The organism is Streptomyces sp. NPDC001220, from assembly GCF_053597895.1.
The window spans coordinates 112,144-223,900 of sequence record NZ_JBSFJE010000001.1 but is presented as its reverse complement, the minus strand read 5'-3'; the positions used below and the strand labels follow the sequence as shown (position 1 = coordinate 223,900).

Annotated in this window: 111 protein-coding genes, 1 pseudogene and 1 riboswitch (1 of these 113 cut by a window edge); of the genes and pseudogenes, 42 read left to right on the top strand and 70 right to left on the bottom strand. The window is 70.1% G+C overall.

Going from position 1 to position 111,757, the window contains the following annotated elements; genetic code table 11:
* The first annotated feature begins 125 nt into the window (after nucleotides 1–125).
* On the top strand, nucleotides 126–1,370 hold the full coding sequence (locus ACWDGI_RS01085) for an APC family permease (protein ID WP_450754119.1): 1,245 nt from the start codon (nucleotides 126–128) through the stop codon (nucleotides 1,368–1,370).
* Between the two features lie 30 nt (nucleotides 1,371–1,400).
* Here the strand turns inward: ACWDGI_RS01085 and ACWDGI_RS01080 are convergent, their stop codons facing one another.
* The 13 genes from ACWDGI_RS01080 to ACWDGI_RS01020 form a co-directional block, all read right to left on the bottom strand.
* Entirely contained in the window at nucleotides 1,401–1,973 is a 573-nt protein-coding gene (locus tag ACWDGI_RS01080; protein WP_450754117.1) for an SMI1/KNR4 family protein, read from the bottom strand.
* Between the two features lie 112 nt (nucleotides 1,974–2,085).
* Entirely contained in the window at nucleotides 2,086–2,478 is a 393-nt protein-coding gene (locus ACWDGI_RS01075; protein ID WP_450754115.1) for a YccF domain-containing protein, read from the bottom strand.
* Nucleotides 2,475–3,338, bottom strand: a complete 864-nt coding sequence (gene htpX / locus ACWDGI_RS01070; protein WP_450754114.1) for a zinc metalloprotease HtpX — start codon at nucleotides 3,336–3,338, stop codon at nucleotides 2,475–2,477. The genes ACWDGI_RS01075 and htpX overlap by 4 nt, the downstream gene beginning before the upstream one ends.
* 267 nt (nucleotides 3,339–3,605) lie before the next feature.
* Nucleotides 3,606–5,129 (bottom strand): NADH-quinone oxidoreductase subunit N, encoded by a 1,524-nt coding sequence (locus ACWDGI_RS01065; protein ID WP_450754112.1) that lies wholly within the window; start codon nucleotides 5,127–5,129, stop codon nucleotides 3,606–3,608.
* A complete protein-coding gene (locus ACWDGI_RS01060) occupies nucleotides 5,126–6,700 on the bottom strand; it encodes a complex I subunit 4 family protein (RefSeq protein ID WP_450754110.1) in 1,575 nt (524 codons plus the stop codon). Before ACWDGI_RS01060 ends, ACWDGI_RS01065 begins: the two co-directional genes overlap by 4 nt.
* 6 nt (nucleotides 6,701–6,706) lie before the next feature.
* Nucleotides 6,707–8,701 carry an NADH-quinone oxidoreductase subunit 5 family protein gene (locus tag ACWDGI_RS01055; protein ID WP_450754108.1) on the bottom strand — a complete coding sequence of 665 codons (1,995 nt, stop codon included), beginning with the start codon at nucleotides 8,699–8,701 and terminating at the stop codon, nucleotides 6,707–6,709.
* A complete protein-coding gene (nuoK, locus tag ACWDGI_RS01050) occupies nucleotides 8,698–9,075 on the bottom strand; it encodes an NADH-quinone oxidoreductase subunit NuoK (RefSeq protein ID WP_450754106.1) in 378 nt (125 codons plus the stop codon). Before nuoK (ACWDGI_RS01050) ends, ACWDGI_RS01055 begins: the two co-directional genes overlap by 4 nt.
* The gene (locus tag ACWDGI_RS01045) at nucleotides 9,075–9,716 is read right to left on the bottom strand and encodes an NADH-quinone oxidoreductase subunit J family protein (protein ID WP_450754104.1); all 642 of its coding nucleotides are present in this window, start codon (nucleotides 9,714–9,716) and stop codon (nucleotides 9,075–9,077) included. Before ACWDGI_RS01045 ends, nuoK (ACWDGI_RS01050) begins: the two co-directional genes overlap by 1 nt.
* On the bottom strand, nucleotides 9,713–10,264 hold the full coding sequence (locus ACWDGI_RS01040) for a NuoI/complex I 23 kDa subunit family protein (protein ID WP_450754102.1): 552 nt from the start codon (nucleotides 10,262–10,264) through the stop codon (nucleotides 9,713–9,715). The genes ACWDGI_RS01045 and ACWDGI_RS01040 overlap by 4 nt, the downstream gene beginning before the upstream one ends.
* 2 nt (nucleotides 10,265–10,266) lie before the next feature.
* Nucleotides 10,267–11,235, bottom strand: a complete 969-nt coding sequence (locus ACWDGI_RS01035) for a complex I subunit 1/NuoH family protein (protein ID WP_450754100.1) — start codon at nucleotides 11,233–11,235, stop codon at nucleotides 10,267–10,269.
* Nucleotides 11,232–12,917 carry an NADH-quinone oxidoreductase subunit C gene (locus ACWDGI_RS01030; protein ID WP_450754098.1) on the bottom strand — a complete coding sequence of 562 codons (1,686 nt, stop codon included), beginning with the start codon at nucleotides 12,915–12,917 and terminating at the stop codon, nucleotides 11,232–11,234. The genes ACWDGI_RS01035 and ACWDGI_RS01030 overlap by 4 nt, the downstream gene beginning before the upstream one ends.
* Nucleotides 12,917–13,513 (bottom strand): NADH-quinone oxidoreductase subunit B, encoded by a 597-nt coding sequence (locus ACWDGI_RS01025; RefSeq protein ID WP_450754096.1) that lies wholly within the window; start codon nucleotides 13,511–13,513, stop codon nucleotides 12,917–12,919. Before ACWDGI_RS01025 ends, ACWDGI_RS01030 begins: the two co-directional genes overlap by 1 nt.
* A complete protein-coding gene (locus ACWDGI_RS01020) occupies nucleotides 13,504–13,914 on the bottom strand; it encodes an NADH-quinone oxidoreductase subunit A (protein ID WP_450754094.1) in 411 nt (136 codons plus the stop codon). The genes ACWDGI_RS01025 and ACWDGI_RS01020 overlap by 10 nt, the downstream gene beginning before the upstream one ends.
* A 240-nt stretch (nucleotides 13,915–14,154) precedes the next feature.
* Between ACWDGI_RS01020 and ACWDGI_RS01015 the strand changes: the two genes are divergently transcribed.
* The 5 genes from ACWDGI_RS01015 to ACWDGI_RS00995 all read left to right on the top strand — a co-directional run bounded on the left by ACWDGI_RS01015 (nucleotide 14,155) and on the right by ACWDGI_RS00995 (nucleotide 21,283).
* Complete coding sequence (locus ACWDGI_RS01015; RefSeq protein ID WP_450754092.1) at nucleotides 14,155–15,345, top strand: sensor histidine kinase; 1,191 nt, start codon at nucleotides 14,155–14,157, stop codon at nucleotides 15,343–15,345.
* Nucleotides 15,346–15,541: 196 nt separating this feature from the next.
* Nucleotides 15,542–16,927: a sensor histidine kinase gene (locus ACWDGI_RS01010; protein ID WP_450754090.1), complete on the top strand. Its 1,386-nt coding sequence runs from the start codon at nucleotides 15,542–15,544 to the stop codon at nucleotides 16,925–16,927.
* A gap of 465 nt (nucleotides 16,928–17,392) precedes the next feature.
* Complete coding sequence (locus tag ACWDGI_RS01005) at nucleotides 17,393–18,100, top strand: LuxR C-terminal-related transcriptional regulator (RefSeq protein WP_450754088.1); 708 nt, start codon at nucleotides 17,393–17,395, stop codon at nucleotides 18,098–18,100.
* A 200-nt stretch (nucleotides 18,101–18,300) separates the two neighbouring features.
* Complete coding sequence (locus ACWDGI_RS01000; RefSeq protein WP_450754086.1) at nucleotides 18,301–20,229, top strand: 2-oxoacid:acceptor oxidoreductase subunit alpha; 1,929 nt, start codon at nucleotides 18,301–18,303, stop codon at nucleotides 20,227–20,229.
* Entirely contained in the window at nucleotides 20,222–21,283 is a 1,062-nt protein-coding gene (locus ACWDGI_RS00995) for a 2-oxoacid:ferredoxin oxidoreductase subunit beta (RefSeq protein WP_450754084.1), read from the top strand. Before ACWDGI_RS01000 ends, ACWDGI_RS00995 begins: the two co-directional genes overlap by 8 nt.
* 59 nt (nucleotides 21,284–21,342) lie before the next feature.
* On the opposite strand, the gene ACWDGI_RS00990 is transcribed toward ACWDGI_RS00995, so the two are convergent.
* Nucleotides 21,343–21,762, bottom strand: a complete 420-nt coding sequence (locus ACWDGI_RS00990; protein ID WP_450754082.1) for a winged helix-turn-helix transcriptional regulator — start codon at nucleotides 21,760–21,762, stop codon at nucleotides 21,343–21,345.
* A 92-nt stretch (nucleotides 21,763–21,854) separates the two neighbouring features.
* On the opposite strand from ACWDGI_RS00990, the gene ACWDGI_RS00985 reads away from it, so the two are divergent.
* From ACWDGI_RS00985 to ACWDGI_RS00975, 3 genes are all read left to right on the top strand, one after another.
* Nucleotides 21,855–22,709 carry an NAD(P)H-binding protein gene (locus tag ACWDGI_RS00985; RefSeq protein ID WP_450754080.1) on the top strand — a complete coding sequence of 285 codons (855 nt, stop codon included), beginning with the start codon at nucleotides 21,855–21,857 and terminating at the stop codon, nucleotides 22,707–22,709.
* A gap of 217 nt (nucleotides 22,710–22,926) precedes the next feature.
* Nucleotides 22,927–23,895: an EamA family transporter RarD gene (gene rarD, locus ACWDGI_RS00980; RefSeq protein WP_450754078.1), complete on the top strand. Its 969-nt coding sequence runs from the start codon at nucleotides 22,927–22,929 to the stop codon at nucleotides 23,893–23,895.
* Nucleotides 23,896–23,926: 31 nt separating this feature from the next.
* Complete coding sequence (locus ACWDGI_RS00975; RefSeq protein WP_450754076.1) at nucleotides 23,927–24,391, top strand: VOC family protein; 465 nt, start codon at nucleotides 23,927–23,929, stop codon at nucleotides 24,389–24,391.
* 40 nt (nucleotides 24,392–24,431) lie between these two features.
* On the opposite strand, the gene ACWDGI_RS00970 is transcribed toward ACWDGI_RS00975, so the two are convergent.
* Nucleotides 24,432–25,781 (bottom strand): tetratricopeptide repeat protein, encoded by a 1,350-nt coding sequence (locus ACWDGI_RS00970; protein WP_450754074.1) that lies wholly within the window; start codon nucleotides 25,779–25,781, stop codon nucleotides 24,432–24,434.
* Between the two features lie 221 nt (nucleotides 25,782–26,002).
* Between ACWDGI_RS00970 and ACWDGI_RS00965 the strand changes: the two genes are divergently transcribed.
* A complete protein-coding gene (locus ACWDGI_RS00965) occupies nucleotides 26,003–26,608 on the top strand; it encodes a flavodoxin family protein (RefSeq protein WP_450754072.1) in 606 nt (201 codons plus the stop codon).
* On the opposite strand, the gene ACWDGI_RS00960 is transcribed toward ACWDGI_RS00965, so the two are convergent.
* The 6 genes from ACWDGI_RS00960 to ACWDGI_RS00935 form a co-directional block, all read right to left on the bottom strand.
* On the bottom strand, nucleotides 26,598–27,500 hold the full coding sequence (locus ACWDGI_RS00960; protein ID WP_450754070.1) for an ABC transporter permease: 903 nt from the start codon (nucleotides 27,498–27,500) through the stop codon (nucleotides 26,598–26,600). The genes ACWDGI_RS00965 and ACWDGI_RS00960 overlap by 11 nt on opposite strands.
* Nucleotides 27,487–28,509: an ABC transporter ATP-binding protein gene (locus ACWDGI_RS00955; RefSeq protein WP_450754068.1), complete on the bottom strand. Its 1,023-nt coding sequence runs from the start codon at nucleotides 28,507–28,509 to the stop codon at nucleotides 27,487–27,489. The genes ACWDGI_RS00960 and ACWDGI_RS00955 overlap by 14 nt, the downstream gene beginning before the upstream one ends.
* 54 nt (nucleotides 28,510–28,563) lie before the next feature.
* Nucleotides 28,564–29,802: a LolA family protein gene (locus tag ACWDGI_RS00950; protein ID WP_450754066.1), complete on the bottom strand. Its 1,239-nt coding sequence runs from the start codon at nucleotides 29,800–29,802 to the stop codon at nucleotides 28,564–28,566.
* A gap of 259 nt (nucleotides 29,803–30,061) precedes the next feature.
* A complete protein-coding gene (locus ACWDGI_RS00945) occupies nucleotides 30,062–31,030 on the bottom strand; it encodes a CHRD domain-containing protein (RefSeq protein WP_450754064.1) in 969 nt (322 codons plus the stop codon).
* A gap of 169 nt (nucleotides 31,031–31,199) precedes the next feature.
* Complete coding sequence (locus ACWDGI_RS00940) at nucleotides 31,200–32,207, bottom strand: polyprenyl synthetase family protein (RefSeq protein WP_450754062.1); 1,008 nt, start codon at nucleotides 32,205–32,207, stop codon at nucleotides 31,200–31,202.
* A gap of 1,021 nt (nucleotides 32,208–33,228) precedes the next feature.
* On the bottom strand, nucleotides 33,229–33,420 hold the full coding sequence (locus ACWDGI_RS00935; RefSeq protein ID WP_450754060.1) for a hypothetical protein: 192 nt from the start codon (nucleotides 33,418–33,420) through the stop codon (nucleotides 33,229–33,231).
* Nucleotides 33,421–33,856: 436 nt separating this feature from the next.
* Nucleotides 33,857–34,054, top strand: a riboswitch (cyclic di-AMP (ydaO/yuaA leader).
* Between the two features lie 3 nt (nucleotides 34,055–34,057).
* Between ACWDGI_RS00935 and ACWDGI_RS00930 the strand changes: the two genes are divergently transcribed.
* Complete coding sequence (locus ACWDGI_RS00930) at nucleotides 34,058–34,546, top strand: transglycosylase SLT domain-containing protein (protein WP_450754058.1); 489 nt, start codon at nucleotides 34,058–34,060, stop codon at nucleotides 34,544–34,546.
* A 9-nt stretch (nucleotides 34,547–34,555) separates the two neighbouring features.
* Here ACWDGI_RS00930 and ACWDGI_RS00925 read toward each other — a convergent pair whose 3' ends face one another.
* A complete protein-coding gene (locus ACWDGI_RS00925) occupies nucleotides 34,556–35,362 on the bottom strand; it encodes an HAD family hydrolase (protein WP_450754056.1) in 807 nt (268 codons plus the stop codon).
* Between the two features lie 144 nt (nucleotides 35,363–35,506).
* On the opposite strand from ACWDGI_RS00925, the gene ACWDGI_RS00920 reads away from it, so the two are divergent.
* The gene (locus ACWDGI_RS00920) at nucleotides 35,507–36,097 is read left to right on the top strand and encodes a hypothetical protein (RefSeq protein ID WP_450754054.1); all 591 of its coding nucleotides are present in this window, start codon (nucleotides 35,507–35,509) and stop codon (nucleotides 36,095–36,097) included.
* 81 nt (nucleotides 36,098–36,178) lie between these two features.
* Here ACWDGI_RS00920 and ACWDGI_RS00915 read toward each other — a convergent pair whose 3' ends face one another.
* Nucleotides 36,179–37,381 carry an FAD-dependent oxidoreductase gene (locus ACWDGI_RS00915; protein WP_450754052.1) on the bottom strand — a complete coding sequence of 401 codons (1,203 nt, stop codon included), beginning with the start codon at nucleotides 37,379–37,381 and terminating at the stop codon, nucleotides 36,179–36,181.
* Nucleotides 37,382–37,407: 26 nt separating this feature from the next.
* A complete protein-coding gene (locus ACWDGI_RS00910) occupies nucleotides 37,408–38,652 on the bottom strand; it encodes a carboxylate--amine ligase (protein ID WP_450754050.1) in 1,245 nt (414 codons plus the stop codon).
* A 275-nt stretch (nucleotides 38,653–38,927) separates the two neighbouring features.
* On the opposite strand from ACWDGI_RS00910, the gene fahA reads away from it, so the two are divergent.
* From fahA to ACWDGI_RS00865, 9 genes are all read left to right on the top strand, one after another.
* Nucleotides 38,928–40,145 (top strand): fumarylacetoacetase, encoded by a 1,218-nt coding sequence (fahA, locus tag ACWDGI_RS00905; RefSeq protein WP_450755249.1) that lies wholly within the window; start codon nucleotides 38,928–38,930, stop codon nucleotides 40,143–40,145.
* 282 nt (nucleotides 40,146–40,427) lie between these two features.
* Nucleotides 40,428–41,366 (top strand): M56 family metallopeptidase, encoded by a 939-nt coding sequence (locus ACWDGI_RS00900; RefSeq protein ID WP_450754048.1) that lies wholly within the window; start codon nucleotides 40,428–40,430, stop codon nucleotides 41,364–41,366.
* A 167-nt stretch (nucleotides 41,367–41,533) separates the two neighbouring features.
* The gene (locus tag ACWDGI_RS00895; RefSeq protein WP_450754046.1) at nucleotides 41,534–42,190 is read left to right on the top strand and encodes a tetratricopeptide repeat protein; all 657 of its coding nucleotides are present in this window, start codon (nucleotides 41,534–41,536) and stop codon (nucleotides 42,188–42,190) included.
* A gap of 212 nt (nucleotides 42,191–42,402) precedes the next feature.
* Nucleotides 42,403–43,194 carry a GntR family transcriptional regulator gene (locus tag ACWDGI_RS00890; RefSeq protein ID WP_450754044.1) on the top strand — a complete coding sequence of 264 codons (792 nt, stop codon included), beginning with the start codon at nucleotides 42,403–42,405 and terminating at the stop codon, nucleotides 43,192–43,194.
* A 34-nt stretch (nucleotides 43,195–43,228) separates the two neighbouring features.
* A complete protein-coding gene (locus ACWDGI_RS00885; RefSeq protein WP_010986276.1) occupies nucleotides 43,229–43,456 on the top strand; it encodes a 4Fe-4S dicluster domain-containing protein in 228 nt (75 codons plus the stop codon).
* Between the two features lie 16 nt (nucleotides 43,457–43,472).
* Nucleotides 43,473–44,819: an ABC transporter substrate-binding protein gene (locus ACWDGI_RS00880; protein ID WP_450754042.1), complete on the top strand. Its 1,347-nt coding sequence runs from the start codon at nucleotides 43,473–43,475 to the stop codon at nucleotides 44,817–44,819.
* Nucleotides 44,816–45,727, top strand: coding sequence for an ABC transporter permease (locus tag ACWDGI_RS00875; RefSeq protein ID WP_450754040.1), 912 nt, complete (start codon nucleotides 44,816–44,818; stop codon nucleotides 45,725–45,727). Before ACWDGI_RS00880 ends, ACWDGI_RS00875 begins: the two co-directional genes overlap by 4 nt.
* On the top strand, nucleotides 45,711–46,481 hold the full coding sequence (locus ACWDGI_RS00870; RefSeq protein WP_450754038.1) for an ABC transporter ATP-binding protein: 771 nt from the start codon (nucleotides 45,711–45,713) through the stop codon (nucleotides 46,479–46,481). Before ACWDGI_RS00875 ends, ACWDGI_RS00870 begins: the two co-directional genes overlap by 17 nt.
* A 68-nt stretch (nucleotides 46,482–46,549) precedes the next feature.
* The gene (locus ACWDGI_RS00865) at nucleotides 46,550–49,252 is read left to right on the top strand and encodes a fumarate reductase/succinate dehydrogenase flavoprotein subunit (protein ID WP_450755247.1); all 2,703 of its coding nucleotides are present in this window, start codon (nucleotides 46,550–46,552) and stop codon (nucleotides 49,250–49,252) included.
* Between the two features lie 30 nt (nucleotides 49,253–49,282).
* On the opposite strand, the gene recQ is transcribed toward ACWDGI_RS00865, so the two are convergent.
* A complete protein-coding gene (gene recQ / locus ACWDGI_RS00860; protein ID WP_450754036.1) occupies nucleotides 49,283–51,295 on the bottom strand; it encodes a DNA helicase RecQ in 2,013 nt (670 codons plus the stop codon).
* Between the two features lie 373 nt (nucleotides 51,296–51,668).
* Here recQ and ACWDGI_RS00855 point away from each other — a divergent pair, with 373 nt between their 5' ends.
* Entirely contained in the window at nucleotides 51,669–52,190 is a 522-nt protein-coding gene (locus ACWDGI_RS00855) for a hypothetical protein (protein WP_450754034.1), read from the top strand.
* 124 nt (nucleotides 52,191–52,314) lie between these two features.
* On the opposite strand, the gene nuoN is transcribed toward ACWDGI_RS00855, so the two are convergent.
* Genes nuoN through ACWDGI_RS00785 form a run of 14 tightly spaced genes read right to left on the bottom strand, consistent with a single transcriptional unit; the run spans nucleotide 52,315 to nucleotide 68,257 of the window.
* Nucleotides 52,315–53,964, bottom strand: coding sequence for an NADH-quinone oxidoreductase subunit NuoN (gene nuoN / locus ACWDGI_RS00850; protein WP_450754032.1), 1,650 nt, complete (start codon nucleotides 53,962–53,964; stop codon nucleotides 52,315–52,317).
* A complete protein-coding gene (locus tag ACWDGI_RS00845) occupies nucleotides 53,961–55,532 on the bottom strand; it encodes an NADH-quinone oxidoreductase subunit M (protein ID WP_450754030.1) in 1,572 nt (523 codons plus the stop codon). Before ACWDGI_RS00845 ends, nuoN begins: the two co-directional genes overlap by 4 nt.
* A gap of 5 nt (nucleotides 55,533–55,537) precedes the next feature.
* Entirely contained in the window at nucleotides 55,538–57,433 is a 1,896-nt protein-coding gene (gene nuoL, locus ACWDGI_RS00840) for an NADH-quinone oxidoreductase subunit L (RefSeq protein WP_450754028.1), read from the bottom strand.
* A gap of 14 nt (nucleotides 57,434–57,447) precedes the next feature.
* Nucleotides 57,448–57,747: an NADH-quinone oxidoreductase subunit NuoK gene (gene nuoK, locus ACWDGI_RS00835; protein WP_351318021.1), complete on the bottom strand. Its 300-nt coding sequence runs from the start codon at nucleotides 57,745–57,747 to the stop codon at nucleotides 57,448–57,450.
* A complete protein-coding gene (locus ACWDGI_RS00830) occupies nucleotides 57,744–58,586 on the bottom strand; it encodes an NADH-quinone oxidoreductase subunit J (protein WP_450755245.1) in 843 nt (280 codons plus the stop codon). Before ACWDGI_RS00830 ends, nuoK (ACWDGI_RS00835) begins: the two co-directional genes overlap by 4 nt.
* Entirely contained in the window at nucleotides 58,586–59,188 is a 603-nt protein-coding gene (gene nuoI / locus ACWDGI_RS00825; RefSeq protein ID WP_450754026.1) for an NADH-quinone oxidoreductase subunit NuoI, read from the bottom strand. Before nuoI ends, ACWDGI_RS00830 begins: the two co-directional genes overlap by 1 nt.
* Nucleotides 59,181–60,554 carry an NADH-quinone oxidoreductase subunit NuoH gene (gene nuoH / locus ACWDGI_RS00820; protein WP_450754024.1) on the bottom strand — a complete coding sequence of 458 codons (1,374 nt, stop codon included), beginning with the start codon at nucleotides 60,552–60,554 and terminating at the stop codon, nucleotides 59,181–59,183. The genes nuoI and nuoH overlap by 8 nt, the downstream gene beginning before the upstream one ends.
* Nucleotides 60,551–63,055 (bottom strand): NADH-quinone oxidoreductase subunit G, encoded by a 2,505-nt coding sequence (locus tag ACWDGI_RS00815; RefSeq protein ID WP_450754022.1) that lies wholly within the window; start codon nucleotides 63,053–63,055, stop codon nucleotides 60,551–60,553. Before ACWDGI_RS00815 ends, nuoH begins: the two co-directional genes overlap by 4 nt.
* Nucleotides 63,052–64,398, bottom strand: coding sequence for an NADH-quinone oxidoreductase subunit NuoF (gene nuoF, locus ACWDGI_RS00810; RefSeq protein ID WP_450754020.1), 1,347 nt, complete (start codon nucleotides 64,396–64,398; stop codon nucleotides 63,052–63,054). The genes ACWDGI_RS00815 and nuoF overlap by 4 nt, the downstream gene beginning before the upstream one ends.
* Nucleotides 64,398–65,255: an NADH-quinone oxidoreductase subunit NuoE gene (gene nuoE / locus ACWDGI_RS00805; protein ID WP_450754018.1), complete on the bottom strand. Its 858-nt coding sequence runs from the start codon at nucleotides 65,253–65,255 to the stop codon at nucleotides 64,398–64,400. The genes nuoF and nuoE overlap by 1 nt, the downstream gene beginning before the upstream one ends.
* Entirely contained in the window at nucleotides 65,252–66,592 is a 1,341-nt protein-coding gene (locus tag ACWDGI_RS00800) for an NADH-quinone oxidoreductase subunit D (RefSeq protein WP_450754016.1), read from the bottom strand. Before ACWDGI_RS00800 ends, nuoE begins: the two co-directional genes overlap by 4 nt.
* The gene (locus tag ACWDGI_RS00795) at nucleotides 66,589–67,332 is read right to left on the bottom strand and encodes an NADH-quinone oxidoreductase subunit C (protein ID WP_450754014.1); all 744 of its coding nucleotides are present in this window, start codon (nucleotides 67,330–67,332) and stop codon (nucleotides 66,589–66,591) included. The genes ACWDGI_RS00800 and ACWDGI_RS00795 overlap by 4 nt, the downstream gene beginning before the upstream one ends.
* Nucleotides 67,329–67,883 (bottom strand): NuoB/complex I 20 kDa subunit family protein, encoded by a 555-nt coding sequence (locus tag ACWDGI_RS00790; protein ID WP_450754012.1) that lies wholly within the window; start codon nucleotides 67,881–67,883, stop codon nucleotides 67,329–67,331. The genes ACWDGI_RS00795 and ACWDGI_RS00790 overlap by 4 nt, the downstream gene beginning before the upstream one ends.
* 14 nt (nucleotides 67,884–67,897) lie before the next feature.
* Nucleotides 67,898–68,257: an NADH-quinone oxidoreductase subunit A gene (locus ACWDGI_RS00785; protein WP_086791863.1), complete on the bottom strand. Its 360-nt coding sequence runs from the start codon at nucleotides 68,255–68,257 to the stop codon at nucleotides 67,898–67,900.
* A gap of 754 nt (nucleotides 68,258–69,011) precedes the next feature.
* Here ACWDGI_RS00785 and ACWDGI_RS00780 point away from each other — a divergent pair.
* Entirely contained in the window at nucleotides 69,012–69,818 is an 807-nt protein-coding gene (locus tag ACWDGI_RS00780; protein WP_450754009.1) for a C40 family peptidase, read from the top strand.
* Nucleotides 69,819–70,248: 430 nt separating this feature from the next.
* On the top strand, nucleotides 70,249–70,875 hold the full coding sequence (def, locus tag ACWDGI_RS00775) for a peptide deformylase (protein WP_450754007.1): 627 nt from the start codon (nucleotides 70,249–70,251) through the stop codon (nucleotides 70,873–70,875).
* 40 nt (nucleotides 70,876–70,915) lie between these two features.
* Here def and ACWDGI_RS00770 read toward each other — a convergent pair whose 3' ends face one another.
* The gene (locus ACWDGI_RS00770) at nucleotides 70,916–72,250 is read right to left on the bottom strand and encodes a geranylgeranyl reductase family protein (protein WP_450754005.1); all 1,335 of its coding nucleotides are present in this window, start codon (nucleotides 72,248–72,250) and stop codon (nucleotides 70,916–70,918) included.
* A gap of 48 nt (nucleotides 72,251–72,298) precedes the next feature.
* Here ACWDGI_RS00770 and ACWDGI_RS00765 point away from each other — a divergent pair, with 48 nt between their 5' ends.
* Complete coding sequence (locus ACWDGI_RS00765; protein ID WP_450754003.1) at nucleotides 72,299–72,823, top strand: GNAT family N-acetyltransferase; 525 nt, start codon at nucleotides 72,299–72,301, stop codon at nucleotides 72,821–72,823.
* A 110-nt stretch (nucleotides 72,824–72,933) separates the two neighbouring features.
* Entirely contained in the window at nucleotides 72,934–73,242 is a 309-nt protein-coding gene (locus ACWDGI_RS00760; protein ID WP_450754001.1) for a PASTA domain-containing protein, read from the top strand.
* Nucleotides 73,243–73,278: 36 nt separating this feature from the next.
* On the opposite strand, the gene ACWDGI_RS00755 is transcribed toward ACWDGI_RS00760, so the two are convergent.
* The 4 genes from ACWDGI_RS00755 to ACWDGI_RS00740 are packed head-to-tail and all read right to left on the bottom strand — an operon-like array spanning nucleotide 73,279 to nucleotide 78,242.
* A complete protein-coding gene (locus tag ACWDGI_RS00755; protein WP_450753999.1) occupies nucleotides 73,279–73,974 on the bottom strand; it encodes a demethylmenaquinone methyltransferase in 696 nt (231 codons plus the stop codon).
* Between the two features lie 23 nt (nucleotides 73,975–73,997).
* Complete coding sequence (locus ACWDGI_RS00750) at nucleotides 73,998–75,350, bottom strand: acyltransferase family protein (protein ID WP_450753997.1); 1,353 nt, start codon at nucleotides 75,348–75,350, stop codon at nucleotides 73,998–74,000.
* A complete protein-coding gene (locus ACWDGI_RS00745; protein WP_450753996.1) occupies nucleotides 75,350–77,824 on the bottom strand; it encodes a bifunctional polysaccharide deacetylase/glycosyltransferase family 2 protein in 2,475 nt (824 codons plus the stop codon). The genes ACWDGI_RS00750 and ACWDGI_RS00745 overlap by 1 nt, the downstream gene beginning before the upstream one ends.
* Nucleotides 77,825–77,846: 22 nt before the next feature.
* Nucleotides 77,847–78,242: a hypothetical protein gene (locus ACWDGI_RS00740; RefSeq protein ID WP_450753994.1), complete on the bottom strand. Its 396-nt coding sequence runs from the start codon at nucleotides 78,240–78,242 to the stop codon at nucleotides 77,847–77,849.
* A gap of 306 nt (nucleotides 78,243–78,548) precedes the next feature.
* Here ACWDGI_RS00740 and ACWDGI_RS00735 point away from each other — a divergent pair, with 306 nt between their 5' ends.
* Nucleotides 78,549–79,634 carry a chitinase gene (locus ACWDGI_RS00735; protein WP_450753992.1) on the top strand — a complete coding sequence of 362 codons (1,086 nt, stop codon included), beginning with the start codon at nucleotides 78,549–78,551 and terminating at the stop codon, nucleotides 79,632–79,634.
* An 87-nt stretch (nucleotides 79,635–79,721) separates the two neighbouring features.
* Here the strand turns inward: ACWDGI_RS00735 and ACWDGI_RS00730 are convergent, their stop codons facing one another.
* The 4 genes from ACWDGI_RS00730 to ACWDGI_RS00715 form a co-directional block, all read right to left on the bottom strand.
* Complete coding sequence (locus ACWDGI_RS00730) at nucleotides 79,722–80,171, bottom strand: imidazolonepropionase-like domain-containing protein (RefSeq protein WP_450753990.1); 450 nt, start codon at nucleotides 80,169–80,171, stop codon at nucleotides 79,722–79,724.
* A 7-nt stretch (nucleotides 80,172–80,178) separates the two neighbouring features.
* On the bottom strand, nucleotides 80,179–81,378 hold the full coding sequence (gene mqnC / locus ACWDGI_RS00725) for a cyclic dehypoxanthinyl futalosine synthase (RefSeq protein ID WP_360489113.1): 1,200 nt from the start codon (nucleotides 81,376–81,378) through the stop codon (nucleotides 80,179–80,181).
* Nucleotides 81,379–81,450: 72 nt separating this feature from the next.
* Complete coding sequence (locus ACWDGI_RS00720; RefSeq protein ID WP_450753987.1) at nucleotides 81,451–82,485, bottom strand: prepilin peptidase; 1,035 nt, start codon at nucleotides 82,483–82,485, stop codon at nucleotides 81,451–81,453.
* Nucleotides 82,482–85,469, bottom strand: a complete 2,988-nt coding sequence (locus tag ACWDGI_RS00715; RefSeq protein WP_450753986.1) for a BTAD domain-containing putative transcriptional regulator — start codon at nucleotides 85,467–85,469, stop codon at nucleotides 82,482–82,484. The genes ACWDGI_RS00720 and ACWDGI_RS00715 overlap by 4 nt, the downstream gene beginning before the upstream one ends.
* A gap of 287 nt (nucleotides 85,470–85,756) precedes the next feature.
* Between ACWDGI_RS00715 and ACWDGI_RS00710 the strand changes: the two genes are divergently transcribed.
* Together ACWDGI_RS00710 and ACWDGI_RS00705 are read left to right on the top strand one after the other, a co-directional pair.
* Entirely contained in the window at nucleotides 85,757–86,227 is a 471-nt protein-coding gene (locus ACWDGI_RS00710; protein ID WP_450753984.1) for a hypothetical protein, read from the top strand.
* 210 nt (nucleotides 86,228–86,437) lie between these two features.
* A pseudogene (locus tag ACWDGI_RS00705) lies at nucleotides 86,438–86,800 on the top strand (hypothetical protein); the annotation flags it as partial.
* On the opposite strand, the gene ACWDGI_RS00700 reads toward ACWDGI_RS00705, so the two are convergent.
* Nucleotides 86,790–87,140: an SsgA family sporulation/cell division regulator gene (locus tag ACWDGI_RS00700; RefSeq protein WP_450753982.1), complete on the bottom strand. Its 351-nt coding sequence runs from the start codon at nucleotides 87,138–87,140 to the stop codon at nucleotides 86,790–86,792. The pseudogene ACWDGI_RS00705 and the gene ACWDGI_RS00700 overlap by 11 nt on opposite strands.
* A 139-nt stretch (nucleotides 87,141–87,279) precedes the next feature.
* On the opposite strand from ACWDGI_RS00700, the gene ACWDGI_RS00695 reads away from it, so the two are divergent.
* Nucleotides 87,280–87,555: a sigma factor gene (locus tag ACWDGI_RS00695; protein WP_450755243.1), complete on the top strand. Its 276-nt coding sequence runs from the start codon at nucleotides 87,280–87,282 to the stop codon at nucleotides 87,553–87,555.
* Between the two features lie 13 nt (nucleotides 87,556–87,568).
* Here the strand turns inward: ACWDGI_RS00695 and ACWDGI_RS00690 are convergent, their stop codons facing one another.
* From ACWDGI_RS00690 to ACWDGI_RS00640, 11 genes are all read right to left on the bottom strand, one after another.
* Nucleotides 87,569–88,033: a TadE/TadG family type IV pilus assembly protein gene (locus ACWDGI_RS00690; RefSeq protein WP_450755241.1), complete on the bottom strand. Its 465-nt coding sequence runs from the start codon at nucleotides 88,031–88,033 to the stop codon at nucleotides 87,569–87,571.
* A gap of 2 nt (nucleotides 88,034–88,035) precedes the next feature.
* A complete protein-coding gene (locus ACWDGI_RS00685) occupies nucleotides 88,036–88,452 on the bottom strand; it encodes a TadE/TadG family type IV pilus assembly protein (protein ID WP_450753980.1) in 417 nt (138 codons plus the stop codon).
* Nucleotides 88,453–88,905 carry a TadE family protein gene (locus tag ACWDGI_RS00680; protein ID WP_450753978.1) on the bottom strand — a complete coding sequence of 151 codons (453 nt, stop codon included), beginning with the start codon at nucleotides 88,903–88,905 and terminating at the stop codon, nucleotides 88,453–88,455. It lies immediately after the preceding gene.
* A gap of 37 nt (nucleotides 88,906–88,942) precedes the next feature.
* Nucleotides 88,943–89,194 (bottom strand): hypothetical protein, encoded by a 252-nt coding sequence (locus ACWDGI_RS00675; RefSeq protein WP_450753976.1) that lies wholly within the window; start codon nucleotides 89,192–89,194, stop codon nucleotides 88,943–88,945.
* A gap of 49 nt (nucleotides 89,195–89,243) precedes the next feature.
* Nucleotides 89,244–90,164 carry a type II secretion system F family protein gene (locus ACWDGI_RS00670; RefSeq protein ID WP_450753974.1) on the bottom strand — a complete coding sequence of 307 codons (921 nt, stop codon included), beginning with the start codon at nucleotides 90,162–90,164 and terminating at the stop codon, nucleotides 89,244–89,246.
* Complete coding sequence (locus ACWDGI_RS00665) at nucleotides 90,161–91,150, bottom strand: type II secretion system F family protein (RefSeq protein WP_450753972.1); 990 nt, start codon at nucleotides 91,148–91,150, stop codon at nucleotides 90,161–90,163. The genes ACWDGI_RS00670 and ACWDGI_RS00665 overlap by 4 nt, the downstream gene beginning before the upstream one ends.
* Before the next feature lie 6 nt (nucleotides 91,151–91,156).
* Nucleotides 91,157–92,464, bottom strand: a complete 1,308-nt coding sequence (locus tag ACWDGI_RS00660; RefSeq protein WP_450753970.1) for a CpaF family protein — start codon at nucleotides 92,462–92,464, stop codon at nucleotides 91,157–91,159.
* Nucleotides 92,461–93,300, bottom strand: a complete 840-nt coding sequence (locus ACWDGI_RS00655; protein ID WP_450753968.1) for a hypothetical protein — start codon at nucleotides 93,298–93,300, stop codon at nucleotides 92,461–92,463. Before ACWDGI_RS00655 ends, ACWDGI_RS00660 begins: the two co-directional genes overlap by 4 nt.
* Nucleotides 93,301–93,316: 16 nt before the next feature.
* A complete protein-coding gene (locus ACWDGI_RS00650; protein WP_450753966.1) occupies nucleotides 93,317–94,033 on the bottom strand; it encodes a hypothetical protein in 717 nt (238 codons plus the stop codon).
* Nucleotides 94,034–94,445: 412 nt separating this feature from the next.
* Nucleotides 94,446–95,414 carry a hypothetical protein gene (locus ACWDGI_RS00645; protein WP_450753964.1) on the bottom strand — a complete coding sequence of 323 codons (969 nt, stop codon included), beginning with the start codon at nucleotides 95,412–95,414 and terminating at the stop codon, nucleotides 94,446–94,448.
* Between the two features lie 65 nt (nucleotides 95,415–95,479).
* Nucleotides 95,480–96,148, bottom strand: coding sequence for a hypothetical protein (locus tag ACWDGI_RS00640; RefSeq protein WP_450753962.1), 669 nt, complete (start codon nucleotides 96,146–96,148; stop codon nucleotides 95,480–95,482).
* Nucleotides 96,149–96,534: 386 nt separating this feature from the next.
* Here ACWDGI_RS00640 and ACWDGI_RS00635 point away from each other — a divergent pair, with 386 nt between their 5' ends.
* The 3 genes from ACWDGI_RS00635 (at nucleotide 96,535) to ACWDGI_RS00625 (ending at nucleotide 98,504) form a co-directional block, all read left to right on the top strand.
* Nucleotides 96,535–97,092: a hypothetical protein gene (locus ACWDGI_RS00635; protein ID WP_450753960.1), complete on the top strand. Its 558-nt coding sequence runs from the start codon at nucleotides 96,535–96,537 to the stop codon at nucleotides 97,090–97,092.
* A 127-nt stretch (nucleotides 97,093–97,219) separates the two neighbouring features.
* Nucleotides 97,220–97,876: a hypothetical protein gene (locus ACWDGI_RS00630; RefSeq protein WP_450753959.1), complete on the top strand. Its 657-nt coding sequence runs from the start codon at nucleotides 97,220–97,222 to the stop codon at nucleotides 97,874–97,876.
* Between the two features lie 19 nt (nucleotides 97,877–97,895).
* The gene (locus ACWDGI_RS00625) at nucleotides 97,896–98,504 is read left to right on the top strand and encodes a hypothetical protein (protein WP_450753957.1); all 609 of its coding nucleotides are present in this window, start codon (nucleotides 97,896–97,898) and stop codon (nucleotides 98,502–98,504) included.
* Nucleotides 98,505–98,662: 158 nt separating this feature from the next.
* On the opposite strand, the gene ACWDGI_RS00620 is transcribed toward ACWDGI_RS00625, so the two are convergent.
* The 5 genes from ACWDGI_RS00620 to ACWDGI_RS00600 form a co-directional block, all read right to left on the bottom strand.
* On the bottom strand, nucleotides 98,663–99,259 hold the full coding sequence (locus ACWDGI_RS00620) for a hypothetical protein (protein WP_450753955.1): 597 nt from the start codon (nucleotides 99,257–99,259) through the stop codon (nucleotides 98,663–98,665).
* Nucleotides 99,259–99,933 (bottom strand): hypothetical protein, encoded by a 675-nt coding sequence (locus tag ACWDGI_RS00615; RefSeq protein WP_450753953.1) that lies wholly within the window; start codon nucleotides 99,931–99,933, stop codon nucleotides 99,259–99,261. The genes ACWDGI_RS00620 and ACWDGI_RS00615 overlap by 1 nt, the downstream gene beginning before the upstream one ends.
* Nucleotides 99,930–100,769, bottom strand: coding sequence for a hypothetical protein (locus ACWDGI_RS00610; RefSeq protein ID WP_450753951.1), 840 nt, complete (start codon nucleotides 100,767–100,769; stop codon nucleotides 99,930–99,932). Before ACWDGI_RS00610 ends, ACWDGI_RS00615 begins: the two co-directional genes overlap by 4 nt.
* 75 nt (nucleotides 100,770–100,844) lie before the next feature.
* Entirely contained in the window at nucleotides 100,845–102,257 is a 1,413-nt protein-coding gene (locus tag ACWDGI_RS00605; RefSeq protein WP_450753949.1) for a hypothetical protein, read from the bottom strand.
* Nucleotides 102,254–102,556 (bottom strand): hypothetical protein, encoded by a 303-nt coding sequence (locus tag ACWDGI_RS00600; protein WP_450753947.1) that lies wholly within the window; start codon nucleotides 102,554–102,556, stop codon nucleotides 102,254–102,256. Before ACWDGI_RS00600 ends, ACWDGI_RS00605 begins: the two co-directional genes overlap by 4 nt.
* A 246-nt stretch (nucleotides 102,557–102,802) precedes the next feature.
* Between ACWDGI_RS00600 and ACWDGI_RS00595 the strand changes: the two genes are divergently transcribed.
* A complete protein-coding gene (locus tag ACWDGI_RS00595; protein ID WP_450753945.1) occupies nucleotides 102,803–102,940 on the top strand; it encodes a hypothetical protein in 138 nt (45 codons plus the stop codon).
* 682 nt (nucleotides 102,941–103,622) lie between these two features.
* Here ACWDGI_RS00595 and ACWDGI_RS00590 read toward each other — a convergent pair.
* Complete coding sequence (locus tag ACWDGI_RS00590) at nucleotides 103,623–103,790, bottom strand: hypothetical protein (protein ID WP_450753943.1); 168 nt, start codon at nucleotides 103,788–103,790, stop codon at nucleotides 103,623–103,625.
* A 353-nt stretch (nucleotides 103,791–104,143) separates the two neighbouring features.
* On the opposite strand from ACWDGI_RS00590, the gene ACWDGI_RS00585 reads away from it, so the two are divergent.
* Together ACWDGI_RS00585 and ACWDGI_RS00580 are read left to right on the top strand one after the other, a co-directional pair.
* Nucleotides 104,144–104,809 (top strand): hypothetical protein, encoded by a 666-nt coding sequence (locus tag ACWDGI_RS00585; RefSeq protein WP_450753941.1) that lies wholly within the window; start codon nucleotides 104,144–104,146, stop codon nucleotides 104,807–104,809.
* Between the two features lie 6 nt (nucleotides 104,810–104,815).
* On the top strand, nucleotides 104,816–105,313 hold the full coding sequence (locus tag ACWDGI_RS00580; RefSeq protein ID WP_450753939.1) for a hypothetical protein: 498 nt from the start codon (nucleotides 104,816–104,818) through the stop codon (nucleotides 105,311–105,313).
* On the opposite strand, the gene ACWDGI_RS00575 is transcribed toward ACWDGI_RS00580, so the two are convergent.
* The 3 genes from ACWDGI_RS00575 to ACWDGI_RS00565 are packed head-to-tail and all read right to left on the bottom strand — an operon-like array spanning nucleotide 105,303 to nucleotide 107,801.
* Nucleotides 105,303–106,781: a putative T7SS-secreted protein gene (locus ACWDGI_RS00575; protein ID WP_450753937.1), complete on the bottom strand. Its 1,479-nt coding sequence runs from the start codon at nucleotides 106,779–106,781 to the stop codon at nucleotides 105,303–105,305. The genes ACWDGI_RS00580 and ACWDGI_RS00575 overlap by 11 nt on opposite strands.
* Nucleotides 106,782–106,786: 5 nt before the next feature.
* Nucleotides 106,787–107,494, bottom strand: a complete 708-nt coding sequence (locus ACWDGI_RS00570) for a hypothetical protein (protein ID WP_450753935.1) — start codon at nucleotides 107,492–107,494, stop codon at nucleotides 106,787–106,789.
* Nucleotides 107,484–107,801 carry a hypothetical protein gene (locus tag ACWDGI_RS00565; RefSeq protein ID WP_450753933.1) on the bottom strand — a complete coding sequence of 106 codons (318 nt, stop codon included), beginning with the start codon at nucleotides 107,799–107,801 and terminating at the stop codon, nucleotides 107,484–107,486. Before ACWDGI_RS00565 ends, ACWDGI_RS00570 begins: the two co-directional genes overlap by 11 nt.
* Nucleotides 107,802–108,365: 564 nt before the next feature.
* Here ACWDGI_RS00565 and ACWDGI_RS00560 point away from each other — a divergent pair.
* From ACWDGI_RS00560 to ACWDGI_RS00550, 3 genes are all read left to right on the top strand, one after another.
* Nucleotides 108,366–108,608, top strand: coding sequence for a hypothetical protein (locus tag ACWDGI_RS00560; protein WP_450753932.1), 243 nt, complete (start codon nucleotides 108,366–108,368; stop codon nucleotides 108,606–108,608).
* Between the two features lie 63 nt (nucleotides 108,609–108,671).
* Complete coding sequence (locus ACWDGI_RS00555) at nucleotides 108,672–108,974, top strand: hypothetical protein (protein WP_450753930.1); 303 nt, start codon at nucleotides 108,672–108,674, stop codon at nucleotides 108,972–108,974.
* 1 nt (nucleotide 108,975) lies between these two features.
* Nucleotides 108,976–109,551, top strand: a complete 576-nt coding sequence (locus ACWDGI_RS00550) for a hypothetical protein (protein ID WP_450753928.1) — start codon at nucleotides 108,976–108,978, stop codon at nucleotides 109,549–109,551.
* 49 nt (nucleotides 109,552–109,600) lie between these two features.
* On the opposite strand, the gene ACWDGI_RS00545 is transcribed toward ACWDGI_RS00550, so the two are convergent.
* Nucleotides 109,601–109,870, bottom strand: a complete 270-nt coding sequence (locus ACWDGI_RS00545; protein WP_450753926.1) for a GntR family transcriptional regulator — start codon at nucleotides 109,868–109,870, stop codon at nucleotides 109,601–109,603.
* 182 nt (nucleotides 109,871–110,052) lie between these two features.
* On the opposite strand from ACWDGI_RS00545, the gene ACWDGI_RS00540 reads away from it, so the two are divergent.
* From ACWDGI_RS00540 to ACWDGI_RS00530, 3 genes are all read left to right on the top strand, one after another.
* The gene (locus tag ACWDGI_RS00540) at nucleotides 110,053–110,397 is read left to right on the top strand and encodes a hypothetical protein (RefSeq protein WP_450753924.1); all 345 of its coding nucleotides are present in this window, start codon (nucleotides 110,053–110,055) and stop codon (nucleotides 110,395–110,397) included.
* Complete coding sequence (locus ACWDGI_RS00535) at nucleotides 110,394–110,537, top strand: hypothetical protein (RefSeq protein WP_450753922.1); 144 nt, start codon at nucleotides 110,394–110,396, stop codon at nucleotides 110,535–110,537. Before ACWDGI_RS00540 ends, ACWDGI_RS00535 begins: the two co-directional genes overlap by 4 nt.
* Before the next feature lie 694 nt (nucleotides 110,538–111,231).
* Nucleotides 111,232–111,757 carry the 5' portion of a hypothetical protein gene (locus ACWDGI_RS00530; protein ID WP_450753920.1) on the top strand. It continues 146 nt past the right edge of the window, so only the first 526 of its 672 coding nucleotides appear in the window; it begins with the start codon at nucleotides 111,232–111,234; its stop codon lies off the right edge, out of view.

The window sequence follows — 111,757 nt, the reverse complement described above, 5'->3', positions numbered from 1 at the left end:
CGACTGTGCCGGACAGTCCGTCCGAGTCGTCCGCAGATGGCCGTCGCGCGTGTGTTCGTGCCCTGTCGATGACGAGGACGCCATGGCGACACCCCGCGGTTGCGGCGATCAGTAGGGTGCGGCGCATGGCTTCCTCCCCTCCCGGCCTGCGGCGCACGCTGGGCGTGCACGACGCCGTGGTCGTCGGCCTCGGCGCGATGATCGGGGCAGGCGTGTTCTCGGCCCTGGGCCCGGCCGCCCGCGCGGCCGGGTCCGGGCTGCTGCCGGGGCTGGCCGTCGCAGCCCTGGTCGCCTACTGCAACGCCATGTCCTCGGCCCGCCTCGCCGCCCGCTACCCGCAGTCGGGCGGCACCTACGTGTACGGGCGGGAGCGGCTCGGCGCCTTCTGGGGGTATCTCGCGGGCTGGGCGTTCGTCGTCGGAAAGACGGCGTCCTGCGCCGCGATGGCCCTGACCGTGGGCGCCTACGCCTGGCCGGGGCAGGCGCACGTGGTTGCGGTCGCGGCCGTGGTGGCGCTGACCGCCGTGAACTACGGCGGTATCCAGAAGTCGGCCTGGCTGACGCGGTTGATCGTCGCCGTGGTGCTGGCGGTCCTCGCCTGCGTGGTGGTCGTGTGCCTGACGTCCGGGCGAGCGGACGCCGGGCGACTGGACATCGGCCTGTCATCGGGTGTGGTCGGGGTGCTTCAGGCGGCCGGGCTCCTGTTCTTCGCGTTCGCCGGGTACGCGCGGATCGCGACCCTCGGTGAGGAGGTGCGGGACCCGGCGCGCACCATCCCGCGCGCGATCCCGCTGGCCCTGGGTATCGCACTGGTGGTGTACACGTGCGTGGCCGTGGCCGTGCTCTGCGTGCTCGGCGCGGACGCGCTGGGACGGACGGGGGCGCCGCTGGCCGACGCGGTGCGGGCGGCCGGGGTGCCGGGGCTGGTGCCCGTGGTGCGGGTGGGGGCGGCGGTGGCCGCGCTCGGCTCGCTGCTGGCGCTGATCCTTGGCGTGTCACGGACCACGCTCGCCATGGCTCGTGACGGCCATCTGCCCTCGGCGCTGGCCGCCGTGCATCCGCGATTCGAGGTCCCGCACCGCGCGGAGCTGGCCGTCGGCGCGGTGGTCGCCGTGGCGGCGGCGACCGTGGACCTCCGGGGTGCCATCGGTTTCTCCTCCTTCGGTGTGTTGGCGTACTACGCGGTGGCCAATGCCTCGGCCTGGACACTCGATCTGGCTCCGCGTGCCCGCGTGGTTCCGCTGGTGGGCCTGCTGGGGTGTGCCGTACTCGCCTTCGCGCTGCCGGTCGTTTCGGTGGCCACAGGAGCGGCCGTGCTGGCCGTGGGCGCGGTGGCGTACGCCGTACGGCGGCGGATGACAGCTCGGTAGCCGACGGCCGCGCTCAGGAGGCCCGGTCCCTCAGGAGGCCTGCTCCGGCAGCGGAGCCGTGCGTATCCGGAAGTCGTCCCACCGGGCCAGATCCGTGCCCTCGTCGGTCTCCTCGTACCAGCCCGTGCCGTTCAGCCAGACGCACAGCCAGTCGGTGAGGGTGGGTGCGTCCACGAACCAGGCTCCGTCGGCGCCGTCGGCGTTCGGCTCGTAGAGCAGGACCGTGGCCTGCGGGGTGCGGCAGTCCACGCACGCGTACATGCCGCAGCCCCAGTGGGAGATCGGCAGGACGCCCTCCGGCCAGGGCCACTCCGGGTTCTTGCGGCCGTACTCGCGGTTGGTGAGGTACTGGGCGACGGCGGCGGGTTCGCCGGAGGGAGCGGCATCGAGCAGGGGCAGCAATCCGTACGACGGGCCGAAGCCCCCGTCGCCGACCTGCTCGTAGAGCGCGGTGAGGAGGCGTGGCAGGGGGAAGCCCAGGGCCTCCCGGGCGCGGTCGAGGGTGGCTGCGTCGACGGGCGCGGGAAGCACAGGCCAGCCCCACGGACGGGAGTCGCGGGCCTGTACCGCCACCTGTGTCAGCAACTGCTCGATCTCGGTCATGGCTTCATGATGCAGGCCGCCGCTGACAATCGCGGCGGCCTGTGGACAACCCTTGGCCCCGGATGCGGGCCTGTGGACAACTCGGGCGCGGCAAGCGCCGGATGAGCAGTGGTCAGCGGTTCGCGAACGGCTGGTCAGTGGGCACGATCTCGCGTCCCAGCGGAAGCAGGGAGACCGGGATCAGCTTGAAGTTGGCGATGCCGAAGGGGATCCCGATGATCGTCAGGCACATCACGACACCGGTGACGATGTGGGCGAGCGCCAGCCACCAGCCCGCGAGGACCAGCCACAGGACGTTGCCGACGCAGGAGGGGGCACCGGCGTCCCGCCGCTCGACGGTCGTGTACCCGAAGGGCCAGAGGGCGTAGACGCCGATACGAAAGGCCGCTACGCCAAACGGGATACCGATGATCGTGATGCAGAGGATCACGCCCGCCAGCAAGTACCCGAGGAACAGCCAGAAGCCGCTCAGGACGAGCCAAATGACGTTCAGGATGGTCTTCACTGCGGGCGACCTGCCATCTTCTCTAGCCGGGCGATCCGCTCCGCCATGGGCGGATGCGTCGAGAACATCTTGGACAGTCCCTGACCCGGGCGGAAGGGGTTCGCGATCATCATGTGGCTCGCGGTCTCGATCCGGGGCTCAGGGGGCAGCGGGAGCTGCTTGGTCCCGGCCTCCAGCTTGCTCAGGGCGCTGGCGAGGGCGAGCGGGTCGCCGGTGAGCTGGGCGCCGGAGGCGTCCGCCTCGTACTCCCTGGAGCGGCTGATGGCGAGCTGGATGAGGGTGGCGGCGAGCGGGCCCAGGATCATGATCAGCAGCAGGCCGATGAAGCCGGGGCCGTCGTCGTCGTCCGAACGGCCGACGGGGATCAGCCAGGCGAAGTTGACCAGGAACATGATCACCGAGGCGAGTGCGCCGGCGACCGACGAGATGAGGATGTCGCGGTTGTAGACGTGGCTGAGCTCGTGGCCGATCACACCCCGCAGTTCGCGCTCGTCCAGGATGCGCAGGATGCCTTCCGTGCAGCACACGGCGGCGTTGCGCGGGTTGCGGCCGGTCGCGAAGGCGTTCGGGGCCTCCGTCGGGGAGATGTACAGGCGGGGCATGGGCTGGCGGGCCTGAGTGGAGAGGTCGCGGACCATCCGGTACAGGGCCGGCGCCTCGAATTCGCTCACCGGGCGTGCGCGCATCGCGCGTAGCGCCAGTTTGTCGCTGTTCCAGTACGCGTACGCGTTCGTGCCGAGGGCGACGAGGACCGCGACGATCAGACCCGTCCGGCCGAAGAAGCTGCCGATGACGATGATGAGTGCCGACAGCCCTCCGAGGAGAACTGCCGTCCTGAGTCCGTTGTGCCGGCGGTGCACGGTACGCCCTCCAAGTCGTGCGGCAGGGGAACCCTTTGCCTGCGGTGCTGCCTTCCGATCTGCGATGCCACCGGTGTCGTGGTGTCACGTCCAGTGGACCCTTCCGCACTGGTCAACGCCAGGCGACGGCCACTAGTTCCCTTGTGTCCGCTGTGCGCCGCGTGAGCCGTCCGGGTGAGAGCCGCGCTCTCGCGTACGGCCGTCCGCACGCGCGCGTGCGGTGGTCCGTGCCCTCGCGTGCGGTGGTCCGCGCTCGCGTGCGGGGCGTCAGAACAGGCCGGTGGCGGCGAAGCGGAGCACCAGCTGGGGCGCGCCGGAGAGGGCGATGCCGAGGGCGCCGGTGAGGGCGAGTGCGGCCGTGAGAGGGGCCGGGAGGCGGTGCTCGGTGGTTTCGCCTTCGGGAGCGCGGAACAGCAGGGCGGTCCACTGGAGGTAGTAGTAGAGGGCGATCACGACGTTGACGGCCATGACGACGGCCAGCCAGCCGAGACCGGCGTCGACGGCCGCCGAGAAGACGGTGACCTTGGCGAAGAGTCCGATGAGGCCGGGCGGGAGTCCGGCCAGGCACAGCAGGAAGAACGCCAGGAGCAGCGCGGTCAGTGGGTTCTTGCCGTACAGGCCGCGGTAGTCGGTGAGCCGGTTGAGTTCCTTCGTACGGCCGACCAGGGCGGCCACCGCGAAGGCGCCGAGGTTCACGGCCGCGTACATGAGGGCGTAGGCGACGGTGGAGCCGATGGCCTTCTGGGGGTCCTTGGCGTATCCGGCGGCGGCGATCGGCACGAGCAGATAGCCGGCCTGGCCCACCGACGACCAGGCGAGCAGTCGTACCGCGCTGTACGCGCGCGTGGCCTGCTGGCGCAGGGCCGCGACGTTGCCGACGGTCATGGTGAGGGCGGCCAGGGCGGCGAGTGCGGGGCCCCAGACGTCGGCGTACGACGGGAAGGCGACGACGGTGACCAGGATCAGGCCGGAGAAGCCGACGGCCTTGCCGACGACCGACAGGTAGGCGGCAATGGGGAGCGGGGCGCCGACGTAGGTGTCGGGAACCCAGAAGTGGAAGGGGACGGCGGCCGTCTTGAACGCGAAACCCACAAGGGTGAGGACGACGCCCGTCTGGGCGAGGGTGTGCAGCTGGCCGTCGACGTGCTGGATGCGGTCGGCGACCTGGGTGAGGTAGAGGCTGCCGGTGGTGGCGTACACGAAGCTGATGCCCAGGAGGCTGACGGCGGTCGCGGTCACCGAGGACAGGAAGAACTTCAGGGCGGCTTCGGAGGACTTCGCGTCGCCGTGCCGGATGCCGACGAGGGCGAATGCGGGCAGGGAGGCGACTTCCAGGGCGACGATCAGGGTGGCGAGGTCGCGGGAGGCGGGCAGCAGGGCGGCGCCGGCGGCCGAGGAGAGCAGCAGGAACCAGAACTCGCCCTGGGGGTAGCGGCGGTTGCCGTCCTTGAGGGTGGTGACGGACAGCAGGGCCGTGAGCAGGGCGCCGCCGAGCACCAGGAACTGCACGACCAGGGTGAACCGGTCGGCCGTGTAGCTGCACGCGCGCGTGGCGCCCGTCAGGCAGAAGGTGCTGCGGTCGTGGTCCAGGAGCGGCAGCAGCAGGACGGCGGACGCGGCGAGTCCGGCGACCGAGACCCAGCCGAGGAGCGGCTTCCTGGCCTCGGGCACGAACAGGTCGGCGACCAGGACGGCGAGTGCGACGACCGCGGTGAGAGTGGGCGGGGCGACGGCGAGCCAGTCGACGGACTGGACGAGGTCCGCGGCCAGCGGCTGGGCCAGGGCACTCATCGGGGGCCTCCTGCGAGAAGCTGCTGCACGGCCGGGTCGGTCAGCCCGAGCAGGGCCTTCGGCCACAGTCCGGCGATGACGGTGAGGGCGACGAGCGGGGTCCAGGCCGCGAACTCGTAGGTGCGGACGTCGACGAGTTCCGGCATGTCCTGCGGTACGGCGCCCATGCAGACGCGGCGGACCACGGTAAGCATGTACGCGGCGGTGAGCAGGGTGCCGAAGGCGGCGATCGCCATGAAGGTCAGGAAGGCCGGGCGGCTGAGGTGTGCGGCGGGCTTGAACGCGCCGAAGAGGGCCAGCATCTCGCCCCAGAACCCGGCCAGTCCGGGCAGTCCGAGCGAGGCGACGGCGGCGAAGGCGAGCAGTCCGCCGAGGCGCGGTGCCTTGCCGTACAGCGCGGCGCCCGTCTCCTCGGCGAGGGTGTCCAGGTCGGTCGTGCCGGTACGGTCCTTCAGGCCGCCGACCAGGAAGAACAGCAGACCGGTGATGAGGCCGTGGGCGATGTTGGCGAACAGGGCGCCGTTGACACCGGTGGGGGTCATGGTGGCGATGCCTAGCAGGACGAAGCCCATGTGGCCGACCGAGGAGTAGGCGATCAGGCGCTTGAGGTCGCCCTTGGCGCCCCGTTTGGCCAGGTTCAGGCAGGCCAGGGACCCGTAGATGATCCCGACGACGGCGAAGGCGGCGAGGTACGGCGCGAAGGTGCGGAATCCGTCCGGCGCGACCGGCAGCAGGATCCGGACGAACCCGTACGTACCCATTTTGAGCATGACACCGGCCAGCAGGACCGAGCCGACGGTCGGTGCGGCGGTGTGGGCGTCCGGCAGCCAGCTGTGCAGGGGCCACATCGGGGTCTTGACCGCGAGGCCGATCCCGACTGCCAGAACGGCGATGACCTGCACGGATGTGCTCAGCGACCGGCCGTTGTCAGTGGCGAGTGCCACCATGTCGAACGTGCCCGCCTTGATTCCGATCAGGAGCAGGCCGAGCAGCATGACGACGGATCCGAGCAGGGTGAACAGGATGAACTTCCAGGCGGCCCGGGTGCGCCCCGCGCCGCCCCAGCGGGCGATGAGGAAGTACATCGGGATGAGGACCGTCTCGAACGCGACGAAGAACAGCAGCAGGTCGAGGACGGCGAAGCTGGCGAGGGTGCCGGATTCCAGGACGAGCAGCAGGGCGACGAAGGCCTTCGGGGACGGGCCCGCGGGCATGTTGAAGTACGTGTAGAGCGCGCAGAGGAAGGTCAGCAGCGCGGTCAGGACCACAAGGGGGAGGGAGATGCCGTCGATGCCGAGGTGGATGCGCACGTCCAGTGCGGGGATCCAGCTGATGTCGGTCGTGGCCTGCATCCTCGACGGATGGTCGTGGTCGAAGCCGAGCGCGAGGACGATCGCGGCGATGAGGATCACGCCGGTCACGGTCACGCCGTGGCGGCGCACGGCCTGCTCGGGTGACTTCCCCTTCAGTCCGGGCGGGGCGGGCAGCAGAGCGGCGACGGCGCCGAGGAGCGGGCCGACCACGATCAGTGCCAGAAGGATCTGCATCACGGACTCGTTGATATCGATCACGCCTGCTCACGCTCCCGTGGCGACGAGGAGGACGGCGACCGCCAGGACGACGGTGCCGGCGAGCAGCGCGCTCACATAGGTCTGGACATTGCCGGTCTGGGCGCGGCGTACGGCGGCGCCGAGCAGGCGGGGTGCGGCGGCCGCGCCGCGGACGTAGGTGTCGACGACCTCGCGGTCGAGGAACTGGACGAGGCTCGCCGCGGCCAGGACCGGGCGGACGAACAGCACGTCGTACACGGCGTCCAGGTGGAAGCCTTCGGCGGCCGGCCGGCGCAGCGGGCCGAGCAGGAGCCGGGCGGGGTCCGCCGGGTCGGGTGCGTAGGCCACGTCGCCGAAGGCGGGTTCGTGGGTGGCGATGGCTTCGGCCTCGACGAGTCCGGCGTCGCCCTCCGGGTGCGCGGCGACGGCGCCGATCGGGGCGCGGGCGGCGAGCGCGCTGGTGCGTTGCCATACGCCGTAGGTGAGGAGTACGCCGACGAGCGCGAGGCCGGTGCCGAGGATCGAGGTGGTGAGGGTCGGGGTGAGGTCACGGCCGTCGAACCAGCCGGGCAGCGACCGGTAGGCGAACCCGCCGAAGGCGAGGGACGGGATGGCCAGGACCCACAGCACCGCGGTCATGGACAACGGCTGCCGGCCGTGGTCCGGGGCCTTGGTGCCCCGGCCCCGGAAGGCGAGCAGCCACAGCCGTGTCGCGTACGCGGCGGTGAGCAGGGCGGTGACCAGGCCGGCGACGAGGACGATCCAGCCCGCGCTGCCGGGGGCGTGCGCGGTGTGGCCGGTGGCCGCGTGCTCGGCGGCGCCCAGGACGGACTCCTTGGAGAAGAAGCCGCTGAAGGGCGGGATCGCGGCCAGCGCGAGGAGCGCCACGGTCATCGTCCAGTAGGCGTCCGGGACGCGGGCGCGCAGTCCGGAGGTGCGGGACATGACGGCCAGCGAGTTGGTGCCGGCGGCGTGGATGACGACGCCGGCCGCGAGGAACAGCAGTGCCTTGAAGGCGCCGTGGGACAGGAGGTGGAAGACGGCGGCGCCGCGGTCGCCGACGGCGAGGGCGCCGGTCATGTAGCCGAGCTGGCCGATCGTCGAGTAGGCGAGGACACGCTTGATGTCGTCCTGGGCGAGTGCGGCGAGGGCCGAACCGACCATCGTGACGGCGCCCATGGCGGCGAGCACGATCATCACGGCCGCACTGGCCTCGAAGACCGGAAGGAGACGGGCGACGAAGTAGACACCGGCGGCGACCATCGTGGCGGCGTGGATCAGCGCGGAGACCGGGGTGGGGCCCGCCATGGCGTCGGGGAGCCAGGTGTGCAGCGGGAACTGTGCCGACTTGCCCGCCACGCCGCACAGGAGCAGCAGGGCGACCAGGGCCGGGTGGTGCAGTCCGCCGTTCGCGACGGTGCCGAGGATCGTCGTGATGCGGAAGGAACCCGCGTCGGTGGCGAGCGCGAACAGGCCGATCAGGAACGGCACGTCGCCGAGCTTGGTGACCAGGAAGGCCTTGATGGAGGCGGCGCGGGCCTCGGGGGTCTCCCAGTAGTGGCCGACCAGGAAGTAGGAGCAGATGCCCATGACCTCCCAGCCGACGAGCAGCACGATCAGGTCGCCGGAGTAGACGACCAGCAGCATCGCGGAGGTGAAGAGGGAGACGAGGGCGGCGTACGAGGCGTAGCGCGGGTCGTCGCGCAGGTAGCCGGTCGAGTAGATCTGCACACAGGTGGCGACGAAGGCGACCAGGGCGGCGACGAGGGCGGCGAAGCCGTCGATGTACAGGGCGAGTTCGATCGGGACGGAGCCGGTCGGGGTGAGCTCGGTGTGGGCGTCGACGGCCCGGCCGCCGCCCTGGTCCACGGCGACCGTGATGGCCAGCGCGAGCGCGGCGAGGGTCGGCAGGACCGCGAGCGGGCGGACGAAACCGGGGGCCGTGCGTCCCACGAGCAGGCCGGCAGCGGCGGCCAGGAAGGGCAGGAGAGGGACGAGGACGGCGAGGTTGGTCGTGGTCACGCGGTGGCCTCAGCCTTCTCGTCGGCCGTCCCGTCCGTGGGCGTGCCGTGCTCGTGGCCCTCGGCGGTGTCGCGGAGCCGGTCGATGTCGGAGGTGCCGCGGTTTCGGTAGACGGCGAGGACGATCGCGAGGCCGATGCCGATCTCGGCGGCGGCGATGGCGATGGTGAACAGGGTCAGCGCCTGGCCGGAGTGCAGGGTGTCCCGGGCGGCCCTGCTCAGCCACACGTCGAAGGCGACGAGGTTGAGGTTGACGGCGTTGAGCATCAGCTCGACCGACATCAGGACCAGGATCGCGTTGCGGCGGGCGAGGACGCCGTACAGGCCGGTGCAGAAGAGGAGCGCGGAGAGGACGGCGGGATAGGCGAGATGCATCAGCGGGCGCCTTCCTGCTCGATCGGGTGAATCCCGGAATCCGTGACGGAGGGGGAACTCTGTGTGACGGGCCGGCCGTTCACAGGGGGCGGGGCCGAGTCCGCCTTCGCCTTCCGGGACAGGACGATCGCGCCGACGAGGGCCGCGAGGAGGAGGACGGAGAGGGCCTCGAAGGGCAGGACCCAGTTCTGGAAGAGGCTCTCGCCGGTGACCTTCGTCGAACCGGCGGCGGGGCCGTCCAGGTCGACCCAGGTGGTACGGAAGGCGTCCACGACCACCCAGACCAGGGCGGCCGCGGCGACCACGGCGACGGCCAGCGCGGCCCAGCGGTTCCCGGAGTCGGCGTCCGGGGAGCGGCCGATCGGGGCCTTGGTGAGCATCAGACCGAAGAGAAGGAGGACGACTACGGAGCCCACATAGATAAGGACCTGCACCCAGGCGATGAACTCGGCGGTGAGCAGCAGGTATTCGACGGCGAGGCCGCCGAGCGTGACCACCAGCCACAGGGCGGCGTGCACCAGCTGGCGGGTGGTGACCGTGACGAGGGCGGCGCCGAAGGTGACCAGGCCGACGAGGAGAAAGGCGATCTCCACACCGGTCGGGGACAGGAAGCCGTGCGGCGCCTGGGCGAGGGGGCTCACGACTCCCCCTCCCGCGGCTCGGCCTGCGCGGCCGCGAGCTTCTCGGCGGTCTTCCGGGCGGCGGCGATCTCCTTCGGTTCCTCCGCGCCTGCGTCGAGAGCGGGCGGGGCCGGGACCGTCCACATCCACTCGCGGAGCTTGTCGCGCTCGTGGGTGAGTTCGTGGATGTCGGTCTCGGCGTACTCGAACTCCGGGGACCAGAACAGGGCGTCGAAAGGACAGACCTCGATGCAGATACCGCAGTACATGCACAGGGAGAAGTCGATGGCGAAGCGGTCCAGGACGTTGCGGCTGCGTTCGCGGCCGCCTGGGACCGCCGCCGGGACGGTCTCCTTGTGGGAGTCGATGTAGATGCACCAGTCGGGGCACTCACGGGCGCAGAGCATGCAGACCGTGCAGTTCTCCTCGAACAGGCCGATCACACCGCGGGTGCGGGGCGGGAGCTCGGGCAGGGCGTCCGGGTACTGCTCGGTGACCGTCTTCCGGGTCATCGTGCGCAGGGTGACGGCCAGGCCCTTGGCGAGGCCGCTGCCGGGAATGGGGGCCACGGTTAGGAGATCACCACCTTGACGATGCCGGTGAGGGCGATCTGAGCGAGAGAAAGGGGGACGAGAAGGGTCCAGGAGAACTTCTGCAGCTGGTCCTCGCGCAGCCGGGGGTAGGTCACGCGGAGCCAGATCACGACGAAGGCGAGGAGCGCCGTCTTCAGGAGGGTCCACAGCCAGCCGAGGCCGTCGGCTCCCCACGGGCCGTGCCAGCCGCCGAGGAAGAGGACGGTGGTCAGACCGCACAGGACGACGATCCCTGCGTACTCGGCGAGCAGGAACAGGGCGAAGCGCAGACCGGTGTACTCGGTGTACGCGCCGAAGATGATCTCCGTGTCGGCGACGGGCATGTCGAAGGGGGGCCGCTGGAGTTCCGCGAGGCCGGCGACGAAGAAGACCAGGCCTCCGGTGATCTGCCAGGGCAGCCACCACCAGTGGAAGGCGCCGACGATGCCGGGCAGGGAGACCGTGCCGGCCGCCATCGCCACGGAGGCGGCGGCAAGCAGCATGGGGAGTTCGTAGGCGAGGAGTTGGGCGGCGGTGCGCAGACCGCCGAGGAGGGAGAACTTGTTGGCGCTGGCCCAGCCGGCCATGAGCGAGCCGAGGACGCCGATGCCCATCACGGCCAGCACGAAGAACACACCCGCGTCCAGGACCTGACCGAAAGCACCCTCGCCGGGGCCGATCGGGATGGCGAGGAGTACGAGCAGATACGGGAGGAGTGCCACCGCGGGCGCCAGCTGGAAGATGCGGCGGTCCGCTCCCGTGGGGACCACGTCCTCCTTCTGCGCGAACTTCACACCGTCGGCGATCAGCTGGGCCCAGCCGTGGAAACCACCGGCGTACATCGGGCCGAGGCGGCCCTGCATATGGGCCATCACCTTGTGCTCGGTCTGACCGACGATCAGGGGGAAGGTGAGGAAGACGACGAACACGGCGAGGAGTCGCAGGCCGACGTCCAGGGCGTCGTTCACTGCGGGCCTCCTGGGCGGTCTTCACGGGGGGCGGGTTTGTGTTCGGAGGTGACGTCGTCCGGGGTCGAGGCTCCAGGGCTGGGAGGGCCGTCGGAGGCGGGAGCGTCGGAAGCCGGGTTCTGAGGGGCGGGAGCCTCGGGGGCTGAGGCGTCGGCGGAGTCGGGAGCCGAGGCGTCGGCGGAGTCGGGAGCCGAGGTCTCAGGTCCGGCGCCCTCTGAAGCCTCGGCGTCCTCGGGGGCCTCTGAATCCTCGGACACGCCAGGCTCCGGCTCGGCCAACTCTGTCGGCCCGGCCAGCTCGGTCGGCGCAGTCGGCGAGACAGGTTCGGCTGGTGTGATCGGCTCGGTCGGCGAGACAGGTTCGGCTGGTGTGACCGACTCGGTCGGCTCGGTCGGCGTATCCCGCTGTTCTCCGCCTCCGGGCTCGTCGAAAGCCGGGCGGGCGTGGTGCCACGGGGCGTCGGGGACGCGCGGGGTCGAGGGGCGGGCCGGCGTGGTCGGTTCTGTCGCCGGTGCCGGATGCTGGGCGCGCTGCGACGCGGAGCCACCCGAAGCGCTACGTGCCCGGCGTGGCCCGCGGGGAGCAGCCCCCGTCGGCTCCTGCGCCGGAGCGGTCTCGTCCGCTGCGGATGCCGCCCGCTGCGAGGCAGACCCCTCGCTCACACTCCGGCCCCGGCGCGGAGCCGTCGGCAACTGCTCGGACACGTCCCGCTGGGGAGCAGATCCCTCCCCCTCACTCGGCCCCTGATCCGGAGCCTTCGGAGACTGCTCCTCAGAGGCGGCCCGCTGCGAAGCGGAGCCCTCGGTCGCGCTCCGCGCCCGGCGCGTGGTGGCCGTCGGCGGCTGTTCCCCGGACACGGCCCGCTGCGAAGCGGACCCCTCGGTTGCACTGCGCGCCCGACGTGGAGTGGCTGTCGGGTGGGGCTCGGTGGGTGACGCCTCCGCCGTGGGTGTCGGCGCTGTCGGGTCCGCCGCGTCGGCCGTCTGGCCGGCCGAGCCCTCCGCTGCCGTGCGGGAGCGGCGTACCGGGCGTTCGCCGGGTGCGCGGGTCGGGCGTTCGCCGGTGGGGCGGCCCGCGGCGGCTCGGGCAGGGCGGGCGGGGGCAGCGGGGAGCTGGCCCTTCAGAGGGCCCCATTCGTTGGGGTCGGGGACGCCTGGGGGGAGCATCTGGCGGCGCCTGGGGCCGCCGTGGTCGGACTCTCCGGGTTCCTTGGCGCCGGGCCAGGCCTTGGCGACGCGGGCCGCCAGGACGAAGTCCTTGCGGAGAGGGTGGCCTTCGAAGGTTTCCGGGAGGAGGAGATGGTCCAGGCCGGGGTGGCCGGAGAAGCGGACGCCGAACATCTCGTGGGTCTCGCGCTCGTGCCAGCGAGCACCCGCGTAGACGCCGACGGCGGAGGGGAGTTCGGCGGCGGAGTGCGGCACGGTCGTCCGCAGGAGCAGGCGACGGACCGGGGCGAGGGCGACGACGTGGGCGGAGACGCGGAAGCCGGTGCCGGGTTCGTCGACCGCGCTCAACCAGTCGAAGAAGGTGCAGCTCAGGGTCGTACGGGCGGTCTCCAGGGCGGTGAGCCAGGAGGCGGCGGGGACGTCGACCGTGAGGACCTCGTAGGACTCCTCGGCCGTGGCGTCCGGGCCGAAGAGTTCGTCCACGGGGGCGGGGAGCCAGCCGGTGGGGGCCGTCATCACGTGTCCCCTTCGGCGACGGGGGCCGGCGGCCGCACCAGGCCGCTCTGGAGGGCGGCGGCGGACGGGCGAGGGGTGCCGTAGCGCTCGCCCAGGGACTCCGCCGCGATCTTCTCCTGGAGTTTGAGGATGCCCTGGAGGAGAGCCTCGGGGCGCGGCGGGCACCCGGGGACGTAGACGTCGACCGGGATGATCTGGTCGACGCCCTTGGTGACGGAGTAGGAGTCCCAGTACGGGCCGCCGCAGTTGCTGCACGCGCCGAAGGAGATGACGTACTTGGGCTCGGGCATCTGCTCGTACAGGCGTTTGACGGCCGGGGCCATCTTGTCGGTGACCGTGCCCGAGACCACCATCAGGTCGGCCTGGCGGGGGCCCGGTGCGAAGGGGATCACCCCGAGGCGGATGAAGTCGTGGCGGGCCATCGACGCGGCGATGAACTCGATCGCACAGCAGGCGAGGCCGAAGTTGAAGACCCAGAGCGAGTACCGGCGGCCCCAGTTGAGGACGACCTTCATCGGCTCGGGGGCGAGACGGGCGAGCGCGCCCAGCCGTTGCGGTTCCGGGAGCAGCACGGGCTCCGACGGCGTCACGTCCATGTCAGGACGCCCTTCTTGTATGCGTACAGCAGGCCGACGGCCAGGAAGCCGAGGAAGACGAACATCTCCACGAGCGTGGTGGCACCGTAGCCGGGGGCGGCGAAGACCGTCGCCCAGGGGAACAGGAAGATCGAGTCGACCGCGAAGATGACGTAGAGGAAGGCGTAGACGTAGTAGCGGACCTGGGTGTGTGCCCAGCCCTCGCCGACGGGGTCGACACCGCACTCGTAGGTCAGGAGTTTCTCGGGCGTGGGGACCACGGGGCGCAGCAGCCGGCCGGTACCGAAGGCGACGGCGACGAAGAGCACGCCGAGCAGGGCCAGCAGTCCTACGACCGAGTAGGACGCGAAGTAGTCCGCGGCGACGACCACGGTCGACTCACCTTTCACCGTCTCCCTCATCGTCCGTCCCCTCGCTCCCTCGACAGACAGAGGGCCGGCCCCGGCCCCGCGTCGTGACCTCAGTCAACTCTTGATTCGACGATCTGTACGCACGGGAGTCTAGGCCCTGATAAAGACACGGTAAGCAGCCCGTCACGCGGTGAGAAGTGACACCGGGGGCGACTGGTGGGGTTTTCCCCAGGGTGGCCCGGGCGGCGAACTCCATGGCATTGCGTCACGGCACACGGCACGCTGGCGCATATGACCGCACCAGCACCCCGTTCCCGCAGCCTGGCCGACGGCGGCGAAGACCGCGACCGGCTGCCGCCCGTCCGCTTCGCCTATGACGGTCACACCTGGAAGGAGATCGCGCACCTCCTGCTGAACCTGCCGGTATCGGTGTTCGGCTTCATCTACGTGTTCACGACGGTGTGGGTGAGCGGGGTGCTGACGATCACGGTGGTCGGCATCCCGCTGCTCGCCGGCACGCTGCTGGGCGCCCGGCAGCTGGGGAAGCTGGAACGGGCACGCGCGCGTGCGCTGCTCGGGGTGCGGGTGGAGGAGCCGACTCCGATGCCGTTGGGCAAGCGGGGTGGAGGCACTCAGCGGCTGTGGATGGCGCTGAAGGATCCGGTGGGCTGGCGGACACTGCTGTACGACTTCATCCGGCTGCCCTGGGGCATCCTCACCTTCTGCATCGTGCTGACGTCGTTGTTCGTGCTGTGGCCGGTGCTGCCGTTCATCGCGCGCGGGCTGGCGAACGCGGACCGGGCGATGGTCCGCGGTCTGCTGTCGCCCTCCGACGAGTTGGAGCGCCGGATCGCCGAACTCGAGTCGGACCGGGGGGTTGTGGTGGACACGGCCGCCGCCGACCTGCGGCGCATCGAACGGGATCTGCACGACGGCGCCCAGGCCCGCCTCGTCAACCTCGCCATGGGGCTCGGACTGGCCAAGGAGAAGCTCCTGGAGGATCCCGACGGGGCCGCCGCGATGGTCGAGGAGGCGCACGGCGAGGTGAAGCTGGCCCTGCAGGAGCTCAGGGACCTCGCCCGGGGGATCCATCCCGCGGTGCTCACCGACCGAGGGCTGGACGCGGCGCTGTCCTCGGTCGCCTCGCGCTGCACGGTACCGGTCCAGGTGACCGCCGACCTGCCGTCCAGACCGGCGCCCGCGATCGAGGGCATCGCCTATTTCACCGTCTCCGAGCTGCTGCAGAACATCAGCAAGCACAGCGGGGCGCGCACCGCGTCGGTCGACGTGTGGCGGACCGACGACCGGCTGCTGATCCAGGTGACGGACGACGGGCGGGGCGGCGCGAGCCTGGACGGCGGCACGGGGATGCGCGGCCTGGCCGACCGGCTGGGCGCGGTGGACGGCCTGTTCGTCGTCGACTCACCGGCCGGCGGCCCCACGACGGTCACCGCCGAGCTGCCGTGGCGCGACCGGTCGTAGCGAAGAACGCGACCGGTCGTAGCGAAGAAACGGAGAAGCGGCGCAGGGGGTAGGGAAAACCCCCCGTTCAAGATGCCGACGGCCTCCATGGTTCGTGGAGCTGCGGCACAGCAGGGTGGAGGTACGGCAGGGACAGGCCTGACCGGGCGAGCTGGAACAGCTGGAAAAGACAGCACAGGACGGACGGGACGGACCGATGGCCACGGAGTACGGGCACGGGCACGGATACGGGCAGGACGACGCGTACGGGTACGGGTACGGCAACGGGCAGGGCCACGGGTACGAACCGTGCGGTGAGCGTCGGCATCGGGTGCCGGCCGTGCTGCGGGCGCCGTTCGAGGCGCGCAGCTGGCGTGAGTTCGCCTATGTGCTGCTCGGCCTTCCGATCGGCGTCGCGCTGTTCGTGTGGACCGTGACGATGGTGTCCCTCGGCGTCGGGCTGCTGGTGACCTTCATCGGGATTCCCCTGCTGGCCGCGGCCCTGGCCGGCTGCCGGGGCTTCGGGGCGCTGGAGCGGGCACGGGCGCGCGGGCTGTTGCGCCTGGAGGTGGCCGACCCGGAGCCGTTGCGGATGCGCAAGCCGGGGGTGATGGCGTGGATCGGCGCGGTGCTGAAGAGCGGCACGTCCTGGCGCCATCTGCTGTACGCGGTGATCCAGTTCCCCTGGTCGATGTTCTCCTTCGTCGTCGCCCTCAACTTCTGGGCGTACGGCTGGGCCCTGCTGACGTACCCGCTGTGGTTCTGGGTCTTCCCGATGTACGCCGGACAGGGCGGTCTTCAGCTGTTCGGCGACGCGCACCACAGCGTCTACCTCGACAACCCGTTCGAGATCACCGTGACCGCGCTGGTCGGGCTGCTCTTCACGCTGGCCACGCCGTGGATCGTACGGGCCCTGACGCTGGTGGACCGGCTGATGGTGCACGGGCTGCTCGGGCCCTCGCAGCTGGCGTCGCGGGTGGTGGAGCTGGAGTCCGACCGGGGGGTGGTCGTCGACACGGCCGCGGCCGACCTGCGGCGCATCGAGCGGGACCTGCACGACGGGGCGCAGGCCCGGCTGGTGGCGCTGGCCATGGATCTGGGGCTGGCGAAGGAGAAGCTGCAGGAGGACCCGCAGGTCGCCGCGCGGATGGTGGACGAGGCGCACGGTGAGGTGAAGACCGCGCTGCAGGAGTTGCGGGACCTGGCCCGGGGGATCCATCCCGCGGTGCTCACCGACCGGGGGCTGGACGCGGCGCTGTCGGCGGTGGCCTCGCGGTGCACGGTGCCGGTGCGGGTGGAGGTCGACCTGGCGGAGCGACCGGCGGCGGCGATCGAGGGGATCGCGTACTTCACGGTGTCCGAGTTGCTGCAGAACATCAGCAAGCACAGTCGGGCGCGCGGCGCCTCGGTCGACGTGTGGCGGAGCGAGGACCGGCTGATGTTGCAGGTCGTGGACGACGGGGTGGGGGGTGCGGACACGGCGAAGGGGTCCGGGCTGGCGGGGCTGGCCGAGCGGCTGGACGCGGTCGACGGGATCCTCGTGGTGGACTCGCCGGCGGGTGGGCCCACGCGGGTGACGGCGGAGCTGCCCTGGCGGGGCTGAGGCCGCGGTTCTGGGCCCCCCGCCGCCCCTACCCGTCCCTGCCCGTCCCTCATCAGGACGCTCGGCCCCCTTCGCCCCCGCACCCGGGGGGTGCCGCTCCCAGACCCCCGTATCGGCCTCAACGGCCTCGCCCTCGAGCGCCGGACGAGCTGAAATGGGGGTGTGCCTCGGACACCGGGTGGGGCTGGTCGCGGTGTGTTGTCCGGACACGGGTGGGCTGGTCGGAGTGTGTTGTCCGGACACCGGTGGGGCTGATCGGGGTGTGTCGTCCGGAGACCGGTGGGGCTGATCGGGGTGTGTCGTCCGGAGACCGGTGGGGCTGATCGGGGTGTGTCGTCCGGACACCGGTGGGCTGGTCGGGGTGTTGTCCGGGTGTCGGGTGGGCTGAATTGGGCCGTCTCCTCTCATGACCGCGCCGCGCTGTGCTGCGAATGCTGGAATGCTGGTCTTTCGGACAGGGCAGGCATGTACGCCGGACGGGGTGTGGGGGGCCGGGAGATCGTGGAGGACAGGGTGCGGGTGGTCATCGCCGAGGATTCCGTGCTGCTCAGAGAGGGGCTGACCCGGCTGTTGACCGACCGCGGACATGATGTCGTCGCGGGCGTCGGCGACGCGGAGGCGCTGGTCAAGACCATCGCCGATCTCCACGCGCAGGGCGCCATGCCGGACGTGGTGGTGGCGGACGTACGGATGCCGCCGACGCACACCGACGAGGGCGTGCGGGCCGCCGTACGCCTGCGGAAGGCGCATCCGGAGCTCGGGGTGCTGGTCTTGTCGCAGTACGTGGAGGAGCGCTACGCCACCGAACTGCTGGCCGGTTCCAGCCGGGGCGTGGGCTATCTGCTGAAGGACCGGGTCGCCGAGGTCCGGGAGTTCGTGGACGCGGTCGTGCGGGTCGCCGGGGGCGGTACCGCGCTCGACCCCGAGGTGGTCGCGCAGCTGCTCGGGCGCAGCCGCAAGCAGGACGTCCTGGCCGGGCTGACCCCGCGCGAGCGGGAGGTGCTGGGCCTGATGGCCGAGGGGCGGACGAACTCGGCGATCGCCCGGCAGCTGGTCGTTAGTGACGGAGCCGTCGAGAAGCACGTCAGCAACATCTTCCTCAAGCTGGGACTCTCCCAGAGCGACGGGGACCACCGGCGCGTTCTGGCCGTTCTGACCTATCTGAACTCCTGACGGGGCCGACACCGTGTCGGAGCCGGAAGGCAGCCAGGGGGAGGGAAAATCATGACAAGTCAGGGCGACAGGTCGTCCCAAAACGCCGTCCATCATGTGAGCAGGCGCGGGAAGGCGACCCTAACCGACGTAGGGTTGAACGTGGGATGGTCCGTGGGACGACCACGCCCGGACAGCCGCCTCGAAGGAGGTCCAGTTCAGTGACCAGCCAGGTCAGCAGGACAACGGAACAGGCCGACGGAACCGTCGTGGGAGAACAGCGCAGGCCGGGCGGCGTGAAGGCCGTCCGGCGCCTCGATCGGGTGATCATCCGCTTCGCGGGGGACTCGGGTGACGGCATGCAGCTCACCGGTGACCGGTTCACATCGGAGACCGCGTCCTTCGGCAACGATCTCTCGACCCTCCCGAACTTCCCCGCCGAGATCCGCGCCCCGGCAGGCACCCTGCCCGGGGTCTCCTCATTCCAGTTGCACTTCGCCGACCACGACATCCTCACCCCCGGGGACGCGCCGAACGTGCTGGTCGCGATGAACCCGGCCGCCCTGAAAGCCAACATCGGGGACCTGCCACGCGGCGCGGAGATCATCGTCAACACGGACGAGTTCACCAAGCGGGCGATGCAGAAGATCGGCTACGACGCCTCCCCGCTGGAGGACGGCTCGCTGGACGGATACAGCCTCCATCCGGTGCCGCTGACCACTCTGACGGTGGAAGCCCTCAAAGAATTCGACCTCACCCGCAAAGAGGCCGAGCGCAGCAAGAACATGTTCGCGCTCGGCCTCTTGTCATGGATGTACCACCGGCCCACCGAGGGCACGGAGAGGTTCCTCAAGGAGAAGTTCGCCCGCAAGCCCGAGGTCATGAACGCCAACCTGGCGGCCTTCCGCGCGGGCTGGAACTTCGGGGAGACGACCGAGGACTTCGCGGTCTCCTACGAGATCGCCCCGGCGACCACCGCGTTCCCGGTGGGCACCTACCGCAACATCTCCGGGAACCTGGCCCTGGCCTACGGCCTGGTCACCGCCTCCCGCCAGGCCGACCTGCCGCTCTTCCTCGGCTCCTACCCGATCACCCCGGCCTCCGACATCCTGCACGAACTGTCCAAGCACAAGAACTTCGGCGTGCGGACCTTCCAGGCCGAGGACGAGATCGCGGGGATCGGCGCGGCACTCGGCGCGGCCTTCGGCGGCTCGCTCGCCGTGACCACCACCTCCGGCCCGGGCGTGGCGCTGAAGGCGGAGACGGTCGGACTCGCGGTGTCGCTGGAACTGCCGCTGCTGGTGGTGGACATCCAGCGTGGCGGGCCGTCCACCGGGCTGCCGACCAAGACCGAGCAGGCCGACCTGCTCCAGGCGATGTTCGGCCGCAACGGCGAGGCCCCTGTCCCGGTGATCGCTCCGCGGACCCCGGCCGACTGCTTCGACGCCGCTCTGGAGGCCGCCCGGATCGCGCTGACGTACAGAACGCCGGTGATGCTTCTCTCCGACGGCTACCTGGCCAACGGCAGCGAGCCGTGGCGCATCCCGGAGCTGACGGAACTGCCCGACCTGCGTGTCCAGTTCGCCCAGGGCCCCAACCACACCCTCGACGACGGCACCGAGGTCTTCTGGCCGTACAAGCGCGACCCGCAGACACTCGCCCGCCCGTGGGCGATCCCGGGCACGCCCGGTCTCGAACACCGTATCGGCGGCATCGAGAAGCAGGACGGTACGGGCAACATCTCCTACGACCCCGCCAACCACGACTTCATGGTCCGTACCCGGCAGGCCAAGATCGACGGCATCGACGTCCCGGACATCGAGGTCGACGACCCGGACGGCGCGCGCACCCTGGTCCTGGGCTGGGGCTCGACCTACGGGCCGATCACGGCAGCGGTACGGCGGCTGCGCCGGGCCGGCGAGGCGATCGCCCAGGCGCACCTGCGCCACCTCAACCCCTTCCCGCGCAACCTGGGCGCGGTCCTGGGGCGGTACGACAAGGTGGTGATCCCCGAGATGAACCTCGGCCAGCTCGCCACCCTCATCCGGGCGAAGTACCTCGTGGACGCGCATTCGTACAACCAGGTCAACGGCATGCCGTTCAAGGCCGAGCAGCTCGCCGAGGCGCTCAAGGAGGCCATCCATGACTGACACCGCCGACGGACTGCTCCAGCTCGTGCCCAAGGCCGCGGCAAAGCAGTCCATGAAGGACTTCAAGTCCGACCAGGAGGTGCGCTGGTGCCCGGGCTGCGGTGACTACGCGATCCTGGCCGCCGTGCAGGGGTTCATGCCGGAGCTCGGGCTGGCGAAGGAGAACATCGTCTTCGTCTCCGGCATCGGCTGTTCCTCCCGCTTCCCGTACTACATGAACACCTACGGGATGCACTCCATCCACGGTCGCGCCCCCGCCATCGCCACCGGACTGGCCACCTCCCGCCGGGACCTGAGCGTCTGGGTCGTCACCGGGGACGGCGACGCCCTCTCCATCGGCGGCAACCACCTCATCCACGCCCTGCGCCGCAACGTCAACCTGAAGATCCTCCTCTTCAACAACCGGATCTACGGGTTGACGAAGGGCCAGTACTCACCGACTTCCGAAGTCGGGAAAATCACCAAGTCGACACCGATGGGCTCCCTGGACGCCCCGTTCAACCCGGTTTCCTTGGCGATCGGCGCCGAGGCCTCCTTCGTGGCCCGCACCATCGACTCCGACCGCAAGCACCTCACCGACGTGCTGCGCCAGGCCGCCGCCCACCCCGGCACGGCCCTGATCGAGATCTACCAGAACTGCAACATCTTCAACGACGGCGCCTTCGACACCCTCAAGGACAAGCAGTCCGCCGAGGAAGCGGTGATCCGCCTGGAGCACGGACAGCCCATCCGCTTCGGCACCGACGGCATGCGCGGAGTCGTACGCGACCGGCTCACCGGTGACCTGACGGTCGTCGACGTGACCCCGGACAACGACTCCGAGATCCTCGTCCACGACGCCCACTCCCCCTCCTCCACCACGGCCTTCGCGCTCTCCCGGCTGGCCGACCCGGACACCCTGCACCACACGCCGATCGGCGTGCTCCGCTCGGTGGAACGGCCCGTCTACGACGTCCAGATGTCCGAGCAGCTGGACACGGCGGTGGAGCAGCACGGCAAGGGCGACCTGGGGGCGCTGCTGGCCGGCGGCGACACCTGGACGGTCGTCGGCTGACCGTCATCGAGCAGTGAGCGCGAGCGGGCCCGGACACTGCGTCCGGGCCCGGTTCGCGTTCAGGCGCGCTTCGCCTCGTCGTACGCCTCCCGGGCCCGGGTGACGTCCGCCATCCGTCGCTCGGTCCACAGCGCCAGGTCCCGTACCTGCCGGGCGGCCTCGCGGCCGAGGTCGGTGAGGGAGTAGTCGACCCGGGGCGGGATGACGGGCTTGGCGTCCCGGTGGACGAGGCCGTCCCGCTCCAGGGTCTGCAGGGTCTGGGTGAGCATCTTCTCGCTGACCCGGCCGATGGCGCGGCGCAGTTCGCTGAAGCGGTGGGGGCGGTCGAGGAGCTCGATCAGGACCAGGACGCCCCACCGGCTGGTGACGTGCTCCAGGACCAGACGGTGGGGGCACATCGTCTCGCCGACGACGTACTTGCCGGCACTCGCCGCGGGAGCGTCGGAGCGGTTCTCGACTTCAGGGGTACTTACGGCCATGCCAGTACCTTACTTCAAAGTGGGTACTTTCTTCTGGTTAGCGCACCTCCTAGGGTTAGTGACATCGGAACCCCACAAGGAGATCGCAGACCATGAGCATCGTTGTCACCGGAGCCACCGGACACCTCGGCCGTCACGTCGTGACACAGCTGCTGGAGAAGGTCCCGGCCGAGCAGATCACCGCCGTCGTGCGCGACGAGGCCAAGGCCGCCGACTTCGCCGCCCGCGGCGTCAACATCGCCGTCGCCGACTACAACGCCCCCGAGACCTTCGACAGCCTCTTCGCCGCCGGCGACAAGGTGCTGCTGATCTCGGGCAACGAGTTCGACAAGGGCCGTCCGCAGCAGCACAAGGTCGTCATCGACGCGGCCAAGGCGGCCGGCGCGGCCCTGCTCGCCTACACCAGTGCCCCGGGCAGCCTGAAGGCGTCGCTGGTGGACGACCACCGTGCCACCGAGGAGCTGCTGCTCGCCTCCGGCCTGCCCTACACCCTGCTGCGCAACGGCTGGTACCACGAGAACTACACCGAGAACCTCGCCCCGGTGCTGGAGCACAACGCCGTCGTCGCGGCCGCCGGTGACGGCCGGGTCTCCTCGGCCTCCCGCGCGGACTACGCGGCCGCGGCCGTCGCCGTACTGACCGGCGAGGGCCACGAGAACCGGACGTACGAGCTGGGCGGCGACGTCGCCTGGAGCTTCGACGAGTACGCGGCGGAGATCGCGCGGCAGACCGGCAAGGAGATCGCCTACAGCTCCGTGCCCGGCGAGGCGCTCCAGTCCATCCTGACCGGCGCCGGGGTGCCGGAGATGTTCGCCGCGATCCTGGTCGACGTCGACGCGTCGATCGCCAAGGGCGAGCTGGTGGTCGACTCCGGCGACCTCTCCCGCCTGGCCGGCCGCCCGACCTCCCCGATCTCCGAGGCCGTCGCGGACGCGCTGAAGCAGTAGGCCCTGCGCCGGACAGGTCCTGGGAGGCCTGCGCCGGACAGACCCTGGGAGGCCTGCGCCGGACAGACCCTGGGAGGCCTGTGGCGTCTGAGGGCCTGAGCGGCTGCGCCCTCGCCTGTCATGACCGTATGCCGATACGGCCATGACAGACGGGGGCGCACGGCGCTACCTTCGTCCCGGTGTGCTGGAGCTGGGCGTGAGGGCGTAAGGAGGGCCGGTGGCCGACATATCGAGGGGTGAGCGGCGGGCAGGGCTGGTGAACGGTTTCGCCGCCTACGGGATGTGGGGTCTGGTCCCGCTCTTCTGGCCGTTACTCAAGCCCGCCGGGTCGCTGGAGATCCTGGCCCACCGGATGGCGTGGTCCCTGGTCTTCGTCGCCGTCGCGCTGGCCTTCGTACGACGCTGGGCGTGGGCCGGCGAACTGCTGCGGCAGCCGCGCCGGCTGGCGCTGGTGGCGGTAGCCGCCGCCGTGATCACCGTCAACTGGGGCGTCTACATCTGGGCCGTGAACGCCGGGCACGTCGTCGAGGCCTCACTCGGCTACTTCATCAACCCCCTGGTGACCATCGCCATGGGTGTACTGCTGCTGAAGGAGCGGCTGCGGCCCGCGCAGTGGACGGCGGTGGGCGTCGGTTTCGCCGCCGTGGTCGTACTGGCCGTCGGCTACGGGCAGCCGCCGTGGATCTCGCTCGTGCTGGCCTTCTCCTTCGCGACCTATGGACTCGTCAAGAAGAAGGTCAACCTCGGCGGCATCGAGTCACTCGCGGCGGAGACGGCGATCCAGTTCCTGCCCGCGCTCGGCTATCTGCTGTGGCTGGCCGGCCACGGCGAGTCCAGCTTCGTCAACGACGGTCCCGGGCATGCCGCCCTGCTGGCCTCCACCGGCATCGTCACCGCGCTCCCGCTGGTCTGCTTCGGCGCCGCAGCGATCCGCGTCCCGCTCTCCACGCTCGGTCTGCTGCAGTACCTGGCGCCGGTCTTCCAGTTCCTGCTCGGCATCCTCTACTTCCATGAGGCGATGCCCCCCGAACGCTGGGCCGGCTTCGCCCTGGTCTGGGTCGCCCTCGCCCTGCTCACCTGGGACGCGCTGCACACCGCCCACCGGTCCGCGCGTGCGCTCGCGGCGGCGGCGGCCGTACCACGGCCGGTGCCGACGGCCGCGGAGAGTCCCAAAAGTCAGGTGTGAGGCTCACGGCCGTCGGCTATAAGTGGGCGCCATGACGCAGACGCCCGCACCCCTGCACTGGAAGCTCGTCGTCGACGCCCGCGACCCGCACGCACAGGCCGACTTCTGGGCCGCCGCGCTGCACTACGTACCCGAGGACAACAGCGCGCTGGTCGAACGTTTGCTGCAGCTGGGGGCACTGCCCGGCGCGGCGACCGTGGAGTACCACGGCCGTGCCGCCTTCCGTGACCTGATCGCCGTACGGCATCCGGACGATCCGTTCGACCAGGAGCGCGGGACCGGGCTGGGACGGCGGCTGCTGTTCCAGCGGGTACCGGAAGGGAAGTCCGGCAAGAACCGCCTCCATATCGACCTGCACGCCGAGACGGGCAGGCGGTCGGAGGAGGTGGCGCGGCTCGAAGGGCTGGGCGCGACGGTGGTGCGCCATGTGTCCGAGCCGGCCGGGGAGTGGACGGTGCTGGCCGACCCGGAGGGCAACGAGTTCTGCGTGCAGTGACCGGCCGGCGCCGACGGCTGCGGGCCGGCCCGACCGACGCTCAGGCGTTCTCGGCCGCGCGGCGGGCTCGTTCGGTGAGGCGGGCCATCCGGGCGCGCGCGGAATCCAGTTCCTCCGGGTCGTCGGCGGCCGGGCCGTCCTCGGTGGTGAGCTGTGCCCACAGGTCGATCAGGTCGCGGCCGAGGCGCAGCCCGTGCTCCGGGTCGCGCACCGCGCGCCAGGCGGTGGCCGCGCTGCGCACGTTCCCGTACGCCCCCTCACCGTCCCGGGCCTGCCGGTGCTGCCGTGCCAGGTCGAGGGAGAGGTGGAAGGCGCCCAGCGGGTCGCCCGCCAGGTAGGCGATGTACGCGGTCAGCTCGCGCAGGTGCAGCACCTCGGTGTGACCGTCGCCCAGGGTCGCGGAGGCCTCGGCGACGGTGCGCTCCGCGAGTTCGGCCGCCGCGTCGATACGGCCGGCCCGGACGGCCTCGTTGATCCGCGACACCGGCTCGGTGAGCAGCGCGGCCCCCTCCGCCGTCACGGTCACCGGCTCGTCCCCGAGCACCTCCTCGGCGACGGCGTCGAATCCGCGGGCCGGGGTGTGCCTGGGATCAGGGTCGAGGACGCGGGCGGCCTCGGGCTCCACGAGGGGGCCTATGAGGGGCTCTACCAGCGATTCGACGCGAGGGTCGGTCCGGGGCGCCAGCCGAGGCCCGGTGACGGCCTGGGCGGGTACGACGGCGGGGGCGGGAGAGGTCGCGACAGCGGAGGCCGGGGGTCCTTCCATGACGGGCGGCGGGCCGAACACCCCGGTCGGCGCCTGGACGGTGCCCGGCACGGGCGGTGCCGTTACCGAAGGTGCCGCGACCGGCGGTGCCGGGACCGCCCGCAGCGGGTGCGCGGGAACCGTTTCCGAGGCCGCCGTTTCCGTGACCGCCGCCTCCGCGACCCGCACGCCCGCCGCCTCCGCGACCGCCCCGTCCGTGGTCGGCGGCTCCGCGGCCGGCGATTCCGGGGCCGGCGGCTCGTCGACGGCGTGCAGGAGATGCGTGGGCCTGTCCCGGCGGGGCTGCTGCGCCGGCTCCGGGGGGACGGCTGCGCTCGGCGTACCGGGCACAGTCATCCGTACCGGATCGCCGGTGAAGCTGCTGGAGCCGTCCAGGTTCACCTGGAGGCGGACGACGTAGCCGATGCGGCTGTCGTGGACGGTGGCGAGGACGGCTCGGCCGGTGGTGCGGGCGAGGCGCTGGAGATGGTTCAGGACCGCCTGCTGGGGCTCTTCACCGGGCGCCGGGAACAGCGGTACGCCGTCCACGGTCGCGGCGCCGCCCGTCACGCGGACCTCGACCGGTTCCGCCGACCGGTCGGTCTGCTGAGCTTCCCGCTTCGTCTCGCGGCTGAGTCGGGACATCGGCCCTCATTCCCCCGGCGTCACCGTCCGGTCGTACCCGTGCGTACGGTCAAGTCTGGCCGCTCCCCTCGGCCCACGCGTCACCGCGACGTCACAGCCTCGCATCAGGAAGGGGGCCATCCGGTGCCCGGCCCGGCGGCGGCACCCCTGGCGAAACTGAATGCATGCGCATAAGATGCAGGCACCTTTATTCGCCGCACGCCGCTCACCTGGGGGATCTCGTGACTCGCCGCTTCCTGTTCGTGCTGGGCAGTTCCCGTCCCGACGGCAACACCGAACTCCTCGCCCGCCGAGCTGCCGAACAGCTGCCCGAGGACGTCGAGCAGCGGTGGATCAGCCTGGCCGACCATCCCCTGCCGGACTTCGTGGATCTGCGACGCGACGCCGACCACGTCCGGGCGCCCTCGCACGCCAACGCCGGTCTGCTGCTCGACGCCACGCTCGCCGCGACCGACATCGTGATCGCCTCGCCGGTGTACTGGTACTCGGTGTCCGGTCTCACCAAGCGCTACCTGGACTACTGGTCGGGCTGGCTGCGCACCCCCGGTGTCGACTTCAAGGCGACCCTGGCGGGGCGCACCCTGTGGGGGGTGGCCGCGCTGGCGGACGACGAGCCGTCCGTCGCGGACCCGTACGCCGGTCTGCTCCACAACTCGGCCGCCTACCTGGGCATGCGCTTCGGCGGGGTGCTGCTCGGCAACGGCAGCGCGCGCGGGGATGTCCTCAAGGACACCGAGGCGCTGGCGCGGGCCAAGGAGTTCTTCGCCGGCGAGGCGCCCCTGGCCCGCTTCGCGGTGGACGAGACGTCCGCCGCCGCTACGCCGTGATGTCCTTCGTCGTGAACCGCGCCCAGGCCGCCGACCCGAACACCGCCACGTACAGGGCCTGCAGCTCCAGGTTTCTGATCAGGTCGTCCCAGTAGACGGGGTCGCGCACCAGGTCGGCGAAGGACAGCCAGTAGTGGGAGAAGAAGTACGGCTGGAGCGCGTGCAGCTGGGGGATCTGGTCGAGGATCTGGACGGTGATCAGCAGGCCGACGGTGGTCGCCATCGCCGCGATGCCGCTGCTGGTCAGCGTGGAGACGAACAGGCCCAGCGCCGCTATGCCGGTCAGGGAGGCCGCCACCACCAGGGCGATCAGCAGGGCCCGGCCGAGGCCCTCGGTGAACGAGATCTGGGTGCCGGAGATGGTGGTCACGTCGCCGAGCGGGAAGAGGACCGCCCCGACGGCGAGGGCGGAGGCGGCCACCACCAAGGTGGCCAGCAGGCAGAAGGCCATCGTCGTCGCGTACTTGGTGAGCAGCAGGCGGGTGCGGCCGGCCGGGGCGACCAGCAGATAGCGCAGGGTGCCCGCGCTGGCCTCGCCGGCGACCGCGTCCCCGGCCACCACCCCGACGGCCATCGGGAGGAAGAACGGGAGGGTCGCGGCCAGGGCCGTGAACACCAGGAACAGTCCGTTGTTGGTGATCTGCGCGATGAACGCCGGGCCGCCACCCCCGCCCCCGCCGCCTCCGCCCCCGCCGACCTGGCCGTCTCCTGATGTCTCGATTTTGACGGCGACCCCGATCAGGACCGGCACCGCCGCCAGTACTCCGAGCAGCGCGAGGGTGCGCCAGCGCCGCAGGGTGACGGTCAGCTCGCTGCGGAGCAGGCCGAGGGTCCACAGCGGGTTCGGCCGTACGGCCGCTCCGTCCACGACCGCCGCGTCAACCCGCGACATCGAATCCCTCCCCGGTCAGCGCCACGAACGCGTCCTCCAGCGAGGCCCGTTCGAGTGTGAAGCCGCGTACCCGCACGCCCGCCGCGACGAGCGCCGCGTTGACCTCGGCGAGATCGCGCTCGGGCGGCTCACCGGTGACCCGGTCCTCGGTGATGGCGACGTCCGCGACGCCCTGTTCCTTGAGGACCCGGGCCGCCTCGCCGGTGTCCGGGGTGGTCACCACGAGCCGGCCGCGCGCCCCGGCCGCCAGGTCGGCCACCGCGCCCTGGGTGATCAGCCGGCCCTGCGCCATCACGGCCGCGTGGGTGCAGACCTGCTCGATCTCGTCGAGGAGGTGGGAGGAGAGGAAGACGGTCGTGCCGTCCCCGGCCAGCTCCCGTACCAGCGAGCGGATCTCCCGCATGCCCTGCGGGTCCAGGCCGTTGGTCGGCTCGTCCAGGACCAGCAGCCTGCGGGGCTGCAGAAGTGCGGCGGCCAGCCCCAGGCGCTGCTTCATGCCGAGCGAGTAGGCCTTCGCCTTCTTCGCGGCGGCCGCCGTCAGGCCCACCCGGTCCAGCGCGGCCTCGACGCGGGTACGCCGGGTGCGCGGGTCGGCCGTCGGGTCGGCGGCGTCGTACCGCAGCAGGTTGTCGCGGCCGGAGAGGAAGCCGTACAGCGCCGGGCCCTCGATGAGGGCCCCGACCTGGGGCAGTACGACACGGGAGGCGCGCGGCATCGGACGGCCCAGGACACGGGCCGTGCCCGAGGTGGGCGTGATCAGGCCCATCAGCATGCGGATGGTGGTGGTCTTGCCGGAGCCGTTCGGACCGAGGAAGCCGAAGACACTGCCCGCCGGGACGGTCAGGTCGAGACCGTCCACGGCGAGCTGTCCGCCGCGGTAGCGCTTGGTGAGGCCGCGGGTGTCGATGACACCCGCGCGTGCCGGGTCGTCCTGGCCCGTGTCGCCCTGGCCCTGGTCGTCCTGGCCCTGGTCCTCCGTCTCCTGCTCCGTGGCGGACGGTTGGTCCATCGGCTCCCTCGATTCGTCGTGCGGCAGGGGTACGGGGGACCCGTCCCGCCCTTGTTACCCCGCGTTCGCCGCCTTCACCAGCGCCGCCTTGTCCACCGCGCCGACGTACACCTTGCCGTTGTCCGTGATCAGGGCGTTGATCAGCCGGGTGGAGAAGACCGTGCCCTTGCCGAACTTGCCGGAGACCGGGTCGCCGAGCGAGCCGAGGAAGCCGCCCAGGTCGCCGCCGCCGGAAGCGGAGCCGCTGGGCAGGCCGCCCTTGTTGCCGGTGTCGATGACGGCTATGGAGTTCCAGCCCTTGCCGAGGACGTCGAAGCCGTTCTTGCCGAGCTCCTCGGGAGCGCTCTGGCCGGGCGCCTTGGTGATCTTGTCGCCCTTGTCGCCCTTCTCTGCCTTGTTCGCCTTGTCGAGGCTGTCGCCCTCGGTGACCTTGGCACCCTTGGGCGGGGTGAAGTCGAAGGTCGAGGCGGCCGGCTTGGCGAAGCTGACCTGGGTGTAGCCGGCGTCGATCACGGCCGCGCCGCCGCTCGACGGGGTCAGCGTGAACTTCAGCGGGGTACCGGTCTTGGCGTCCACCGCGATACTGATCGCACCGACCGTCGTACCGGACTGCTTGGGCTTGATGACCAGCCGGTAGGCGTCGCGGCCGGCAACCTGGGCGGTGCCGTCGACCTTCACCGACGTGGTGTCGTCGACCGACTTGAGGACCTCGTCGGCGAAGTCCTTGGGCGTGGCCGGGGTTTCGTGCTGCTCGGCCTTGCCGGAGTCGGCGGCGGTGGAGTGGTAGACCTCGTTGGACTTGCTGTCGTATCCCCACACGTCGGTGCCGTTGTGGATGAGGCTGTACTCGGCGCCGCTCTCCAGCAGCGACACCTTCTGCTTCTCGGGTCCGTCGGCGGCCACGCGCAGCGTGTGGGTGCCGGAGGCCAGCTCGGTGAGCTTGGTCGACGGGTCGGCGGACGAGCCGTCGCCGCCCTGGGCCGCGCCGGACATCAGGCCGCTCTCCAGACCGCCGAGGTCGGGCAGGCCGAGGTCGGTGCTGATCTTCACGGTGCCGGACAGCTGCTGCACGTCCGACTTGGCGATCTTGTCGATGAGTTGCTGAGCGGTGATCTTCGGCAGGTCGGGGTCGCCGGAGTCGGCGAGTGCCGGAACCAGGCCGATCGTGGCCGCGGCCACTCCCATGACCGCGACCGGGACGACGTATCGTGCGGCCTTGCGCCGCCGCTCGGCGCGCAGCTCGTCGTCGGCCTGCGCGGCCCCCGTGCTGTCCTCGGTTTCGTACGGTGCCATGTGTGCCTTACCTCCGTCGTCGGCGGCGGCTGTGCTCGCACGTGTCCCACCCTGAGCCGCCATTCTCACCCGAATCAGTGAGTGGTGGTGATTTCCGTGGTTTCCATCTCACCAAATCCGGGCCTCTCAAGCGTCAGACCCGGGAGCCAACTCCGTGTACGCCTGCGGTATGACACAAGGGTGGAGGCGCCTCCCCCGACCCGTAGGGGTCGTGCGGCGAAGGCGCCTCCTGTCACTTTCTGTCACGTACTCCGTTCGCTCAGTGCTGCTGCACGAACACGTAGTCCGCCCGGTAGGGGACGCCGACGACGGCACCCGGGGCGCAGGAGCCGGCCGGGGCGACGCCGCCGACGGTGTTCAGGCGCAGGATCTCCCCGGTGTGCGCGAGCAGGCCGTGCTTCTTGCCCGACTGCGTGGCCTTGAGGTCCAGCTCGGGGATGTTGCCGGTGCCGTTCGGCGTCTTGGTCAGGACCGCTCCGGTGACCGCGCTGCCGTCGGGCGCGACCCACTGCGGGGTGCCGGAGCCGGGGGCGACGAAGGAGTGCCGGATGCCGCCGCCGAGCTTGGCGCTGACGTCACGCTGGGCGAAGGCGTAGCCGCCGCCGTCGGCCGCCTTGCACTCGTAGATCTGCTTGCCGGTGACGACGGAGGCCTGGAGGCCGCCGCCCCTGAGGTCGGTGACGGCGGTGACGGCGTGCAGCTGGCCGCGAATCGCCCCGCCCGGGAACTGGGCGGTGTGCAGGTTGGCGTAGAAGCCGCCGGGGTCGGTGGTGAGCTGCTTGAGCAGGGCCTTGTCGGTGACCTTGACGCTGCCGGTGACGCTGTGACCCCTGGCCTTCTTCAGCAGCTTCCCGAAGTCGATCTTCACCCCGCCGTTGGTGCCCTTGGCACCCTGGTGGATGTGCAGGTCGGTCGGCCTGCCGGTGCCGCGCCAGGTCACGGCGACGGTCACCTTGTCCCCCTTGACCTGGATGAACTCCAGCGCCGCGCCGTCCTTGTCCCCGACGGCGGGCCCACCGGCGACGGGCACCTCGTTGGCGCCGCGCAGAGCGGCGACGAGAACGACAGAGCCGGTGGAGCTGTGGCTGACAGAGCTGCGGTCGATGGAGCTGTGGGCGGTGGAGCCGTGACTGGTGGCCGCGGACGCCGGGACGGCGGCACCCCCGAGAGCGGTCACGGTGACGGCGGCGGCGACGAAGGTCTTGCGGCGCTTGACGTTGTTGACCATGATTCCGTTTTCTCCCCCTATGCAAGCCGACGCCCCCTGCGTCAGCTTCTGGGAAGAGATACGGAACGCATCCTAGATTGGACTCAGTCCAGCAATGTGATGTACGACACAGGGGCGAGCCCGTGGGCTCACCCCCTTGAGGAATCGTGTCGACGGAGCGACCAGGGGGCTATCCCGCCCGGTGCACCACCGCGTCGCACAGCTCCAGGAGCGCCACCTTGGAGTCACATTCCGCCAGCGGGGCCAGGGCGGCCCTGGCCTCCTCCGCGTACCGGACCGTGTCCCGGCGCGCCTGCTCCAGCGCCGGGTGCGCCCGCAGGGCCGCCAGGGCCTCCGCGTGCCGCGCGTCGTCCGTGAGGTCGGAGTCCAGCAGCTCGCACAGCGCGATGTCCTCGGCCAGGCCCAGCCGCGCCGCCCGCTCCCGCAGCCGCAGCACCGGAAGCGTGGGCACGCCCTCGCGGAGGTCGGTCCCCGGGGTCTTGCCGGACTCGTGGGAGTCGGAGGCGATGTCCAGCACGTCGTCGGCGAGCTGGAAGGCGACACCGAGGCGTTCGCCGTACTGGGTGAGGACGTCCACGACCGTCTCGTCGGCGCCGGACATCATCGCGCCGAAGCGGCAGGAGACCGCCACCAGCGAGCCGGTCTTGCCGCCGAGCACGTCGAGGTAGTGGTCGACCGGGTCCCGCCCGTCCGACGGCCCCGCCGTCTCCAGGATCTGGCCTGTCACCAACCGCTCGAACGCGAGGGCCTGGACCCGCACCGCCTCGGGTCCGAGATCGGCGAGGATCTGCGAGGCACGGGCGAAGAGGAAGTCACCGGTGAGGACGGCGACCGAGTTGCCCCAGCGGGTATTGGCGCTGTCGACACCGCGCCGCACGGACGCCTCGTCCATGACGTCGTCGTGGTACAGCGTGGCGAGGTGGGTCAGCTCGACGACCACCGCCGACGGCACGACGCCCGGCGCGTAAGGGTCACCGAACTGCGCCGCCAGCATCACCAGCAGCGGCCGGAACCGCTTCCCGCCGGCCCGCACGAGGTGCTGAGCGGCTTCCGTGATGAACGGGACCTCACTTTTGGTGGCCTCTAGCAAGCCCTCCTCGACAGCCGTCAATCCGGCCTGGACATCGGCTTCGAGAGCCTGGTCCCGCACGCTCAGCCCGAACGGCCCGACGGTCACGAGGGGTCTCCTGTCTGCTGGTGTCCACTGGCGATTACACGGTTTGTCGATAGGTCGCTGCCATCACTCAAGTCAGCGTATCCGGTCAGGTTTCGATCACCGAGGGCGCCCACCGTTACACCCCGGGCGCTATCGGATCACGACCGGTATGTTTTTGATCAGCCGATACGACCTGACATCCAATGACTTAACAGGAAGTACCGACGCTTGTCCCGAACCGGGGCGCAAGCCGTGTCCCGGACCGGAGCGCGAACCTCGCCCCGGACCAGCGACGCCGCCGGCTCCGGCGCCGGACCGCCCGGCAGGTCTCCGGCCACGGACGGTCACCCCTTCTCCGGCCGACGTCACCTGCCCGGAGGTACCCCCTCCGCTGTCCGCCAAAGCCGACGGGAGCACTCCGTCCAGATCCGCACCCGTACGTCCGCCCCTTACGAGATCACGCACGAGGTCCTCCGTATCCCCTTCTCGGCCCTGACGTCGCCCCACGCGCGCGTGGCCGCCATGGAGGGACGAGTCCGCTCACGGACGTTCCCTCGAACACCTTCCCCACCGGCACCACCGTCCTCCACTTGAGCCGCGGACATCCCCCGGCCGACGGTCCGGGCGCACCCGCGACCGCCGGCCGGCCGACGGCACGCCCCCGGCGCGACGGAGGCGTCGGCGCAGTCGGCGTCTCCCGCGGTCGGTGCCCCCGGGACAGCTCCATCTCCCTCCGGACGGCGACTCTCGTACCCCAGCCGCTCGAGGCGGTCGCCGGCGCCCGCCAGCCACGGACGGCCGCCATGACAACGACGCACGGCACGGCGGAGGTTCCGCCCTCACGGAGGACACGCGCGCGTGAACGGCCGCCTGCCGCAGCCGGGTCGGCGAGCCCGCCGACCCCGCCCGCGACGTGACCGGAATCATGCACAGCCGTCGCGTTCGAACTCCTGGCGCACTCCGAGGCGTTGGGCCGACCGGCCGCCTTCGAGCCACCCGGGCGGACAGAGCCGCCGAGTGTCGGCCTTCGCGCGACGCCCGATCAGCGGGACGCGCGCGTGCCCCGGCCCACACGCACCCGCGCGCGTACCCGGGCCGTACGGAGTTCACGGGAGGGCGAGAACGGAGGCGTACGCGACCGGATGAACCAGATGAGCGAGATGAGCCGGGTGAGCCGGGTGAGCCGGGTGAGCTGGGTGAGCTGGGTGAACGGACCCGCCGTCGCCCCGCGCACGGTCAGGCCCGTCTATGCACCCACGCCGAGCCGGAATTCCCTCCAATAACGCAATTCGGACAATCCGCGGAATTACCTGTGACGCGCGCCACTCCACTCGCCCCAATCGGGGCAATTCGCACGAATGGCCGCGGAGAGCTTTTCCGTCAACGGCTGGAAAAACGGATTCCGCGCATCCCTCTTGTCCGATTCGCCGTAATTGCCGTTTCGTGAAGTAGGTCACGTGGCCCTGAGTGCCACAGGGGCGGTAAGGCGACCCTTTCTCCCCTTCCCCCAGGGGCGAGTTGAGGCTTGGCAGTCGCAAAGGATCAAGTGCCCCATACGACGCAGATCAAGGTCAATCGGTGTGTTGTGTGAATCAGGTACTTGTTCCGGACATGTGCTCCGGCATACGTTCCGGCTCGCCGGGCGGACGCCGAATCCTGCCACCGCCCGTCGTGACCCATCGACGAGTCCATTCGCACGGCAGGAGCGGGGGAACCAGGTAAGTCGCCGGACCGGGCGACCGACGTCACCGACCGACGTCGTACCGGAACGGCTAGGGGTGAAGTCGCCTCGCCTCAGGGCGGTGCGGCCGGGCACTCCCCGGGCCCGAACCCGACAGCTCACCCCGCAGGCGACGGAGAGGAACCACGAGATGTCTGCTGCCGTTCAGCACCCCCGTCCCCGCCGTAACCGCATCGCCCGCACGCTCGCCGTCCTCGGTACCGGCGCCGCCGTTCTCGCCCTGCCGCTCATCGGGGCGACCGCCGCCTCCGCCGCCACTTCCACCGGCTCGACGGCCTCCACGACGCTCGCCGGGTACCCGAACAACCTCGACGGCTGGATCCGCGAGTCGCTCGCGATCATGGCCGAGAAGCACATTCCGGGCAGCTACAACGGCATCTACCGCAACGTGATGCGTGAGTCCTCCGGCAACCCGCAGGCCATCAACCTCTGGGACTCCAACGCGGCCGCCGGCATCCCGTCCAAGGGCCTGCTCCAGGTGATCGACCCGACGTTCAAGACCTACCACGTGGACGGGACGTCGTTCGACATCTACGACCCGGTCGCGAACATCACCGCCGCCTGCAACTACGCCGCCGCGCGGTACGGCTCGATGGACAACGTGCACGGCGCGTACTGACCGGCGCCGTCAGCCGAAGAGTCTCTCGAGGACGACGGCGATGCCGTCGTCCTCGTTCGACAAGGTGATCTCGTCGGCCACCGCCTTGAGTTCGGGATGGGCGTTGGCCATGGCCACCCCGTAGGACGCCCAGTCGAACATGGGGATGTCGTTGGGCATGTCACCGAAGGCGACGGCCTGTTCGGGGCCCAGCCCCAGATGGCCGGCGGCCAGCGCCAGCCCGGTCGCCTTGGTCACCCCGCACGGCTGGAGCTCGACGGTCCCCGGCCCCGACATGGTGACCGTCGCCAGCGACCCCACCACCGCGCGCGCGGTCGCCGCCAGCTCGTCATCGGACAGGGTGTGGTGGCGCAGCAGCACCTTGCTGATGGGAGCGCACCACAGGTCGTCGCGCCGGTCGACGCGCAGCGCGGGCAGCGTGGGGTGGGGCATCCGATAGCCCGGCTCGATGAGCGTGAGCCCGTCCACGCCGTCCTGGTCGACCGCCGCGTACACCTGCCCGACCTCGGCCTCGATCTTGCCGAGGGCGGTCTCCGCCAGCTCCCGTTCCAGGGTGACCGACCACAGCAGCCGCTCCGCGCCGGCGTCGTACACCTGGGCGCCCTGGCCGCAGACCGCGAGTCCCGTGCAGCCGAGGTCGTCCAAGAGGGGGCGCACTCTCGGCGCGGGGCGGCCGGTCACCACGAGATGCCGGGCGCCGGCCCGGCCGGCCCGCGCGAGCGCGGCGAGCGACCGTTCCGAGAGGGTGTCGTCGGCGCGCAGCAGCGTGCCGTCCAGGTCGGTGGCGATCAGTGCGTACGGGGTGGGTGCGACCATGATCAGAGAATACGGACAGCACGCCCCTGAGACTCACTGTGCGTTTCGGCCTCAAGTGGCGCCCGCCGTCCCGGTGATGGGGCGTTGTCAGTGGGGCGCGTTACGTTGGCGGTGGATCGAGGCACCGATCGGACGGGGGCGGGCGTGGTGACGGACGGGCCGGAGGACTTCCGGGCACATCTGCTGGAGGCGGCGACCGGGGCGCTGGAGCGGTTTCCGCGGGAGTCGCGGCCGGAGATCTACGCGCTGTCGTTTCGCATCTGGCGGGTCGAGGAGGACGACCGCAGACCGTACGTGGCGATCGGCTACAACACCGAGAGCCAGTACGCGGCCGAACGGAACCCGACGGACCCGGGCGAGGCGCGCTGGAACTACGCGTGCTGGCTCCTCGACGGCTTCGAGACGCTCGGCAACTGTCCCGAGGACCCGGTCGGTGGCGCGCTGTACACCGACGAGGTCCGGCGGCTCGGACTCTGGTTCGACGGGGACGGCGACGATGCCGAACTGGACGCGAAGCGCGACCTGTTGGGGAGGCACTTCGCCGACGCGTGCATACGGCTGGCGCGGGACCTGCATGCCGGCGGCCGCATCGAGAAGGTCCTCGGCCGGCCGCTGCCGGTGGTGGTCTTCGACATGTACTGCCCGGGCTGGGAGGTCGAGGCCACGGAGGCGGCCAACCCGCCTGAGCTGATCGGGGAGTTCCTGGCCTGGCAGCGGGCGGCCGAGCAGGCGTAGCCCGGGGCGGGTGGCGGCTCGGCTCCGGGCGGGTGACGCCCGGCTCCGGGGGCACGTGGTGGGCCGGCCCCGGGGCGGGTGTCAGGCGTGGGCGGCGGCCAGGTGCTTGGCCAGACGCGGCGAGGCGAACGCCGTACCGCACACGAACCGCATCACCGGGCCGTACGAGGCCGCCGCGGGCAGGCCGGTGAAGTACAGGCCGGGCACGGAGGAGACGTATCCGGCGCCGAGTTTCGGGGCGCCGCGGCTGACCGCGACGCGGGTGCGCAGCTCGGGGCCGAGGAAGTCCATCGCCGCGGTGTCCACCCGGTAGCCGGTGGCGGCGACGACGTGGTCGGCGGTGAGCCGGTCGGTTCGGCCGTCGTGGGTGCGGACGGTCAGGACGGAAGCGCCGTCGGAGGTGTCGGCGCCGGTCACGCCGGCGACCTCGTGGACCTGGACCTTGCCCTCGAAGCGGTCGCGCAGCCACCAGGCGCCGAGCGGGCCGAGCACTCGGCGGACCAGGTGGTGGCGGGTGCGCGCGGGGAGATAGCGGTAGGGGTGCGGGTAGTAGCTGAGCGCCCACAGCGACCAGGCCCGGCCGAACGGGGACTCCGGGCGCAGCCGGGGCTGGTCCCAGGGCGGCGCGCCGAAGGCGACCCTGCCGTGCCCGCGGGAGACCACCCGGACCTGGGCGCCCGCCTCGGCCGCGAGAGCCGCCGTCTCCAGCGCGGACTGCCCGGCGCCGACGACGATCAGCTCCTTGCCGGAGAAGCGGGTCAGGTCGTGGTGCTGAGAGCTGTGCGAGACGGGTCCCGTGGGCCCGTCCGCCGCCGCCGCCGCTCCCACAAGCTCCGCGGGGAGGTGGGCGAGCCCCGACAGGCCGGTGGCGACGACGACCGCTCGGGCCGTGAACAACTCCCCCGAGTCCAGCTTCAGTTCGAAGCCGGCCGCCTTGTCGCGGTCCACGGAGACCACCCGTACCCGCTCCAGCTCGGGCACCAGCTTCTGCTGGAACCACTCGCCGTAGCCGACGAAGGTCTCCACCGGGATGATGTCCTCGTCGGTCACCAGCCTGCGCAGGCCCGCCGCGTCGCAGTAGTCGGCGAGGGTGTGCCCGCGCTGCGGGCAGTCGAAGTTGGAGGCGGCGGGTGTCGACTTCAGGAACATGCCCGCGGGCATGTGGTCGCGCCAGCTGACCATGGGGTCGCCGAAGACCCGGACGGGGATGCCACGTGCCCGCAGGTGTGCGGCGGTGGACAGGCCGAAGGGCCCGGCGCCTATGACTGCTACCGGTTGGATCACGAAGTGCCTCCCCAGGAACGTGGCGCCTACTTCGTGGAGGTGCCGGAGCCGCGGCGGTTGGTGCGCCACAGCTGATAGAGGTGCTTCGCGCCCGGACGCACGAAGCGGGCGAGCATCGTGACGAACGGCAGCGGGTCGTCACCCGCGAGCCAGGCCAGTTCGGTCCCGCTCGGCCGCTCGGGTGCGTGCGGCGTCGTATAGCCGCTGCGGCGGTAGGCGAGAAGGGCGGGCAGGTCGATGTTCTCCACGACGTACCGGTGGCCGGCGCGCTGCTCCCCCTCCGGAACGCGGCGCCCGGTCAGATCCAGGTGCATGGCGCGGACCACGTCCACCCCCGACTCGCTCTCGAAGAGCCGGAACTGGGCGCCCATCCGCGGGTTGAAGTCGAGCAGCTTGTACCGTCCGTCGCGGCGGTCGAAGCGCAGGTCGAGGTCGATGATGCCGCTGAAGCCGATCTGTTTGATGAAACGCGCGGCGAGATCGGCGAGTTCCGGGTTGTCGACGACGTACGCGTTCGCCGTCATGCCCGCGTGCGGCGGCCACGAGCGCACCTTGACGCCGGTGAACAGGGCACGCGGGTTCGAGTCGGCGTCGAAGTAGGCGTGCACGATCCAGTCCTCGGCTTCCTCCCTCGGGAGGTACTCCTGGAGGATGACACCCGGATGGGTGCCCCAGTCACGCGCGAGAGTGAGCAGTCCCTCGCGAGTGGCGATCTTCGTCGTGCCGTTGACGGCGGGCTGGCTGCGCCGGACGAACGCCTCGCGGTTCTTGGCGACGATCGGGAAGCTGGCCTTCTCGGCGAAGTCGACGATGTCGTCGTACGACTCCGGAAAGGCGGCCGCCGGACTGGGGATGCCGTGTTCCACGCACAGTTCGTGCAGCCCTTGCTTGCTGGCGAGCCGGCGCGGCAGCGAGGCCTCCACGCGCGGGAAGAGGAAACGGTCGCCGAGCGCGTCCTGGTGCTCGGCGATCAGAACGGCGGCCTCCTCGTCGGTGGGGATCAGCACGGTCGGACGGCCGATGCGTCGGCCGATGCGCAGCAGTCCCTCGACGAGATGATCCGGTTCCTCGGCGCCTGTCGTCGGCCACACGAACGCGCGTTTGAGATAACGGGAGGAGGCCGCCGGCGTATAGGCGTCCTCCGTGATCGCGTACATGGGAACGCCCCAGCGGCCCAGACTGCGAATCGCGCCGACCCCGCCGTGATGCAGCGGATAGTCGCCGAACTTGACGATCAGGCCTGGTACGTCGCGATCCGCATCGAACGGCATGCTGACGGCACTCCTGGCCACGGGTCCCCCCACGTGTCCCCCCTACGGACCGGACCCACCCCGTCCGTGTCCCCCAAAGGACGCTAAGCCGGAATTGCCACCTCCGACAAGGCTTATTCGGACATTGCGAACTCTTTAGACACTGCCACGACAGCCAACTCACCCGTAACGTGTGGCGCGACCAGATGGAATGCCGCGTAACGCCAGAGCGACGTCACCACATAGTCGGCCCGGCGCGGCACGGATGAGAGCGAGGCAGTCACCCCATGCCCCCCTTGCCCCCCTTCGAGGTCCCCGAGGGTGACCCCTTCGGCCCGCACAATCTTCCGTATGGCGTGTTCTCGACCCCCGAGAGCACGGAGCGGAGGGTTGGGGTCCGCCTCGGCGACCACGTCCTCGACGCCGGTGCCGCGGCTCTCGCGCTCGGCTCCCCCTACGCCTCGCTGCTGGCCCGCCCGACCCTCAACCCGCTGCTGGCCGCCGGCCGCACCACCTGGTCGGACGTACGGCGCGCCCTGACCGCCTGGGTGACCGTGCCCGCACACCGCGAGGTGCTCGAACCCCTCTTCCACCCACTGTCGGCGGTGGCCCTGCACCTGCCCTTCGAGGTCGCCGACTACGTCGACTTCTACGCCTCGGAGAACCACGCCCGGAACGCCGGCCGCATCTTCCGCCCGGACGCCGCCGAACCGCTCACCCCCAACTGGAAGCATCTGCCGATCGGTTACCACGGTCGCGCGGGCACGGTCGTGGTGTCGGGAACGGATGTCGTACGGCCGTCGGGCCAGCGCAAGGCGTCGTCGGACCCCTCGGAGGCGCCGGTGTTCGGCCCGTCGGTCCGGCTGGACATCGAAGCCGAGGTCGGCTTCGTCGTCGGCGCACCGTCGCAGCAGGGGCGGCCGGTGGCGCTGGTCGACTACCGGGAGCACGTGTTCGGGCTCACCCTCCTGAACGACTGGTCGGCACGAGACATCCAGGCCTGGGAGTACGTCCCGCTCGGCCCGTTCCTCGGCAAGTCCTTCGCCACCTCGGTCTCGGCGTGGATCACCCCACTGGACGCACTGGAGGACGCACGGGTCGCCCCGCCCCGGCGGACGCACCCGCTGCTGCCGTACCTCGACGACGCCGCCGAGGAGCCCTCGGGTTACGACCTGCGGATGTCGATCGCGATCAACGGTCACGTGGTGTCCGAGCCGCCGTTCTCCACCATGTACTGGACCGCCGCCCAGCAGCTCGCCCACCTGACCGTCAACGGCGCCTCACTGCGTACCGGCGACCTGTACGGCTCCGGCACGGTGAGCGGTACGGAACCCGGGGAGCGCGGGTCGCTGCTGGAGCTCACCTGGAACGGGCGGGAACCGCTCGAACTCCCGGACGGCAAGCGGACGTACCTGGAGGACGGCGACGTGGTGACGATGTCCGCGTGGGCGCCCGGGCCGGGCGGGAGCCGGGTGGGACTCGGGGAGGTCAGCGGGCGGATCGTGGCGGGGTGAGCGACGGTCCGGCCGGGGGCTCTCGTGGGCATAGGGGCGCCCGGTCCGCCGGGGTTTGGTGAGGAGGGCACCCGGATCCTCGTCGGTGCCTGACTCGGGGCACGCTGTCCCGTCATACTGACGGGACACGCACCATGCGATGCGCCCGCACGCGCACCATGCGAGGCGACGGCGCACGCGTCACGTGATGCGCCGGCGTACGCACTCTGTCGCGCAACGGCGCATCACCCCCGCACCACCCACCACCCGCACACCCCTCCGATCGGGAAACGGAGCCTTGGCATGACCGTCTGCCTGCTCCTGCTGAGCGTCGTCGCCCTGACGGCCGCGTTGCCCGCGCCCCGCGCACTGGTACAGGCCCTGTGGCCCGAGCGGGAGCCGGTGGTCGCGCTGTGGGTGTGGCAGTGCCTGGTCGCCACCGTGCTGATGTGCTGCCTGGCCGCGCTCGTCCTGGGCGCGGCGGCCGTCTTCCACACCGTGCGCGACCGGGTGTTCGCGCCGGCGCCACCGGCGGTCACCGCGGCGTACGACCTCTCCGTCGCGCCCCTGTGGGCGGTCGCCCTCACGGTGCTGCTCGCGTGCGGGGCCGCATGGACGACGGCGATGCTCGCCCGCGAGCTGTTCGAGGCCCGGCGGCGCCGTGGCCAGACCCGCGCACACCTGCGCGAACGGGCACCGGAACTGCCGGCGGGGCTGCCTGCGGCACGCGGGCCGATGCTGGTGCTGGAGGACGAATACCCGGACGCCTGGTGGATGCCCGGGCATCCACCGCAGCTGGTCGTGACGACCGGGGCGCTGCACCGTCTCACCGACCACCAGCTCGACGCCGTACTCACCCATGAGCGGGGTCACGCGCGCGCCCACCACGACTGGCTGCTCTACCTGTCCAGTGCGCTGGCCACGGGCTTCCCGCGCGTCCCGCTGTTCTCCCACTTCTGCGACCAGACCCACCGGCTCGTCGAACTCGCCGCCGACGACGCGGCGTCCCGCCGCTGCGGCCACCTCACGACCGCGCTGGCCCTGATCGAACTGAACCAGCACCGCGGGGTCCTGTCCTGCGCGTCCAGCCGCCGCCTGCTCGGCGAGCGGGTCGACCGGCTCCTGGAACCACCGCCACGGCTGCTGCGCCGTCAGCGGGCCCTGACGACGACGGTGGCCGCACTGGTACCCCTGCTGCCGCTGCTGATCACGTTCGCACCGGGTCTGACCGCGCTCGGGTAGGGCTTCCGTCACGGCTGGAAATCCGGCGACGGCCACGCAGCGCGAGGGACGACCTGCGCGCGGGTCATGGGTGGGCTTGAGCGCTCGCCGCCCGCGAAATCCTCGGCGGCTGCCAGGGGGGCGCAGATAGCCTCGGCACTGCATTGTCCGACGGGGAGGGGCAGAACATGCAGGACACACAAGGGCAGGACTGGGTCGCGGATGCGGGAGAGCTTTTCGAAGCGGCGATGTTCGGCGGCGACACATCCGCATTGGACCGGTCCGACGACGTGCTGGACGCCGTCGAGGCGCCACTGTCCATGGCGCGCGGCAAGGTGCTGCATGTGCGCTTCCTGAACGACCGTGAGGAGAACACCCGGGAATTGGTGCTGTTCGAGCGGGCGGCCGAGCTGTACCAGCGGCTGGGGAACGCGTCGGGTGAGGCGGACGCGCTCTTCTGGATCGGCTGCTGGCACCAGGTCGTGAAAGGCGACGGCGCGACCGGCAGACCGTACTTCGAGCGGTCGTACGCACTGGCGAAATCCGTCGACGACCGGATGACGATGTCCTACGCGATACGCCACCTCGGCTTCGCCGACAAGGACGCGGGCGACCTCGACCAGGCCCGTGAACGGCTGACCGAGTCGGTGTCGCTGCGCCGGCAGATCGGATTCAGGCCCGGGGAAGCGGCCGGCCTGGTGGCACTGGCCTACCTCGCGGCCGAGGCGGGGAACGGATCGGTCGCGCTCCACCACCTCGACGAGGCGCAGGCGGTCGCCGAGAGCTGCGGCGCCAAAGCCGTGACGGGGTGGATCGAGCAGGCCCGCACGACGATCCACGCCTGACCGTCCGACGGCGGGGTGCTCCTCGTCGCCCGAGCGTTCAGGATCTGCCCTCGCGACCGCCCCGGGTGCGCGGGCGAACAGTCCGGCACCTGGTGGCAGATCTTCCTCACACCACCCCGAATGGCCAGGTCAGCGGCTTGCCCGATGAGCTCTCAGGTGGCGCAACAATCCGGCAACACCCCATTCCCTACCTGATGAGTATGGTTCGAGCCATGCCACCCACCGACCGCATCCGAGACCACGCCGGTCAGGGCGCCGCCACCACGGTCGCCGCCCACCGGACGCGTCGCCGGCTGCGTGCGGACCAGGCCCGGCAGCTCGCCGACCTTCTGCGACACCAGATCCTCGCCGACGCCTTCCCGGACGGCAGCCTCCCCCACGAGACCATCCTCGCCACCGACTACAGCGCCACCCGCAACACCGTCCGCCAAGCCCTGGACCTGCTGCGGGCGGAAGGCCTGGTGGATCGGCTCCCCGGCGTGGGCACCGTGGTCGTCGCCCGGAAATATCCGCACGGGCTCGACCGGCTGATGGGCCTCGCGGAAACCCTCCGCGAACACGGCCGGGTCGCCAACGAGGTCCGCACCATGGGCCCCGCCCCGGCACCCGCCCCCGTCGCCGAACGCCTCCGCGTCCCGCCCGGCGCCGACGTCCTCTACATCGAACGCCTGCGTCGGCTGAACGGCCTCCCGCTCTCCCTCGACCTCACCTACATCCCCCTCGACATCGGCACCGCGCTCCTCGGTGCCGACCTGGAGAACAACGACGTCTTCAGGCTCCTGGAGTCGATCACCGGACAGCCCCTGGGCCACGCCGAGATCACCCTGGAGGCGGTGAACGCGGACGCACACTCCGCCGCCGTACTCCAGGCCCCCCGCGGAGCGGCCGTCCTGATGCTGGAACGACTCACGCACCTCGCCGACGGGCGGCCCGTCGACCTGGAGTTCATCCGCTTCCGCGGCGACCGCATCACCATGAGCGGCCTCCTGCGCCGCTCCCTCTGACCTCCTCCGCTTGACCCGTTTCCTGGAGACAGCCATGCCTTTGGCGCCCCAGCGGGCCGACGTGCCCGTGACCATCGACGAGTCCAAGTGCATCGACGGCTGCACGCTCTGTGTGGACATGTGCCCGCTGGACTCCCTCGCCATCGACGAGAGCAACGGCAAGGCCTACATGCATGTCGACGAGTGCTGGTACTGCGGCCCGTGCGCGGCCCGCTGCCCCACCGGAGCCGTGACGGTCAACATGCCCTATCTGCTCCGGTGAGAGGCCCACAACTCCCATGAGACGCAAAGCGATCGCCACATCCGCAGCCCTCCTGCTGCTGCCTCTGTCCGCCTGCGGCGGCAGCGCCGTGGCGGGCGACAGCAAGACAGTCACCATCACCGTCGGCTACCAGTCCAAGACCATCAACACCGTCACGGCGGGAACCCTGCTGCGTTCTCTCGGCTACTTCGAGCAGCAGCTCAACGCCCTCCATGACGGCCACACCTACAAGGTCGACTGGCAGGACTACGCCACGGGCGCACCGATCACCGCGCAGATGACGGCCGGGAAGATCGACATCGGCTCCATGGGCGACTTTCCGCTGCTGCTCAACGCGGCCCGCGGCAAACAGCTCGGGCAGCCCACGCGTCTGGTCTCCGTCACCGGCTACAACCTCCGCGGCGGCCTCAACACCGTGGTCACCGCACCCGACTCCAAGCTCACCTCGCTGACGGACCTGAAGGGCAAGAAGGTCTCGACGAGCATCGGCTCCGCCGCCGACGGCACCCTCGTCCGCGCCCTCCAACGCGCCGGCATCGACCCGGACAAAGGCATCTCCAAACTCAACCAGCAGCCCGCGGTGGGCGCTTCGGCCCTTGCGGCGGGCAGCGTGGACGCGCTGTCGCAGTTCGTGGCGTGGCCGGGTCTGCTCGCCTACCAGGGCAAGGCGAAGGCGCTGTACGACGGCGCCCAGCTGAACCTCCCCACCTTCCATGGCGTCACAGCCCGCGAGGACTTCGCCGAGCAGCGGCCCGCCGTCCTGGAGGCGTTCCTCAAAGCCCAGGCGGAGGCCACCGACTACCTCGATGCCCATCCGGTGACCGCAGCCGAGAAGGTCGCCGATGCGACCGATCTGCCTGCCGAAGTCGTCTACCTCTACAACGGCGCGCATGGCATCGCCACCTTCGACCCGGCCATCAAACCCTCGCTCGTCGCCGCGTTGAAACAGGACGTGTCGGTCCTCAAGGCCGCCGAGCTGACCGGTGACGTGGACGTGGACTCGTTCGTCGACGACCAGTACCTGAAGAAGGCCCTCGGCAGCTCCGACTACGCCAAGCGGCTCGCCGCCGCATCGGCGCCGTCCGCGAGCGAGGTGTGGGCCAAGGGAAGCGAGAAGACGACGGGCTTCGACTCCCCCAAGAAGTTGCTCGCGTACGTCGCCGAGCACAGCGACGGCATTCGCGCCGCTTACGTACCCGACGCCACCACCGGCACTCTCTGGTTCGCCGACAAGGCGGTGTGGGTGGCCGACGGAGAACAGGTGCTGCCGTTCGTGACCCGGGCGATCGCGCAGGCGTATGTCGACGCACACGGCGGCGCCGCGGTCGTCAGTTACGCCGACGCGCTGCGGCGGGCGTCGTGAGCCGGTATGTCCTGCGGGTGGCGTCGCTGGCCGCCGCCCTCGGGGCGTGGCAGTTGCTGACCAGCCTCAAGGTCGATCTATGGCTGCGTTTCTCGCAGTTCCCGACGGTCACCGACATCGCTCATGCCTTCGCCGACCGGATCTCCGGCGATGACTACTGGACGGACCTCGCCGACAGCCTCACCCGGATCCTCACCGGTTTCGTGCTGGCGGCCGTCCTGGGGGTGGCGACGGGTGTGCTCGTGGCCCGCTCGCGCCTCGCCGAGGATCTGCTCGGCCCGGTCCTGGAGGTGATCCGCCCGATCCCGGCGATCGCTCTCGTGCCCGTCGCGATCCTCCTGTTCCCCTCCAATGAGCAGGGCATCGTCTTCATCACCTGCACCGCCGCCTTCTTCCCCGTCATGGTCTCCACCCGGCACGCGGTGCGTGCCCTCACTCCCGTGTGGGAGGAGGCGGTGCAAACCATGGGCGGTGGCCGGTGGCGGATCCTGGCTTCGGTGGTGCTGCCGGGTGCCTTGCCCGGCATTTTCGGTGGTCTGTCGGTCGGTATCGGTGTCTCGTGGATCTGTGTGATCTCCGCAGAGATGATCTCCGGGCAGTACGGCGTCGGGTACCGCACCTGGCAGGACTACACGATCGTCAACTACCCCGGTGTGTTCGTCGGGATGGTCACGATCGGTGTGCTCGGCTGGGTCACTTCCACGGCCGTCGAGTTCCTCGGCCGGCGTCTGACCCGCTGGCTGCCCCGCACGTCGTACGTCCCCGGCGGCCGGCCCCGCACTCCGGTGGCCGCCGTCGTCGCCCCGGTCGCAGTGGCGGCCGACGGCGAGTCCCAGCAGCAGTCCGATGCCCAGCAGCAGGGCCGCAGCGACACCGATCAGGAGGCGCGCGATGAGCACTTCGTCTGAGGTCGCCGCTCCGGCGCTCGCACCGGGTGCCCGGCTCGCCCTGGGCGCGGCCGTGCTCGGCCGTCCGGGCGCCCCGGTGCTGCACGATGTCGCGCTGGATGTCCGTCCCGGCGAGATCCTCACGGTCGTGGGGCCGTCGGGGTGCGGCAAGTCGACGCTGCTGCGGACGTTCGCCGGGCTGCTGTCGCCGCTGGCCGGGACGGTCGAGCAGGACGGCGAACCGTTGACAGGGCCGTCGGCCGACCGGGCGCTGGTCTTCCAAGAGGATGCGCTGCTGCCCTGGCGCACGTTGCGGGGCAATGTCGAACTGCCGCTCGCCATCAAGGGGGTTACGCGTTCGAAGCGCCGCTCGCTGGCCGGGTCCTGGCTGGCCCGGGTCGGGCTGGCCGCGCAGGCGGGGCAGTTGCCGCACCGGGTGTCCGGTGGGCAGCGCCAGCGGGCGCAGCTGGCGCGGGCGCTGGCCGGCTCGCCCCGGGCCGTGCTCATGGATGAACCGTTCGGCGCGCTCGACGCCCAGACCCGTTCCGGCATGCAGGACCTGCTGGTGGAGGTGTTGGGCGGTACGGGTGCGACCGTCGTCTTCGTCACCCACGACGTGGACGAGGCGCTCTTCCTCGGTGACCGGGTCGCTCTGCTCGCGGCCGGCCGTGTGGCCTCCGTACGGGACGTTCCGCGTCCCCGTGACCGGGGCGCCCTGGACGACCCGGCTCGCGTGGCCCTGCGCCGCGCTGTCCTCTCCTCGCTCGGCATCTGAAAGGCATCCCGGTGACCATCCCCGCGAACGCTCCCCTGGAGATTCCCACCGTCAGCGACGCCGAGGAAATGACCTGCGACGTTCTCGTCGTCGGCGGTGGCACCGCCGGCACCATGGCCGCCCTGACCGCCGCCGAGCGCGGTGCGAGGGTGCTGCTTCTGGAGAAGGCCCATGTCCGGCACTCCGGTGCGCTCGCCATGGGGATGGACGGGGTCAACAACGCGGTCGTCCCGGGGCGTGCCGAGCCCGACGACTACGTCGCCGAGATCACCCGCGCCAACGACGGGATCGTCGACCAGTCCACGGTCCGGCAGACGGCGACGCGTGGTTTTGCCATGGTCCAGCGCCTGGAGTCGTACGGGGTCAAGTTCGAGAAGGACGAGCATGGCGCGTACGCGGTCCGCCAGGTGCATCGCTCCGGCTCGTACGTACTGCCGATGCCGGAAGGCAAGGATGTCAAGAAGGTCCTGTACCGGCAGTTGCGGCGTCGTGAGATGCGGGAGCGGATCCGTATCGAGAACCGGGTGATGCCGGTGCGCGTGCTGACGGCGCAGGGGCGCGCGGTGGGTGCGGTGGGCTTCAACACGCGCACCGGCGCGTTCGTGACCGTCCGCGCGGGTGCGGTGGTTCTCGCGACCGGTGCGGCCGGGCGGCTGGGGCTGCCCGCTTCCGGCTACCTGTACGGGACGTACGAGAATCCGACCAACGCCGGTGACGGTTACGCCATGGCCTACCACGCCGGTGCCGAGCTGACCGGGATCGAGTGCTTCCAGATCAATCCCCTGATCAAGGACTACAACGGGCCTGCCTGTGCCTACGTCGCCAATCCGTTCGGCGGCTACCAGGTCAACCGGCACGGTGAGCGGTTCGTCGACTCCGACTACTGGTCGGGGCAGATGATGGCCGAGTTCGCCGCCGAGGTCGCCTCCGACCGCGGTCCGGTCTACCTGAAGCTGAGCCATCTCCCCGAGGAGTCGGTCTCCGCCCTGGAGTCCATTTTGCACTCCACCGAGCGGCCCACCCGTGGCACCTTCCACGCCGGGCGGGGGCACGACTACCGGACCCATGACGTCGAGATGCACATTTCCGAGATCGGCCTGTGCGGGGGGCACTCCGCCTCCGGGGTCCGGGTCGACGACCACGCCCGTACGACCGTCCCTGGGCTGTACGCCGCCGGTGACCTGGCCTGCGTCCCGCACAACTACATGATCGGCGCGTTCGTCTTCGGTGACCTGGCAGGTGCGGACGCCGCCCAGTACACGGCGTACGAGGGGGAGTTGCCGGCCGAGCAGGTGCGTGAGGCGCACGAGTTGATCTACCGTCCGCTGCGCAACCCGGACGGCCCGCCGCAGACCCAGGTCGAGTACAAGCTGCGCCGCTTCGTCAACGACTACGTGGCTCCGCCGAAGTCCGGGGCCCGGCTCTCCCTCGCCCTGGAGTCCTTCGAGCGGATGCGGGACGACATCGCCGGCCTGGGCGCCCGCACCGCGCACGAGCTGATGCGCTGCGCCGAGGTGAGTTTCATCCGCGACTGCGCGGAGATGGCCGCCCGCGCCTCCCTGGCCCGTACGGAATCCCGCTGGGGTTTCTACCACGACCGGCTCGATCACCCCGAGCGTGACGACGCCTCCTGGTTCCACCATCTCGATCTGCACAAGTCCCCCTCTGGTGCGATGGAGTTCACGGCTCGTCCCGTGGCTCCGTATCTGGTGCCGGTCGAGGAGTTCACCCCAGTCGGCGGTCCGTCCCGGCACATCGGCGAGGTGCGTCCGCTGGACGTGGCGACGGCGGGCGGCCGTGATGTGCCGCCGGTGGCCACGGGGCCGGTGGCGGCCGCCGCCGCTCGGCCCGTGGTGTCCGACCGGGCCGAGTCGGCCTCACCCCGCCTTCTGGAGCTCCTCGCCCTCGCCGAGGAGGAGCCCGAACTAGCTGCTCTTGAGCCCTACTTGACGGATCTCGATCCCTCGGTCCGGCGTACCGCCGTGTCGGTGCTGACGGAGACGGCACCGGCGGGTACCGGGCGGGTGCTGGCCGGTGCGCTGGCCGATCCCGATGCCGGGGTGCGTTCGGCCGCCGCTGCCTCGTTGCGCGAGCTGGTCGAGACGCTTCCGCCCGAGCCGGCGCTGCGGGACGCCCTCGCCGGCGCGCTCGCCGTGGCCGATCCGGTCGTCCGGGCCGCTGCACTGGACCTGCTGCGGGCGCTGCGTCTGGGTGACGCCGGTCTGTTCGCTTCCGCTCTGCCCGATGCCGATCCGGCGGTGCGGATCGAGGCGGTGCGGGCGCTGGTCTCGGTGGACGCCGCCGAGCCCTTGGCCGGCGCGGTCGCGGATCCGTCCCGGGAGGTACGGGTGACGGTGGCGAAGGCCCTCGGAACGGTGGGGGCCTCGCGCGCCACCGATCAGGAGGACGGTGTCCTGGGCGCCCTCACCACCCTCACGGGTGACTCCGACGTTCTCGTCCGCGGCGCCGCCTACGAGGCGCTGGCCGGCGTCGGCTGCCCGCCGTCGCTGGCCGGGAGCGCCGTGGCCGCGCTGGCCGACCCGGCCTGGCAGGTGCGGGTCGGTGCCGCCAGGGCGCTGGGTGCGGCGGGTGCCGCCGTGGCGGTGCCGGCCCTCGCCAAGTCGCTCGCCGATCCGAACGCCGACGTCCGCAAGGCGGCCGTCCTCGCCCTGACCCGGCACACCGGTGTCGAGGAGGCCCGCGCGGCGCTGGCCACGGCGACGGCGGACTCGGACGCGGACGTCAGGGCGTACGCGGCGCGAGGGCTCTGAACAGGGCCCCCGCCCCGCGGCCGGATCGGGCTATACCCAGTCCTCCGGCTCCGGCTCGGCATCCATCTCGGGCCAGTGGTCCTCGTCCCCGCCTCCCGCCACCTCGGGGGCCGGGACCGGGGCCGGGGCCGGGGAGGACGGTGCCTTCAGGGACGCCAGCACCCCGAGCACGCCCTCCCCGTAGGTCATGAGCTTCTTCTCGCCGATGCCGCCGACGGTGGCCAGTTCGGCTACCGACTCGGGCCATCGGCCGACGATCTCCCTGAGCGTGGCGTCGTGGAAGATCACGTACGCCGGTACGCCCTGTTCGCGGGCCTGTTCGGCACGCCAGGCGCGCAGTGCCTCGAACGCCGGGAGCAGATCCTCGGGCAGCTCTGCCACGGCCGCCTTCGCCTTGCCCTTGCCGGAAGCCCCGGAGGAGCCGGATGTCCCCGAGGACCGGGAGACCACAGGTTTCTTCGGCTCCTTGCGGAGCGGGACGTCGCGCTCGCGCCGCAGTACCGTCCCGCTGGCCTCGGTGAGCACGAGCGTGCCGTACTCGCCCTCGACGGCCAGCAGCCCCTGGGCGAGCAGCTGCCGGACGACGCCCCGCCATTCGCCCTCGTCGAGGTCGGTGCCGATACCGAAGACGGACAGCTGGTCGTGGTCGAACTGGATGACCTTGGCGGTGCGCTTGCCGAGCAGGATGTCGACGATCTGGACGGCGCCGAACTTCTGCCCGCGTTCGCGCTGCAGTCGTACGACCGTGGAGAGGACCTTCTGGGCGGCGACGGTGCCGTCCCAAGTCTCCGGCGGCGTGAGGCAGGTGTCGCAGTTGCCGCAGCCGGCCGGGGCGGGGTCCTGGCCGAAGTAGTTGAGGAGTTGTCCGCGGCGGCACTGGGCGGTCTCGCACAGGGCGAGCATCGAGTCGAGGTGGGCCTGGGCGCGGCGGCGGAACGCCTCGTCGCCCTCGCCGGACTGGATGAGTTTGCGCTGCTGTATGACGTCGTTGAGGCCGTAGGCCATCCAGGCGGTGGAGGGCAGGCCGTCGCGGCCGCCGCGGCCGGTCTCCTGGTAGTAGCCCTCGACGGACTTGGGCAGGTCGAGGTGGGCGACGAACCGGACGTCGGGTTTGTCGATGCCCATTCCGAAGGCGATGGTGGCGACCACGACCAGGCCGTCCTCGCGCAGGAAGCGGGACTGGTGGGCCGCGCGGGTGCCCGCGTCCAGGCCGGCGTGGTAGGGGACGGCCTCGATGCCGTTGCGGGACAGGAATTCCGCCGTGGAGTCGACCGACTTGCGGGAGAGGCAGTAGACGATGCCCGCGTCACCTGCGTGTTCCTGCCGGAGGAAGGTGAGCAGCTGCTTCTTGGGGTCGGCCTTGGGGACGATCCGGTACTGGATGTTGGGCCGGTCGAAGCTGGCCACGAAGTGCCGGGCGGCCGGCATGTGCAGCCGCTGGGTGATCTCTTCGTGGGTCGCGTGGGTGGCGGTCGCCGTGAGCGCGATGCGCGGGACGTCCGGCCAGCGCTCGCCGAGGAGGGAGAGGGCCAGATAGTCGGGGCGGAAGTCGTGGCCCCACTGGGAGACGCAGTGTGCCTCGTCGATCGCGAAGACGGAGATCTTGCCGCGGGCCAGCAGGTCCAGCGTGGAGTCCAGGCGCAGCCGCTCCGGCGCGAGGTAGAGCAGGTCGAGCTCACCGGCGAGGAACTGGGCCTCGACCACGCGCCGCTCGTCGAAGTCCTGGGTGGAGTTGACGAACCCGGCGTTCACACCGAGGGCGCGCAGGGCGTCCACCTGGTCCTGCATGAGGGCGATGAGCGGTGAGATCACGATGCCCGTACCGGGTCTGACCAGGGCGGGGATCTGGTAGCACAGCGACTTTCCGCCGCCGGTGGGCATGAGGACGACGGCGTCTCCGCCGGCCACCACATGCTCGATGATCGCTTCCTGCTCGCCCCGGAAGGCGTCGTACCCGAAAACCCTGTGCAGCGTGGCCAGTGCCTCGCTGTCCGCCGGTCCGGGCGTCTGCCGCGTCCCCGGCGGCTCGGTCGTCCCTGGCATCTCGTCGGTTCCGCCCGTCCCACCCATCGTCGTGTCCCCCGTACGTCGTCCCTCGACCACTGCCTCCACGATAGGGGCACGGACCGACAGCGCCGGAGTTATCCACAGGCCCGCCGTACGGGAGAGGGACACGGGACGGAAGCCGGAGGGACGCGGGGAGTGGGTACGGGGCGGGACGCGGGGCGGTATCCCCCGTCCGGTGGTATCCCCCGTCCGGGGGTGTCCTCAGTCCTTGGGCCGTTCAGTCCTTTGGCCGTCCTCGCGTGGCGGCCCGGAAGCGGCGCGGGCCATGCTGCACGGGCGGGACCGGGGAGGCCCGCGCTGTACGGAGGCGCCGCACTCGCGTGCCTCTTCCGCCCCAAGGAGCATCAGGATGTCTCTCAGGTCCCGCACCGCCGGCGCCGTTCTGGCGCTGGCCGTGCCGTTCGCTCTGGCCGCGGTTCCCGCCGACGCGGCTCCCGTCCCCGAGGCCGACCCGTTCATGTGGACGGATCTGACCCCGACGTACACGGCGACCACGGACTACCAGTACGAGCCCTTCGCGGTCACGGACGGATACCGGCCCATCGGCGAGTGCGCCCAGGACACCGGGACCGGCAGGGCAGGCGCGGGCTACCACTACGTGAACCCCTCCCATGTCGGCAGCCTCGACCCGGCCGAGCCCGCGGGTCTCCTCTACGAGACCGACGGCAACGGCGGCCGGGCCCTGGTGGGGGTGGAGTGGATCGTGCGCGCCGACACCACCGCCACCGCGCCGACGCTGTTCGGGCAGACCTTCCAGGGGCCGGCGACCCTCGACGGGGTGGGTTCCGTGTACACGCTGCACGCCTGGATCTGGAAGGACAATCCGAGCGGTCTGTTCGCGCCGTGGAACCCGACGGTGACCTGCCCGTAGCCACGACCGCGGCCGGCCCGCCGCAGGTGCCGGCAGCCCGTGGCCCTGCGGCGCAGGGCCGTCCACGCACGCGTGGGCCCCGGTTCCTCGGAGGGAACCGGGGCCCACGGCCGTACCGGACGGGTCAGCGCACGAAGACTCCCGCCTGGCTCGCCAGGTCCAGGAAGTACTGCGGTGCCACGCCGAGCACCAGCGTGACCGCGACGCCGACGCCGATCGTCGCCATGGTCAGCGGTGACGGAACGGCGACCGTGGGGCCGTCGGGCCTGGGCTCGCTGAAGAACATCAGCACGATCACGCGGATGTAGAAGAACGCGGCGATCGCCGACGAGATCACACCGACCACGACCAGCGGGGCCGCCCCGCCCTCCGCCGCCGCCTTGAACACGGCGAACTTCCCGGCGAAGCCGGAGGTCAGCGGGATACCCGCGAAGGCCAGCAGGAACACCGCGAAGACGGCCGCGACCAGCGGCGAGCGGCGGCCGAGGCCGGCCCACTTGGACAGGTGCGTGGCCTCTCCGCCGGCGTCGCGCACCAGGGTGACCACGGCGAAGGCGCCGATGGTCACGAAGGAGTACCCGGCCAGGTAGAACAGGACGGACGACACGCCGTCCTTCGAGGTCGCGATGACACCCGCGAGGATGAATCCGGCGTGCGCGATCGACGAGTACGCGAGCAGTCGCTTGATGTCGGTCTGGGTGATCGCGACGATCGCGCCGCCCAGCATGGTGATGATCGCGACGCCCCACATGACCGGCCGCCAGTCCCAGCGCAGACCGGGCAGCACGACGTACAGCAGGCGCAGCAGCGCGCCGAACGCGGCCACCTTGGTCGCCGCTGCCATGAAGCCGGTCACCGGGGTGGGCGCGCCCTGGTAGACGTCGGGCGTCCACATGTGGAAGGGGACCGCGCCGACCTTGAAGAGCAGGCCCATGACGACCATCGCGGTGCCGATCAGGAGCAGCGCGTCGTTGCCCATGGTGTCGGCGAGGGCGGGGTCGATGCTGGTGACGGTGCCGTCGACGACCTGGGAGATGGTGGCGTACGACACCGAGCCGGCGTAGCCGTACAGCAGGGCGATGCCGAACAGGGTGAACGCGGAGGCGAAGGCGCCGAGCAGGAAGTACTTGACCGCGGCTTCCTGGGACATCAGGCGCTTGCGGCGGGCCAGGGCGCACATCAGGTAGAGCGGGAGGGAGAAGACCTCCAGGGCCACGAAGAGCGTCAGCAGGTCGTTGGCCGAGGGGAACACCAGCATGCCGGCGATCGCGAAGAGGAGCAGCGGGAAGACCTCGGTGGTGGTGAAGCCGGCCTTCACCGCGGCCTTCTCGCTGTCGCTGCCGGGCACCGAGGCGGCCTGTGCGGCGAAGGAGTCGACGCGGTTGCCGTGTGCGGCCGGGTCGAGGCGGCGTTCGGCGAAGGTGAACAGGCCGAGCAGACCGGCCAGCAGGATGGTGCCCTGCAGGAACAGGGACGGTCCGTCGACGGCGATCGCGCCCATGGCGGCGATGTGCGCCTTGGTGGTGCCGTATCCGTCCGCGGCCAGTGCGACGACCGCCGCGAAGGCCGCGCACAGCGCGACGGCGGAGACGAAGACCTGCGCGTAGTAGCGGGATTTGCGCGGGACGAACGCCTCGACGAGCACCCCGACGATCGCCGCGCCGAGCACGATCAGGGTGGGGGACAATTGTCCGTATTCGATCTTCGGCGCGTCGATCTTCGAGATCGGCTCGGCCGCGGTTGTCCACAGGCTGTGGACGGCTGCTGCGCTCACTTGGCCGCCTCCACTGCGGGCTTGGGGTCGGTCTTGTGTACGTCCGACATGGTCTGTTTGACCGCCGGGTTGACGATGTCCGTGACGGGCTTCGGGTAGACGCCCAGGAAGATCAGCAGAACGATCAGCGGGGTGACGACCACGAGTTCACGCGCGCGCAGGTCGGGCATCGCGGAGACCTCCGGTTTCACCGGGCCCGTCATCGTCCGCTGGTAGAGGACGAGGGTGTAGAGCGCGGCGAGGACGATGCCGAGGGTGGCGATGATGCCGATGGCCGGGTAGCGCGTGAACGTGCCGACCAGGACCAGGAATTCGCTCACGAAGGGGGCGAGACCCGGCAGCGACAGGGTGGCCAGGCCGCCGATCAGGAAGGTGCCGGCGAGCACCGGGGCGACCTTCTGCACACCGCCGTAGTCGGCGATGAGCCGCGAGCCGCGCCGGGAGATCAGGAAGCCGGCGACCAGCATCAGCGCGGCCGTGGAGATGCCGTGGTTGACCATGTAGAGGGTGGCGCCGGACTGGCCCTGGCTGGTCATCGCGAAGATGCCCAGGATGATGAAGCCGAAGTGCGAGATGGACGCGTAGGCGACCAGACGCTTGATGTCCCGCTGGCCGACGGCGAGCAGGGCGCCGTAGATGATGCTGATCACGGCGAGGACGAGGATGGCGGGCGTCGCCCACTTCGAGGCCTCCGGGAACAGCTGGAGGCAGAAGCGGAGCATCGCGAACGTGCCCACCTTGTCGACGACCGCCGTGATGAGGACGGCGACCGGGGCGGTGGACTCCTGCATGGCGTTGGGCAGCCAGGTGTGCAGCGGCCACAGCGGCGCCTTCACCGCGAAGGCGAAGAAGAAGCCGAGGAACAGCCAGCGTTCGGTGCTGGTCGCCATGTGCAGCGAGCCGTTCGCGCGGGCCTGCGCGATCTCCGCGAGGGAGAAGTTCCCGGCGACCACGTAGAGGCCGATCACCGCGGCCAGCATGATCAGGCCGCCGACCAGGTTGTAGAGGAGGAACTTCACGGCCGCGTACGACCGTTGGGCCGCCGCGTTCTCGTCGGAGCCCGCGTGGGCACGGTCCCCGAAGCCGCCGATGAGGAAGTACATCGGGATCAGCATGGCTTCGAAGAAGATGTAGAAGAGGAAGACGTCGGTGGCCTCGAAGGAGATGATCACCATCGCCTCGACGGCCAGGATCAGGGCGAAGAAGCCCTGGGTGGGCCGCCACCGCTTGCTGCCGGTCTCCAGCGGGTCGGCGTCGTGCCAGCCCGCGAGGATGATGAACGGGATCAGCAGGGCGGTGAGCGCGAGCAGGGCGACCGCGATGCCGTCGACGCCCAGTTCGTAGCGGACACCGAAGTCCGAGATCCAGGCGTGGGACTCGGTGAGCTGGTAGCGGCTGCCGCCCGGGTCGAAGCGGACCAGGACGACGATCGCCAGCGCGAGCGTGCCGAGCGAGACCAGCAGCGCGAGCCATTTGGCGGCGGTGCGCTGTGCGGCCGGTACGGCGGCCGTCGCGACCGCCCCGACGGCGGGGAGCGCCGCCGTCGCTGTCAGCAGAGGAAAGGACATCGGTATCAGACCGCCCTCATCAGCAGGGTCGCGGCGACCAGGAGGGCAGCGCCGCCGAACATCGAGACCGCGTACGAGCGCGCGTAGCCGTTCTGGAGCTTGCGCAGTCGGCCGGACAGCCCGCCGAAGCCCGCCGCCGTGCCGTTGACGACCCCGTCGACCAGGGTGTGGTCGACGTAGACCAGGGAGCGGGTGAGGTGTTCGCCGCCGCGGACCAGGACGACGTGGTTGAAGTCGTCCTGGAGGAGGTCGCGGCGGGCCGCGCGGGTGAGCAGCGAACCGCGCGGGGCGACGGCCGGGACGGGACGGCGGCCGTACTGGAGGTAGGCGATGCCGACGCCGATGACCAGGCACACCATGGTGGCGCCGGTGACCGTGGTCGCGCTCAGCGGGGAGTCGCCCTCGCTGTGACCGGTGATCGGCTCCAGCCAGTGCAGGAACCGGTCGCCGATGCTGAAGAACGCGCCGCCGAAGACCGAGCCGATCGCCAGCACGATCATCGGGATGGTCATGACCTTCGGGGACTCGTGCGGGTGCGGCTCGTGGCCGTGCTCGTCGGGCTCCCAGCGCTTCTCGCCGAAGAACGTCATCAGCATCACGCGCGTCATGTAGAAGGCGGTGATGGCCGCGCCGAGCAGGGCGCAGGCGCCGAGGATCCAGCCCTCGGTGCCGCCCTTGGCGAACGCCGCCTCGATGATCTTGTCCTTGGAGAAGAAGCCGGACAGGCCCGGGAAGCCGATGATGGCGAGGTAGCCGAGGCCGAAGGTGATGAAGGTGACCGGCATGTACTTGCGCAGGCCGCCGTACTTGCGCATGTCGACCTCGTCGTTCATGCCGTGCATGACGGAACCGGCGCCGAGGAACAGTCCGGCCTTGAAGAAGCCGTGCGTCACCAGGTGCATGATCGCGAAGACGTAGCCGATCGGACCGAGGCCGGCGGCGAGCACCATGTAGCCGATCTGCGACATGGTCGAACCGGCGAGGGCCTTCTTGATGTCGTCCTTCGCGCAACCGACGATCGCACCGAACAGGAGCGTGACGGCGCCGACGACGGTGACGACGAGTTGTGCGTCCGGCGCCGCGTTGAAGATCGCTCCGGAGCGGACGATGAGGTAGACGCCGGCGGTGACCATGGTCGCCGCGTGGATGAGGGCCGAGACCGGGGTCGGGCCTTCCATGGCGTCCCCGAGCCAGGACTGCAGCGGGACCTGGGCGGACTTGCCGCAGGCGGCGAGCAGCAGCATCAGGCCGATCGCGGTGAGCCTGCCCTCGGAGGCGTCGGTCGCGTGGCTGAGGACCGGCCCGAAGGCGAAGGTGCCGAACGTCGTGAACATCAGCATGATCGCGATCGACAGGCCCATGTCGCCGACCCGGTTGACCAGGAAGGCCTTCTTCGCGGCGGTGGCCGCGCTGGGCTTGTGCTGCCAGAAGCCGATCAGCAGGTACGAGGCGAGGCCGACGCCCTCCCAGCCGACGTACAGCAGCAGGTAGTTGTCGGCGAGGACGAGCAGCAGCATCGCCGCGAGGAACAGGTTGAGGTAGCCGAAGAAGCGGCGGCGGCGCTCGTCGTGCTCCATGTACCCGATCGAGTACAGGTGGATGAGCGAGCCGACGCCGGTGATCAGCAGGACGAACGTCATCGACAGCTGGTCGAGGCGGAAGGTGACGTCCGCCTGGAAGCCGGCCACCGGGACCCAGGTGAACAGGTGCTGCATCAGGGTGCGGTGTTCGGCGTTCTTGCCCAGCAGGTCGGCGAAGAGGATCACGCCGAACACGAAGGAGGTCGTCGACAGGAGCGTGCCGATCCAGTGGCCCACGCCGTCCAGGCGGCGGCCGCCGACCAGGAGGACGGCCGCTCCGAGCAGGGGCGCCGCGATCAGCAGCGCAATGAGGTTCTCCACGATTCAGCGACCCCTTACAGCTTCATCAGGCTGGCGTCGTCGACCGAGGCCGAGTGGCGGGTACGGAACAGCGACACGATGATCGCGAGCCCGACCACGACCTCCGCGGCGGCGACGACCATCGTGAAGAAGGCGATGATCTGGCCGTCGAGATTGCCGTGCATGCGGGAGAAGACGACGAACGCGAGGTTGCAGGCGTTGAGCATCAGCTCGACGCACATGAAGACGACGATCGCATTTCGTCTGATCAGCACACCGGTGGCGCCGATCGTGAACAACAGGGCGGCGAGATAGAGGTAGTAGACCGGGTTCACTTCGACGCCTCCTCGGGCCGCTTGAGGTTCTCCGGCTCGATCGGCGTCCGCTCCAGCCGTTCCTCGGCGCGCTGTTCCAGGGCCCGCAGGTCGTTGAGGGCCTCCGCGGACACGTCGCGGATCTGGCCGCGGTCACGCAGCGTCTTGTTGACCGTGAGCTCGGACGGCGTGCCGTCGGGCAGCAGGCCGGCGATGTCGACGGCGTTGTGCCGGGCGTAGACGCCGGGGGCGGGCAGCGGCGGCAAGTGCTTGCCTTCGCGGACGCGCTGTTCGGACTGCTCGCGCTGGGTCTTGGCGCGCTCGGTGCGCTCGCGGTGGGTGAGCACCATGGCGCCGACGGCCGCGGTGATGAGCAGGGCACCGGTGATTTCGAAGGCGAAGACGTACTTGGTGAAGATGAGGGCGGCGAGGCCCTCCACATTGCCGTTGGCGTTGGCCTGGCCGGTGCCGTTGAAGTTCTTGAGGGAGGCGTTGGCGATGCCCGCGAAGAGCAGGACGCCGAAGCCGACCCCACAGAGAAGGGCCAGCCAGCGCTGGCCCTTGATGGTCTCGGTCAGGGAGTCGGCGGCGGTCACGCCGACCAGCATCACCACGAAGAGGAACAGCATCATGATCGCGCCGGTGTAGACGACGATCTGCACGATGCCCAGGAAGTAGGCGCCGTTGGCGAGGTAGAACACCGCCAGGATGATCATGGTGCCGGCGAGACAGAGGGCGCTGTGCACGGCCCTCTTCATGAGGACGGTGCCCAGGGCGCCGAACACGGCGACGGTGCCGAGGACCCAGAACTGGAAGGCCTCCCCGGTGGAGGCGGCGTAGGCGGCGAGCTGCGGGCCCATCATGCCTCCACCCCCTCTTCCTCCGGCTTCTCGCCCTTCGAGACGGCCACCTGCTGGACGGTCCCGGGCGCGGCCTCGGTCACCAGGCCCCGGTAGTAGTCCTGTTCGTCGGTGCCCGGGAAGATCGCGTGCGGGCTGTCGACCATGCCCTCTTCGAGGCCGGCGAGCAGCTGCTCCTTGGTGTAGATGAGGTTGGCGCGGCTGGTGTCGGCGAGCTCGAACTCGTTGGTCATCGTGAGCGCGCGCGTGGGGCACGCCTCGATGCACAGGCCGCACAGGATGCAGCGGGCGTAGTTGATCTGGTAGACGCGGCCGTAGCGCTCACCCGGCGAGTAACGCTCCTCGTCGGTGTTGTCGGCGCCCTCCACGTAGATGGCGTCGGCGGGGCAGGCCCAGGCGCACAGTTCGCAGCCGACGCACTTCTCCAGGCCGTCCGGATGGCGGTTGAGCTGGTGCCGTCCGTGGAACCGCGGAGCCGTGGTCTTCTTCTGCTCCGGGTACTGCTCGGTCAGCCGCTTCTTGAACATGGCCTTGAAGGTCACGCCGAAGCCGGCGACGGGGTTCAGGAAACCGGGCTCGGTCTCCTTGGGCTCCTCAGTCATCGGACGCCTCCTTTCCATCCGTAGATCCGTCACTGACAGTGTCCGGTCCACCACTGACAATCAGCTCCCGCTCCCGGCGCGGGCTGCGCCGGGGCACCGGCGGCAGCTCCTGTCCGGGCAGCGGCGGCACGGGGAACCCGCCTGCCATCGGGTCGAACGCGACCGGCTCGGCGGCGGGCTCCGCGCCCTCCTTGCCGCCCTTGTCGCGGAACATGTCGACGACGAAGGACAGGACCAGCAGAGCGAGGATTCCGCCGCCGACGTAGAGGGCGATGTCGCTGAAGCCGTAGTTCTCGTTGCGGAGGGTCCTTACGGTGGCGACGAGCATCAGCCAGACGACCGAGACCGGGATGAGGACCTTCCAGCCGAGCTTCATCAGCTGGTCGTAGCGCACCCGCGGAAGGCTGGCGCGCAGCCAGACGAAGACGAACAGCAGCACGACGACCTTGGCGACGAACCAGAGCATCGGCCACCAGCCGTGGTTGGCGCCCGCCCAGACGGTGCTGATCGGCCAGGGGGCGCGCCAGCCGCCGAGGAAGAGCGTCGTCGACACGGCAGCGACCGTCACCATGTTGACGTACTCGGCGAGCATGAACATCGCGAACTTGATCGACGAGTACTCGGTGTTGAAGCCGCCGACCAGGTCGCCCTCGGACTCCGGCATGTCGAAGGGGGCGCGGTTGGTCTCGCCGACCATGGTGACGACGTAGAGGATGAACGAGACCGGCAGCAGCACGATGTACCAGCGGCCCTGCTGCTGGTCGACGATCGTGGACGTCGACATCGAGCCCGAGTACAGGAACACCGACGCGAACGCGGCGCCCATGGCGATCTCGTAGGAGATCATCTGCGCGCAGGAGCGCAGGCCGCCGAGGAGCGGGTAGGTGGATCCGGAGCTCCAGCCGGCGAGGACGATGCCGTAGATGCCGACGGAGGCGACCGCGAGGATGTAGAGCATCGCGATCGGCAGGTCGGTGAGCTGCATCGTGGTGCGGTGGCCGAAGATCGAGACCTCGTTGTCGGCCGGTCCGAACGGGATGACCGCGATGGCCATGAACGCCGGGATGGCCGCGACGATCGGCGCGAGGATGTAGACGGCCTTGTCCGCGCGTTTGACGATGAGGTCTTCCTTGAGCATCAGCTTCACGCCGTCGGCGAGCGACTGGAGCATGCCCCAGGGGCCGTGCCGGTTGGGGCCGATGCGCAGCTGCATCCAGGCGATGACCTTGCGCTCCATGACGATGGAGACCAGCACGGTCACCATCAGGAAGGCGAAGCAGAAGACCGCCTTGACGACGACCAGCCACCAGGGGTCGCGGCCGAACATGGAGAGGTCTTCAGCAGCGAGGTACGGGTACGGGCTCATGCCTCCACCTCCTTCGGGGCCTCACCGGCGGTGGCCGCCGGGCCGATGCGGACGAGTGCGCCGGGCAGCGCCCCGGTGTCGGAGGCGACGCCGCCGCCCACGGAGTTCAGCGGGAGCCAGACCACGCGGTCGGGCATCTCGGTGATCCTGAGCGGGAGTGCGACGGTGCCGGCGCCCGAGGTGACGGCGACCATCTCGCCGTTCCCGATGCCGGCCTCGGCGGCGGTCGCGGCGGACAGGCGGGCGTGGGCGGCGTGCCGGGTGCCGGCGAGGGCCTCGTCGCCTTCCTGGAGGACGCCCTGGTCGAGCAGGAGCCGGTGTCCGGCGAGCACGGCCTCCCCGGCCGCCGGCCGCGGCAGCGGTCCCGCCGTCTCCAGCGGCTCGGAGGCCTTCGGCCCGTCCCAGGCGCCGAGCCGGTCGAGTTCCGCGCGCGTGGTGCGCAGGTCGGGCAGGCCGAGGTGGACGTCCATGGCGTCGGCGAGCATCTGCAGCACGCGCGCGTCGGTGGGCGCGAGCCGCCGGGTCATCTGCTCGGGCTTGAGCGCGGCCTCGAAGAACCGCACCCGGCCTTCCCAGTTGAGGAAGGTGCCGGCCTTCTCGGCGACGGCGGCGACCGGGAGGACGACGTCGGCGCGCTCGGTGACCTCGCTGGGCCGCAGCTCCAGCGAGACCAGGAAGCCGACGGCTTCGAGTGCGGCACGCGCGCGCGTGGGGTCGGGCAGGTCGGTGACCTCGACGCCGGCGACCAGCAGGGCGGAGAGTTCGCCGCGGGCGGCGGCCTCGATGATCTGGCCGGTGTCGCGGCCGTAGCGGAGCGGGAGTTCGGACACGCCCCAGGCGGCGGCGACCTCGTCACGCGCGCGTGGGTCGGTGGCCGGGCGTCCGCCGGGCAGCAGCGCCGGCAGCGCGCCCGCCTCGATCGCGCCGCGCTCACCGGCCCGGCGCGGGATCCACACCAGCTGCGCGCCGGTGGCGGTGGCGGCCCGTACGGCGGCGGTCAGGCCGCCGACGACCGATGCCAGCCGCTCGCCCACGACGATCACCGCGCCCTCGGTGCGCAGCGCCTCGGCGGCCTGGGTGCCGGGCTCCTCCAGGCCGACGCCGCTCGCGAGCGCGTCCAGCCATTCGGTCTCGGTGCCGGGCGCGGCCGGCAGCAGCGTGCCGCCGGTCTTCTCCAGGCCGCGCGTGGCGTGCGTGGCGAGCGAGAACACCCTCTGCTTGTGCTTGCGCCAGGCCTTGCGCAGCCGCAGGAAGACGCCGGGCGCCTCCTCCTCCGACTCGAACCCGACCAGCAGCACGGCGGGCGCCTGTTCCAGCGAGGTGTAGGTGACGCCCGTACCGTCGAGGTCGCGGCCGCGGCCTGCGATCCGGGCGGCCAGGAAGTCGGCCTCCTCGCTGCTGTGCACGCGCGCGCGGAAGTCGATGTCGTTGGTGTCGAGCGCCACGCGCGCGAACTTGCTGTACGCGTAGGCGTCCTCGACGGCGAGCCGGCCGCCGGTGAGGACACCGGCCCGGGAACGGGCAGCGGCCAGACCCTGGGCGGCCGCGTCGAGCGCCTCCGGCCAGGAGGCGGGTTCGAGCACGCCCTGCGCGTTGCGGACCAGCGGGGTCTCCAGGCGGTCCTTCTGCTGCGCGTACCGGAACCCGAAGCGCCCCTTGTCGCAGATCCACTCCTCGTTGACCTCGGGGTCGTTGGCGGCGAGCCGCCGCATGACCTTGCCGCGCCGGTGGTCGGTGCGGGTGGCGCAGCCGCCCGAGCAGTGCTCGCACACGGACGGCGAGGAGATCAGGTCGAAGGGGCGGGAGCGGAAGCGATACGCCGCCGAGGTCAGCGCGCCCACCGGGCAGATCTGGATGGTGTTCCCGGAGAAGTACGACTCGAACGGGTCGCCCTCGCCGGTGCCGACCTGCTGGAGCGCGCCGCGTTCCAGGAGCTCGATCATCGGGTCGCCGGCGACCTGGTTGGAGAACCGGGTGCAGCGCGCGCACAGCACGCACCGCTCACGGTCGAGGAGCACCTGGGTGGAGATGGGGAGGGGCTTCTCGAAGGTGCGCTTCTTGCCGTCGAAACGGGACTCGGCGTTGCCGTGCGACATCGCCTGGTTCTGCAGCGGGCACTCGCCGCCCTTGTCGCAGACCGGGCAGTCCAGCGGGTGGTTGATGAGCAGCAGCTCCATCACCCCGTGCTGGGCCTTCTCGGCGACCGGGGAGGTGAGATGGGTCTTCACCACCATGCCGTCGGTGCAGGTGATCGTGCAGGACGCCATGGGCTTGCGCTGGCCCTCGACCTCGACGATGCACTGGCGGCAGGCGCCGGCCGGGTCCAGCAGGGGGTGGTCGCAGAAGCGCGGGATCTCGATGCCGAGCTGCTCGGCGGCGCGGATGACCAGGGTGCCCTTGGGCACGCTGATCTCCACGCCGTCGATCGTCAGCGTGACGAGGTCCTGCGGCGGGACCGCCGCCGTCCCCCCCGAGGAGGGGGAACTCGTGGTCACGGTCATGCGTTCACCTCCGGGCGGTCCGCCCAGGCCGTCGACTTGGCCGGGTCGAAGGGGCAGCCCCGGCCCGTGATGTGCTGTTCGTACTCCTCGCGGAAGTACTTCAGCGAGGAGAAGATCGGGGACGCGGCGCCGTCGCCGAGGGCGCAGAAGGACTTGCCGTTGATGTTGTCGGCGATGTCGTTCAGCTTGTCGAGGTCGGACATGACGCCCTTGCCGGCCTCGATGTCGCGCAGCAACTGCACCAGCCAGTAGGTGCCTTCACGGCACGGGGTGCACTTGCCGCAGGACTCGTGCGCGTAGAACTCGGTCCAGCGGGTGACCGCGCGCACGACGCAGGTGGTCTCGTCGAAGCACTGGAGGGCCTTGGTGCCGAGCATGGAACCGGCCGCCCCCACCCCTTCGTAGTCGAGAGGGACGTCGAGGTGCTCGTCGGTGAACATGGGCGTCGAGGAGCCGCCCGGTGTCCAGAACTTCAGACGGTGGCCGGTGCGCATCCCCCCGCTCATGTCGAGGAGCTGGCGCAGGGTGATGCCGAGCGGTGCCTCGTACTGGCCGGGGCTGGTGACGTGGCCGCTCAGCGAGTAGAGCGTGAAGCCGGGCGACTTCTCGCTCCCCATCGACCTGAACCAGTCCTTGCCCTTGTGCAGGATGGCGGGAACCGAGGCGATGGACTCGACGTTGTTCACAACAGTCGGGCAGGCATAGAGCCCTTCGACCGCCGGGAAGGGGGGACGCAGTCGCGGTTGACCACGGCGGCCTTCGAGCGAGTCGAGCAGTGCGGTCTCCTCACCGCAGATGTACGCGCCGGCGCCGGCGTGCACGGTGAGCTCCAGGTCGAGACCGCTGCCCAGGACGTTCTCGCCGAGGTAGCCGGCCGCGTAGGCCTCGCGCACGGCCTCGTGCAACCGCCGCAGGACCGGTACGACTTCACCACGCAGATAGATGAAGGCATGCGACGACCGGATGGCGTAGCACGCGATCACGATGCCCTCGATGAGGCTGTGCGGGTTCGCGAAGAGGAGCGGGATGTCCTTGCAGGTCCCGGGCTCCGACTCGTCGGCGTTGACAACCAGATAGTGCGGTTTGCCGTCCCCCTGCGGAATGAACTGCCACTTCATTCCGGTGGGGAATCCCGCGCCGCCCCGGCCGCGTAGTCCGGACTCCTTGACGTAGGCGATCAGGTCGTCCGGTGACATGGCGAGCGCCTTGCGGAGGCCCTCGTATCCGTCGTGCCGCCGGTAGACGTCCAGCGTCCAGGACCGGTCCTCGTCCCAGAAGGCCGACAGCACGGGTGCGAGCAGCTTCTCGGGGCTGGTGTCCTTGAGATCGGGTACCACCGTCATCACTCCCCCTCCTCGGCGGCAGGCCCTGCCGGGTGCGACGGGTCGGAGGCCGAGGTCTCCTGCGGCGCGTCATGGGAACTGAGGTGCTCGGCCGGCGACGGCTCGTGCACCGTCCGGTCCTGCGGACCCGGGCGCGGATGGACCACGCGCGCGGGTGCGGACTCTCCCCTGGCCAGGTGGAGGCCCACCAGCGAGGCGGGTCCGGCGCTTCCGCTCTCCTCGACGGCCCCGGGCCGCTCGTCGGGGAAGCCGGCCAGGATCCGCGCGGTCTCCTTGAAGGTGCACAGCCGGGCCCCGCGGGTGGGCTCGACGTCCCGGCCCGCGCGCAGGTCGTCGACCAGGCGCCGGGCGCTCGCCGGGGTCTGGTTGTCGAAGAACTCCCAGTTGACCATCACGACCGGTGCGAAGTCGCAGGCCGCGTTGCACTCGATGTGCTCCAGGGTGACGCTGCCGTCGTCGGTGGTCTCGCCGTTGCCGACGCCCAGGTGCTCCTGGAGGGTCTCGAAGATGGCGTCGCCGCCCATCACCGCGCACAGCGTGTTGGTGCAGACGCCCACCTGGTAGTCGCCGGAGGGCTTGCGCCGGTACATCGTGTAGAAGGTGGCGACCGCGGTGACCTCCGCCGTGGTCAGCTCCAGCACGTCGGCGCAGAACTGCATGCCGGTGCGGGTGACATGCCCCTCCTCCGACTGCACGAGATGCAGCAGCGGCAGCAGCGCGGACCGGGAGTCGGGGTAGCGCGCGATGATGTCGCGCGCGTCCGTCTCCAGCCGGGCCCGGACGTCGTCCGGATACGCGGGCGCGGGCAGCTCGGGCATGCCCAGGCTGACGCCCCGCTCCGAAGAAGAGGTGTTCACCGGTCGACGCCTCCCAGTACCGGGTCGATGGACGCGATGACGACGATGACGTCGGCGACCTGGCCGCCCTCACACATCGCCGCGATGGCCTGCAGGTTGGCGAAGGACGGGTCGCGGAAGTGGACCCGGTAGGGGCGGGTGCCGCCGTCGGAGACGACGTGCGCCCCGAGTTCGCCCTTGGGCGACTCGATGGCCGTGTAGACCTGTCCGGGCGGGACCCGGAAGCCCTCGGTGACCAGCTTGAAGTGGTGGATCAGGGCCTCCATGGAGGTGCCCATGATCTTCTTGATGTGGTCGAGGGAGTTGCCGAGTCCGTCCGGTCCCAGGGCGAGCTGCGCGGGCCAGGCGATCTTCTTGTCGGCGACCATGACCGGCCCGGGCTGGAGCCGGTCCAGGCACTGCTCGACGATCCTGAGCGACTGGCGCATCTCCTCCAGGCGGATCAGGAAACGGCCGTAGGCGTCCGAGGTGTCGGCGACGGCGACGTCGAAGTCGTAGTTCTCGTAGCCGCAGTAGGGCTGGGATTTACGCAGGTCGTGCGGCAGGCCGGTGGCCCGCAGGATGGGGCCGGTGGCGCCGAGGGCCATGCAGCCAGCCAGGTCGAGATAGCCGATGCCCTGCATGCGGCCCTTGAAGACGGGGTTCCCGGTGGCGAGCTTGTCGTACTCGGGGAGGTTCTTCCGCATCTTCTTGATGAATTCGCGGATCTGGTCGACCGCGCCGGGCGGCAGGTCCTGGGCGAGTCCGCCGGGGCGGATGTACGCGTGGTTCATCCGCAGGCCGGTGATCAGCTCGAAGAGGTCGAGAATCATTTCACGATCACGGAATCCGTAGATCATGAGCGTGGTGGCGCCCAGCTCCATGCCGCCGGTGGCGATGGCGACCAGGTGCGAGGACATCCGGTTCAGCTCCATCAGGAGCACCCGGATGATCGTGGCGCGGTCGGTGACCTGCTCCTCGATGCCGAGGAGTTTCTCGACGGCGAGACAGTAGGCGGTCTCGTTGAAGAAGGACGTCAGGTAGTCCATGCGCGTGACGAAGGCGGAGCCCTGCGTCCACGTGCGGTACTCGAGGTTCTTCTCGATGCCGGTGTGCAGATAGCCGACGCCGCAGCGGGTCTCGGTGACGGTCTCGCCGTCGATCTCCAGGATCAGCCGGAGCACCCCATGGGTGGAGGGGTGCTGGGGACCCATGTTGACGACGATGCGTTCGTCGTCGGCGCGGGCCGCGGACTGGACGATCTCGTCCCAGTCGCCACCGGTGACCGTATATACGGTGCCCTCGGTGGTCTCGCGCGCCGAGGCGGTCGACGCGGCGGATGCTGACTGTGTGCTCACGAGTACGACCTCCGCTGGTCCGGAGCCGGGATCTGGGCGCCCTTGTACTCGACGGGGATGCCGCCGAGGGGGTAGTCCTTGCGCTGCGGATGGCCCTGCCAGTCGTCCGGCATGAGGATGCGGGTCAGGGCCGGGTGACCGTCGAAGACGATCCCGAAGAAGTCGTAGGTCTCCCGTTCGTGCCAGTCGTTGGTCGGATAGACGGAGACCAGGGACGGGATGTGCGGGTCGGCGTCCGGGGCGCTGACCTCCAGCCGGATCAGCCGGTTGTGGGTGATCGAGCGCAGGTGGTAGACGGCGTGCAGCTCGCGGCCCTTGTCGTGGAGGTAGTGGACGCCGCTGACGCCGGTGCACAGCTCGAAGCGGAGCGCGGGGTCGTCGCGCAGGGTGCGGGCGACGCGCAGCAGGTGCTCGCGTTCGATGTGGAAGGTGACCTCGCCGCGGTCGACGACCGTCTTCTCGATGGCGTTGGCGGGCAGCAGGCCCTGTTCCTCCAGGGCACCCTCCAGCTCGTCGGCGACCTCGTCGAACCAACCGCCGTACGGGCGGGCCGCCGGCCCGGGGAGCCGGACGGAGCGGACCAGGCCGCCGTAGCCGGAGGTGTCGCCGCCGTTGTTGGCGCCGAACATGCCGCGCTGGACGCGGATCTCCTCGCCGCCCTGGCCGCGCTGGCCGGGGAGGTTGTCGGTGGCGAGGTCCTTCTCGGGATTGGCCCCGTTGTGGCCGTTCGCGTCGCTCACCGCAGCAGCCCCTTCATCTCGATCGTGGGCAGGGCCTTCAGCGCCGCCTCCTCCGCCTCGCGGGCCGCTTCCTGCGCGTTGACGCCGAGCTTGGAGCTCTGGATCTTCTGGTGGAGCTTGAGGATCGCGTCCAGCAGCATCTCGGGGCGGGGCGGGCAGCCGGGCAGGTAGATGTCGACCGGGACGATGTGGTCGACGCCCTGGACGATGGCGTAGTTGTTGAACATGCCGCCCGAGGAGGCGCAGACGCCCATGGAGATCACCCACTTGGGGTTGGGCATCTGGTCGTAGACCTGCCGCAGGACGGGCGCCATCTTCTGGCTGACCCGGCCGGCGACGATCATCAGGTCGGCCTGGCGCGGAGAGCCGCGGAAGACCTCCATGCCGAACCGCGCCAGGTCGTACCGGCCCGCTCCCGCCGTCATCATTTCGAAGGCGCAGCAGGCGAGGCCGAAGGTGGCGGGGAAGACGGACGCCTTGCGCACCCAGCCCGCGGCCTGCTCGACGGTGGTCAGCAGGAAACCGCTCGGCAGCTTTTCTTCGAGTCCCATGACTTAAAAGCCCCTCAGTCCCATTCCAGGCCGCCGCGCCGCCATACGTACGCGTACGCGACGAAGACGGTGAGCACGAAGAGCAGCATCTCCACGAGCCCGAAAACACCCAGGGCGTCGAAGGTGACGGCCCAGGGGTAGAGGAAGACGATCTCGATGTCGAAGACGATGAAGAGCATCGCCGTCAGGTAGTACTTGATCGGGAAACGCCCGCCGCCGGCCGGCGTGGGGGTCGGCTCGATTCCGCACTCGTAGGCTTCGAGCCTGGCGCGGTTGTACCGCTTCGGACCGATCAGCGTGGCCATGACCACGGAGAAGATCGCAAAGCCTGCCCCGAGGGCTCCCAGTACGAGGATGGGCGCATACGCGTTCACCGCTCCTCGCTCCTCTCAGTCGGCACTGACTGGTGGCGGTTCGACCGGGCCCACTCGCCTCATCCGTCACACGAACCCCGCACGTCCCGGGCGAAGATCGCGAACATGTGAAGCAGGTCACAAGCCCAGCTGCCTCGCATCTTATGCCCGTCGCTCTGTGATCTGCGACACGGGGTATTACACAAGCTTTGTGATCTCCACCACCTGACGATCGATCATGAAGTCGGATGAGTGGTGATCTTCGCACTCGAAGCGTTCAGCTGATCACCAGAGGTGACATTTTCGACCGTCGACGCAGGCGGGAGGGGGTGCCGAGCAGGCGTCTCCATATCAAGAGGGTTCCCCTGCATGCAAATTCGCGATGGACGGACGGCCTTGATAGAGGACCGCGTTCACACGTCAGAGGGAGGAGTGAGGGGTGATGTGGACGCGTGCACACGTTCACGAACTCGGGCGACCTCGACCCGCGCACGAGACGCACGCTTCCCGGTAACCGTTCCGTGACCTCCGCCACATTGATGAGAGGCCCCTGAGAACCGGGCTTGGCCAATCATCTCAACCGATGGTAGGTGGGGGGCAATTCGGACGTTATGGCGAAAGAACGTGATCACAGGCGTGATCACGGGCGCCCGCAATGTCCGTTACGGCGTCAATAAGGAATGACAGGCGCAGGATTCACGGCCCCGATTGAACAACTGTGGCGCACCACACGTTTCTTGAAGATATGAAGGAGCCCCTGGTACCGGTTGTTCCCATGTCCCACACCGCTCACATACGCAGCCACCGGAAACCCCGCCGCAGCGCGACGACAAGCATCGCCGTGCGCGCCGGAGTTGCCAGTGGCGTCCTCGGCATGGCAGCGGCGGGCGCGGCCTCGGCGAGTGCCGCCGAACCCGTGACGCAGACGCTCGAACTGCCCACCCTGACGGCCGATCTGGCCACCCAGGTGGCACAGTCCGCCGACGCCACGCAGCAGGCCGCCGCGAACTACGCGCTCCAGGCCGAGCGCGACGCGGCTGCCGCAAAGGCCGCGAAGCAGGCCAAGTCGGACCTCGCCGAAGCCAAGAAGAAGGCCGAGGCCAAGAAGAAGGCCGAGGAGGCCCGCAAGGAGGCCGCTCAGCGCGCCGCCTCGCGCAGCGCCGAGCGGACCACGCTCAGCGCCACCTCCACGACTTCCAGCGCCTCCACGAGCACGTCCACGGCGACGGGTTCCGCCGCCGCCGTGGTCGCCTTCGTGAAGGCACAGATCGGCGACGCCTACGTCTCCGGCGGCACGGGCCCCAACTCGTGGGACTGCTCGGGTCTCGTGCAGGCCGCCTTCAAGTCGGTCGGCGTCAGCCTGCCGCGCGTCTCCCAGGACCAGTCGACGCAGGGCACCCAGGTCTCGCTGAGCAACCTCCAGCCCGGCGACATCCTCTACTGGGGCAGCGCCGGCAGCGCGTACCACGTGGCCGTGTACGTCGGCGACGGCATGTTCGTGGGCGCGCAGAACCCCTCCAGCGGCGTCGGGGAGCACCCGCTGTCGTACGACCCGCCGACCGGCGCGGTGCGGGTGCTCTGACAACAGGGGCGACCTGCGACAACCCGGCGCAACTCGGGCATCGCACAAGTACGGTAGGGCCGCAGCCGCTCGGGGGCAGCGGCCCTTCCGGCGTGCCGCCCTGCGGACGGCGGCCCCACGGACGGCAGCCCCGCGGACGGCCACCCGCGGCGGGCTCGCGGCGGCCCCGCGACGCTCCTGCGGCGGCCCACCCTTCCTGCGGGCCGTCCCGCCACTGCGGGCCGTGCCATCACCGCGGGCCGCGCCATCCCCACGGGCCGTCCTGCCACCGCGGGCCGTCCTGCCGCCGCGGGTCGTCACCCTTGCCTCGGTTTTCCACAGTCCCCCGTCAGGGTTTTCCACAGGGCCGCCCGTGATCCGGTGGCTCCTGGGATCCTCGATGCATGCCGCTCGCACGGAGCGGCCCGAGACCCGAGAAGGGGACACCGCGATGCCACGCGTCTTCGTCCAGGGAAACCCCATGGACTACTACCCCCGTCACGCCCCCGAGGCCCGGCGCGGTTCGGTGCGCCGGATCACCGAGACCGGTGAGGAGGTCCTGCACAAGCCGTGCCGGGACGTCACGGAGTTCGGACCCGACCTCGCCGCGCTCATCGACGACATGTTCCTCACCATGTACATCGCCGAGGGAGCGGGCCTCGCGGCCAACCAAGTCGGGGTCGATCTGCGGCTGTTCGTGTACGACTGCCCCGATGACGATGGTGTCCGACATGTCGGGCACATCGTCAATCCCGTCCTGGAGGCACAGGGCCCCGCCGGGCGGCGGCTGCTCGACGACAGCGAGGGCTGCCTATCGGTGCCGGGTGCCGTCATGGACGTACCGCGCCCGGACCGGGCGATCGTGCACGGAATGGACAAGGACGGCGATCCGCTCACCCTGGAGGGAACAGGGTATTTCGCCCGCTGCCTCGCGCACGAGACCGACCATGTGAACGGACGCGTGTATCTCGACCGGCTCTCCGGGCGGGAGCGGAAGGAGGCACTGCGGCAGGTGGCGGCCCGGCGGGAGGAGGTCTACGCCCGCAGAGCCGCCAACATCGAGGCGCTCACCGCCTAGCGGCGCTCACCTCGGGCCGGCGCTGGCCCTGTAGCGGCGCTCACGCCTTCGGGGCCACCTTGCTCAGGCCGTTGATGATGCGGTCCATCGCGTCACCGCCGGTCGGGTCGGTGAGGTTCGCCAGGAGCTTCAGGGTGAACTTCATCAGCAGCGGATGGGTCAGGCCGCGCTGGGCCGCGATCTGCATGACCTTCGGGTTGCCGATGAGCTTCACGAAGGCACGGCCCAGCGTGTAGTAGCCGCCGTAGGTGTCCTTGAGGACGCGCGGGTAGCGCTGCAGGGCGATCTCCCGCTGGCCGGGCGTGGCCCGCGCGTGCGCCTGGACGATGACGTCGGCGGCGATCTGGCCGGACTCCATGGCGTAGGCGATGCCCTCGCCGTTGAAGGGGTTCACCAGGCCGCCGGCGTCGCCGACGAGCAGCAGGCCGCGCGTGTAGTGGGGCTGGCGGTTGAAGGCCATGGGGAGGGCCGCGCCGCGGATCGGGCCGGTCATGTTCTCCGGGGTGTAGCCCCAGTCCGCGGGCATGGAGGCGCACCAGGCCTTGAGGACCTCGCGCCAGTCCAGTTCCTTGAAGGAGTCGGAGGTGTTCAGGACACCCAGGCCGACGTTGGAGGTGCCGTCGCCCATGCCGAAGATCCAGCCGTAGCCCGGCAGCAGGCGGTCCTGGGGGCCGCGGCGGTCCCAGAGCTCCAGCCAGGACTCCAGGTAGTCGTCCTCGTGACGGGGGGAGGTGAAGTAGGTCCGTACGGCCACGCCCATCGGGCGGTCCTCGCGGCGGTGCAGGCCCATCGCGAGGGAGAGGCGGGTGGAGTTGCCGTCGGCGGCCACGACGAGCGGCGCGTGGAAGGTGACTTCGCGCTTCTCCTCGCCGAGCTTGGCGTGCACACCGGTGATCCGGCCGGTGCGGTCGTCGATGATCGGGGCACCGACGTTGCAGCGCTCGAAGAGGCGGGCGCCCGCCTTCTGCGCCTGACGGGCGAGCTGTTCGTCGAAGTCGTCACGCTTGCGGACCAGACCGTAGTCGGGGAAGGAGGCGAGATCCGGCCAGTCCAGCTGGAGGCGGGTGCCGCCGCCGACGATGCGCAGGCCCTTGTTGCGCAGCCAGCCGGCCTCCTCGGAGATGTCGATGCCCATGGCGACCAGCTGCTTCACGGCGCGCGGGGTCAGGCCGTCGCCGCACACCTTCTCGCGCGGGAACTCGGTCTTCTCCAGCAGGAGCACGTCGAGACCGGACTTGGCGAGGTGGTACGCCGTCGTGGAGCCGGCTGGCCCCGCGCCGACGACGATGACATCGGCGGTGTTTTCGGAGAGGGGCTCGGTCACGACAGGGTCTCCCCAAGGCTCGAAATCTGCGTGCCGACCGGCACTGGACATGGGCAGTCTATTCAGCGGTACTGATCACCCGGCTGAAGGGCTGCCCCTGTGAACCGAGCTCTCCCCGCGGTACGGCTGCGTGTGCCCACGCACGAGGACGCGTTCGCCTGGTACCGGGTCTTCGACGACCCGGACGTCATGGAGTTCCACGGCGGCAGGTCCGCGGAGCTGTCCGTCTACGAGGAGCTCACCGCCCGGCAGCGTCGGCACGACGCGGAGTTCGGTTTCTGCCTGTGGACGATGGCGGACGAGGCCGGGCGGGTCATCGGCTTCACCGGCGCCCAGCCGTGGCCGCGGGACTGGGGACCCCGGGGCGAGATCGAGATCGGCTGGCGGCTCGGCCGGGAGTACTGGGGCAAGGGGTACGCCACGGCCGCGGCGCTGACGACGCTGGAGCGGCTGCGGGCGGCGGGCGTGCCGAAGGTGGTGGCGATGGTGCGGCCCGGGAACGAGCGGTCGGTCGCGGTGACCCGCCGCCTCGGGATGGAGCTCGCGGAGACGTTCCCGCACCCGCGGCTCCAGGAGGACGCGCTCTGCTTCCGGCTCGACCTGCGAGATAGTCACACAGAGTAACGATCTGCTACAGAAAGACACTTGGCGCTTCCGGCTGCCATATGCCGGGGGTTACCCTTCCAGTACCGCTGGGGGTGACATCTGTGCATATAACAGCCAAAACACCCGAAGTGCGCGTGCCACGGCTGGTAGGGCTGATGGCCGTGGACGCGCGCGAGACCGCCCAGGCGCGGGGACTGTTCCTCAACGCGCCGGACCGGCCGGACTTCCATCTCACGGTCGTCGACTACGTCGTACGCCAGTTCCCGCAGCCCGGTGCCGAGGTGCCGCGGGACTCGCTGGTGTACGTGTGGTTCGACTTCGGTGAGGGCGAGGGCGGCGGAGGCGTGCGCGAGCCACGCCTGCCACGGCCACCGACGGGCGGGCTGCAACGGGAGCTGGACCAGCCCGGTGACACCTTCGAGGTGATCGGCGGGTGACGCCCGGGACGGGGCTCAGGCCTCCCGGAAGCGGGCTCAGGCCTCCTTGAAGCCCCGGTGCAGGGCGACGACCCCGCCGGTGAGGTTGCGCCAGGCCACCTCCGACCAGCCCGCCTCGCGCAGCCGTCCGGCCAGCGCGGGCTGGTCGGGCCAGGCGCGGATGGACTCGGCGAGGTAGACGTAGGCGTCCGGGTTGGAGGAGACCGCGCGGGCCACCGGCGGCAGCGCGCGCATCAGGTACTCGGTGTAGACGGTCCGGAAGGGCGCCCAGGTGGGGTGCGAGAACTCGCAGATCACCACCCGGCCGCCGGGCCGCGTCACCCGGTACATCTCCCGCAGGGCGGCGTCGGTGTCCTGGACGTTGCGCAGGCCGAAGGAGATCGTCACGGCGTCGAAGGTGTCGTCCTTGAACGGCAGCCTGGTGGCGTCCCCGGCGGTGAAGGGCATCCAGGCGGTGCGCCGCTTGCCGACCTGGAGCATCCCGAGGGAGAAGTCGCAGGGCACCACGTAGGCGCCGGCCCGGACGAACGGCTGGGAGGAGGTCCCCGTGCCGGCCGCCAGGTCGAGGACCTTCTGCGCGGGCCGCGCGTCCACCGCCCGGGCGACCTCCTTCCGCCAGTGCCGGTCCTGGCCGAGCGACAGCACGTCGTTGGTCAGGTCGTACCGTTCCGCCACGTCGTCGAACATAGAGGCGACTTCGTGCGGCTGCTTGTTCAGGGAGGCGCGGGTCACCTCGCCATTCTTGCAGCCCGCCGTCACGGCAGAAGCCGGGGCTTCTTCTTCGCCGCCACGTCCTCCACCCAGCCGCACGACAGGATGAACCCCGCGATCAGGATCCAGCCGACGCCGAACATGAACCACTGGCTGTCCAGCGGGAGCCACTTCTCGAACGCCGGCACGTTCCACATCTGGTCGATCAGCGGGACCGCCAGGATCAGGGCGATCTCGTGCCAGAGGTAGATCGTCACCGCGCGGGCGTTGAAGACGGTGACCGTCCGGTCCAGCCGCCTGAAGCGGGTCAGCCGGGCGAAGTCGATCCTGAAGTACGCCTTCGCCCACATCAGCAGCAGCACGAACCCGGCCGACCAGAAGGCCTGCGCGAGAGGGTTCTCGTCCAGGTCGTAGGTGCCGAAGTCGGCCTGGTGCGAGAAGGCGTACCAGCCGCCGTACCCCATCGCGGCGAGCGAGGCGACGACCACCAGGGCCGGCTTCATCCGCTGGAGCACGCCGTCGCGGTGGGCGAAGCCGAGGATCCAGCAGAAGAGGTACGTCGACAGGTCCCACAGGGCGCTGCCGAGCCGGTTGTCGGGGCCCGACCAGACGAAGTTCAGGATCAGGACCGGGACGAGCGAGAGGACGAGGACCGGGACCGGCGCCTTGCGGAAGATCCACAGCAGGGCCGGGGAGAGGAGGACGAACCAGAGGTACGTCCGCAGGTACCAGAGGATCTCCCAGGCCTGCTCGCCCCACGCGTTGCCCGGCGGGTCGCCGAGCGGCACGACCCAGTAGACGATCTGCCAGCCCGGCATCCAGTCGTGGACCAGCATCGCCAGCACGACGAAGACGCCCCAGAACCAGAACGGCGGGAGGAGGCGGCGCAGCCGGCTCTTGACGACCTTGAGCGCCGGACGCTCCAGGGACTTCGCCATCAGCGTGCCGGCCAGGCCGAACATGATGCCCATGGAGGGGAACACCATGCCGCACCAGGCCCAGCCGAAGGTGTGATAGGTGACGACACGGATCAGGGCGACCGCGCGGAGGGTGTCGAAGTAGCGGTCCCGGCCCGGCGGCTTGGGCCGCGGAGCGGAAGCGGCTGCCGGTTCCCCGGCAGGAGATTCCGGCTCCGGCGCCGCCTCGGGCTCGGGCTGCGGTTCCACCACCGGGAGCGGGGCCGTCTGCTCCGCCACCGTGGCGGGCCCGTACTCGACGTACTGCTGTTGCTGCGGATACGGCTGCTGCGCGTACTGCGGCTGACCGTACTGCGGCTGCTGACCGTACTGCGGTTGCTGACCGTAATGCGGCTGCTGGCTCACCTGAGGCTGCTGGCCGTGGCCGCCGTGGTCGTAGCCGTACCCCTGCTGATACGGGTTCTGCTGGTCCCAGGTCATCAGCCGCTCACTCCCGCCGGGGTGCCTACCTCGCCGGTGCGCTTGAGTTTCTGCCAGCGCAGGCGGCCGCCGGTGAGGGCGGTGATGCAGGAGTGGATGAGGACGAGGTACATCATCTGACGGTAGGCCAGCTGCTGGAGCGGCATCATCAGGAGGTAGCGGTAACGCTCCCTGTCCAGCCGGAACGCGTAGGCGGCGCAGCCCAGCTGGATGCCGAGGACCGCCAGCCAGGCCAGCAGGGCCGCCTCGAAGTCGACGAAGATCATGGAGTAGACCGTGAAGACGTCGATGAGCGGGGCGAAGACGGGCGTGACGATCTGGAAGAGGACCACCAGAGGCATGCCCACCCGGCCGAACCGGCCCGACGGGCCCTTGTCCGTCAGCGACTTGCGGTGCTTCCACAGCGCCTGCATGGTGCCGTACGACCAGCGGTAGCGCTGGGACCACAGCTGCTTGAGCGAACCGGGCGCCTCGGTCCAGGCCTTGGCGTGCTCCTGGTAGACGACCCGCCAGCCCGCGCGGTGCATGGCGATGGTGATGTCGGTGTCCTCGGCGAGGGTGTCCTCGCTCATCCCGCCGACCTGGAGCACCGCGTCGCGGCGGAACGCGCCGATCGCGCCCGGGATCGTCGGCATGCAGCGCAGCAGGTCGTACATCCGGCGGTCCAGGTTGAAGCCCATCACGTACTCGATGTGCTGCCAGGCGCCGATGATCGTGTTGCGGTTGCCGACCTTGGCGTTGCCGGCGACCGCGCCGACCTCGGGGTCGGCGAAGGGCTGCACGAGGTGCCGTACCGTCTCCGGCTCGAAGACCGTGTCGCCGTCCATCATCACGACGATGTCGTAACTGGCGCTGCGGACGCCGTTGTTGAGGGCGGCCGGTTTGCCGGCGTTCTCCTGGCGGACGACCCGCACGTTGGTCATGCCGAGCTGGTCGGCGGCGGCGCGGGCGATCTCCGAGGTGCCGTCCGTGGAGCCGTCGTCGACGACGATGACCTCGATCGGGTGGGTGCTCCGCGCCAGCGACTCCAGGGTGTTGGCGATGCACTCCTTCTCGTTGTACGCCGGGACGACCACGCTCACCGGTCCGGTGACCGTCGGCCCCCAGCTGAACCGGCGTTTGTTGCGCAGCCGGTAGTGGCGGCGCGCGATGAGCAGCATCATGCCGAAGCGGCCCATGACCGCGACGCCCACGACGAGCAGCAGTACCGACAGCACCGGCAGGGCCCACTCGGCGATCGCGACCGCCACGAGGAGCGCCTTGCCCTCGTAGAGGGTCATGCCGGTGGCGGTGCGATGGGCGGCCTGGAGGCCGGTGGTGAGTGAGTTGCGGTTGGTGTTGCGGCTGGTGTTGCCGTTACGTGTGCCGGTGCTCGGGACACTCTCGCCGGTAGGGGAGGTTCCGCCGGGCGGGGTGCCGGTGCCGGTGCCGTTTCCGCTGCCGGCTCCCGTGCCCGTCCCCGTGCCCGTGCCCGTCCCCGTGCCCGTGCCGGCGAGGGCGCCGGCCTCGGCGACTCCCGTGGCGGACGTGCCGCCGGTGCCCCCGGTGCCGCCGCTGCCGCCGGCCGTCGTGGCGGACTGCCCGTTGCCCGTGCCCTGCTTCTGGATGACACCGCTGATGGTGGTGAAGGTATAGCCCTTCGCCTTCATCTTCTTGATGTACTGCGGCAGCGCCTTGATCGTCTGCGAGCGCTCACCACCGGCGTCGTGGAAGAGCACCGAGGCGCCCTTGTTCTTCTTCGGGGTGGCCCAGTTGATGATCTTCGAGACGCCCGGCTTCTTCCAGTCGTCGCTGTCGGTGTCGACGAAGACGCTGGTGTAGCCGTCTTTGCCGAGCTTCTGGTACACCGGCCAGCTGTAGTTGTCGATGGCGTCCGTCTCGGAGGAGTACGGCGCGCGGAAGAGGGTCGTCGTGATCCCGGCCGCGCCCGCGAGCGCGAGCTGGGTCTGCTGCATCTCGCGGTTGATCCGGGCGTCGCTCTGGTACGACAGGTCGACGTGCGTGAAGGTGTGGATGCCCACCTCGTTGCCCTGCTCGACCATCGTCTTCACGATGCTCGGGTAGCGCGACACCATGGAGCCGACCAGGAAGAACGTGGCCGGGACGTCGTACTGATCAAGGATCTTGAGGACCTGCGGGGTGTAGGTCGGGTTGGGGCCGTCGTCGAAGGTGAGCGCGATGGTCTTGGAGGGGACCGAGACGGTGGTCGCCTGCCCGCCCCGGAACGTGAGGATCGGGCCGCCGTCGAGGACCTTGTCCGGCACCTTGCTGGAGCTGGCGCCGGTGCGCACCCGCTGGTCGCCGCCGACCTCTGCGCGCAGGTAGCCGTCGAGCAGCATCACGCAGGTCAGCGCCAGCAGGAGTAGCAGGGCGAGGATGACACGTGGTTTCTGCAGCGCCGCGGCCCGGCCGGCCGCCCGCTCGATGCGGGTGGGGGCGCGCCTGCGGCCGCGTGAGGACGTCGGTGTAGTCATGGGAAAAGGGCCTGCGTTCCGATCAGTTGGCAGCGGCGGACGCGGATTCGGATGCGGATGCGGATGCCGACGGGGTGGCGGCCGTCGAGGGGGGCGCCGACGGGCGGCCGCTGGGCAGGCCGGCCTGACGGCCGATGCCGCCCTGCGGGCGTTCACCGCCGGGGGCGTTGCCCGCGCGCGCGAAGTCGGGGATCAGCGAGTCCGGGGTGAGCGAGGTGCCCCAGCCCATGAAGGCGTCACCGAGCACGCCCGTGTAGGCGAGGCAGACGACGCCGAGGAGTAGGCCGACGCGGCGCAGCAGCTTGGACCGGCGTCCGGAGGAGTCGACGAAGACGGGCCCCTCGGCAGACCCGTTGCCTTGTTTGCGGCGGCGACCGCGCCCGGCGGCGCGGCTTTCGATGACAGGCTCGGATTGCATATCCCGAGATATTAGGGAGCCTTTATGTGACCGCCTTCGGAGTTCTTGTGAGGCGCCCATGAGAAACGCCTTAGCCTGTCTTTTCGCTGAGAGATTCTATGAACACCTGCGAGGGCCGACCGGGAGGGGAAACAGGCTCAACGCCCCTTTTGCGTCGCCCCATTCACCCGATCCGCTCCCTTCATTCCATGAGTTTTCCATGTATCGATCGAACCGTTGAACACCATGTACGTGTGAGACGTTTTCCTTTCGAATCAGGGTTTGTTTCGGCCCTGAGACACAAATCACGAGAGCGGATGCATCTTAATGCGGGGTTTCCTGAGGCCGGCCGCCGGGCTTACCTGCCTGTTTGCCATGGCAGTGACCGGGTGTTCCTCGGGCGCCAACGGCACGTCGGACGCGGCGCCCGCACCGTCGAAGCGGGGTACGGCCGCCTCGCCGAGCGCGACCGAGGAGTCCGGCACATCAGGCACGTCAGGCACATCAGGCACATCAGGCACATCCGCTACGTCGAGTACGTCCTACGCGCCCTACGTCAGCGCGACGGAGGCCGCCGCCACGGACGACGCGGGCTCGCCCTCGACGTACAACCTGGCCTTCGTGATCTCCGACGGCAGCAGCTGCACGCCGAAGTGGAACGGGACGACCGCGATCGGCAGTTCGGCCGTGAAGTCCCGGATCTCCCCGCTGAAGCAGGACGGCGGGTCGGTCCGGGTGTCCTTCGGCGGGGCCTCGGGCAAGGAGCTGGCGACGACCTGCTCCAGCGCGCCGAAGCTGGCCGCGGCCTACGGCGCCGCACTGGACGCCGCGGACTCCACCCAGGCCGACTTCGACATCGAGGGCGACACGCTCACCGACTCCGACTCGGTCGCCCTGCGGTCGCAGGCGATCGCGCTGCTCCAGAAGGAAAGGCCGGACCTGGCGGTCTCCTTCACCCTGCCCGTGATGCCGTCGGGGCTCGACTCCGACGGTCTCGCGCTGCTGGAGTCCGCGAACAAGTACGACGTGCAGGTCTCGACGGTCAACATCATGACCATGAACTACGGCGAGTCGTACGACGGGGACATGGGCGACTACGCGGCCATCTCGGCGAAGGCCACGCACACGCAGCTGAAGAAGGTGTTCGGGCTGTCGGACGCGGGGGCGTGGGGCGGGATGGCGCTGACCTCGATGATCGGGGTGAACGACGTCGCCGGGGAGACGCTCACGCTCGCGGACGCGGCCGATGTGCGGAGTTTCGCGGAGGAGAAGGGGATCGCCTGGGTTTCGATGTGGTCGACGTTCAGGGATGTGCAGTGTGGGAGCGGGAGTGCGGGGGCTGACGACCCCGCGACCAACTGCAGTGGTGTCAGCCAGAGTTCTGGGGCGTTCGGGAAGGCTTTCGGGGGCTGAGTGTCGTCCGCGGGGCGGTGGGGGGCGGTCGCGCCCACGCGGCGGATCCGCATACGGGTACAGGCCCGCGCCCGTGGCTGGGGCGCGCTACTTACGTCTGTGGACAAGACGCCCCGCGCACACCGTCGCGATGCACCGCCCCGCCTCGTCGAACACGGCGAGGTCGGCCCTGGCCTTCTCGGTGAGCTGTGCGGGGCGGGCCGCGGAGACCACGGAGACGTCGTTGCGTTCCGCCGCCGCCCGGAGTTCGGATGAGTCGACGTACGCCGCCAGGACCACCACCGCTCCCAGCTTCAGCACGGCATGCACGCGCTCGCGCGGGCTGGGGGCCTCCGGAAGGGGGCCGTCGTGGACCCGGGCCGGGCCGAGGGACCCCGGCCACCGGCGTACCCGCGCCTGCGGGAACCGCTCACGCAGCTCCTCGTACGGCCCCACGGCACCGATCCGGTCCTGTACGACCACCACGGCGCCGTTCTCGACCGGCCGCTCGGAGTCCCAGGCGACGAAGACCCGGTCCGCCGCGTGAATCGTCTCCACGGTCCGGTCAGTTGGAGGTGAGGAGCTTCAACTCCGGGTGCGCGGTCCCGCCCTCGATCGCCGTCGAGGAGATGTGGGACATCACCCGCTCGTCCACCGGGTCGTTCGCCGGGTCCTCGTGGACCACGAGGTGCTCGTACGTCGTCGCGCGCTGCGCCGGGACCCGGCCCGCCTTGCGGATCAGGTCGATGATCTCCAGGCGGTTGGAGCGGTGCTTGGCGCCGGCCGACGAGACGACGTTCTCCTCCAGCATGATCGAACCGAGGTCGTCGGCGCCGTAGTGGAGCGAGAGCTGGCCGACCTCCTTGCCGGTCGTCAGCCAGGAGCCCTGGATGTGGGCGACGTTGTCGAGGAAGACCCGGGCGATCGCGATCATCCGCAGGTACTCGAAGAGGGTCGCCTGCGTGCGGCCCTTCAGATGGTTGTTCTCGGGCTGGTAGGTGTACGGGATGAAGGCGCGGAAGCCGCCCGTGCGGTCCTGGACGTCCCGGATCATCCGCAGGTGCTCGATGCGCTCGGCGTTGGTCTCGCCGGTGCCCATGAGCATCGTGGACGTGGACTCCACGCCCAGCTTGTGCGCCGCCTCCATGATCTCCAGCCAGCGCTCACCGCTCTCCTTGAGGGGCGCGATGGCCTTGCGGGGGCGTGCGGGAAGGAGTTCCGCGCCGGCGCCCGCGAAGGAGTCGAGGCCGGCCTCGTGGATGCGGGTGATGGCCTCTTCGACCGAGACGCCGGAGATCCGGGCCATGTGCTCGACCTCGGAGGCCCCCAGGCTGTGGATCACCAGCTGCGGGAACGCGTCCTTGATCGCCTTGAAGTTCTGCTCGTAGTACTCGACGCCGAAGTCGGGGTGGTGGCCGCCCTGGAACATGATCTGGGTGCCGCCCAGCTCGATCGTCTCCGCGCAGCGGCGCAGGATGTCGTCGAGGTCGCGGGTCCAGCCCTTGGCGGTGTCCTTGGGGGCCGCGTAGAAGGCGCAGAACTTGCACGCCGTGACGCACACGTTCGTGTAGTTGATGTTCCGCTCGATGATGTACGTCGCGATGTGCTCGGTACCCGCGTACCTGCGGCGGCGTACGGCGTCGGCGGCGGCGCCCAGCGCGTGCAGGGGCGCGTCGCGGTAGAGGTCGAGCGCCTCTTCCGGGGTGATCCGCCCACCGGCGGCGGCACGGTCGAGGACAGACTGGAGGTCGGCCTTCTCGGTCACCAGGAGGTCCCTTTCGTCAAGGGTTGTGGACGGACCCCGCCAGCCTACGCCAGGCCTTCGAGCGGCCCGACCTCAGGATGTGTACGCGCCCACCAGCAGCCCCGCGAACGCGCCCGCGATCAGGAACGGGCCGAACGCGATCGCCGTCTTGCGCCCGGCCCGCCGGACGACGACGAGCGCGCCGCCGTAGAGCGCGCCGAACAGGAAGCCGGCGAAGGTGCCGAGCAGCACGGTGGGCCAGCCGTACCAGCCGAGTACGGCGCCCATGCCGAGCGCGAGTTTCACGTCCCCGAAGCCCATGCCTCCGGGGTTGATGAGGAAGAGGACGAAGTAGGCGGCGCCGAGGACGAGGGCCGCGTACAGGGCGGTGAGCCAGTCGCCGGCGTGCTCGGGGAGCAGGGCGGCCACCGCGAGAAGGGCGAGGGCCGCGGCCGCGAGGGGAAGGGTGAGGGGGTCGGGGAGGCGCTGCACCCGGAAGTCGACGGTCGCGAGCAGCACGGCCACCGGCGCCAGCACCAGCCAGACACCCAGCTCGGGCCGGGTACCGGTGGCGAGCGCCAGGAGCGCACAGACCAGCGCGGTGGCGACGGCGAAGGGAATGACACGGGGGCCGTAGGCAGCGCGCGCCTCCGAGGGGGGCGCATGCCGATCACCGGGCGCCGGCTCGGTGGGTTGGGCGCCGGGCGCGAGATCGTCGTCGAGCGCCCGCTCGGTGGGTTGGGCGCCGGGCGCGGGATCGTCGTCGAGCGCCCGCTCGGTGGGTTGGGCGCCGGGCGCGGGATCGTCGCCGGGCGCCGGCTCGGTGGGTTGGGCGCCGGGCGCGGGGTCGACGCCGGGCGCCGGTGTGGGAGCCGCTGCGGAAGGCGGCGTGGGGTCGCTCGTGTGCGCCGGTGTGAGGGGTGCGGCGTGCGCCCCCTCGGCCGTCGCGCACGGCCCGCAGCGCGCCCGGCCGAGCCAGCCCTGGAGCGGGTGGACCGCGGGGCAGGTGGTGCGCCACTGCTCCCCCGCCGGTGCCGAGAAGCGGTACGCGGCGCGGGGCAGCAGGGTGCCGGTCGCCGCGCCCCAGAGGGCGGCGGCGGCCGGGAGGGCGAGGTCCAGGAGGGTCATCCGGTCGCGGCGGCGCCGTCGCGCCAGGTCGGCAGGAGTTCGTCGAGGAGGGCCTCGGTGCGCGGGGGCAGGCCGCGCGCCCCGCTGCGGGTGACGAGGTCGGCGGCGAGGGCGCGGACGCGGTCCGGGTCGCCGGTGGCATGGGTGGCGCGCAGCAGCTCGTTCCAGAGGCGCTCGTCGGCCGGGGCGGTCCTCAGTGCCGCGCCGAGTGCCTCGATCGCCTTCTCCGCGCGGTCCTTCTCCAGGTGGAACGCGGACAGGGCGAGACCGATGTCGGCGACCAGCAGCGGGAGCTGGGCGTCGATGATCTCGTGGGTGAGCCAGCGGTAACGGCCCTCCGCGCGGTCGGCGAGCAACGGACCGCGGACGAGCACGAGCGCGTCGGTGAGGAGGCGGCCGCGGACGGCCCGGCTGTCGGCGCCCTTGCCCTGGGTGGCCTCGTAGTAGAGCGAGCGCAGCACGTCCAGGTCGGAGACGACCGACTTGGCGAGCACGAGACGGCCGGTGGCGTCGGCACGCAGCCGCGGGCCGCCGTCCGGGTCGGTGCCCAGCCAGTCGCGCAGCCGCTCCAGCAGCGCGTCGCGGACGTCCTCGGTCACCCCGCGCGGCCACAGCGCGGACGACAGCACGCGCGGGTGCACGCCCTCGCGGTGCAGCAGGAGCAGCGCAAGGGCCTCGTGGAGGAGCGCGCTGCGGTCTCCGTCCGGGGTGTCGAGGCCGATGATCTCGTACGGGCCGACCAGCCGCGCGTACACCGCGGGGCGGCCCTGTTCGCTGATGTCGACGAGGAACGGCGGGGCGTTGGTCGGCCCGTCGGGGTCGCGCTCGGGGTCGGCCTCGACGAAGAGTTCGACGACCGCGCGCTGCTGCACGGCGGGCAGCAACTGGGCTTCCAGTTCGAGGCCGAGGAGCGGGGCGAGGAGCTTGCCGTCCGGGGTGATCTCCATCGCCCAGGCGGCGCCGGGCAGGTCGTCGCTCTCGGTGCCGACCAGGTAGCCGATGCCCAGCCGGGCGGCGTCGGCGGCGAGTTCGGCGAGCCGTACCGCGTCCTCGACGGACGGCTGGGCGGCGAGCAGCACCAGGTTGGGCGCCCAGCGGGTGTGCTGGGCCGGGCCGGTGCGGCCGGTGAGGACGGAGTCGTGGCCGGCGGCGCCGAGCGCGCCCCGCCGCTGCCGGGTCTCCGCCTCCATCGTCTCGAACAGCGCCTCCACGTCGTCGAGGTGGCGCAGCCGGTTGGGGGCGAGCGGGGTGAGGTCGGCGCCGAACCCGACGAGGGTGATGGTCATGCGGTCCGACCAGCCGTTGGTGGCGAGTTCCGCGGCGACCGAGGCGAACACGGCGGCCCGGTCGGCCTCCCGGCCGCTCAGCGAGACGATGCCGGGCACGGCCTCCAGGTTGAGCAGCAGCCGCGAGTCGTCCATGGTGCCGAGGCTGACCAGACCGGGGTAGGGCGCCGCGGCGTCGGTGTCCTCGTAGCGTTCGGCGTCCGCGCGGGACAGCGTCCAGAACGTCTGGTCCTGGCCGAGCTGCCAGGGCGCCGGGGGCTTGCCGGCCGGCTGGGCGAGTTGCAGATGCAGATCGCCGTGGCTGAGCCAGGCCGCGTAGACGACGGGCAGCGAGCGGGACTCGGCGGTGAGGGCGGCGGCGAGTCCGCGCAGGGACCGGTCGAGCAGTCGTACGCCCTCCGGGTCCGCGCCGACCAGGAGCGCGTCCTGTACGTCCTGGGCGTCGCCGTTCGGGGTCGGCGGCTCCATGCCGCGCCGGCCACCGACCGCGCCGAGCGCCGACTGCCACAGGGCCTGCCGGCGACGGCGGCCGAGGGCGGCGAGCAGGCCGGCGGCGAGGAGCGGGGCACCGAGCAGCGCCTCCGACAGCCCGAAGGAGGACCCGGTGGAAGACCCCGAGGCGGCGTGACCGGAGTTCTCCTGGGCATGCGTGCCGGCGTCACCGGCCTGGCGCTGGCTGGGCACCGTGATCTGCGCGGTCGCCCCGTCCTCGCCCGCGTGCTGCCCGCCCTGCTGCTGGTGCTGCTGCTGGTGCTGGGCGTGGTCGCCGGTCCTGGCGTAGTCGCCGATCTGCCGCTGGACGTCCGGCGAGACGTGCGCGTCGGGGTTCTCGACGAGTTCGCCGTCGTGGGCGTCGCCGGGCATCTCCATGATCCAGCCGGGCCGGATGAGGCTCGCCTCGGAGAGCCGGGAGCCGTCCGGCTGGACGCGGTCCTTGTTGAGCTCGTAGATCTCCTTGTACCGGCGGCCGTCGCCGAGGTGGCGCTGCGCTATCTCCCAGAGGGAGTCGTGGTGGCGGCCCTCGGGCGGCTGGATCCGGTAGTACTTCGTCGCGCCGTGCGCGGCGGCGCCGGAGCCGTGCTCGGCCTGTGCCTGGGCGGCGGCGTGGCCGGCCTGTTCGGCCAGGGCGGCGGCGGTGGTCTTGGCCTGCTCCTGCTGCTGGGCGAGGAGACCGGGGGTCGCCTGGGCGGCGGCCACCGTGCCCTTCTGGTTGCCCTCCATGCTGTGGCCGAGCTGCGACAGGCCCGGGGTGAGGCTGGCGGCGGTGGCGCCGACCAGCAGCAGGGCGGCGACGAGCTGCCGGGCGAGCAGCTGGCTGGGACCGGCGCCGGGCACCCGGCTGGGCAGGCCCACGCCGGAGACGGCGGCCCAGACCTCCACCAGTACGCAGGCCGTGAACTGGGCCCAGGCCAGCCACACGATGACCGTCAGGGTGTTCAGGAACGTGTCGACGCCGATCGGCTGCGACAGCCAGTCCATCGTCGGCGCGCTGTGCGGCAGGGGCCAGCCGACGGTCACGGCGAGGGCACCGGGGACGCCGACGACCAGCGCGAGCAGTGCCACGAAGGCGAGGAACGCCTTCACGAAGTCCCCGAACGTACGTCGTCGCACCCGCACCGGCTGCGGGGTCCGGTTCCGCGGACCCGACGGATTCCCCGTCGGTCTTCCCGTCGAGCTTGATGTGCTGCGTCGCGCCATGGCGGGTGTCCTGGGGTCGTGTGTGGACGGAGTGGGCCGGGGGCGCATCGAGCCTATCGAGGTCCCCTTGACGATCCTATTGACTGACACCGACAGCGTCGAAGGGCAGAACGGCGAACGGCCGCCCGTTTTCCACCCTTTCATCAAGCGGGGCGCAGTTGGCCGGAGTTATCGCCGCCCGGCGCGCACACCACCTCTCCACACGCCCCACACAACCTGACACGCGGTCCGGCAGCCCGTCGGCGTCCGCCTCGGCATCGTCGGCGGCCTCCGGCGTCAAACGCCCGGTGATCTCGCTGCCGAGCAGCTTCCAGCTCGCGTTCGAGAACTGGACGAGGGGCGATCCGGCGAAGCAGGCGGTGCTCGACGACGCCAGGGAAGAGCTCAAGGCGGGCTACGCCGCGATCATCGCGAACAACCCTGCCAGCACGGACGTCACCTTCTACGACAGCGAGGGCGTCGTCGGGCAGACCAAGGCGTGGATCAAGACGTACACGGACAAGAACCTCACCGTCATGGGCAAGTTGCCCGTCTTCGATCCCAAGGTCACCGTGGGGAGCGGCGGCAAGGGCGCGTCCGTCACCTACTGCACGGACGAGAGCAAGGCGTACACGAAGAACCGGAAGACGGGCAGGGAGGCGGGCAACCCCGCGGGCACCAACCCCTACGTCGTCTACACGGTCTCGATGGCGCGGAGCGACCGGGGCGTCTGGCAGAACACGTCCGTCCACTCGACGCGGGGCGGGTGCTCCCGGTGAGGCCGCGGCTGCGGGGCATACCCGTGCTCGCCACGTCGCTCGTCGTGGCTCTGCTGGGCGCCACACCCGCCGTCGCCATCGGGGACGGGGGCACCGGCACGCGAGGCGGCGCCGACGGGAACGAGCTCTCCGCCTCCGCGAGTCACTCCCGCATCAAGGTCACCCGGATCAGTGACCCCACCGGCGGAAAACTGGGCTCCGTCACGGGAGGTCAGGGTCCGCGCGGAGCTGCCCGGCACCGGCCTGTGGGCGGAGACCACCGCCAAGCCGGTCGCCCTGCATCTCGACCCCGGCACCGGTGACGCCGAGACGTTTCCCGCCTCCGGCAACTGCACGATCAACGACGACGGTTCCATCGGCACCGAGTACCGGCCGGGCGACGCGGACAGTACCCCGTCCTGCGGCGTCCGTTACCTGCACGCCACCAACGGCACGCCGTACCGGCTGAAGGCCTCCGTCACCTGGCAGATCAGCTGGCGCGGTTCCGGCGGCAGCGGCGGCGAACTCCCCGACGGCACCTTCGACAACACGCAGGAGATCACCGTCCAGGAGATCCAGTCCGTCAACCGCTGACCCGCAGGGACGACAGCAGGAAGCGGGTGAGGGCGGACGTGGCGAAACTGATCGCCGCCACGCCCTCCTCCGCGCGGAGTTCGACCACCGTGCGGGCGGAGCCGTGCGGGCGGACGTGCACGTTGCCCAAGGCGGCCGGCCCCGCCAGGCCCTCCTCCAGCAGGGCGCGGGCGAAACTCCAGGTGACCTCCTCGCCGTCCAGGGAGATCCACGGCGGGAAGACGAAGTGCACGGCCTGCGGGTCGGCCGAGGTGTACCGGAGGGTCGCGGGGACCGCCACCTCCTGCTCGTCGGCGGTGAGCAGGCGGGCGCCGGTGGGCTGTTCGAGCGTGATGGGCACGGGCTTCTCCGGGTGCGGTGCGGGGCGGGGCAGGTCGTCGTATCTGTGAGAGCGCCCGCAGTCCGTTTGATTACGCCGGAAACGCAAGCGAGTTGAGTGACATGCGTCACTTTCCGATGAGCCTGAAACTTTGCCTGCAGTGATCAGCTCCACCGACTACGCCCGGATCTACGAGGAACAGCAGCCGCGTCTCGTCGCGTATGCCCGCTCCCTCACCAGGAACGCCTGGGCAGCCGAAGGCCTCGTCGCCGAGGCGCACCTCAGGGTCTGGCGGCGGCCGGCCGAGGGTCACGAGATCGACAACGTGTCGGCGTACTCAACCGCCCCCGAACGCCCGGCCGACCCGGAACCCCCAACCGCCCCCGAACCCCCGGCCGACCCGGAACCCCCAACCGCCCCGAACCCCCGGCGGTGACCGGGTCGTCCGGTCAGCCGACCTCGTTCTCGGCCGTCGCCTCGCCGTGTACCACGATGGCGCCGCCGTAGAACATGCCCGTGAAGACCGGTTCATAGGTCAGCTGGACCTCGACCTGGACCTGCTGGGCGTCGGCGGCGACGCAGTGCGTGCCCGCGATGTCGGCCGTGGACATGTCCATCTCGCGGGCGAAGGTCTTCACCCGGGCGTCGCAGTCCTGGTAGTTGATGGGGGCGGCGCCGCCCTGGTTCTCGTAGAGCGCGGCCTTGTCGATGTCCTGCGCCGCGTAACGCGCCGCCTGTTCGGCGATGTCCGCGGCGCGTTCGCGCTTGGAGATGGACAGGCCGCCGTCGATGACGAAGGCGGAGAGGGAGAGGAACACCAGGGCGAAGATGATGACCGCCCCGGCGCCCGAGCCCCGGTCGTCGAGGCGCAGCCGCCGCGCGGCCCACCAGGTGCGCAGCAGCGCGATGCTCACGCTCACGCCGACCTCCGGAACGGGTCCAGCGGCGAGGAGAAGCTCGCGGTGAGCGTCGTGGGGATGTCCAGGCCGAGCATGGCCAGGCCCCGCACCTCGCAGCTCACCTCGACGGTGAAGATGGTGTCGGGCTCGAAGCCCGCGCTGGTCTGGACGACGGAGACCGGGCCGGAGCAGACGTCCGACAGGTCGGCCTTGGCGGCCTTGCGGGCCTCCGACATGGCCGTGGCGTGGTCCTTCTGGATGGAGCCCGCACGGGCCGCGTCGCGGGCGGCGCCGTCGATCGCGCCCCGGCCGTCCACGAGCTGGCCGAAGGCGACGAGCACGAGGATGAACAGGATCATGACCGGGGCGAGGATGACGACCTCGACGGTCGACAGCCCCCGGTCGTCCAGGGCTTTTTCCGTTGCGGAGGCCATCTAGTTCTTGTCCTCCACGAACCGCTCGACCGGTCCCGACGACTGCGCGTGCACCGTCAGGTCCAGGCCGGGGAACACCGTCGGGATGCGGGCCGAGATCTCGACGCCGACCGTGTTCTGCTCCGGCTGGAGCATCTTCACGTCGGGCGACAGGACGAGCTGCGGCCCGAGTTGGCTGATGTAGGAGTCGACCACGTCCTGGGCCTTGCCGCGCCAAGCGCCGGGCTCGGCGTCCGCGGTGGCACGGGCCTTGCGGGCGCCCGCCTGGGCTGCCGCTTGAGCCACGTGGTCGGCGAAGAAGTACAGCGCGAACTGCACCGTCGCGAAGATCATGAAGAAGAGGACGGGGGTGAGCAGCACGAACTCGATCGCGGTCATTCCCGAGTCACCGCGCGCGGCCGCCGCCCGGCGGCGTACCCAGCCGCACGGGCCTCTGCTCCCGCCCTCGGACATCCCCGTCACCCCCGTCGCCCCGTTGCCCTACGTCCGCTCAGCAGGTCTTGCTCGCGTTGGCGCCCTTGATGCAGTCGCCGACCTTGTTGGCGCCGTCGCTGAGCGCGGCGTTGATGATGGCGGCCACGACGCCGACGATCGCCACGACGACCGCGGAGATGATGACCCACTCGACGGCGGAGGCGCCGCGGTCGAGTTCGCCGGAGCGGGCGCGCTGCACCCGGCCCTGGAGGAAGGTGACCAGGAAGTCCATTGCCGGGATCCCGGTGCTGAAGTTCCGTCCGTTCATGGTGTGTTGTCCTCTCGAAACAGCAGTTGGCGAAGGTTCACGCAAGAGCTCAGACCTGGAACACCCGCATCGCCGCCGGGAAGATCAGGAAAACCAGGAAGCCGGCGCACAGCAGCAGCTGGGCGACGAGCATCGACTGGGACTTCTCGCCCGCGCTGCCCTCGATCTCGGCGAGTTCGCGGTGCCGCATGGTCTCGGCGCGGGAGGCGAGGGACTCGCGGACCTTGGCACCGTCGTCCGCGACCAGGGCCAGTGAGGCCGACAGGTCCTTCAGTTCCTCGACGCCGAGTTCCTCGCCGAGCGCGCCGAGCGCCTGCCACTGGCTGACGCCGGTGATCCGGGCGTCGGCGAGTGCGTTGCGGATGCGCTGGTTGGCCCAGCCGTCGGAGACCTCGGCGGCCGCCATCAGGGCCTCCGGCAGGCCGCGGCCGCCGGCGAGGCTCATCGACACCAGGTCGAGGTACGCCCCGATCACCCGCCTGAGGTCCCGTCGCTTCTCGGCGGCGTCCCGTCGTACCTCGAGGTCGGGCAGGAAGAAGAACAGGGCCGCGCAGGCCAGGGACAGCCAGACCGGGATGACCGGGCTGCGCCCGAAGCCCAGGGTGTAGACGACGGCGAACAGGAACGGGCCGAAGATCAGGCCGGTGGCCGCGAGCAGCACCTTGGTCGCGAGGAACTTCTCCCAGCTGCGTTCCAGGACGGCGAGGTCGGCGCGGAGCGAGCGCTGTTCCCAGCCCTGCTGCCGGTAGAAGTCGGCGACCCGTTCGCCGACCTCGGCGCGCAGGGAGCCGAAGCAGCCGGTGTCCTGCGTCTGCCGCGCGGACTCGTACGCCGCGCCGCGTGCCCGCATCGCGTCGATCCGGGCGACCTGGGCGATCGCGCTGCGCTTGGACGGCATCAGGGCGCGGATCAGGGCGTAGACGCCCAGACCGAGGATCACGCCGACGACGATCGGCATCGTGAGGCTCATCGGCGGGCCCCTTCCTCGGTGGGGAGCTGCTGCTGGCCGGGGGCGCCCGGTGCGTCGGGAGCGGTGCGGGGCGGTCGTACGAACTGGACCGAGGACTGGTCGCGGACCAGGAACCGTTCCGGGGTCTCGATGGTGGACAGCTTGCGCAGCCACCAGAAGCCGAGTGCGAACAGGGCGCAGACCAGGGCGAGGACGAGCTGGCCGACGGCGGTGCCGTACGGCGAGACGAAGTCGCGGTTGAAGACGGCGAGGCCGAGCACGAACGCCACCGACACGGCGACGACGATCTGCACCGACCGCCGGGTGGAGGCGCGCTGGGCCATCACGCGCTGGCGCATGTCGACCTCCTCGCGCGACGACTTGGCCAGGGCGCCCAGCACTTGGCGCAGACCGGGGCCGCGGAGGCGGGCGTTGAGGATGAGCGCCGCGACGATGATGTCGGCCGAGGCGTCGTTGATCTCGTCGGCGAGGTGCTGGAGGGCGTCCGGCAGCGGGGTGCGGGAGCGCAGCCGGTCGACGAGGGCGTCGAGGTGCGGCCGCAGGATCGGCGCCGAGGCCCGCGCGGAGGCCGGGATGGCCTGCTCCAGGCCGACCGCGCCGGCGATGGTGTCGCGCAGCGACTCGGTCCAGGAGGCGAGGGCCTCCACGCGCTTCATCGCGGCGCGTTCCTCGGCGGCGCCGCCGAACAGCTTGTCCCAGAAGAAGACCAGGACGCCGGCGGCGACGCCGGCCACCGCCCAGCGGGTCATCAGCAGGACGGCGAGTCCGATGATGGCCGCGAGGGAACCGCGCTGACCGGCGAACCGGATGAGCTCGGCGGCCCGTTCGTTCGCCTTCTGCTTCTCGTGGTCGGGCTTGGCGGGCAGGCCGCGGATCGCCAGGATCAGCAGCGCGAGTCCGCCGCCGGCGGCGACACCGCAGCCGAGCGCGTAGAGGACCTCGGTGGAGAAGAGTCCGCCCATGGAGCCCAGGGAATTCAGGTTCATGTCAGATCACCCCCAGGCCCCGTGCGGCTGGTAGCCGTAGGCCATCAGGTCCTCCAGACAGGCTATGGGCGCATGTGGTACGACCCGGCCGTCGGGGGCCTCCGCGAACACCTCGCTGGACAGCACCCGGCCGTCGACGCCGTTGACCTCGCGGACCGAGGTGACCATGCGCTGGAGGCGGCCACCGGTCTGGTAGTTGTTGCGCCGCTGGATGAAGACGACGAAGTTCACCGCGCCCGCGATCAGCATCTGGCTGGCCTCGATGGGCAGTCGCTCGGAGGCCTGGAGCGCGTAGGTCGAGATGCGGTTGAAGACTTCGCTGGAGCTGTTGGCGTGGATCGTGGAGAGCGACCCGTCGTTGCCCTGCGACATCGCGTTGAGCATGGTGACGATCTCGTCGCCGAGGACCTCACCGACGATGACCCGGGAGGGGTTCATACGGAGCGAACGGCGGACCAGTTCGGCCATGGAAATGGTGCCCTGGCCCTCGGAGTTGGGCAGCCGTTCCTCGAACGCGACGACGTTCGGGTGCAGGTCGTGGAAGGTGTCGAGGCCCAGCTCCAGCGCGCGCTCGACGGTGATGAGCCGCTCGTGCGGCGGGATCTCGTTGGCGAGAGCGCGCAGCAGCGTCGTCTTGCCGGCGTTCGTGGCGCCCGCGATCATGATGTTCTTGCGGGCGCGCACGGCGCAGGCCATGAAGTGCGCGACCTCGGGCGTCACCGTGCCGTTGCCGACCAGGTCGGAGATGAAGACCTTGCCCATGCGGGCGCGGCGGATGGACAGCGCGGGCCGCCGGGTGACGTCCATGACGGCGGAGAGCCGGGAGCCGTCGGGGAGGCGGAGGTCGAGCTGCGGGTTGGCGGAGTCGAAGGGCCGGGAGGAGAGACCCGAGTAGGCGCCGAGCACCTGGATGAGCTCGACGAGTTCCTCGTCGGTCTCGGCGACGGGGTCCCCCTTCGCCTCCCGTCCGTCGCTGTACCCCACGAACACCTGGTCGCACCCGTTGATGTCGATGTTCTCGACCTCGGGGTCGTCCAGCAGCGGCTGGAGGCGGCCGACACCGAAGAGCGCCGCGTGCACGGCGGCCGCGTACTGCTCCTCGGTCTCCGCGTCCAGCGGGGTGCGCCCGGCGTTGATGTCCGCGCGGGCGTAATCCTCCAGGATCTGGGCTATGACCGCGCGGGCGTACTGCCGTTCGTCCTCGTTGGACATCGGCGTGACACCGGACGTCTGGTCCTGGCGGCGCTGCTCGGCGATACGGTCGCCGGCGTCCTGCCGGAACCGCTTGACCAACTGGTGGTCGACAGCGGTCATCGGCCGGCCCCCGCATGGGGCGCCTGGGTCGGTACGGACCAGGCGGCGCCGTACTGTTGGTGGAGGTCGGCGGTGACCTTGCGGGCCGAGCGGATGAGCAGGGACTTGTCGAGGCGCCCGCGCTTACGGCCGGCCAGCTGGTCGGCACCGGCCGGGTCGTCGGCGATCGTGCCGACCACCCGGGCCCCGGTCTGGGCGTGTACGAGCATGTCGTTGACCTGGTTGACCAGCTTGCCGGAGCTCGACGGGTCGGCCACCAGCACCACCCCGATCAGCGGGGTGGCGAGCGCGGCGGCACCGCGCGGGCCGCCGTGCAGCTTCTGCGCGAGGGCGGCCGCACGGTCCCGGACCCGGGCGAGGGCCTCCGGCTCGGTCCGCGAGACCAGCAGCACGAGCGCCGCGTGCGGGAACAACTCGACGGCCGGGGTGTCGCCGCTGACCCGGCCGCAGTCGGCGATGACGTCGGCGGGCGCGTTCGGGGAGTCGGCGAGGGAGGCGAAGGCGTGCCCGAGGGTGGGCCACAGCCCGGCGAGCCCGGCGGCCTGCTCGGCGATGCCCAGCCCGACCAGCACCTCCAGGCCGCCGCTCAACGGCTGCACGTGATCCCAGAGTTGGTCGGGAACCAGCCCGCGCCGGGCGGTGGCCGCTATGGAGAGCATGCCGGTGTTGGGGTTGAGCGGTCCGCCGTGCGCGGCGGCACTGCGGTAGACCAGGTCGCCGCCGGCCGGATCGGCCTCGGCGAGCAGGACCCGACGCGGCCAGACCGCGGCCAGCGCGACGGCCGCGGTGGTGACGCCGGGGGAACCCTTGTCGGCGGCGATTGCGATGAGCGCCATGGGGTGGGGCCGCCTTCTAGTTGCCGGAGCCGGGTACGAGGACTAGGGCGACCTCGCCGTTGGAGGCGGCGTCGGCCAGATCGGCGGCCTTGTCGCTGTCGACGGTGAGCGTGACGGCGTAGTTGGTGCTGGCGGTGAAGTCCGAGCCGCTCTTGGCCTCTGGTACGGCGGTGACCCTGGCGTCGCCGACGATCAGCGAGTCGGTGCCGTTGGCGGAGGAAGAGCTGCCGGCGGACGAGGAGCCGGTGACACGGTAGGCGGCGACGGTGTCCCCGACCTCGATACCGGTCGGGTACTGACCCTCCTTGAGGGCCAGGCCGACGGTGGACTTGCCGGCGGGAAGCTTGCTGCCGCTGCCGAACATCTCACCGACGGCGACGGCGCCGGCCGGGATGGTGCTGAGGGCCTTCAGCTTCTTCAGGCCCTCCAGCTGGGACCACCTGACGTAGTGGATGCTGGAGTCGTCGGCGACCATGACGGAGGTCACGTTGCTGCCGGTCACGGAAGACCCGGCCGGGATCTCCTGCGTGATCTTTATGACCTCGACCCGCTTGCCGGCCTGCAGCACGAGCGTCGTAGCCCCCAGCGCACCCAGCAGAATCAGCAGCACCGCGAGCGCCGCCAGCGCGGGCTTGCGCTCGCGCGGCGCGGTGGGAAGCCGGTCACCGGCCGAAGGCTGAGCCGGACCACCGGAACGACCGGCGCCCGCCCCCGTACGCTCTTGGATCTTCACGCAACCGCTCCCCGTTACAGCCAAGACTCTGTCTGTCAAGAACTCTGAAACTCTGTCAACGCTTCGAAAGCGGACACTCCACACCAATCACCCCGAGTCGGCCAAATACCCGGCCACGGGGTGAGTGTCAAGCGATCGCACCGTATCAGCCACACATAAGCCCCTCAAGGCGCGCCGGGACACCTTGACCCCACTGAAATCGTCGTTGCGATCTGCAACGGCGCTGGCCCGTGTGCCAGTTGAGAACAGGGAGCAGACGAGGGACCCAGACCTGTGCGCCGGCGAATCCAGAACACCCACGCCGCACACCGCCCGCGCCCCTCCTCCTCACCGGCCACCCGTAAGGCCTGCACGAATGAATCACACCGGCTTGACCGACCCGGCTCAGGAGGCAGCGGAACGATCCCCGCCGCTACCGGTTCACCGACTGGATCTCGTGGACCGCCACGTTCTCCTCGAACGTGGACAACCCGTCCGGAAGACCCGGCTGTTGCGTCGGCCCGTCGGGGTCGGCGGAGTCCGTCCAGGTCACCTTCCAGGTGATGGAGGCCTTGAAGGGATAGGTGCCGCTCCCCGACGACTTGAGGTACGTCACGTTGCAGCCCGCGTCCTTGCTGTCGACCGTGTACCCCTTGGCGCCCTTGACCAGGTCGTACGTGCAGCTCTGCGGATCGGCGTCCGCGGTACCGGCGTCCACCTTGAGCGCCACGGGAGTCGCGACGGTGGTCGCGGCCATCTGTACGCCCTTGTAGTTGATGCTGGCGGTCGTCCAGGTCCGGTCGAAGTCGCCGTCGAGCTTCACCCGCGTGCCCAGGTTCACGACGAGCCGGTCGCCCTTCGGGCTCAGCGCCACGGGGGGCGTCGGCAACTTGGTCGAGTTGTAGGCGAGTTCGGAGAGCGTCTCCGGGGTCAGCTGATGCGGGTCCTGCTTCGGCCGCGCCGGGGGTACCCAGATCTCCCAGTTGGCGGGGGTGACGGGGCAGGCCTCGCTGAAAGCGTCGTGACGGAACTGCACCTGCCACCACAGGCCCTTGTCGCCCTTGTGGTAGTCCTCGCCCTCCCGCTTCTTCGCGTAACTCGCCGCGGGTTCCTGCGCGCCCTTGTACGAGGACTTGATGAACTCCTCGTACTCCTGGGGCGTGTACATCGGCTCGTACCAGCAGACGGGGGGCTTCCAGTCGGCGTTCGAGGACGTGGCCTTCGAGGTGGAGCTGCCGGAGCTGCCGGTCTTGATCTGGTGGACCTGGATGTGGGCGCCGATGGTTCCGGGTCCGGAGCTGCCGCCGGAGCCGGAGTTGGGGTCGGATTTGGGTGGCGTCGGCTGGACATCGCCCTCGTCTCCGCCATAGGAAGGGTCACCCGCATACGCCGGAGTGCTCACTCCCAACGCCATGATCAGACTCACGGCCGCCGCCGTCCAGGCGGCGGGACGAACGACTCGGGCACTCACCTCTGCACGCACGAGACGTCCCCCTTCTTCCAGCTCTGCTGTGTGACCTGCCAGTCGCCGGCCTGGTCCTTCGCGACCTGGAGCGTGTTGAGGATGAAGTCCTTGTCGCTCGGCTTGGTGACTTGCACCTTTTGAGTCTTGACGACCTTGCCGTACGCCTTGCTCTGGTCCTCGCAGTACCGAACCGCCGCCGTCTTGCCGTTCGCGACGTCGGTCACCTGGAAATCGAAGTACCGATAGTGGCCCGTGACGGTCAGACCCTGTTTCTTGAGGTCCGCAACCCTGTTGGCCCAGTAGGTACGGGCGTATCCCGCAAAGTAGCGATTCAGGTTGACGGTCTGCCCGCTCCCCTTGGCGAAAGCCTCGAGCCGCGCCTGGGCCGCGTACGCCAGATCCCGAAGAACAGCGTCCTTTGTGGCGACCCCTGTCGGCTCCCTGTCGACGGTCACGGTGATGTCCGACGGAAAGTCGAAGCTCGGCGCGTTCTTGTCGGCCGAAGCCGAAGCGGAAGCGGACGGCGACGTGGAAGCCGACTCGCTGCTGTCCGCCCCCTTGATCTTGTCCTTCGCCGAAGTGTCACCGGAGTCGCTGCTGCAACCGGTCGCAGCGAACGCGAAGGCTGCGAGAAGGCAGGCAACGGCCGCCCTCTGTCGCGTGGTCGGCATGAGAGCTTGTCCCCCGAGGTAGACGTCGGTGTGCCGAAAGATGATCCCATGCGTGAAGGGGGAGGGACCGGACGGCCCCGGAGACTGATGCGGCATCGTGAAAATGGTGAAGGTCCCTTCACACGCTGCACCACAGCACGTTGCGTGTGTACACGCCCGCATCCCGCACCAGAGACTGGCGGGGCCGGACGGGACCCGTGGATAGAGTCGGCCGGTATGGGGAGGGGGACGGCCAGTGCCCCGCACCGCGACCGTGGGGACAGATGGTGTTCGGCAGGAGCAGGAACGTCGATGACCCGCCCGTTCCCGTCGTGCCCTGGGCCGACGCTTGGGAGTTCAGCATCACCCATGAGGAACGCCCCGTCACGCTGCAGCGGAAACGGCCCGTGTTCGGCATCCGTGCCGTCCGGGTTCCGCACGGCGGAAGTGCGCGGAAGGTCAACGCTCCGTGCGCGTTCTTTCCCCCGCAGGGAGCCGCGGACGGCCTGCGTCTGTACGAGGACGCGGAGGGTCATCGTCTCCTGTGCTCCGTCGACGATCCCGAGGACGCGGGCGGCGCCCGCCGCTACCAGGTCCGGGACGGGCTGGGCCAGGTCGTCGGTGCGGTCCGCCGAATCCCGCCGCTGAAGCACGCTCTCAGGCCGACCTGGCGCATCGAACAGCGGGGGCGTCCCGAGCTCGTGAGCAGCGCGGAGTGGGCGAAGGGCGGGGTCACCGAGATGGTCCAGAAGGGCGCCGGCAAGCTGCTGCTGGGCGCCCTGCAGGCCGTGGCCGACATGGGCGCGGAGGGCGGCGACCAGCCCGGCAGGCCGCGCACCCTCGAATGGAAGGCCGACGGAGAGCTGGTGCTGACGTCCGAGGAGGATCGCCGCTTCCTGGTCCGGGCCGAGTGGCTGGACCGGCGGCTGGTCTTCGCGTACGCCCTGCTGCGTGACGGGAGTTGAGCGGCCATCCGGTGTCGGTGACCGAACTGCCGCAGAAGCTGCGGCGGTTGCCGGCGACGCCGTCCGAATAGGATCGGACGGTCCGGTGAGGGTTCGCCGGCCTGCGTGACGGGGAGGGTGTCAGACCGTGATCGAGCCGTCGTACCGCCATCACTGGAAGCCCCCCGAGGGCGAGGAGCTCGTGACGCGCGGCCGGGTGTCCTTCGCGAGCGGGGCCGCGGGGCGGGTCGAAGGGCGACGCTGGTTCCGGGACACGGAACGACGGGACATCCAGGCCGAGTTGGCGGACTGGCCGGCAGGGCCGGTGTATCGCCGACGCTCGTGGTTCGCCCGCGTGGTGGGGGACGGCGTGGTGGCGGTGTTCGCCGTCCTGTTCACGCTCGTCCTCGGACTCCTCGGAGGCAGCCCGGCCCAGCCGGACGGTCTCGGCAGGAGTGCGGACCCGGAGAACGAGGAGAAGGACTTCCCGGTGCTGTGGGCGACCCCCGGCACGATCGCCCGTACCCTCCCCTGGCAGCTCGACCCGGCCCGGCGCCCCGGCACGGACATCACGGAGCTGGCCCTGACCGATCGCCGGTTGCTGGTGCTCGGCGGGCTGAAGGACCCCAGGAAACCCTGGGAGGAAGTCCTCTGGGACACGGATCTCGGCACGGTCGCCGCGGTGGAGCGGCGACCGTTCAGTGCCGGCGGCCGGGACTTCCGGATCACCTTCACGGATGGCTCCTGGTGCCGTCTGACGTCCTTGGAGGGCGAGGCCCTGCTTCGCCATCTGGCCGCCGGCTGACCGAGAGGGGAGGCGCGCCGTGGGTGGATCGGCCAAGCCCGGGCGCCCGAGGGCCGCTCCGGCCGCGTCGCGGGTCCGGGGGCCCGGTGCGAAGAAGGCGAAGAAGGACCGGGACGCTCTCTTCGGGTGCCTGATGTTCCCCTGCATCGGGGGCGGGTTCGTCCTGATGGCATTGGGCACCATGCTCTGGGGCGACGACGCCTGGCGGTGGGCGGCACGGGACTGGCCGGGCGGGGCGTACGCCTTCGCGGTGTGCCTCGGTGTGGCCGCCCCGCTCCTGGTCGGGCTCTTCCTCCGGACTCTGGACGGTGTGGGGCGACAGGCATGGAAGACCCGTCCGGCCCGCGCCCTGGGCTGGACGGTTCTCGCCGTCCTGGCCGTGGCCTTGCTTTTGGTCTTCCTGTCGCTGGCCTTCAACGCGATGGACAGCGGCAGGCGTAAACGCGGTTCGGTGACGCCGAGTTGGGTGTTCGCCCATTACCCGTGGCTGTGGGCGGTGGGCATCGCCTCGACGATCGCTTCGGCGGTGCTGCTGGTGTGGACGCTGGTGATCCTGACCCGGCGGGCCGACGCCCGCCAGGACGTGAGCAGGACGAGCCCCCACGCCTCGGGAACGGCGAGACGGTAGTCGGAGGGGGGTGCCGAACCGGACGCATTGCCGAACCGGACGTCCCGCCGTTCATCCCGCTGTCCCGATCGCCCGACCGTACCGGTCGCGCCGCCCCATGGAGGACCTTCGGCCCGGTGGCCCACGGCCCGTTGGAACGCGTGTGTGCCAGGTTCGTGCTAGGACGTGACCCGGACGGTCTTGGCCAGTTCGTCGGTCAGCTCGCACAGGGCGTCCGTGTGGGCCAGCGCCTTCCATGACGTGAGCAGGACGAGCCCCCAGGTCTCGTCGGCCCGGATGCCGTAGGCGCACGTCTCCATGACCGTCCCCAGCCCGTCCCGGCCGACGTCCTGGACGTACGCGTGCCGGACCCGAACCGCCGGGCCCGCGGGAAGGGTACGGAGCTCGGCCTCGGGCGGGCGGTAGGAGACCGGGGTGGGGGCGGCCAGGTAGCGCCGGAGCAGGTCGACGGTCATGGTCGGGTACGTGTCGTCGGCGACCAGCCCGGACAGCTCGATCCGGGCGAGTTCACCGAGGCGGGGTTCGGGGACGTACGACAGCGCGCTGATCGGGCCGCGCTCGCGGGAGTCGGCGGCGGCCTCGCGAAGTTCGGCGGCGAGGGCGTCGAACAGCTTCGGCACGTCGTCGTCCGGACCGACGAGCCCCCGGGCGGTCTCCGCGGCCCACCCGCGCAGATCCACGGACGACCGTACGGGCAGCGCGACGGCGTCCTCCGGTGTCCGCATACGAACGGTCGCGGCGGCGAACTCGGGCATCAGGCCATCCATTGCAGGGTGCGGGCGACGGAGTCGAACAACGTGACCAGGGCCTCCACCAGCGGCTCCAGCGGCGGTGCCGTCGGTGTCGAGAAGGAGAGCAACAGCCGCTGGCCGCTGTGCGGGACGGCGAGGTAGATGTCCAGGTGGGCGACGGCGAGTTTGTTGCCTTCGAGGTTGCCGGGGCCGTCGGGGGCGGGCCGGCGAAGGTAGCGGTGGCGTACGGCGGGGCCGGCGGGGAGGTCGACGAGGGTGACGTCGTCGTCACCGACGTGACCGGCGTCGCCGCCATCGGCGCCCTCGGCGCCGAGGACGAGGGAACGGGCGATGTCGCCGAGGTCGCCGGGATCGGTGCCGGGTGCGGGCCGCAGGACGGTCACGACCAGACCGGCGGAGACGGCGACCTGGCCGAGGACCTCGTTGACGACGTACATCTCGACGCCACCGTTGGCCTGCGCCGCCGCGGCCTGTGCCCGCATCCGCTCCGCGAGCGCGGCCTCCAGCTGCGGGGTGGCCCGCGTACGCCGCAGCCCCCGCTTGACCAGCTTGTCGATGCGGTGCGTCCAGCGCTCCGGACTGTCCAGCTCGATCCGCTCCCAGCCGTCGGGGACGGCGAGGCGGTAGTCGGAGGGGGGCGGGACGGGGGTGACGCGGGTTTCCGTGCGGTCGGTCATACGTCCGTACCGCTCGCCCGGCTGCCCTGTTCGCCCCGCCCACTGCGCCGCTCGTTCGACCGGCTCATCACAGCGGCGGTCACCGGGGTGAGGACGAGGACGGCTGCGGCGCCGAGGCAGACGTACGCGGCAGCGGTCCCGCCGATGGCGGACTTGCCTCCGAGCACCGGCCGGTAGTGATTCGACGGGTCGATCACCGCATGGGTCCTGGCGCCGACCATGGTCTCGTCGGTACACCGCTTGTCGTTCTTGAACACCCTGTGGACGGTTCCGTCCGGGAGCGTGACGCGGCAGTACGTGACGCGAACGCCGTGCGAGGCCTGCTCGTGCAGGGGCTTCGCGTAGGTGACCGTGGTCTCCTGCCCACGCAGGTGCAGGTACCACTCGTCGGCGGCGTACGAGCCCGTCCAGATCAGGGTGACATAGGCCACCGCGACGAGCCCGCAGGCGACGAGCCCACCGAGCGACCTGCGGGTCCTGAACCCCGCCCAGGCCACGACCACACCGCAGGACGCGCCGACGAAGAGCGCCGAGGAGTTGAGGACGTACGTGGACAGCAGGCACACGGCCACGCCGATGACAGCGGCCAGGAGCAGCCGTATCCACGGCCACCCCCCTCTGCTCTCGTCCGTGCGCCGATCGCCGTCGAAATCCCACGGGCTGGAAGGGCGGGAGTGCTCCGCGAGGATGTGCTGCACGGCCAGCTCACCGCCCTCCTCAAGAGCGATGTCGCGCAGTCTCGGCAGACCGAGCCCTTTCTCCTCGAGTTCGCGCTGTCTGCTTCTCGGGAGCCGGGCGAACTGTTCGTCGACGGTCTGGCCGTCTCCAAGTGCCACTTTCCTCGTTCTCTCCTCGCCCTTACGGGCCTCGCCGTGATCCGGTACCGCAAGTTGCAGTTTTGGTTGACGCCCTCAGCCGCCGGCGACCTTCCAGTTCCAGTTGTAGAAGGGAATGCCGCTCGACCCGAGGGGAGCTGTGTGCTTGAGACCGTCGAACAGGTTGCGTTCGATCGAGGCCGGCTCCCAGCCTGCCGAGGGCGCCAGGTTCACAATGCCCGCGCCCAGCGGCAGCACCTGGCTCGCTGCGTACAAGCCACCGGCCGACCATGCCTTGCCCTTGAAGACCGAGTCGGAGAGACCGCTCCACCTGGGCAGGTCCTTGGTGAGGATCGAGTCCTCGGCGCCACGCTCGGCGACGGCCGTGCGGATGTCGCTGAAGTACGCCTTGAAGTTGACGGACTCCTTGACGATCGACTTCATCCTGGGCAGGACGCTGTCCGGTCCCTTCGCCAGGGCTTCGGCGATCTTGCCCGCCTTGACTCCCGAGTTCGCCTGGGCGATTTCGCCGGCCAGTTTCTCGCCCACGCCCAGCCCCCGCAGGTTCAGGAACTCCCTGAGCGCCGACGATCCCCGCGCGGCGGTGGCCGCCTCTTTGAAGGTCGTCCCGAGAACCCGGCCGGCACCGAAGGACAGCACGCCGACCACGTCGATGGCGACGTCCAGCCAGGTGCCCTTGCCGTCCAGCGCGGAGACGGTGTCGCACACGAGCGCGACCACGGAGGCGATCAGGGCCAGTGCCCCGAGCACCTCGCCGAGGATGGGGACCCAGCTCAGCACCAGAGCCAGCAGGCAGAGCACTCCGGCGATCGCTCCCGCCCAGTGGCCGATGGTGGCGACCCAGTCCTTCCAGTTGTCCCACCAGTGGTGCTTGGGGTCCTTCAGCCCGTCGTGGTCGATGGCGTCCCGTATCGCCTTGGCGGCGTACCCGGCCTGGGTGTCCCGGTAGTCGAGCGCGGCCCGGAGCTCCCGCTTCGCGGCGTCCAGTTCCCCGTCCGAGGCTTCCTTCTGCCGCTTCAGCTTCTGCTTGTCGGGATGGCTGTCGCTACTCGACGGATGCTGATCGATCTGCTTCTGATAGTTACTGCTGTCGGCATCGGCGGCGGCGGCCTTCTTCAGCGCCGCACGGACCCGGTTCTGGGCGTGGCTGAGAGCGGTCGCCCAGTTCTCCCGTGCCTGGTCGGCGATGGGTTCGTACGGCACGGAGGAACCGAGGGCCGCCCCGGCCGCCGCGTACCGCTGATGCGACTGACCGAGCAGCTTTACGGTGTCCCCGGTCTTCTTGGTGAACTCCCTGCCCGCGTCGGAGTCCCACCCGTTCCCGTCGACGAGGTTGTTCAGCTTGCCGGCCTGCTCCTCGATCAGCTTGGCGGTGTCGGAGATCCGCTTGCCGAGCCGGGCCACCTCGTACGGATCCCCCGGCGTGAATTCCTTGTCGTCGTACCGAGCCGTCTGCCAGTCGACGCCGGAGAAGTCGTGATCGCTCACTTGTCCCCCGACTGGGCCTTGAGCAACGCGTCCGCGAGATGCTGATCGACCCCGTCGTAGGCCTTGGCCGCCTCGCCCGCGGTCTTCCCGAGGAACTCCAGCCCGTCGCAGAGCTGCTTGCGCTTCTTCTTCCAGTCGTCCGCGAAGTCGCCGAGCGCGCCGGCCACATCACCGGACCCGATCTCGGATCCGTACGAGTCGACGAGATCCTTCGCATGTTCAAAGTTGGACTTCAACTTCGCGACAGACCGGCTGATCTCCCGCAACTCGCTCGTGGACACCTTGACGTGATCCGCCACCACTAACCCCCGTGAACGCCTGCCTACCCGTCCGCCCCGCAGGACACAGACGGCCACGGTCACTGTGTGTCAAGGGTTTTCGGGGCCACAACCAACGAACCGCAAAGGGCGCTCAAAGGAGGGGTGTCGCCCGGCAGGCCGCATCGCCCCTCACTCCGCGGCCACCCAATCGTCACGGCATCTCCGCGAACGACAGTTGAGCGGGAGTCGACCAGGAACGCCACGAAGCACGCGATCCAGCGGGACGTGGCCTACTGCGCGCAGACCCGGCTCGGGGCCTTCGCCAAGGAGAACAAGGCCAACAAGGTCCTGCGCACCAAGCCGAGCCACAAGGACTTCATCCTCATCACGCTCCAAGCCGCGAAGGACTCCCGCAGTGCCTGACAGCCAGGCGATCCGGGCCGCACGCTGCTGGGACATGTCGGGGTAGTTCTCAGGAGCACTTTGATGTAGCCGCGGCGGTCAGCAGGGTAGGTACACAGCGCTTCGCGGAGCCTCTCCTCCTGCTCCTCCTGCGAGACGCCCGCCCCACGGCCCCGGCGAGGTTCCGGTGAGCGCTGCGCGCCCCACCGCCTCTCCGGCGGCCCGCATCCGAGCCCCGCCATGCCGTCCAGCCAACGGCGCCGAGAGCGAACCCCAGCGACCCCAGTTCCTCGCCTGTGGCATCCGCCTGTCTCTGCGCCTTCGGCCGGAGTTCGCCCCGGGGATCCTCGACGACCGTCGCCTTCTGGCCGACCTCAACTGTGACCGTGACCCCCTCGCCGCGCCGTTGCTGTGTGCGATCGTCGCGCCTATGTCAGCGACGTACACGGACATCACCGAGCTGGCCACGCTGAACAGCGTCGTGTACGTACTCGACGTCTTCGCCCCCAGCTTCCGAATGAACAGGACGAGGAGTAGGGCATGGACGATCCACAGAGGTACATGGAGGGCGGGGCCGTAGTCGCCCGTATGGACGAACAGGCCCGCGATGGCAGCGAGCACATAGCCGCCAATGACGACCGCGAGCACGACGGGGTGCCGCACACCCCTCTCGCGAGCCTCGTCATCCCAGCACTGCCGCCGCTCACATCTGTCTCTCCGTTCCTTCGGCCGCCGGATTCCGACCGCTCGGGCCTTCGTCTTCCGGCTCGTCGATCGACAGCGACCTCATGGCGCCGCTGAGCACGTCGAGGTACGCCGCCCAGCGGCCGGGATCCGTGTCCTGCGCGGTGAAGACGTAGAGGGCGGACACCGGCCCGGTTCTGCAACGGCACACCGAACTGCACCTAATACCGCGCGATCCTCCACAGCATCGCGGAACTCACCAGCTTCGAACGCCTTTCGACGAAGGACAGAAAGAGCAGTGGAGGAAGGGCGCGGGCCACACGACCGACAGGGCCCCAGCGCGCGGCACCATCCTACGGGCTGGACTCGTGCCGGGAAGCGCGGACGGCAAGAGCCGCACCAGGCCTACGGCCCGTTCGCTCCACTGGGGGAGCACCGTCCTCCTGATACCGTCGGCCAGAAGCGCCGAATTGCTTGCCGATTCCGTTAAGCGAACGACAGAATCGGAACAATTAACCAACTGTCGGGAGGGTTCAGCGCATGGGGGACGAAACACCTCGTACCGCCTTCGATGATCCGGCCACCCTTCGTGCGTGGCAGCGTGCGCGTCGGCGGACCATCACGACAACGACTTTGTGGGTGCTGTCCCTGCCGGGCTTTTTCGTGCTGGAGACGGTTCTCTGGGAGTCGTTGGTCGGCGGATCCCTCCCGGTGTACGTGATGGTAGTTCCCATCATTGTCTCGGTCATCGGGATTGCCGTGTCCGACTCCCGTCGGGTACAGCTGAAGAACATGCGGGGAATCCTGGCCACCTATCCCTGGCAGGACCACGCCCCACTCAAAAGCAACGCTCCGGCGGACATCAGCTACCTGAAACTCCCCAACCCTGATGACCGGCAAAAGGGCGTCAGCGTTGCCGTCCGGCGATACGGGCTCACGGGCAAACGTTGGCGAAGCGCAGTGGCCAACGCCAGGAGCCGGGGCTTCAAGTTCGCGGGGGATCCGCGGTTCGGCACTGTGATCGCGCTTCAGGGTGTGCATGAGCTGGGCGCCGCTAAGCCCACGCATGTGCTCGCCCCGAGCAGGGGAGCCCGGCCTGATGGTGTCAGCGAGACGGCTTGGCAGCGCGCTCAAGCGGCCGGCATCTCCGGGGAATCACCGCTGACCGAAGAAGAAGTCCGACTACTGCAGGCAGAGGGGAAGTGACGCTCCGTGCCTGAATTCATCTACACCCCGCTCGCCGACCAGGAAGACGTCGAGGACGGGCTCTTCCTCGGTCACCTCGAGGTCACGGGAAGCGCGGGGACCGCCACCACACGCACCGCCCACCGACCGGACGGCGGTATGGGAATCATCCTGTTCCCCGACTTGGTGGACCTACTCGACGGCGTGGCGGAGCTGCTCCGGCGCGGGCGCGGCAGGTTCGCCACCTCCGGCATGGGGCCGACCCTGACGTTCAAACTGAAGGGGGACGTCATGTCGATCAAGCACCGTCTGAAAGTGATCGACGAGTCGTCGCCACAGGCTGTCGCCGATGCGGTGTGGGCCGCTGCGCAGAGGCTGTCGGACAGCCTCCTGGCGCGTGTCACAACATCGACCGAACACACCGACATCATGGAAGACGGCAGCATCGGGTACATCGACTACCGCGTTCAGGTGCCGGCAGCCATGTCGAGGTTCCAGGAGGCACGCAAGTCGCTTACGAGCTGAACTGTGTCCTGGCAGGCAGGATGCCAGGTTTGTAACCACCACCGCCACCCGCGCCACTCAGGCCATCCAGGATGACGCCGTTGGTGTCGAAGCTCGCACCGAAGAACACCGAATTCACCGTGGCTCGGGTCACGCTTTTCACAAAGCCTTCGGTGCCGCCGGTGATCATCTGGCCCCTGGGATTCTTCCCGGCGAGAGTCATGCCGAGATCCCGATACTTTCTGCGGGTCAGGTCGGTGAACCTACTGTCGTTGATGATCTTGGGAAGCTTTTTGAAACCCTTGCTGACCAAGGGCGTCATACCGGCCCCGATGGCATTACCGACAAGATTACCCAGGGCGTTCTTCTGGACCTCGTTCCAGCCGCCATTGAAGGAATCCTTGAGGGTGGTTTTGAGCTCTCCGGTGGCAAACGCGTAGGCGACCTTGCGGAAGCCCTTGAGGTCTTCGCCCATACGCCACATTTTAATGAGACGGCTACACGCGATCTCGGCCTTCCTAACCCGCAGTGCCATCCTGAAGCCACCCACCAGCTTGCCGGCCTTCGCCACCATGGCCAGCCTGCCGACCACGGGAATGCAGTCCAGCACCGCGAACACGAGATCTCCCCAGCCGGCTTTACCTTGCGCGAACTTGGCTATTGTGTCCGCCAGGACGATCAGCGCTGCGGCCACGATGATGATCACAAGCCAGGGAGCGGCCACAAAGAGCGCCACGATGCCTGCGACCGCCACCACGATCTTGCATCCCGCGACAAAGACGTCCCAGTGGTCCGCAACCCAGTCGCCGAGCTTCTCGTACCACTTCTTGTTATGGATCCCGGCATCGGACGCACTGTGGATGTCGTGGACGAGTTTCGTGGCGGCCTTGTCCTGGTCCTTGCCCGCGTTCTCCGCCTTCGTCCTCAGCTCCGCCAGCTGGGAGTTCAGACTGTCGACCTGGCCCTGCACCGTCTTCTGGTGCTGGTTGGCGTGCTGGGCGTCACGGGTCGCCTTGCGGACCTTCTCCGGGTCGGGTGCGGGGGCGCTGCCGGTGGGGTTGTTCAGCTTGCTCTGTGCCGACTTGGCGTTGTTCGCCGCGGTGGTGGCACTCGCCAGCCGGGACTTCGCCCGGGAGAGGTCGCCGCGGAGCGTCCGGGCCTTGGCGAGTGCGTGGTCCGCCGTCGTCTGGGCGAGCTCCAGCTTCCCGGCGTAGGTCAGCAGGGCGCCTGAGACCATCTCGTACGAATCGTGGAGCTTCTGCAACTGGCCGGGCAGCTTGCCGATCTGGTCCTTGAACGCGTCCATGGCCTTGCCGGCCGACTCCTTGAGGACGGAGTCCTTCGAGGCGGAGCGGATTCCTCTGAGCACCGTGGCAACGTCTTCGACGAAGGTCTTGTATCGCTGGCCCTGGAGTTTTACCTCGTGCGGATCGCCGGGCGTCGGGTCGTCGTGCAGGTCGAGGTTGTGCCAGTCGGCAGGGCGGACCATTGAGCTCAGCTCTCCGTGTCGAGGTCGGCGCGGTAGACGAAGCGGAAGGTGCTGGTGATGGCGTCGAAGAGCTCCAGCATCGGCTCGACCAGGGCCAGTTGGGGTGTGCTGGCGCTGATGACGGCGACCTTCGGGTTGCCGCCCGGGAAGGGGATGAGGGTCTGCATCATCACCGCGCGGTAGCTGCGGTTGTCGTCGGGGATCTCGATGTCCTCGATGCCTTCGGTACGCGCGGCCTGGCCCGCGTCCGGCAGCTCCACGAGGCGCACGCGACGCCACGGATCGGTCGGCCGACGGCCGGGGGCGATCGGCGACAGGACGCCCATGAGCGTGTCGAGTCCCGTGACGGCGGTCTCGCCGGTGGTCTCGTTCACCGCCGCGCTCACGCTGACCGTGAGGCTGGCCACCATCGGCTCGTCGTCGACGATCTCGCACATCGATCCGGAGTAGACGACGTTGTTCTTCCGGGCCTCACGGGCGACCTTCTTCAGGGTTCTGACCAGTTCGGCCTGGTGCTCGGCCAGCTCCGGCCGCTGCTTGACCCGCTCCGCCACCACCTCACGGATCGAGCGGTTCACCGTGGCCGGGTGGACGTCGAACTCGTACCACGTGCTGGGGACCTGGATGTTGATGCCGATGACATCCCCGGGAGCGGCTCCGGCGAACGGGTCCTCGGCGGCGGGTTCATCGGCGCGGGGGGCCTCAGTTTCCACCCTTGCCCTCCTTCTCGTGCTTTCGGACGGCGTTCCGGAGATCGGTGTCGAGCTTGGTCATCTTGTCGACGATCTCCTGCGCCATCTTCGCCACGTTCTCGAGGCCGACGTCGATCTCCTTGCGGCCGTCCTTCCAGCCGTGCATGAAGTCTTCCATCGCGTCGAAGGCCGCGCTCGAGCCCAGCTCTCCGTTGCCCAGTTTCCGGTCGACCTGGCCGGTGTCGTCCATGCGCTGTTTGATCGACCGCAGTTGACCGGCCAGGTCGTCGAGACCGGCGAGGCTCAGGGCCAGATCACCCTTGGACATGTTCGCTATCCCCCAATAGCCCGAATTGATCCATCGTTGCGCAAGTCGCTTTCGCAATGCAGGCGTCAGAGCTTACTGCCCTTCTCCGGCCCGACCACCAGCAACCGCTTCGTTGCAGCCGGCACGTTACAAGCGGCGACGGTACCCATCCGCGACCTCCCCGCAGACCGCATATGCAACGCGGGGTACGAAACTTGGGCGCCGACGGCCACGAACACCCCCGTCACCCGCCCCGGCCGGTTCACCTCGACGAGACCCCAGCTCCGATGACGCCGTCAGCCACCTTGAACAATCCGTCACCCCGCACGGCTTCCACCTGAACGCGCCGGCCCGCAGGAAACCCGTCGATGCGACAGCTGGCCGCTCCTCACGCCGATGTGAACCACCCTTGGACGAGGCGGCGATCACCCCCGCTTGGCCTTCCGGTCATCCGGCTACCAATCACACTGTGTCCGGTTCACTACGCATTGCCCCCGTTGGCAAGGAAGTTCACGCTGGCGAATCGAGAACCCCACAGATACCGTTTGTGTCCTTGACGAACTTCTTTCTCACGGGGATTCCATTGTGAAGCGGCGCCCATGTCCTGTCGCCGCCGCGCTCGCCGTCACCACGGCAGCGCGGTTGACCGCCTGCGCGGGGACGACGACGGATCTGCGCTCCTCCCGTGACGGCACGCTCGAGCTTCAAGCGACGATCAGAGAGGTCTCCTGGACAGCGTCCGGGAGCCCCGGCGGTGACCTGCCCGGCGGCTCCTTCGGGACCGCGCAGGATGTCACCGTCCAGGCAGTCCAAGCCGTCAACCGCTGATCACAACCGGGCGGCACGCGGAGCTACCTGGCCGCCGCCCTACGGAAGAGACCGGAATCCGACATGAGTGACCTGCGCCTCGAAGACACGATCTTCCAGGACCTGAAGAAGACCTTCTCGTCCATCAGCGACCGCATGGAGACAACCCGCCGCACGCTCCGCAGCGCGGACGCCTCGGCTGTCGGCGAGAGACAACTTGTCGAAGACGTGCAGGACTTCGCCGACGACTGGAGCTACGGCATCAAGCAGCTCGGCAAGCACACCCACGGGGCCGTGAAGATGATCAACAAGATCGGCGAGAGCTTCGGCAACCTGGACCTGGACCTGGCCGAGTCCCTCAAGGCTCCGAAGCAGAAGGGCAAGTGACGTGGCTGGGCAACGGCCTGCCTTCCCTCACATAGGCTGGGACCCCACGCCGGGCAGCGTGGAGGACACCCGAGACCTCGCCAAGCAACTCGGTAAGCTCGCCGGCGAGCTGGGCACGGCCCTGCATGAGCTGGAGCGCATCGAGTGCGGGGCCTGGAAGGGCAAGACCGCGATCGCGTTCACCGAGTACATCGGCAAGGACGTCACCCCGCTCGCCCGCAAGAGCCATGACTCCTTCGATAAGGCCTCACGCGCGCTCCACCGCTGGGCCGCCGACCTCCAGGACTTCCAGGACCGGGCGGACCGCCTGGAGAAGAGTGCTGGGGAAAAGCTCGACGCCAAGGCGAAGGCCCAGGCTTCACGGTCCACACGGCTTCCACCGAATACTGGAACGAGTTCTGCGACGGAACGGTGGCGATCCTACGGACCGTGTCCTTCCCTGCCCCGGAAGGCAACACGGGCTCAGCAGGACACGGCGACGGAGGAGCCGACGGGCCGGCCTTCGGGAACTGAGTACCCACGGACTGGCCCGCCCTTTGCTCGCGTCCCGCGAAGAAGCGTGGCTACTGCTGCATAGCCAACGGAGTTGAAGGGGCCGCCGCGCAGCGCAATGCGCGGCGGCCCCTTCAGACGTTCGATCCGTCCTCCGTGGGAGCGTCGCCGTCTGACTCCGGCATCCCGATGACGTACGTCCCCTTCGCGGGCAGCGTTGCCACCAGCCCTCGCTTGCGGAGTTCGACGATGGCGCGGCGTACGGTGCCGATGCTCACGTGGTACAGACCCGTCATGGCGCGCTCGCCGGGCAGCGCGGCGCCCTGCGGCAGTTTTCCGGAGGCGATGTCTGCCGCAATGGCGTCGGCGAGTTTCACGTACTCATAGCGCGGAAGCTCGGTCATATCTCCACCGTGCCGCAGCCCTACGCACACCGCAGGCGCAGAACGCGTCCCGGAGCGGTGGGACGCGCAATATAGCTTAGGGGTGCAGGGGGACGCAGTTACCGGTATGGTCGAAATGACAGGACCCCGGCGAGGTGGCTAGACCTCCCGGGGCATGGCCAACGCTTACAAGGAGCGTCGACATGCACGACCTTATCCCCCGCGCCCTCCAATGGCTGCGCCTCCTCTTCGCCCCCGGCACCGGGAAACGGCGCCGCCGTCCTCACCGCCCACCCTTCCCCCACGTCCATTTCACCCTCGTACGCTGCCCCCTCACCGCCGAGGCCTCGCACCTTCCCCACCGGTCGCCGTACGGCCTGGCCACTCTCCTCGACGGCGCCGAGTCCGCCCTTGTCCGCCCCTACCTCACCGCCCACGAGCGCGAGGCCGCCATCCAGCAGCGCCGCCGCCTCGCCCTCGTACTCGCCGCCGACTTCGGGATCGACCTCGACCAGCACGTGATCGGCGCGCCGGAGGTGGCCGCGTGATGGAACAGCCAAACAGTCACGCGCACGCCCCGATCTCCCCCCGCCTCCTCCTCCCCTGGCCCACCCCCGAAGGCAAACCGTGTTATCTGGTCACCGGCAACGACGGCGGGTGTCTCTCCCACCTCGCCGACGACCTGTAGACCGCCCGGCTCGCCACCGGCACCGACGTCGTGGGCCGTGCCCGCCAGGTGCTGTCCGCTACGCCGGCATCCGCCTCGCCGAGTGCCTCACCGACGCGCTGCGCGTCGCCGAGTCGCGGAGCATGCGCGTTGCCGGAGCGGGCGACGAGGAGGACGGCGAAGGCACCCGCGGGGGGGCGACGCGGACCGCTGGGCGCGGGCCACGGTCGCAACCGCGACGCATCGAAGAAGTTCACCGGTCATGATCACCCACGTCGCCGGGCCGACAGCAACCGTCCGCCCCTGACCGACGCACTCCAGCTACTTGACTCCACCGACCGCCGCTCCCACCTCGCCCTGTGCGGGTCAGCGCGCAGGGTGAGGTGACCGAGGACCACGGCCGGCTCGAGTTCCTGGTCGGCGGACGCGCCTGACCGGCGCCGCGCACATCGGCATACCCGACGTGCGCCTACCCGAGATGCAGGGCACCGCGATAGCGAAACGGAACTCGCACCTCACGGTGACCGGTCACGGCGTCCCGACACATCCGAGTCGTCATCCGTTCGGGCACGATCAGGACACAGGTCACACCTCCGAGCACCCCATGCGCCCAGAATTATCACCATTCACAGGGAAGTTCGCGCTGGCGAAACCGAGAACCTCCCCGATAGCGTCGGATCTCTTGAATGGACTTTTGTCTCACGGGGAGTTCACTGTGAAGCGCCGTACCTTGCCCGCCGCTGCCGCGCTGGCGGCAACCGCAGCACTGCTGTTGACCGCCTGCAGCAGCGGGGACGACAAAGCCAGCGACAACGACAAGATCACCGGCGTCGACCAGGGAACGAAGACGCCGACGGCTTCGGCATCCACTTCGGGAGCACCGGCAGAGGACAAGCCGGACGGCGTGGACCTGTCCCTGCCCAAGGACATGAACCTGGTCTTCGACTGGGCCAAGCCGAAGGACAAGAACGAGGCTGCGGCGATGGAGGATGCCGCAAACTTCATGCGCTCCATCTACCGGGGCGTCGACAAGCGATCGACCAAGGACGCGTCCCTGGCCGCGTACGCCACTGGCGACGGGCTCAACTACGCGACCGTACAGATCAACGAGTGGCTCAAGGGTGGCTGGACCGCCACTGGTACGCGCCGCCACTACGACGCCACCACCCGTTCCGCCACCAACGGCACCTCGGTGGAGGTCGATTTCTGCTCGGACGCGAGCAAGTTCTACGGCAAAGAGG

Excerpts from the sequence above, each read along its gene's own strand:
- ACWDGI_RS01085 (WP_450754119.1), top strand. The coding sequence starts at position 126 with ATGGCTTCCTCCCCTCCCGGCCTGCGGCGCACGCTGGGCGTGCACGAC.
- ACWDGI_RS01080 (WP_450754117.1), bottom strand. The coding sequence starts at position 1,973 with ATGACCGAGATCGAGCAGTTGCTGACACAGGTGGCGGTACAGGCCCGC.
- ACWDGI_RS01065 (WP_450754112.1), bottom strand. The coding sequence starts at position 5,129 with ATGAGTGCCCTGGCCCAGCCGCTGGCCGCGGACCTCGTCCAGTCCGTC.
- nuoK (WP_450754106.1), bottom strand. The coding sequence starts at position 9,075 with ATGCATCTCGCCTATCCCGCCGTCCTCTCCGCGCTCCTCTTCTGCACC.
- ACWDGI_RS01030 (WP_450754098.1), bottom strand. The coding sequence starts at position 12,917 with ATGACGGCCCCCACCGGCTGGCTCCCCGCCCCCGTGGACGAACTCTTC.
- ACWDGI_RS01025 (WP_450754096.1), bottom strand. The coding sequence starts at position 13,513 with ATGGACGTGACGCCGTCGGAGCCCGTGCTGCTCCCGGAACCGCAACGG.
- ACWDGI_RS01020 (WP_450754094.1), bottom strand. The coding sequence starts at position 13,914 with ATGAGGGAGACGGTGAAAGGTGAGTCGACCGTGGTCGTCGCCGCGGAC.
- ACWDGI_RS01015 (WP_450754092.1), top strand. The coding sequence starts at position 14,155 with ATGACCGCACCAGCACCCCGTTCCCGCAGCCTGGCCGACGGCGGCGAA.
- ACWDGI_RS01010 (WP_450754090.1), top strand. The coding sequence starts at position 15,542 with ATGGCCACGGAGTACGGGCACGGGCACGGATACGGGCAGGACGACGCG.
- ACWDGI_RS01005 (WP_450754088.1), top strand. The coding sequence starts at position 17,393 with ATGTACGCCGGACGGGGTGTGGGGGGCCGGGAGATCGTGGAGGACAGG.
- ACWDGI_RS00995 (WP_450754084.1), top strand. The coding sequence starts at position 20,222 with ATGACTGACACCGCCGACGGACTGCTCCAGCTCGTGCCCAAGGCCGCG.
- ACWDGI_RS00990 (WP_450754082.1), bottom strand. The coding sequence starts at position 21,762 with ATGGCCGTAAGTACCCCTGAAGTCGAGAACCGCTCCGACGCTCCCGCG.
- ACWDGI_RS00985 (WP_450754080.1), top strand. The coding sequence starts at position 21,855 with ATGAGCATCGTTGTCACCGGAGCCACCGGACACCTCGGCCGTCACGTC.
- ACWDGI_RS00975 (WP_450754076.1), top strand. The coding sequence starts at position 23,927 with ATGACGCAGACGCCCGCACCCCTGCACTGGAAGCTCGTCGTCGACGCC.
- ACWDGI_RS00970 (WP_450754074.1), bottom strand. The coding sequence starts at position 25,781 with ATGTCCCGACTCAGCCGCGAGACGAAGCGGGAAGCTCAGCAGACCGAC.
- ACWDGI_RS00960 (WP_450754070.1), bottom strand. The coding sequence starts at position 27,500 with ATGTCGCGGGTTGACGCGGCGGTCGTGGACGGAGCGGCCGTACGGCCG.
- ACWDGI_RS00955 (WP_450754068.1), bottom strand. The coding sequence starts at position 28,509 with ATGGACCAACCGTCCGCCACGGAGCAGGAGACGGAGGACCAGGGCCAG.
- ACWDGI_RS00950 (WP_450754066.1), bottom strand. The coding sequence starts at position 29,802 with ATGGCACCGTACGAAACCGAGGACAGCACGGGGGCCGCGCAGGCCGAC.
- ACWDGI_RS00945 (WP_450754064.1), bottom strand. The coding sequence starts at position 31,030 with ATGGTCAACAACGTCAAGCGCCGCAAGACCTTCGTCGCCGCCGCCGTC.
- ACWDGI_RS00930 (WP_450754058.1), top strand. The coding sequence starts at position 34,058 with ATGTCTGCTGCCGTTCAGCACCCCCGTCCCCGCCGTAACCGCATCGCC.
- ACWDGI_RS00925 (WP_450754056.1), bottom strand. The coding sequence starts at position 35,362 with ATGGTCGCACCCACCCCGTACGCACTGATCGCCACCGACCTGGACGGC.
- ACWDGI_RS00910 (WP_450754050.1), bottom strand. The coding sequence starts at position 38,652 with ATGCCGTTCGATGCGGATCGCGACGTACCAGGCCTGATCGTCAAGTTC.
- ACWDGI_RS00900 (WP_450754048.1), top strand. The coding sequence starts at position 40,428 with ATGACCGTCTGCCTGCTCCTGCTGAGCGTCGTCGCCCTGACGGCCGCG.
- ACWDGI_RS00895 (WP_450754046.1), top strand. The coding sequence starts at position 41,534 with ATGCAGGACACACAAGGGCAGGACTGGGTCGCGGATGCGGGAGAGCTT.
- ACWDGI_RS00890 (WP_450754044.1), top strand. The coding sequence starts at position 42,403 with ATGCCACCCACCGACCGCATCCGAGACCACGCCGGTCAGGGCGCCGCC.
- ACWDGI_RS00885 (WP_010986276.1), top strand. The coding sequence starts at position 43,229 with ATGCCTTTGGCGCCCCAGCGGGCCGACGTGCCCGTGACCATCGACGAG.
- ACWDGI_RS00880 (WP_450754042.1), top strand. The coding sequence starts at position 43,473 with ATGAGACGCAAAGCGATCGCCACATCCGCAGCCCTCCTGCTGCTGCCT.
- ACWDGI_RS00870 (WP_450754038.1), top strand. The coding sequence starts at position 45,711 with ATGAGCACTTCGTCTGAGGTCGCCGCTCCGGCGCTCGCACCGGGTGCC.
- ACWDGI_RS00865 (WP_450755247.1), top strand. The coding sequence starts at position 46,550 with ATGACCTGCGACGTTCTCGTCGTCGGCGGTGGCACCGCCGGCACCATG.
- recQ (WP_450754036.1), bottom strand. The coding sequence starts at position 51,295 with ATGCCAGGGACGACCGAGCCGCCGGGGACGCGGCAGACGCCCGGACCG.
- ACWDGI_RS00855 (WP_450754034.1), top strand. The coding sequence starts at position 51,669 with ATGTCTCTCAGGTCCCGCACCGCCGGCGCCGTTCTGGCGCTGGCCGTG.
- ACWDGI_RS00845 (WP_450754030.1), bottom strand. The coding sequence starts at position 55,532 with ATGTCCTTTCCTCTGCTGACAGCGACGGCGGCGCTCCCCGCCGTCGGG.
- ACWDGI_RS00830 (WP_450755245.1), bottom strand. The coding sequence starts at position 58,586 with ATGGGCCCGCAGCTCGCCGCCTACGCCGCCTCCACCGGGGAGGCCTTC.
- nuoI (WP_450754026.1), bottom strand. The coding sequence starts at position 59,188 with ATGACTGAGGAGCCCAAGGAGACCGAGCCCGGTTTCCTGAACCCCGTC.
- nuoH (WP_450754024.1), bottom strand. The coding sequence starts at position 60,554 with ATGAGCCCGTACCCGTACCTCGCTGCTGAAGACCTCTCCATGTTCGGC.
- ACWDGI_RS00815 (WP_450754022.1), bottom strand. The coding sequence starts at position 63,055 with ATGACCGTGACCACGAGTTCCCCCTCCTCGGGGGGGACGGCGGCGGTC.
- nuoF (WP_450754020.1), bottom strand. The coding sequence starts at position 64,398 with ATGACGGTGGTACCCGATCTCAAGGACACCAGCCCCGAGAAGCTGCTC.
- ACWDGI_RS00790 (WP_450754012.1), bottom strand. The coding sequence starts at position 67,883 with ATGGGACTCGAAGAAAAGCTGCCGAGCGGTTTCCTGCTGACCACCGTC.
- ACWDGI_RS00780 (WP_450754009.1), top strand. The coding sequence starts at position 69,012 with ATGTCCCACACCGCTCACATACGCAGCCACCGGAAACCCCGCCGCAGC.
- def (WP_450754007.1), top strand. The coding sequence starts at position 70,249 with ATGCCACGCGTCTTCGTCCAGGGAAACCCCATGGACTACTACCCCCGT.
- ACWDGI_RS00770 (WP_450754005.1), bottom strand. The coding sequence starts at position 72,250 with ATGTCCAGTGCCGGTCGGCACGCAGATTTCGAGCCTTGGGGAGACCCT.
- ACWDGI_RS00750 (WP_450753997.1), bottom strand. The coding sequence starts at position 75,350 with ATGACCTGGGACCAGCAGAACCCGTATCAGCAGGGGTACGGCTACGAC.
- ACWDGI_RS00745 (WP_450753996.1), bottom strand. The coding sequence starts at position 77,824 with ATGACTACACCGACGTCCTCACGCGGCCGCAGGCGCGCCCCCACCCGC.
- ACWDGI_RS00740 (WP_450753994.1), bottom strand. The coding sequence starts at position 78,242 with ATGCAATCCGAGCCTGTCATCGAAAGCCGCGCCGCCGGGCGCGGTCGC.
- ACWDGI_RS00735 (WP_450753992.1), top strand. The coding sequence starts at position 78,549 with ATGCGGGGTTTCCTGAGGCCGGCCGCCGGGCTTACCTGCCTGTTTGCC.
- ACWDGI_RS00720 (WP_450753987.1), bottom strand. The coding sequence starts at position 82,485 with ATGACCCTCCTGGACCTCGCCCTCCCGGCCGCCGCCGCCCTCTGGGGC.
- ACWDGI_RS00715 (WP_450753986.1), bottom strand. The coding sequence starts at position 85,469 with ATGGCGCGACGCAGCACATCAAGCTCGACGGGAAGACCGACGGGGAAT.
- ACWDGI_RS00685 (WP_450753980.1), bottom strand. The coding sequence starts at position 88,452 with ATGGCCTCCGCAACGGAAAAAGCCCTGGACGACCGGGGGCTGTCGACC.
- ACWDGI_RS00680 (WP_450753978.1), bottom strand. The coding sequence starts at position 88,905 with ATGTCCGAGGGCGGGAGCAGAGGCCCGTGCGGCTGGGTACGCCGCCGG.
- ACWDGI_RS00675 (WP_450753976.1), bottom strand. The coding sequence starts at position 89,194 with ATGAACGGACGGAACTTCAGCACCGGGATCCCGGCAATGGACTTCCTG.
- ACWDGI_RS00670 (WP_450753974.1), bottom strand. The coding sequence starts at position 90,164 with ATGAGCCTCACGATGCCGATCGTCGTCGGCGTGATCCTCGGTCTGGGC.
- ACWDGI_RS00665 (WP_450753972.1), bottom strand. The coding sequence starts at position 91,150 with ATGAACCTGAATTCCCTGGGCTCCATGGGCGGACTCTTCTCCACCGAG.
- ACWDGI_RS00660 (WP_450753970.1), bottom strand. The coding sequence starts at position 92,464 with ATGACCGCTGTCGACCACCAGTTGGTCAAGCGGTTCCGGCAGGACGCC.
- ACWDGI_RS00655 (WP_450753968.1), bottom strand. The coding sequence starts at position 93,300 with ATGGCGCTCATCGCAATCGCCGCCGACAAGGGTTCCCCCGGCGTCACC.
- ACWDGI_RS00640 (WP_450753962.1), bottom strand. The coding sequence starts at position 96,148 with ATGCCGACCACGCGACAGAGGGCGGCCGTTGCCTGCCTTCTCGCAGCC.
- ACWDGI_RS00620 (WP_450753955.1), bottom strand. The coding sequence starts at position 99,259 with ATGCCCGAGTTCGCCGCCGCGACCGTTCGTATGCGGACACCGGAGGAC.
- ACWDGI_RS00615 (WP_450753953.1), bottom strand. The coding sequence starts at position 99,933 with ATGACCGACCGCACGGAAACCCGCGTCACCCCCGTCCCGCCCCCCTCC.
- ACWDGI_RS00585 (WP_450753941.1), top strand. The coding sequence starts at position 104,144 with ATGGGGGACGAAACACCTCGTACCGCCTTCGATGATCCGGCCACCCTT.
- ACWDGI_RS00575 (WP_450753937.1), bottom strand. The coding sequence starts at position 106,781 with ATGGTCCGCCCTGCCGACTGGCACAACCTCGACCTGCACGACGACCCG.
- ACWDGI_RS00565 (WP_450753933.1), bottom strand. The coding sequence starts at position 107,801 with ATGTCCAAGGGTGATCTGGCCCTGAGCCTCGCCGGTCTCGACGACCTG.
- ACWDGI_RS00555 (WP_450753930.1), top strand. The coding sequence starts at position 108,672 with ATGAGTGACCTGCGCCTCGAAGACACGATCTTCCAGGACCTGAAGAAG.
- ACWDGI_RS00545 (WP_450753926.1), bottom strand. The coding sequence starts at position 109,870 with ATGACCGAGCTTCCGCGCTATGAGTACGTGAAACTCGCCGACGCCATT.
- ACWDGI_RS00540 (WP_450753924.1), top strand. The coding sequence starts at position 110,053 with ATGCACGACCTTATCCCCCGCGCCCTCCAATGGCTGCGCCTCCTCTTC.